Below are 112022 nucleotides of genomic sequence, written 5' to 3' on the forward strand. Positions count from 1 at the left end.
ACAGGTTGAACTGGTCGCGCCAGCGGAATTCGAAGCGCGCTTTGCTCAGCGCATCGTCGCGCAGCTTGGCCGCCGGGTGGCCTTTCGCAAGGTCGGCGGCGTGGGCGGCGAGCTTGTAGGTGATGACGCCCACCTTCACATCGTCCCGGTCAGGCAGGCCGAGGTGTTCCTTGGGCGTGACGTAGCAGAGCATGGCGGTGCCGTACCAGCCGATCTGCGCCGCGCCGATGCCGCTGGTGATATGGTCATATCCCGGCGCGATATCAGTGACGAGCGGGCCAAGCGTGTAGAAGGGCGCCTCGCCGCACACCTCCAGCTGCTTGTCCATATTCTCCTTGATCTTGTTCATCGGCACATGGCCTGGCCCCTCGATCATCACCTGCACATCCTGTTTCCAGGCGCGGTGGGTGAGCTCGCCCAGCGTGTAGAGCTCGGCAAACTGCGCCTCGTCATTGGCATCGGCAATGGAGCCGGGGCGCAGGCCGTCACCCAGCGAATAGGCGATGTCGTATTGCTTCATGATCTCCGTGATCTCGTCGAAATGCTCGTAGAGGAAGCTTTCCTTGTGATGCGCCAGGCACCATTTCGCCATGATCGAGCCGCCACGGCTGACGATGCCGGTCACGCGCTTGGCCGCGAGCGGCACATAGGGCAGGCGCACGCCCGCATGGATGGTGAAATAGTCGACGCCCTGCTCGGCCTGCTCGATCAGCGTGTCACGAAAGATCTCCCAGGTCAGCTCCTCGGCCACGCCGCCAACCTTTTCCAGCGCCTGATAGATCGGCACGGTGCCGATCGGCACCGGCGAATTGCGCACGATCCATTCGCGCGTGTCATGGATGTTGCGCCCGGTGCTGAGGTCCATCACCGTGTCCGCGCCCCAGCGTGTGGACCACACCATCTTGTCAACTTCGGCCGCAACGTCGCTCGCCACCGCCGAATTGCCGATATTGGCGTTGATCTTGACCAGGAAATTGCGCCCGATCGCCATCGGCTCTGACTCGGGGTGGTTGATGTTGGAGGGGATGATCGCCCTGCCCCGCGCCACCTCGTCGCGCACGAATTCGGGCGTGATGAGATCGGGGATCTGCGCGCCCCAGCTTTGCGCGCCTTCACGGTTGGCGGCGATCAGTTCCTTCGCCGTTTCGCGCCCCAGATTCTCGCGCTCGGCGACATATTCCATTTCAGGCGTGATGATGCCGCGGCGGGCATAGTGCATCTGGCTGACGTTGGCCCCGGCTTTGGCGCGCAGCGGGCGCTTCACCACATTGGGGAACGGGGGCACGCCGCCCGAACGGTCTGGGCCCGAACCCCCTTTGGGCTGGCCGTTGTCCTCCGGCTTGACCTCGCGCCCGTCATATTGCTCGACATCGCCGCGCGCCATGATCCATTCGCGGCGCAGCGCGGGCAGGCCGGCCTGGATGTCGATGGTTGCTGCGGGATCGGTATAGGGGCCGGAGGTGTCATAGACCCGCAGGCTGGGCTCATCGCCCTCAAGGTCGATCTCGCGCATGGCAACCCGGATGCCGCTGCCGGTACGCGCGCCCACATGGACCTTGCGGCTGCCGCGGATCGGCCCGGTGGTAACGCCTATTTCGAGCTTGCTGTTGATGTCGGCCATGTGAAAACTCTCCTCACAGCGGGAGAGTGGTGGCGGGAATGCGCGCGCCATCCACTCCCTCCGCCGATGCTAATCGGTTCAGGTTCGACGGGTCGTGCGGAGCATACCCACACCTCTCAGCCAGACTGCTGGCTCCCCGGGGATAGGCGTGGTCTAGGCGTTTTGCCTGACCGGGTCCATAGGCGCATGCACCTTTTCAGCCGACCTGCGTCAGCGCCAAGGCGGGGGCGGATTCGCAATCGGACGGGTGGCGTCGAACTCCACCCGGAACAATCGTGCGTTGGGTGGCTGGCGGCTCAGCTGGTAGGCGAAAATCGCACCGTGTTCACCTGCGGGGTCGATCTCGACCCGCCAGACATTGGTGACTGAGCGGTCAAGCCCGTTGGCGCGGAACATCGCCACGCTTTCCGCATCAACCGCGAAGTCCTGCGCCCGCGAGGTGCCGCCGCCAGCCGCGCTGTCTCCGCCATACATCGTCACCGCATCGTGGCTGCCATCCTCATGCCGGTGATCGTGCTTGAGCCTGAGGCCAGAGGCGGTGCGAGTGACCAGCCATGTGCGCGAGCGATCCCAGCTGCCATCGGCACGCTGGATATGGAACGGGATGGCGATTCGCGCGGCGCTGCATTCGCGCAGCTCCATCACCATGGCGGCGCCGCGCATTTCGGCATCGGCTTCCTCGTCAGACACCAGCCGCCCGGCATAGGCCTTGCCGCAATGGCTGGACAGTGCTTGCCAGAAACGAGCCTGCGGATCAGCCTCGGGCATCGTCTGGCAGGCAGCAAGCGGCAGGGCGAGAGTGGTCAGGGCCATGGCAACTAGCCTGGATTTGCGTGTCATTGCCCCACGCTGCCAGCACAGCCGCAGCAGCGCAATAACTGGCACGCTTTACCCGGCCAGGTTTGTGTTGCCATTTGATCGCTAAACGAAGCGCAGCATCCCGCGCTCACTCAGCTGTGAACGGGGCGATCTGGAGAGAAATCAATTATGATTGATCTGCATGGTCAGACAGGAGGTTCAGCAAGCGGGCAAGCTCGGCAATCTCATGCGGGCTCAGCCTGGCCTCAATCGCCCGATTTACCTCGCCAAATGCTGCACGGGCTTGTTTGAGCGCATTGGTCCCTGCCGTCGTGATCAACAGATCCCATCTGCGCACATCGTCTGCCGCACGCTGCCTCTCTACATAGCCCAGCGCCATCAGCCGCCTGACCATAGCTGTCATCGCGGATTCATTCTGCTCCAGGATTCTGGCGACCTCACGCTGCGAGACAGGCGCCCTCTGGCCGATGATCATCAGCGCGGCGGCCTGTGCCGTCGTAATTTCACCTTCAGCCAGCAACGCATAATCAGCGCGCTTTTTCAGCGAATGCGCGGCGCGTTGCAGGTTGAAAAAAATGCGGCTTTCTGCGGCCGTGCCTTGCTTGCTCATTTTCCTTGCCCCAATTCCCGAGTGCAAATATACTTCACTAGTAAACTATATTCAATGAGGATTCGAAACATGGGCGCGATTGACGTTTGGGCACAAATCACGACCGAGCGGATGGCGGCACAACCATGGCTGGCACCGCTGCTTCGCTGGACCGGCCAGGACAGTGATCGTATCCTTCCGACAGTTGCATCAACAGTAGATGCCATGGATGCGGCAGGCGTCGATGTTTCGATCCTTTCAGCATGGTATGGCCCCAATGGCTCACTGATCAGCAATGAGGAAGTTTCCGAACAGATCGACACCGCGCCAGACAGGCTGCGCGGCCTTGCCAGTGTAAATTTGAACAGGCCAATGGAGGCTGTGCGCGAAATCCGCAAATGGGTGGATGGCAAGCGTTTTGTCGGGGTGCGCGTGGTGCCATGGCTGTGGGAACTCACCCCCGACGATCGGCGATATTACCCCATCTATGCCGCATGCGTGGATGCTGGCGTGCCTTTCTGCACCCAAATTGGCCATACCGGCCCGCTGCTGACATCAGAAACCGGGCGGCCACTGCCTTATCTCGAGCGTGTGATGCTTGATTTCCCGGAACTGGTGGTTGTTGGCGGCCACGTCGGCTTCCCGTGGATCGACCAATTGCTGACCATGACGATCAAATTCCCCAATTTCCATGTCGATACATCGGCCTATGCGGTGCACCGCCTGCCACCTGCCTTTGTCGAGTATATGAAGGGGCCGGGGCGCAGCCGGGTGATGTTCGGTACCAATTGGCCGATGCTATCGCCTGCGCGCTGCCTTGATAAGCTCGACGAACTGGGCCTCGATGACGAGAACCGTGAGGCATTCCTCTCCGGCAATGCCCGCCGCGTATTCAAACTTGGCTAAGGTCAGGTCTCCAGTGCGCGGCAGACCTTACTTCACACGAAGCGCAGCATCCCCGCGCCCGCCAGCGCCGCGCCTATCACCAGCGTCGCGATGGGCCAGCCGCGGCGCATCGCCGCCAGATTCTTGAGCCAGGTCTGGAAATAGAGGTCGGAAATCGCCATCACCACCAGCGCCTCGGCCATCATCAGCCCGCCGATAGCCTTCATCAGCATCGATAGCAGGTCAGCCGAATCCCATGGATTGATGAGATAGATCGCCGCGCCGATGAACAGTTCGGCAAAGCCGCACAGCAATTGCAGCGCGGGCGATTCCTCGATTTCGAGCACCATCTGCGCCCATTTGCCCGGCGTTCTCAGCGCGCCAACCGCAACTGCAATCGCAAAGACGCCAAGCAGCGTGGAGCTCCACGCGACCGGATCGAAGGTGCTGTCCATCGCCTGTATCCTCCCCCTGCGGCTTGCGGCGATTATCCGCCCGCCAGTTCCATATCGATCTTGTCAGCAGTTTCACGGCACGGGCCGCTATAGACGAATTCCGGTGCATCGAGATCGATCCTGGGTATCTCGTCCTTTTCGCGCCAGTAATCCTGGTTGTGCCGCCATTCGGGCTTGTCACCCCGGCGCGGCAATTTGTCGAGCCCGCGCATCAGATAACCGGGATTGAAATTGTCGCGCTCGATCCATGGATGAAGCTCCATACCCTCATCTTCGGGCCGCAGTGCCACTTCGACCCGCGCGGCATGTTTCTCATCCATGTGGTTTAGCAGCGCGCAAACGAAATCGCCCAGCATATCGACCCGCAAGGTCCAGCTGGCGCGGAAATATCCCATCACCCACGCCATGTTGGGCACGCCGGTGAACATCATCCCGCGATAGGTGACGGTATCGTGCCAGTCGACCGGTTCGCCATCGACGAAAAACGGAATGTCGCCCATCACCGACAGGCGGAAACCGGTTGCCGCCACGATCAGGTCAGCCTCGATCTCCTCGCCCGAGGCGGTACGCACGCCCTTTGCGGTGAAGCGCTCGATCTCGTCCGTCACGACCGTCAGCTTGCCTGCCACCGCGGCGCGGAAAACATCGCCTTCGGGGCAGAAGGCCAGCCGCTGCTGCCACACCCGGTATTTGGGGGTGAAATGCGGCTCGAACTCGAAATCGGGCTTGCCGGTAAAGGCGCGCACCAGTTCTTTCAGCTCTTCGAACACCACGTCCGGCTCTTCCTGGCAGCGCCGCGTCATCAGATCCTGGTCATGCATGATCTGCGCGCGCACGACGCGGTGGATGGTCGGCTCGTCAATGCCGATTTCGCGCAGCCGGTCGGCCAGCTCGTTCTTGTTTTCGCTGCAATAGAAATAGGTCGGCGAGCGTTGCAGCATGGTGACATGCGCGGCCTTATCGGCGAATTCGGGCACCACGGTGGCCGCAGTCGCGCCTGATCCGATCACCAGGATCCGCTTGCCGGCATAGTCATAATCCGGATCCCACAGCTGGGCGTGGACGAAGTCACCCTTGAAATCCGCCAGCCCCCGCTTGTGCCATTCGGGCGGGATGTAGGGCGTTTCATGGTCGTAATAGCCCTGGCACATCCACAGGAATTTGCAGGTGAACACGCGCTGTGCCCCGTCTGCCAGCCGGACCGCCTCCACCGTCCACAAATTGCTTGTCCGCGAGAAGGAGCAGCGTGTGATCCGGTGGCCATAGAAGATGTGCTCACCGATTCCGTTTTCCTCGATCACCTCGCCCATATATTTGAGGATTTCCTCCGCGCTGGCGATCGGTGCGCCCACCCACGGCTTGAAGCGATAGCCGAAGGTGTAAAGATCGCTGTCCGAACGCACGCCGGGATATTTGTGCGTTTCCCAGGTTCCGCCGAATGTGTCCTTCATCTCAAGGATGGCATAGCTTTTCCCCGGGCATTGGTGCTGCAGGTGATAGGCAGAGCCGATTCCCGAGATTCCCGCCCCCGCGATCAGCACGTCCACATGCTGGGTCTCTGTCTTCGGTTCGATGCGGTCGATGGAATTCATGGCACACTCCTCTCACGTTCAAGGATGGAGCATATAATGCAGGGGTTCATTGACCAGAATCAATTGTGGCATGTCGCGCTTGCGGCAGGCTGCGCTATGGATAGAACGAATTGCCACAGGAGAGAAAAACGATGCCGTTCCGCATGACCGAGATGGTGGGTTGCGAATTCCCGCTGTTTGCCTTTTCGCATTGCCGCGACGTGGTTGCCGCCGTCAGCCGCGCGGGTGGTTTCGGCGTGCTGGGCGCGGTCAGCTTCACGCCTGAGCAGCTTGAGGTAGAGCTGCAGTGGATAGACGATCACATCGACGGCAAGCCTTATGGTGTCGACGTGCTGATCCCGGAGGTGCAGGCGGTCGACCAATCGGTGACGGCAGACGAGGTCATCGCGGCAATCCCGCAGCAATATCGCGATTTCACCCGGCAGATCCTGCGCGAGGCGGGGATCAGCGAAGATGCCGCCGCGCCGCTTGGCGGGTCGCAGCGGCCCAATACATCGCTGGGGCAGGAACTGCTGGAGGTGAGTTTCAATCACCCCGTGCGCCTGATCGCCAATGCGCTGGGCACCGCCCCGCCGCAGATGATCGCGGCGGGCAAGAAGCACGGCATCCCGGTGGCGGCGCTGGTTGGCGCCAAGGAACATGCGATGAAGCAGATCGAGGCCGGGGTGGATATCATCGTGGCGCAGGGCGGCGAAGGCGGCGGGCACTGCGGCGAGGTGTCCACCATCGTGCTGATCCCCGAAGTGCTGCAGGCGATCGAGCAGGCCGGTGCCGACATTCCGGTGCTGGCGGCGGGCGGCATCATGAACGGCAAGCAAATGGCCGGGATGATGGCAATGGGCGCTGCGGGCGCTTGGTGCGGCAGCGTGTGGCTGGCGACGAGCGAGGCGGAAACGAACGAGGTGTTCCGCGACAAGATGGTTGCTGCCACCAGCCGCGACACGATCCGTTCCAAGCACCGCACCGGCAAATACAGCCGCCAGTTGCGCAGCGGCTGGCACGCCATGTGGGAAGAGGCTGGCCTGCCTGCGCTGCCCATGCCGCTGATGATGCTACTGTCCGAACCGGCGCTGCGCGCGATCGACAAGGCGGCGGTGAATGGCAACCCCAAGGCGCGCGAGCTATGCTCCTATTGGGTGGGCCAGGGCGTGGGGCTGGTGCGCGAAGTGACCTCTGCCGGGCAGGTGGTTCAGCAGTTCAAGCAGGATTTCGTGGCGGGATACGAGAACCTGGCCGAAGCACTGGCCTGATCGCGCTGCGCCGGGGTTTGCGTCAACGATCCCGCCACCCCGGCGGCGATGGCGCTACCCCTTCTTCGCCGCGATCCAGCGGTCGATCTTCTCCTCCAGCACCGCCAGCGGCAGCGCGCCGGTGTTCAGCACCTGGGCATGGAATTCCTTGATGTCGAACCCGTCGCCCAGCGCTTGTGCCGCCCGCTGGCGCAGTTCCTGGATCTTGAGCGCGCCAATCTTGTAGGCCAGCGCCTGGCTGGGAATGGCGATATAGCGTTCGACTTCGGCCACCACTTCGGTGCGGGTCATGCCCGAATTTTCCAGCATGAAGTCGATCGCCTGTTCGCGGCTCCAGCCCTTGGCATGGATGCCGCTGTCGACCACCAGGCGCATGGCGCGCATCTGTTCGTCCTGCAGCGTGCCATAGCGGTTCCATGGGTCGTCGAAGAAGCCCATCTCATAGCCCAGCGTTTCGGCATACAGCGCCCAGCCCTCGACAAAGGCGGTATTGCCGCCGAAGCGCATGAACGCGGGCAGGGCATCGTTCTCCTGCGCCAGGCTGATCTGGAAATGGTGGCCCGGCGCGCCCTCATGCAGATACAGCGTGACATTGCCCGTGGTCAGGCGGCTGGGCAGGTCATAGGCGTTGAAATAGAAGGTGCCCGGGCGCGAACCGTCGGGCGTGCCCTGCTGATACGAGCCGCCAGCGCTGAACTGCTCGATCGCCGGGTCATAAGGCTGGATCTTCAGCTCGGATTTGGGAAGCAGCGAGAAATATTCGCCGATCTTTGCATCGACCTGCTTACCGATATCGTAATAGCTCTGCGTCAGCGCTTCGCGGCTTTCGGGCTTGAACTGCGCGTCGGTGCGGACGAAGTCGAAGAATTCGTTCAGTGTGCCGGCAAAGCCGACCTCCGCCTTGAGCTTTTCCATATCGCCCTTGATCCGGGCCACTTCGCTCAGGCCGAGATTGTGCACGTAATCGGCGGTTAGCGGCAAGGTCGTGGTCTGCTCGATCATCAGGGCATAGAGCTTTTCGCCGCCCTTCATCTGGCTGAGGCCCACGTTTTCGCGCGCGACCGGCAGATATTCGTCGCGCAGGAAATCACGCAGCCGCTCATGCGCCTTGTAAATGTCGTTGGTCTTGGCCTTGTAAGCGGCAGTAAGGCGATCCTTGTCTGCCTGCGAGAATCCGTCCGAAAAGACCTTGAGCGGCCCCATGAACTGCGAATCCTCCACCGGAATGGCGAGCTGCGTATCGAGCTGCTTGATTACCCGGTCGATGGTCAGCCGGGTTTCCAGCACCCCGCTCTTCATGCCTTCGCGGAACTTGCCGATAGCACGGTCGGTAATCACGATGTAATCGTCATGACGGGACAGGTTGTCTTCGTAATTGGCAAGCGTCTTGAAAGGCGCCGCGCCCTGCCCGCTGGCGAAGGTGGGATAGAAAGTGTGGAAGCCCGAAAAATGGTTGACCGGGCGGACCTCGGTCAGCGCGCGCAGCTCATCGGTCTGGCCGCGCAGCGCCTGTTCCTGCTGGTATTTGAACACGTCATAGGCAAGCTGGTCAGTCTGGTTCAGTTTGGTGCGGTCGATCAGTGCCAGCAGCGCGAGGTTGAGCTGGGTATCGGTCCGGCTGGCCAGGAACTGGGCATCGGTCAGATAGTCGCCAAGCCGGTCCGCATCCTTGTCATCGCCGCGAAACAAGCGGCTGAGCGGATTGAGCGCCAGTTCGCGCGCATCGGAATCCGCGAACAGGGCGTGGAGCTGGTCATGCTCGGATTGTTCGCTGGCCGGGGCGGCAACCGGCTGTCCGCCATGGTGGTCGGCCACTGCTGGCGCCGCCGGCATGGCAATTGCGGCGGTAGCGAGCAGAAACGGGCGAATGAATTTCATGGATGCACCCCTGTTATGTCAAAAATGGCCGCCACTCGGGCATGGCAGCATTGCATGGCGCGTCTAATTCACGAAGTGGCGCGCGTCGGCCACCCGGTGCTCTATGAATTGCGTGCCCGTTCGATGAACGGCACGGGCCAAACCTCCGGATCAAGCGGGCCCGACTGAAAGGCCGCGCCGGGTTTCACTCGATCACCCGGCCGCGCACCATCACCCAGTCGACATTTTCCAGCAGGCTGACATCGGCCAGGGGGTTGCCTGTAACCGCGATGATATCGGCCGAATATCCGGGGGCGAGCCGCCCGATTTCCTGCTCCATCCCCAGCACGCTTGCCGCCGTGGTGGTGGCACTGGCCAGCACTTCGCGGTCGCTCATCCCGCCCTTGCGCATCAGCGCCAGTTCGCCTGCATTCCGGCCGTGCGGAAAGACGCCCGCGTCGGTTCCGAAAGCGATCTTCACCCCCCATTTGCGCGCGCGCTCGACAATGCTTTCGGCAAAGGGGCCGACTGCCCGCACCTTCTCTTCCACCACCGGTGTATAGAAACCCGTGCCCAGATTGGTTTTGATGCCCTGGAATGCCATCAGCGTGGGAACCAGTACTGTGCCGTTTTCGCGCATCGCCCTGGCCGCAGCTTCATCGATATAGGTGCCGTGTTCGATCGTATCGATCCCGGCTCTCGCGGCTGCTTCGATCCCGCGCGCGCCGTGGGCATGGGCGGCCACCTTGAGCCCCAGCGATTGCGCGGTACGCGCGATGCTGCGCATTTCCTCGTCGGAGAAATGCGCCTCGAGCCCGCGCCCCTGTTGCGACAGCACCCCGCCGGTGGCGGTGATCTTGATCAGGTCAGCCCCGTATTTCGAGGCCAACCGCACTTTTTCTGCACATTCGGTCGCGCCGGTGCAGGTGAAACCGCTGGCAAGCGCATCGTTCACTTCCTTGCGGAAACCGCTGGTATCGCCATGCCCGCCGACGATCGCGATGGTCCGCCCCGAGGTAACGATACGCGGCCCGGGAACCAATCCCTGCTCTGTTGCGCGGCGCAGCGCCTGAGTCACCTGGTCGCTGCGCGAGCCCAGATCGCGCACCGTGGTAAAGCCCGCAAGCGCGGTGATGCGCGCATTCTTGGCCGCCACCATCGAATACCATTCAGGCGAATCCACCGCCGCCCGCCAATAATCGCCGCTGGGATCGCCTGAGATATGCGTGTGCAGATCGATCAGGCCCGGCAGCACCGTCTTGCCACGAAGATCGACATAGCGATCGGCATCCTCGAACGGCTGGTGCCCCGCCTCGATGCTGATGATGCGCCCGGCGGTGACGGTTATTGTCGCGGGTCCGCTGGGCTCGGCAGCGGCGTCGCTGATGACCGATCCGGCGTGGATCACGGTGGTATCGGCCAGTGCCGGGCCGGCTGCCAGTGCCGCCGCAGCACCAAGCATGGTGATGAATTTCATCGGTTTTCCTCTCGATCTGCCGGCAGTGATGCCCGCAGATGGAGCGGAACGCAAGTCGGTCCTGTGCCGAGGTTTCAGGCTAGAATACGTAAGCCACGCCGAAGATTGCGGTGAGCTGGTCGGCATCGCCGCGCAGGCTTGTAAACGGCGTAGCTGCGGCATCGCCAAGCATGCGGCGATAACCCAGCGCGCCGCCGAATATCAGCCCGCCGTCGCGGAAGTTTCCATTCAGGTCGAAGCCCGTCGCCAGCGTAACTCCGGCCTTGTGCCAGCCGCTATCGGCATCGAATTCGGGCAGGCCGCTGGCGGCGGATTGTACGGGCGTGACCGAATAGTAGTAATCGGCGAAGTCGCCATCGACATATTGTGCACCCGCGCTCAGTGCCACAATCGCGCCGGGCCCCAACGGGGTCGAATAGGAGATGCCCGGATCGATGATTGTGCCGCGGTGGGCACCGGCCACGTCGAACAGCACGTCAATCCCGGCAGATACGCGGTCATAGCCGGTGAACACACCATTGAAGGTCACCCCCGCCTGCCCGCCCAGTTCAATGGCGGTTTCGAGCTTGCCAGCTGCTGCGACTACGTCATCCTTGATGGTTCCGGTGCGATCACTGCGAAAACGGAAAATCGGGCCAGCGGAAAAAGTCACATCGCCGCGCATGGTTTCGAGAAAATTGAACGACAGACCGGCCGCGCGCGGACGCACCCCGATGCCCTTGTAGTTGCCGGCCACGACCGGCACGGGAAACACGCGGGATTCGTCAGAACCGCTGTAGGAATTGGCATAGACGAAGCCCGCACCCAGCGCGATCCAGTCGCCCGCAAAGATCGAGCGGGGGCGTGCCGGGGGCTCGATCGACAGGGCTAGGCCTTCTTCCTGGCTGGCGGAAGGCTCCGCTCCGCGCGCGCCATCATCATCACCGGCCGCTTGCGCTGAAAGCGGCGCAGCCACCATGGCGAGTGCAAGCGGCACGGCCAAAAGGCGAATTTTCATGGTCTGGACATTCTCCTGAATCCTTTAGCCAACGTGGCGCGTCAGCTTGCGTTCCGCAATGGCCTCGCTCGACCAAGGCGATTGCCCCATCACCCTGGCTGCCCTAGTGGCTGGATTGTAATGAACGGGCGCATGATCGATGTGGCAATTGTGGGCGGCGGGCTTGCCGGCGGGCTGATCGCGCTCGCGCTGATCCGCGCGCGGCCTGAATGCCGCATCGAACTGATCGAGAGCGGCGCCATGCTGGGCGGCAACCATCGCTGGAGCTGGTTTGCGAGCGACCTTTCGGCTGAGGGGGAGGCGCTGCTGGCAGCCTTTCGGCAGGTGCAGTGGGATAATGGCCATGAGGTCACTTTTCCCGCCTATCGCCGAGTGCTTGACACCGGCTACCGCTCGCTCACCAGCGCAGATTTCCACCTCGCGCTGCAGCGCCTGCTGCCACAAGGCGCGATCCGGCTGAACACAAGCGTGGCAAGTCTGGATGCCGAAAGCGTCATGCTCGACGGCGGCGAGCGCATTACGGCGCGCACAGTGATCGATTGCCGCGGCTTTGCCCCGACACCGCATTTGCGCGGCGGCTGGCAGGTGTTCATGGGCCGGCATATCAGCTTCGATGCTGCGCACGGGATCAATCGCCCGGTCATCATGGACGCCGCCGTCACGCAAAGTGCCCCGGTGGGCAATGGCGGTGCCTATCGCTTCGTCTATGTCCTGCCGATTGCCGCGCACGAGCTGTTCATCGAAGACACTTACTACGCCGATAGCCCTGAATTCGACCCTCGCCTGCTCTCGGGACGGATTGACCGCTATGCCGAGCGCCACGGGTGGGCCGATGGCACGGATGCAGGCCATGAAACCGGCGTTCTTCCGGTCATCACCGGGGGTGATTTCAACGCCTATCTCAAGCAGATGCAAGTCCCCGGCGTAGCATTGGCGGGCGCGCGCGGCGGCTTCACCCATCCGCTCACCAGCTACACCCTTCCGATCGCGGCCGAAAACGCGCTGGCGATCGCTGCACGCGGCGATCTCGCCGGGCCGCAGCTCGCTGCCTTCGTCGAAAATCGCGCGCGCGCGCACTGGCGCAAGACGGCGATCTACCGCGCCTTGGGCCGAATGTTGTTCAAGGCTGCGGAACCTGATCGCCGTGTGGACATTTTCCAAAGGTTCTATGGTTTGCCCGAAAGGCTGATCGAACGCTTTTACGCATGCCGCTCGACGCTTCCTGACAAGGCCCGCATCCTGATCGGCAAGCCGCCCGTACCTATCCCGCGTGCAATCCGCGCGCTTGCCGGCAAGGGTAACCCCTTGGCCATGGAGAAAGTCTGATGACCACGCAGACCCCGCCTTTCACGCCGCCGCTGAGGGCGAAACCGCTGATTGATCCGGCCCGCTACGAGGGCCGCAGCGCCTGCGTGATCGGTTCCGGATTCGGGGGGCTGGCGCTGGCAATCCGGCTGCAATCGGCTGGCATCACCACCACGGTGATCGAAGCGCGCGACAAGCCGGGCGGACGGGCCTATTTCTGGGAAAAGGAAGGCTTCACCTTCGATGGCGGGCCGACGGTGGTGACCGATCCTGACTGCCTGAAAGAGCTGTGGCAGCTGAGCGGGCACAACATGGCCGAAGATGTCGAGCTGATGCCGGTCATGCCGTTCTACCGGCTCAACTGGCCCGACGGGACAAACTTCGATTATTCGAACGACGAAGACAGCCTCAATGCCGAAATTGCCAAGCTCAATCCGGCGGATGTCGCGGGTTACCAGCGCTTCCTGGAATATTCGGCCGGAGTCTATGAGGAAGGCTATCTCAAGCTTGGTGCGGTGCCGTTCCTCGATTTCAAATCGATGCTCAAGGCGGCGCCCGCGCTGGTGAAGAAACAGGCATGGCGCAGCGTCTATTCGATGGTCTCCAGCTTCGTGAAGAGCGAAAAACTGCGTGAAGCGCTGTCATTCCATACGCTGCTGGTGGGCGGCAATCCGATGACCACCAGCGCGATCTATGCGCTGATCCACAAGCTTGAGATGGATGGCGGCGTGTGGTGGACGCGCGGCGGCACCAATCGCCTGATCGCGGGGATGGTGCGCCATTTCGAGCGGCTTGGCGGCACCATGCGGCTCGGCGATCCGGTGGTGCAGGTCCACACGCTCGGCTGCCGCGCGAGCGAGGTCGAGACTGCCAGCGGGTGGAAGCAGCGCTTCGATGCAGTGGCCAGCAATGCTGACATCATGCATTCCTATCGCGATATCCTGAGCGGAACCAAGCGTGGGCATGATTATGCCAGGTCGCTTTCGCGCAAGAGCTTCAGCCCTGGACTGTTCGTGGTCCATTTCGGGCTGGAGGGCACCTGGCCCGGCATCCCGCATCACATGATCCTGTTCGGTCCGCGCTATAAGGGCCTGCTGGATGACATCTATACCAGTGGCGTTCTGCCGCAGGATTTCAGCATTTACCTGCACCATCCCACGGTAACCGATCCAAGCATGGCACCCAAGGGCAAGAGCACATTCTACGCGCTGGTGCCGGTCGCCCACATGGGCAAGCTGGCGGTCGATTGGGACCAGATCGGTCCGGTGCTCGAAAAACGCATCCTCGACGAGGTCGGCAGGCGGCTGATCCCCGATATCCATGACCGGATCGTGACCAGTTTCAGCTATGCGCCCAAGGATTTCGCAGCCGATCTGAATGCGCATCTGGGCAGCGCCTTCAGCCTCGAACCGGTGCTGTGGCAAAGCGCCTGGCTGCGCGGCCACAACCGCGACGATGTGATCGAAAACTTCTATCTTGTCGGTGCGGGCACGCATCCGGGCGCGGGCATTCCCGGCGTGGTTGGCAGCGCCAAGGCAACAGCAAGCTTGATGCTGGAGGATCTGGCAACGAAATCCTCCCCGTGACGGGGAGGGGGACCGCGACGCGAAGCGGCGGGGTGGAGGGGCGCCATGGCAAGCTACGCGAAGGGATGTTGCTCGGTCCGAATTCCTGCGGCTGCGAGGTATCGCCACCACGCGCATCCCGGCCATCTTGGTGCTTGAAGATATCGAGGCGGTGATTATGCGCGTATGCGAGATTTGCAACCAACGAACGGAACTTGCCATGGTGCCCCTCCACCATCCTGCGGATGGTCCCCCTCCCCTTGCAGGGGAGGATATATGAATCGCATTGCTGTCTATTGCGGGTCCGCGACGCCGCAAGATCCACGTTACGCCGAACTCGCCCACGAAGTCGGCCGTTCGCTTGCCTTGCGCGAAATCGGCGTGGTCTATGGCGGCGGGCGGCTGGGGCTGATGGGCGCTGTGGCACGCGGCGCGCTGGAGGCGGGCGGCGAAGTGATCGGGGTGATCCCCGAAGCGCTGGTGAACAGCGAAGTCGCCAATCGCAATTGCACGGAATTGATCACCGTTTCCGGGATGCATGAGCGCAAGCAGCGTTTCACCGATCTTTCGGACGGTTTCCTGACCATTCCCGGCGGGGTCGGCACGATGGACGAATTGTGGGAAGCCATGAGCTGGGCCCAGCTTGGCTATCATTCCGATCCGGTTGGCCTGCTCAACGCGTTCGGCTTCTTTGACCATCTGATTGCCTTCAATGAAAAGATGATCGAGGTCGGGTTCGTGCGCGCGGCGCACCAGAACATCCTGATTCATTCGGATAGCCTTGGCGATTTGCTCGACAAGATGGCATCTTATCAGCCGCACATCCCGATCTTCCGCATGAAGGCCGAGGATTTGTGAGCGAGCCCAATATGTTCGCCCCGGCAAACACGCTGCGGCATACGCCGCGCGAGCCGGGCGCCGGGCGGCACCGCGCGCCGCTGGTCGAAAAAAGCCGTTTGGCGATAAAGCAGGGCTCAAGGAGTTTCTCTGCCGCATCGCGCCTGTTTGACCGCACCACGCGCGAGCGGGTGTGGATGCTCTATGCCTGGTGCCGCCGCTGCGACGATCTGACCGACGCGCAGGATATGGGCGGTGCACTGGGCGAGCAGTCCGACATCGGCGAGCGGGTCAAGCATATCCGTGTGCTGACGCAGGCCGCGCTCGATGGCCAGCCGACCGCCGATCCCGCCTTCGACGCTTTCGGCCAGGTCGCCAGCGAATGCGGGCTGACGATGGAGGATGCCGAAGCGGTGATCGCCGGGTTCCAGCTTGACGCGGATGATTGGCGCCCGCGCAGCGAAGCGGATCTGATGCGCTATTGCTGGCACGTGGCGGGAGCGGTGGGCGTGATGATGGCGCTGGTTATGGGTGTAAGGCGCGAGGATGCCGACACGCTGGATCGCGCCTGCGACCTTGGCCTGGCCTTCCAGCTCGCCAATATCGCGCGCGACCTGGTGGAGGATGACGCTGCGGATCGCTGCTACCTGCCGATCGAATGGCTGGTCGAGGAAGATATCGAGCCGGGCCAGCACACCAAGCCGCATCACCGGCAGGAACTGGCTGACATGGCCGCGCGGCTGGTGCGGCGGATGGAAGTGCACGCCGCATCCTCGCGCATTGGCGCAGCGCGCCTGCCGTTCCGCAGCCGCTGGGCGGTGCTTTCCGCCGCGCGCATCTACACCGCGATCGGGCGCAAGGTGCTTGCGCGGGGCACTGCGGCGTGGGATCGCCGCGTCTATACGTCAAAGGCGCAGAAGATCGGCCATGCGGCGATCGCTTTTGTCGAGGCGCTGGTGAACCGCCCGCCCAAGCTTGGTGACCAGCCGCGCTGGCGGCGGGCGGATTTGGCGGATGGCTGATCGTCATTGCGAGCGGCCGCAGGCCGCGCGGCAATCCAGTAACGCCGCAAGCTGGATTGCTTCGCTACCGCTCGCAATGACGAAATTTATAGGCTAGCGCTCATTGGCATGAGAGCACCCCTGAAAACCGCCGCAGCGCTGCTCGCGCTTGTCGCTGCGCCGCTTGCTGCCCGTTCACCGACCAATGAACAGATCGAAGTGATGAACGCCGCCCACGGCTTCTTCGATGCGCTGCGAAGCGACGACAAGACCGCGCTCGCGCAGCACATGCTGCCTGACGGCGTGATCTTCATCCACAACCGCATAAAGCCCGACCAGCCCCGCGTCGATGTCGTGCCGGTTACCGATCACCTCGCGCGCTGGGCGAAATCACCTGCCGATGTCGACGAGATCATGCACATCGAGACTGTGATGGTCGATGGTGACATGGCACAGGTGTGGGGCCCGTATTACTTCGAGGTCGAGGACAAGCTTAACCATTGCGGATTTAACTCGCTGAGCATGATCAAGACAGCAGACGGCTGGAAGGTCGCCAACACCAGCTTCAGCATGGAACCGCCGGAGCGGTGTGACGCGCTGGTTGCCGAGGTGAATTCGCATTGGGAGTTCTACCCATGATCACCAAGCTCCTCATTGCCAATCGCGGCGAGATTGCCTGCCGCATCATCCGCACCGCGCGCGCCATGGGGATCGCCACAGTGGCGGTCTATTCGGATGCCGATGCCAAGGCGCTGCACGTGCGCCAGGCGGACGAGGCCGTGCATATCGGCCCCTCGCCCGCTGCGGAGAGCTATCTGGTCGGCGCGAAGAACATCGCCGCTGCGCAGCAGACCGGGGCGGATGCGGTGCATCCGGGCTATGGCTTCCTGAGCGAGAATGCCGACTTCGCGCAGGCGGTGATCGACGCAGGGCTGATCTGGGTCGGCCCCAAGCCTGCCAGCATCCGCGCCATGGGCCTGAAGGACGCGGCCAAGCAGTTGATGCGCGCCGCGGGCGTGCCGGTGACGCCGGGCTATGACGGCGCGGATCAATCGGTGGAGCGCCTGACCAAGGAAGCCGAGGCGATCGGATATCCCGTGCTGATCAAGGCGGTCGCGGGCGGCGGCGGCAAGGGGATGCGCAAGGTCGATGCCGCAGCGGACTTCGAAGCCGCGCTCGAAAGCTGCCGCCGTGAGGCCAAGGCGAGCTTCGGCAATGACGAGGTGCTGCTGGAAAAGTGGATCACCTCGCCCCGCCATATCGAGGTGCAGGTGTTCGGCGATGCCCACGGCAATGTCGTCCACCTGTTCGAACGCGATTGCTCGCTCCAGCGCCGCCACCAGAAGGTGATCGAGGAAGCTCCCGCCCCCGGCATGGACGCGGCCACCCGCGAAGCGATCTGCGCCGCCGCCGTGCGCGCGGCCAAGGCGGTCGATTACGAGGGCGCAGGCACGGTGGAATTCATCGCCGATGCTTCAGAGGGCCTGCGCGCCGACCGCATCTTCTTCATGGAGATGAACACCCGCCTTCAGGTCGAGCACCCCGTCACCGAGGAGATCACCGGCGTCGATCTGGTCGAGTGGCAGCTGCGCGTTGCCAGCGGCGAGCCGCTGCCGAAGCGGCAGGATGAGCTATCGATCAACGGCCACGCGATTGAGGCTCGGCTCTATGCCGAGGATCCGGCCAAGGGGTTTTTGCCGAGCACGGGGCGGTTGGCTTATCTCAAATTACCTCTTGGTCTCAGTCGAACTTTTACCACGCGCGTCGACACCGGTGTGGAGGAAGGCGATTCAGTTTCTCCGTTTTACGATCCAATGATTGCCAAGCTCATCGTGCATGCAAGGGACCGCGAGTTCGCCATCGATGCCCTACGGGTTACAACAGGCGGCACAAAATGTTGGCCCGTAAAGTCGAACGCCGGATTTCTAAATCGCCTTCTCAACGACAAGGTCTTTGAGGACGGATCAATGGATACGGGGCTGATCGGCAATCGTATCGAGAAATTCATTCCGGAATCCGAAGCATCGCAAAAGGTCTTGCAGTCGGTTGCACACATGGCGGTCGATCATGCGCTGGGCGGACGAGCAAGCACCATTCGTGAAACCTATCTGGAGACCGACGCAGGGCCTTGGTCGAATGTCGGCTTTCGTCTGAATCGTGACGCTGAGCCAGTTTGGCTCCGACTAAGCGACGGCGCACAGGAGTATGACGTCGAGTTTGCTGACCAGTCGATTGACGATAGCCTATGGGTCGAAGCTACTCCTTTTGGCTATGCAGTTGGCGAAAACGGCGTCACTCGCCTGTTTACTGTTGCGCGCGAAGAGGGAGATGGAAACCACCACGCGCACGATGGCGACATCCTCGCCCCTATGCCGGGCAAGGTCATCGCGGTCGATGTCACCGAGGGCCAGGCCGTCACCGCCGGGCAGCGGCTTATGGTGCTCGAGGCGATGAAGATGGAGCACGCGCTCACCGCGCCGTTTGACGGGGTGATCGAGGGGCTGACGGTGAACCCCGGCGCGCAAGTGCAGGTTGAGGCGCTGCTGTGCCAGGTGATGCCGGTGGAGGATGGCGAAGCCTAACCCCCCTTCCCTGGAGGGAAGGGGCTGGGGGATGGGTGTGCAACGCCCGTGAATGCCGAACCCCCACCCCCGGCCCCTCCCCTACGGGAGGGGAGAAGATGCCGACACCTATTTTCGTCATTGCGAGCGTAAGCGGATACGCAGTAGGCCAGAGGCCAACCAATCCAGAGCGGTTCGCGATACGCTCTGGATTGCCGCGGCGACTACGTCGCCTCGCAATGACGAGGTGGGGGAGGATTTATGACCTGGGCAAAAGAACTCGAAGAACTGCGCCGCCGGGAAGCGCTCGCCGAGGAAATGGGCGGGCCGGAAAAGCTCGCGCGGCAGCATGGCCGGGGCAAGATGGACGCCCGCGCGCGGCTGGCGGCGCTGTGCGACGAAGGCTCCTTCCGCGAAATCGGCAAGATCGCCGGGCACGGCCATTATGACGAGAATGGCGAGCTCACCGGCGTCACCCCCGCCCCGTTCCTGTTCGGCAGAGCCATGATCAATGGCCGCCCGGTTGTCGCCACTGCGGACGATTTCACCATTCGCGGCGGCGCAGCCGATGCCGGGATCAGCCGCAAGATGGTGCAGGCGGAAAAGATGGCGCACGAGCTGCGCCTGCCGCTCATCCGCATGATCGACGGCACTGGCGGCGGCGGCTCGGTCAAGACGCTGGAGCAGATTGGCGCAACCTATATCCCCGCCGTGCCCGGCTGGGGCGATGTGGTGCAGAACCTCGACACCGTGCCGGTGGTGGCGCTGGCACTTGGCCCAACCGCAGGGCTCGGCGCAGCGCGCACCGTTGCCAGCCATTATTCGATCATGGTGCGCGGCCTCAGCCAGATCTTCGCCGCCGGGCCCGCCGTGGTCGACGGCCTGGGCGAAAGCTACAGGGGCGCAGCCGACCACCAGCAGGCCAAGGAAGAGCTTGGCGGTAGCGACATCCACACCCGCAACGGCGTGGTCGATGACGAGGTGGCATCGGAGGCCGAGGCCTTCGCCCGCGCGCGGCATTTCCTCAGCTTCATGCCCGAGCATGTCGGCCAGCTCGCGCGCCGATCGAACTGCACCGATCCGGTCCACCGCCGCGAGGAAGCGCTGCTGAGCCTGGTGCCGCGCGATCCCAAACAGGTCTATTCGATGCGCCGCTGCCTGGACATGGTGTTCGACACCGGCACCGTGTTCGAGATCGGCAAGATGTGGGGCCGCGCCGCGATCACCGCGCTTGCGCGGCTCGACGGCTGGCCGGTGGCGGTGGTGGCGAGCGATCCCAGCTTCCTTGGCGGCAGTTGGGAGGCCAAGACATCGGAAAAGGTCGAGCGCTTCGTCAAGCTGGCTGACCAGTTCCGATTGCCGGTTGTCCACCTGGTGGACAACCCCGGCTTCATGATCGGGCGCGAGGCGGAAATGGCGGGCACGATCCGCTACGGCGTCAATGCGATGAACGCGATCTACAAGGCCAGCGTCCCGCTCGCATCCGTCGTGCTGCGCCGCGCCTATGGCATCGCGGGCAGCGCAATGAGCAATGCGGAGAAGTTCCAGTATCGTTATTGCTGGCCCTCAGGCGATTGGGGTTCGCTACCGATCGCGGGCGGGCTGGAGGTTGCCTACAAGTCCGAGATCGAAGCAAGCGAAGACCCGGCGGCAACGCTGGCGGAAATCCGCGCGCGGCTGGACAAGGTGACCAGCCCTTTCCGCAGCGCCGAGCGCTTCAATGTCGAGGATATCATCGACCCGCGCGATACCCGCCCGCTGCTGTGCGAATTCGCGCAGCTGGCTTGGCGCAAGTTAGGCAGTGATTGACACGATTTGATAGCAGGCCCGTTAACTCCCCTCCCCTTGGGGAGGGGTTGGGGTGGGGGTTCGGCATTCGCTGGCGTGGAACACCCATCCCCCGCCCCTTCCCTCAAGGGAAGGGGTGATAGGAGTGGCTCCCTACCCTAATGCCGCAGAATATCGTGCAATTCCATATAGCGCCGCGCCTGGTTGGGGCGGCGGAACAGCTTGCCCCGTTCGCTATAGAGCACCAGCACCAGAGCGATCAGCGCGCACAGCGTCATCGCCACGCCCAGCGGAAACGCCGTGCCGTCATAAGCCTGGCCGATTGCCGCGCCCAGCACGGCACCGGTTACCATCCGCAGGCTGGTTTGCGCCGAGGATGCCGCGCCGGCAATATGCTGGAACGGTTGCATCGCAATCGAGCTGAAATTGGCGCCGACAAAACCCAGCATGGTCATGTTGAGCGCCAGCAGCGGCACGAATTCCCACAGCGTCTGCCCGCCGCGCCCGGCGGAAATCATTTGCAGAATGCTGGCCACCAGGAAGCCGATCAGCGCGGCGTGGCTCACCCGCCTTGCTCCGAATCTCTCGACAATGCGCGAATTGGTGAAACTGGCGATTACCATGCCGATGATCGAGGCGCCGAAGATCAGCGCGAAATAGTCGCCTGCGCCAAAGCTTTCCGCGATCAGCTGCTGGCTGGAATTGAGGAAGCCGAACAGCGATCCGAACACCAGCGCGCTGCCAACCACATATCCCACCGAGATGCGGTTCGACAGTGCCTGGCCCATGTTCTTCAGGATCGTGACCGGATCGATCTGCTGCACATTATCTTCAGACAGCGATTCGGGCAGGCGCAGCCATACCCAGATGCCTACGATCGTGCCCATCACCGCCATGGCATCGAAGATCGCGCGCCAATCGAAGAACATCAGGATCAACTGACCGATCGCCGGGGCAAAAACCGGCACCGCCAGAAAGATCATGATGATCAGGCTCATCATGCTCGCCATGCGGTCACCCCCCACCCGGTCGCGCACGATCGCGGTGGGCACTACGCTAAGGCCTGCGCAGGCGATCCCCTGCACCAGCCGCAGCGCCAACAGGGTCTCGAAGTCCTGCACGATCGAACAGGCGAGCGACAGGCCGACATAGGCGATGATGCCGACGAACAGCACTGGTCGCCGCCCGAAGCGATCGGCAAAGGCGCCGGGGAAGAAGGCGCCGATCCCCGCCCCCAGGAAATAGGCGCTGATGACATATTGCCGGTCATTCCCGTTTGCACCCAGATCATCCGCCATCAGGCCCAGCGCCGGCAGCATCGAATCGATGCCGAAGGCCTGCAGGCTCATCAACGAAGCCATCAGCACGATAAGTTCGCGCTCACCGAAGGGGCGAGAGGATTGGGACGCCGGAGAGGACATGTCCCTGTTCTTGCGCGCTGACCGCCAATAAGGAAAGCCGCTTTTTGATCCTGCGCGGGTTTCGGCGCGGGCGTGCTTTCGCTGCATCGCGCCTGCGCGTAAGATGCTGCGATGGCGGATCACGGCAGCGAAGATGGCGATGGCGATGGCGCGGAAGGCCCCAATGATTCCATGGGCCTGCGGAAGATCATCCATGTCGACATGGATGCCTTCTTCGCCAGCGTGGAGCAGCGCGACAATCCTGAACTGCGCGGCAAGCCCGTTGCCGTGGGCGGCGCGGGCGGGCGCGGCGTGGTCGCCGCCGCCAGCTATGAAGCGCGTGAATTCGGCGTGCGCAGCGCCATGCCTTCAGTCACTGCGAAACGCCTCTGCCCTGACCTCATCTTCGTGCGCCACCGCTTCGATGCCTATAAGGAAGCAAGCCGCACGATCCGCAGGATCTTCGAGCATTACACACCGCATGTGGAGCCGCTCAGCCTGGACGAGGCCTATCTCGACGTCACCGACGATCTGCTCGGCATTGGCTCTGCCACCCGCATTGCGCAGCTGATCCGGCAAGAGATCAAGGCCAGGACAAGGCTCACCGCCAGCGCGGGCGTGAGCTACAACAAGTTCCTCGCCAAGCTCGCCAGCGATCAGAACAAGCCCGACGGAATGTGCGTGATCCGGCCCGGCGAAGGGGCGGATTTCGTCGCCGGATTGCCAGTGCGGCGCTTCCACGGGGTTGGGCCCAAGGGCGCAGAAAAAATGGCGAAGCTGGGCATCGTGACGGGTGCGGACCTGGCGGCGAGGGACATCGCCTTCCTGCGCCAGCATTTCGGCAGCCAGGCGGATTATCTTTATCGTGCCGCGCGCGGGATCGACCTTCGCCCGGTGCGTGCCCACCGCATCCGCAAGTCTGTGGGCGGTGAGCGTACTTTCAGCGAAGACATCTCCTCCGGCCCCGCGCTGCGCGAAACGCTCGACAATATCATCGAGATTGTGTGGGACAGCATCGAAAAGACTGAGGCCAAGGGCCGCACCGTCACGCTGAAAATGAAATACACCGACTTCCAGAACGTGACGCGGGCCAGGACGGTCGACCATCCAGTTGCAGACAAGGCCGAATTCGCGCGGATTTCGCGGGCTCTGCTCGATGAGCTGCTGCCGCTGCCGATGCCGATCCGGCTGATGGGGCTGACACTGTCGAAGCTTGAGGGCGACGAGGCCGGGCAGGATCGCACGCGCGACGAAGCCCAGCTTTCGCTGCTCTAGCTGCTTTGGCTGCCACGCTCGGCGCGCCAATGCTCGAGCGCGCGGCGAGTCCCTGCACCAAGCGGCATCGGCAGCGAATGGCCCGGGAAGAAGCGCGCTTCCACCACTTCGCGCAAATCCGGCTTCGGATGGCGGTCAATCGTCGCGGCAAACAGATGCATCCTATGCGGCGAAGCGGAAATCTCACCTTCGATCGAACCCAGCGACCGAGCACGCGCCAGATCCAACCCCAGTTCCTCGCGCAGTTCGCGCTGCGCGGCAGCAAGTGGATCCTCGCCGCGGCCCACGCCGCCGCCGGGAAGGCACCAATGATCGGGCCCATAGCTGTGCCTGAGCAGGAGGATCGAGCCTTGCAGGTCGGTCACGATCACATTGCAGCCCACGATCGGCGCCTTGCGCCAGCGCCGCCAGCGGTGCCGCAGCCGGTAGGCAACCGGCAGGATCGCCCGGTGCAACGGCGCGGGTATCAGGCGGATGATCAGGTGAAGCATGTGACATCCTGGCTTGCCGCGCCCAGAAGCCGCGCGACCGGCAGATCATGCGCACCGGCCAGCGCGGCATCGAACACCGCGCGCTTGTCAGCCGAGCCGCCAAGCGTGAACAGGATCGCATCCGCGCGCAGCAGCGCAGGGATGGTCAGAGTGATCCGGTCAAACGGCGCCTCGGGCGGCAGCGGATCGGGCGTAAGGCGGCGCACCGCTTGCGGATCGTCAACTTTGGGATCGGTATTGGGGAACAGCGAGGCAATGTGCCCGTCGCCCCCCATGCCGAGCCAGGCGAGCGCGAAATGCGGTGGCGCCGCATCTTCTGACAAACTCGCAACGCTGGCACCAACCGGCTCGAACAGCGCGCGGATCTTGCCGGTGTTCGACGCTGCATGTTCTTCCGGCACGATCCGGTCATCACCCGGCCACACCACCAGCCGCGACCAGTCAAGATCGCGTGTGACGAGCTGCTCCATGATCGGAAACGGGGTCGAACCGCCCGGCACGGTGATCGCTACCGGGCCTTCGGTCGCCGCCATTGCCCCGGCAATCCGTGCATCGAGCCAGTCGGCAATCGCGCCCGTATCGGCACCTTCCACAATCGTCACATCAGCCATGCGGCGCTTGTAGCAAAAGGGCCGCTCCCGACCAGTGCGGAAACGGCCCCGGGGCATGAAATTCGTATGCGGTGAATTACTTGATCCAATCTCAGAGCATCATTGCGATCAATAGCGCAGCCAGCAGGCAGCCGGTTCCCATTGCCCAGCGCAGCGCGCGCAGTGTCGCCGCTTCGCTGACGCGCGCGGGCACAAGCCAGCCGAGCAGCATGGCCATTCCCGCACCGATTGCCGCGCCCCATGCCGCCGGAGTGCCCGCCGGAGCGCCCGCCGCGATGGCAGCCCCTCCGGCTAATGCGAGCCAGCGCGGCGCATCGAACAGCTGGCGTCCCGCCAGCACCAGCGTGATCGCACCCAGCGAGCGCGTCGGCTCTGCGGGAGCGGCAATCCGCACCGGCCAGGCGAGGTCGGCCGCAGCCAGCACCAGCGCCCCGCATACCAGCAGCAGTTGCGAGCCAGCGCAGGCCTGGCCTCCCAGCCATGCCCCCGCAGCGGCCATGGCGATTGCCGTGAGAGCAGCTGTTGCCAGGCCTGCGAGCAACAGCCCGCCGCTTCGCCCCAGCCCGATCGCCATGTGCGCAAGGGTCAACTGCGCCCGCCCGCCAAGCGCAGCGGCGAAACTTGCCATCAGCATGATCAGTGCCAGCACCATGGCCTTCGCCTAGCAGTGCTGTGCACCTGCCGCCATTGCCCTTGCCATTCACCAATTGGGCAGGCGATATGGTTCGCATGGCGGCTTAGTATGCCGCCTGGCACGGAAATCGGCAGGAGCAGGCAATGAAACTCGAAGCAGGTATGGCAGCGGTGGTGACAGGCGGGGCGTCGGGCCTGGGCCGGGCGAGCGCGCAGGCGCTGGCGGATGCCGGGTTGAAAGTCGCTATCTTCGATATCAATGACGCGGAAGGCGAAGCCCACGCCAGGGCCATTGGCGGCACATTCCACCATGTCGACATCATGGACGAGCAATCGGCCGAGGATGGCTTTGCCGCCGCGCGCGCGGCCAACGGGCAGGAACGCGTGACGGTGCACTGCGCCATGGCCAGCCGCCGCGGCAAGACGCTGGCCTGGGACAAGGAAAAGGGCGGCTACAAGCGCCTGCCGACCGAGGATTACGAATTCGGCGCGCAGGGCATTCTGGTCGCCAGCTATCGGATCGCCAGCATCTCAGCGCTGGGCATGGCCAATGCCGAGCCGCTGAGCGAGGATGGCGAGCGCGGCTGCATCACGCTGACCGCCAGTGTCGCCGCGCAGGACGGGCAGATCGGCCAGGTGATCTACGGCAGTTGCAAATCGGGCGTGAACGGGCTGGTGCTGCCGATGGCGCGCGATTTGATGGATATCGGCATCCGCGTGAATTCTGTCATGCCCGGCATCTTCGCCACGCCGCTGATGCTGGGGATGAAGGACCGCAATCCGGCGATGTGGGCGCAGCTCAATGCCAGCGTACCCTTCCCCAAGCGGCTCGGCCATCCAGAGGAATTCGCTTCGCTGATCCTGGAGATTGCGCGCAACAGCTATATCAACGGGCACCAGTTCCGGCTCGATGGGGCGATCCGCATGCCGCCGAAGTAACGACCACCCCCCGCGTCATCATTGCGAGGAGCCGCAGACGACGCGGCGATCCATGGCGCAGCGCACCGCCGCCGTAATCAAGTAAAATGTCCCCGGAATAACGGTATTCTCAATCTAAGTCCAAATGCAATCTTGATTACTTCTTAATGCTTCCAAAATATTTGAATCTTAACATATTAATGAGGGCACCAGTCAAAAATATTGGCGTTGAATATCTCACTGCGTCTCGAAACTCAAATGCAATGAGCAAGTATATAATGCCTGAGCATATAATTAATATAGTAAGAAGATACAGGTTCTTAATAAGTTTTTGCATATGACCTACTCGCAGCTCAATTTATAGCCAGCAAGCGTGACACGGGAATTCCGGGGACAGTACACCTAAATCCGGCACTCGTTCCATTGTGTGAAGTCTCGGGGCAACGATGCGAGAACTACATGTCATGCCTCACGGCTAGCCATATGTGCGACGCAGGTCAATTACGTATACTGTCCCCGTATTTCCCGTATTTCCCGTATTTCCCCGTATTTCCTGGGAGAACTTGCTTCAACCTCCAGGACCACACGGAGCCTTCAAAAGAAAACACCCTATGAAGCGCTTCGCGAATGGTTATAGCCGTATGCGGTGAATGTCTCGCCAGTCACTCGACGTTACATTGCCAGCTGGTCGCAATCAGCATTGGTCAAGAGAATGGGCGCCTTTGGCGAATGGAGGATTATTGCATGAAAAATAAAGTGAAATTCCGTACCTGGTTGGCCGGAACAACGGCAGCCCTTGCTTTGGGTGCTATTCCAAGTGGCCTTTTGGCCCAAGAGGCACCGGTCGATGCCGACGAAGCCGCATCAGGCAATTTCGACACAATTATCGTGACCGCAAAACGTATCGAGCAGAATGTCTATGAGGCGCCTGTTGCGGTAACGGTTTTTGGTCCGGAAGCCCTTGAGCAGCGCAACGCCGACAATATCATCGATATTGGCAAATATGTTCCCAATCTGACGGTCACAAATTTCGGGGCCGGTAACCCGAGTTCGCAGTTCCCCAGCATCCGCGGGATCGGTTTCCAGGATCACCTGATCGTGATCGACCCGACAGTGGGCGTGTATGTGGACGGCGTATATCTCGGCCGTCAGATCGGCCAGAACCTGAGCTTGTCCAACATCGAGCGGTTGGAAGTCTTGCGCGGTCCGCAAGGCACTCTGTTTGGCCGCAACTCGATTGGCGGTGCAATCAACATAATCACACAGCAGCCTGGAGATGAGGAACTTGCGACGATCAATTTGCAAGCCGGCACACGTGGCCGATTGGCTGGTGACGCCTATGCCAACACAAGACTGACCGACACGCTGGCAGTTTCCGTCAGTTTCGGGATCGACAAGCGCAATGGAATTGGTGATTTCCTCAACATTCCAAATCCGGAAGCGCGGGTTGGCGAACTGCAGGATATTTCAGGCCGCGTGGCGCTGAAATGGACCCCCAGTGACCGGCTGTCGATCAGGCTTACAGCAGACGGAAATGACGGAAAGAACGGCCAAAGCCCGTTCACCACTACGATCAAAGTCCCGCCTGGTGGTTGCACGGCGGAAGACATTGCCGATCTTTTCGGCCCGTTTGCTCTCGCCTGTGCGGGCGGGTTGGACCCGGTTACCAGCCAAGCCGAAGACCCGTTCGATTCAAATTCGGGGCAGGCCGATCTGGCGCAGGCGACAAATTCCGCCTACGGGTTCAGCGGCATTATCGAATATGCGCTGGCCGATAATCTCGATCTGAAGCTGATCGGCAGCTATCGACATTCCGAATATGAGGGCGGCCTCGATGATGACGGCGCCGAACTGGATTTTCTCTCGTTTCCCGAAGTCGGCGAGGCTGAGCAATATTCGTTCGAGCTCCAGCTAAGCGGGCGATCCGGCATCTTCGACTACGTCGGTGGTTTCTACTATTTCGACGAGGAAGGGTTCAATTTCCAGCAGCCGACAACGTTCAACAGCTTTGGTGGCGGACTTTTTGAACAGACCCAGGAAACGCGAAGCTATGCTGTCTTTGGCAATATCGGGGTTCAAGTGACCGATGATTTGCGCATTTCCGGCGGCATTCGCTATACCGATGACAGCAAGGAAGCGACCGCAGACCTGGGCTTTGCGCCGGAATTCGGGGGCTCGGCGGACTTCAACGAGGTGACATGGGAGGGTTCTGCCACCTACGCACTGGCAGACGATCTCAACATCTACGGAACGATTGCGCGCGGCTATCAGTCCGGGCAATTTCCGGCGCGACCGTTCGGCGGCGCCGCTACATTCTTTGCCACCGATCCGGTAACAGCAACCAACTATGAAGCTGGCATCAAGGGTGAACCATTCTCCTGGCTGCAAATGTCGCTTTCAGGTTTCTATACCGAGTACAGCTCTTTTCCTGCTCAGGTCAGCACGATTGGGCCCGACGGCTTTATCACGGTGACGGACGATGCAGGTGATCTGCGGTCAGTGGGCGTAGAGTGGGAAGGGAACATCAGGTATGGGAATTTCTCTCTCAATACATCGGTTGGCTACATCGATTCAGAGTTTGAAAACGTCGAACCCGGAAGCAGCATTGCAAACGGCAATCGCGCTGCGCTGACGCCGAAATGGACCATTGCCATCGGCCCGCAGGTTGGGTTTGACCTGCCGGGTGGCACGGTCACCACGCGGGTCGATTACTCATATCGCAGCAGCATGGAGGGCCAGCCCAACAATGCAGCCACGGCATTCATCGAAAGCCGCGATCTGCTGGGCTTCAATATCACCTATGAACCAACAGATGCCGATTGGTCGATCTCTGCCTATGGCAAGAACATCACCGATGAACGTTATACCCAGGCGGCACTGGATGTGGGGCCATATGTCCTCAATATCCTGAGCAACGATGCGAGCGAATTCGGGATCAAGTTCTCGCGGACATTTCGATGATCATGACGGGCGCTTCACCTGTCTGGCTAATGGTGTCCCCCGTCAGCACCTATGACACCAGATCGAGGTTGTGATTGAAGGAGGAGTTGGCTCTCGCCCTAGTGACGAAGGAACGAAGATGAGAGCCAACTCCTCAAAACCCAAAGCCAGTGCTGAGCGAGTGCTTAGCGGGTGGTCAAAGACATCCGCCGTGCTACCCGGCGGCACTTCTCCGGCGAAGACAAGATCCGAGGAAATTCGTGGAATTCCTCGTATTTACTGGCGCATCGCCGCCTCAAGGAGCGCCGCCAGCAATTCGGCGGTCTGCTCAACCGGACGGCGGCTGCGTTCCACCCGCGCCTGGACCAGGCTGCCCTGAATGGCGTTGGTGCATAGCATCGCCAGCCGCTCTGCATCTTCGGCGGAAAAGCCATCGGCGCGCAGCTTTGCAGCGATCACTTCCCGGCGCGCAGCGAAAGCGCGGCGGCCGGCTTCCGCAACCTCGGCATTGTCCGGGGCCAGTTCGAGCAGCACTGTCGTCATCGGGCAGCCATCCCTGAAGCCGGATTTCTCCATCCAGCCGGCCAGCAAACTGGCGTGGCCACGCACAAGCTCGCCAGTAGAAGCGGACTTTTCGGCCAGCGCCGCAAGCGTGTCGACCACCCGGCGCCCTGCCTCTTCCACTGCAGCCACGGCGATCGACGGCTTCCCCTCAGGAAAATAGTGATACATCGAGCCTTTCGGCGATCCGCTCTGCTCGACCAGCTCGTTAAGCCCGGTCGCGGCATAACCTTGCTGCCGGAACAGGCGAACCGCCGCATCGATGATCGGCTGCCGATGTTTTGCCTTGCCTGCCATACGCTCTCCTACCCCCCGATTGAACCATGCCCTGCGCGAGAGCGGCTACGCGGTCAAGCCAGCGCCATCCACAAACCCGCTCTGTAAAAATATATTGACTGGTCTATATCATTTGTGCAGATCGGCGGCAAGCGACCAGGGAAAATCGGCAATGACAGACACAGTGACATATGATTACCGGGACGGGCAGGCGACCATCACGATAGATGATGGCAAGGTCAACGTGATGACTGCCGACCTGCTCGATCAGTTCTGCGCGGCGGTTGGCCAGGCACGGGCCGACAAGGCCATGATCGTGCTGCGCTCCGGACGGGAAAAGGTCTTTTCCGCCGGTTTCGACGTCAAGCCGCTGGCCAGCCGGGATGTCGAAGCCAGCCGCAAGCTGCTGGAAGCGGGGGTCAAGGCAATCCTCGCCCTGCTTCAGCATCCCTTCCCCGTTGTGGCCTTGTGCCAGGGCCATGCCTACCCAATGGGGGCATTCCTGCTGCTTGCTTCCGACGTCCGAATCGGAACACAGGGAGACTACCGGATCGGCATGAACGAAGTGGCGATCGGCATTGCCGTGCCCGATTTTGCACTCGAGCTGGCGCGGCATCGCCTGCTGCCTTCCTGGCTGCACCGCACGGCTGCGCTGGGGCAGATGCTGCTGCCCGCAGAAGCGCTGGAGGCCGGCTTCCTCGATGTCCTGGTCGATCCGGCGATGCTCGATAATGCGGCCGAGCAAGTCACCGGGCAATTGCAGCAGATCGACATGGCGGCCCATGCCTCGACCAAGCAGCGCCTGCGCGCCGGAGTGGTCGCGGCAGTTGATACAGCCGCACGTGAACGATTGATGGCAAGTGCCTGAACTGGTCCGGAGCTGCCACTTGAAGGCCGCCGCCATGCTCTTCGGGTCGCAGGCAGCTCCGGATTCCTTCGAGGATTGAGCAATGGATCAGCTTTCAGCGGCAGCCGGGCTTCAGGCGCAAGCGGAAGAATTCTTCCACGCAATGTCCAACCAGCCCCCGATTGTCCTGCCCCTGCGCGAGGCTGACGCAGCAACTCTGGCCCGGGCCGAGGGCTTTCGCTTCGGGCCGCGGGAATCGCTCGCAGCATGGCGGTTTGGCGCCGGCGAGGGGCCGGTGGTGGTGCTGGTGCACGGCTGGGGCGGCCAGGGAACCCAGTTCCTGCGTATGGCCAACGCCCTGGTCGACTTCGGCTTCGAGGCCATCGTCATCGATGCGGGCAACCACGGTTCCTCGGCCCCCGCGCCGATGGGATTCGATCGGTTCATGCTTGATGCGCGCGCGCTGGCAGATCACCTTGGCACCATGCCTTTCGCCTGGGTCGCGCATTCCGCTGCGGCACTGGCAATCATGTCGGCGCGCCGCACCCACGGGATCTCGGCGCAGGCATACGTCGCCCTGGCGGCGCCTTTCGTGCCTTATGTTCCGCTCAACCGCTTTCGCCAGATGGGCGCAAGCGAACAGGCGGTGGACCTCGTCAAACCCATGCTCGCCCGGCAGTTCGATGCCGAGTGGGAGGCGCTGGAAGCCGGGCTGGCGTGGCGGGGCGAACCCGGTTCGCGCCTGCTTGCGATCTATGATCATGACGACACGATGGTCGACGCCGGAGATGCCGAACGAATTCGCCGGGTCTGGCCGGGCTGCCGCACGCTGCGGACCAGCGGATTCGGGCACAACCGGTTGCTTGGCTCGAGCGAAGCCATCGACCAGACGGCCCGGTTTCTCATTGACGTGGCCAAGTCCGAAACCCGCACAGCGCGCTGATGCACGCCATATCATAACCGAAGGGGTGTGAACCGGGCGCCCAAGCCACGCCGCCTGTTTGCGTGGAGCGGGTGAAGGGAATCGAACCCTCGTCGTCAGCTTGGGAAGCTGCTGCTCTACCATTGAGCTACACCCGCGAGCTGCGCTGCGGCAGGGCGAGGCCATTGGCACAATCGGCAGTGGCGGGTCAATCGCATTCGCCTATGGCGGCTCCTATGGCGGCTCCTATGAAAGGGCAAGAACGGGCAAGACTGCCTGATACCCTTGCCATGGGCGTCCCCGCGCGCCATGTGGGCAGCGCGAAGGAGAGTCAGGAATATCATGCGTCAGATCGACCATTTCATAGTTGGCGACAGCCCCGCCCCAACCCGCAAGCACCAGGTGTGGAACCCCTCAACCGGTGAGATCCAGGCCGAAGTGGCACTGGGCGATGCGGCCCTGCTTGAAAAGGCGATGGCCACCGCGCGCAAGGTGCAGCCGGAATGGGCCGCCACCAATCCGCAGCGCCGCGCGCGGGTGATGTTCGAGTTCAAGCGGCTGGTCGAAACCAACAAACAGGCGCTGGCCGAACTGCTGTCGAGCGAGCACGGCAAGGTGATCGAGGATGCGCATGGCGATATCCAGCGCGGGCTCGAAGTGATCGAGTTCGCCTGCGGCATCCCGCACGCGCTCAAGGGCGAATATACGCAGGGTGCCGGCCCCGGCATCGATGTCTATTCAATGCGCCAGCCGCTTGGTATCGGCGCAGGTATCACCCCGTTCAACTTCCCCGCGATGATCCCGATGTGGATGTTCGGCATGGCGATTGCGGCGGGCAATGCCTTCATCCTCAAGCCTAGCGAGCGTGACCCCAGCGTGCCGGTGCGGCTGGCCGAACTGTTCGTGGAGGCGGGCGCGCCCGAGGGGCTGCTGCAGGTTGTCCATGGCGACAAGGAAATGGTCGATGCCATCCTCGACCATCCCGATATTGCCGCGATCAGCTTCGTCGGCTCCTCTGACATCGCGCAGTACATCTACTCGCGCGGGACCGCCAACGCCAAGCGGGTGCAGGCCTTTGGCGGGGCCAAGAACCACGGCATCGTGATGCCTGACGCCGATCTCGACCAGGTGGTGAACGATCTGGCGGGCGCGGCCTTCGGTTCTGCGGGTGAGCGCTGCATGGCACTGCCGGTGGTGGTGCCGGTGGGCGAGGACACCGCCAACAGGCTGCGCGAAAAGCTGATCCCGGCGATCAATGCCTTGCGCATCGGCGTGTCGAACGATCCCGATGCGCATTATGGCCCGGTCGTAACGCCCGAGCACAAGGCGCGGGTCGAGCAATGGATCACCACTGCCGAGGAAGAAGGCGGCGAGATCGTGATCGACGGGCGCGGCTTCAGCCTTCAGGGCCACGAGCAGGGCTTCTTCATCGGCCCCACGCTGATTGACCGCGTCACCCCGCAGATGAAGAGTTACCAGGAAGAGATCTTCGGCCCGGTGCTCCAGATCGTGCGGGCCAATGACTTCGAACACGCCCTGCGCCTGCCGAGCGAGCACCAGTACGGCAATGGCGTGGCGATCTTCACCCGCAACGGCCATGCCGCGCGCGAGTTCGCCAGCCGCGTCAATGTGGGGATGGTGGGCATCAATGTGCCGATCCCGGTGCCGGTCGCCTATCACAGCTTCGGCGGGTGGAAGCGCTCCGGCTTTGGCGACATCGACCAGTATGGCATGGAAGGCCTCCGCTTCTGGACCAAGACCAAGAAGGTCACCCAGCGCTGGCCCGATGGGGGCGGCGATGGTAGCAACGCCTTCATCATTCCAACGATGGGTTGATGATGATGCGCACAGCCCTGCTCCCGGCATTCGCCCTGACCGTCACCGCCTGCGCGGCGCCGCAGGCCGCCGAACCTGCACCGCCCATGCACAAGCCGGTTGAGAAGATCTGCGACGCTTCCGTGCTGCAAGAGCATATCGGCCACAAGGCTTCGGAAAGGTCTGGCGCGATCCTGCTGGAACTTTCCGGTGCCCGCACCTTGCGCTGGGTCCCGCCGCGCACAGCGGTTACGATGGACTATCGCCCCGATCGATTGACCGTGTCCTATGACGACAACTATGTGATCGAGCGGATCAGCTGCGGCTGAAGTGGGCGAAGGGATAGCACATGTCAGGACAATTCCAGCTTAGCGATGACCAGCTCGCGATCCAGGAGATGGCGCACCGCTTCACTGCTGACAATATCACCCCATTCGCGGGGGAATGGGATGAAAAGCACCACTTCCCCAAGGATGTGATCAAGCAGACCGCCGAACTCGGCTTTGGCGCGATTTATGTGTCCGAGGAATCGGGCGGAATCGGCCTGGGCCGGCTTGAAGCCGCGCTGATCATGGAGGCGATGGCCTATGGCTGCCCCGCGACCAGCGCCTTCATCTCGATCCACAATATGTCGGCCTGGATGATCGACCGTTTCGGCGGCGATGAGGTGAAGGCCAGATTCCTGCCGAGACTGGTGACCATGGAGCATATCGCCAGCTATGCCCTGACCGAACCGGGATCGGGATCGGATGCGGCTGCGCTCAAGACCACCGCCCGGCTGGATGGCGATCACTACGTTCTCAATGGCACCAAGCAGTTCATTTCGGGCAGCGGCTATAATGACATTTATGTCGTGATGGTGCGCACCAGCGAACACAAATCAAAGGGCATTTCCTGCCTTGTAGTCGAAAAGGATACTCCGGGCGTTTCCTTCGGCGCGCCGGAGAAGAAGCTGGGCTGGAACGCTTCGCCGACCGCGCAGCTGATCTTCGAGGATGCGCGCGTGCCCGCCGCGAACCGGGTCGGCGGTGAAGGTGAAGGCTTCGGTTTTGCCATGGCCGGGCTCGATGGAGGCAGGCTCAATATCGGGGCCTGTTCACTGGGCGGGGCGCAGCGCTGTCTCGACGAGGCGATCAAATACACCAAGGAGCGCCAGCAGTTCGGCCAGCCGATCGCAGATTTCCAGAACACCCAGTTCATGCTGGCGGACATGGCGACCGAGCTGGAGGCGGCGCGCGCGCTGCTCTATCTCGCAGCCTGCAAGGTCACCGCCAATGCCCCGGACAAGAGCCGCTTTTCCGCCATGGCCAAACGACTCGCAACCGATAGCGGTTCGAATGTCGTCAACAACGCGCTCCAGCTGTTCGGCGGCTACGGTTATCTCAAGGATTACCCGATCGAACGCTTCTGGCGTGATCTGCGCGTGCATTCGATCCTCGAAGGCACCAATCAGGTGATGCGGATGATCGTGGGAAGGGATTTGCTGAGGCAATGATGATTCCGAGGCTTGAGATGATCACGCTGGTGGTGCCAGATTATGACGAAGCCATAGACTTCTTCGTCGGCAAGCTCGGTTTCCGGTTGCGGGTGGACCAGGTCGAAAGCGCCACGAAACGGTGGGTAGAGGTCGAAGGCAATGGCGGGATGCGCCTGCTGCTGGCCAAGGCGGCCAACGATCAGCAAGCTTCCGCGATCGGCAACCAGACCGGGGGCCGCGTCGGCTTCTTCCTTTACACCGCTGACTTCGCCGGGACCCACCGCAGAATGCTGGAAAGCGGAGTGACCTTTGCAGAAGAGCCGCGACATGAACCCTATGGTACAGTCGCGGTGTTCGAAGACCTGTACGGAAATCGCTGGGACCTGATCGAACCTGCAGGGACGAAACAATGACTGATGATGTGCTGATTTCGACCGAGGGTGCGGCAGGCAGGCTGTCGCTCAACCGGCCCAAGGCGCTGCAGGCGCTGACGCTGGAGATGTGCCATGCGATGAGCGCGGCGCTCACGCAATGGACGTCGGACGATGCGGTGAAGGTCGTGATCATCGATCACGCCGACGGGCGCGGCTTCTGCGCAGGCGGTGACATCGCCTTTCTGCGCAATTCGGCGCTGAATGACGGCGGCGTGTCGGGCCGCAAGTTCTTCCACGACGAATACCAGCTCAACCACCAGCTGTTTACCTATGGCAAGCCGGTGGTGGCCTTCATGGACGGCGTAACCATGGGCGGCGGCGTGGGCATTTCGCAGCCCGCGAAATATCGCGTCGCGACCGAGAATACGCGCCTTGCCATGCCCGAAACGGGGATCGGTCTCTTCCCCGATGTGGGGGGCGGTTGGTATCTCTCGCGCCTGCAAGGGCGGCTCGGGCAATTCCTCGCACTCACCGGCGCGCGGCTCGACGGTGCCGAATGCCTGTGGGCGGGGCTTGCCACGCATTATTTGCCATCGGAACGGCTTGAGGAAGCGAAAGCGCGCATCGCCGCCGGCCATGAGCCGGGAGGTGTGCTTTCAGCGCTTTCGGCATCGCCGCCTGAAGCGCGGATAGAGAACAATTACAGCGCGATCCGCAAGCATTTCGCCTCTGACCGCTATGAAGACATCCTCGCCAGCCTCGAGGCCGATAACGGCGAATGGGCCGCGAAAGAGCTGGCGACGCTATCCACCAAAAGCCCCCAGACCTGCAAGGTGGCGCTGCGCCAGCTTGCCACCAGCGCAAAGCTGGAGGATTTCGCGGACAATATGCGGATGGAATACCGCATCGCCAGCCGCGTGCTGGTACGCCCCGATTTTGCCGAAGGCGTGCGCGCGGTGATCACCGACAAGACCAATGATCCCAAATGGGATCCGGCAACCCCCGAAGGCGTGACCGAAGAGCTGCTCGGCGCGATATTTGCCCCGCTGCCCGAGGGCGAGGAGTGGGTGCCATTATCAAGTTAGGCACTCGTCATTGCGAGCGTAGCGACGCAATCCAGCTTCTACGCTATCTGGATCGCCGCGCAGCATGCGGCTCCTCGCGATGACGAATTAGGAGAGAACCTTGACTTACGAAACCATCACCGTCGAGACCGATGCCCAGGGCAACCGGGGCGTGACGCTGATCACGCTGAACCGCCCGCAGGCGCTGAACGCGCTCAATTCGCAGGTTCTGGCCGAGCTGATCGCGGCCTTTGCCGCCTATCAGGCCGATGGCAGCCAGCTGTGCGCGGTGCTGACCGGCAGCGGCGACAAGGCCTTTGCCGCAGGTGCCGACATCAAGGAAATGGCCGACAAACCGGCCGCCGATTTCTACCTCGACGATTTCTTTTCGCCCTGGACCAGCGAGATCGTGAAGAAGACGCGCAAGCCGTGGATCGCGGCGGTGAACGGCTTTGCGCTGGGCGGCGGGTGCGAACTGGCGATGATGGCAGACTTCATCTTCGCGTCCGACAAGGCGAAGTTCGGCCAGCCGGAGATCAAGCTGGGCGTGGCCCCCGGAATGGGCGGATCGCAGCGGCTGACCCGCGCGGTGGGCAAGTCGAAAGCGATGGAAATGTGCCTGACGGGCCGGATGATGGGCGCGGAAGAGGCTGAACGCAGCAATCTTGTGGCGCGGGTGGTGCCGCATGAGGAATTGATCGCCGAGGCGCTCAAAACCGCCGCGCAGATTGCCGCGATGCCGCCGATGGCCGCGATCGCCAACAAGGAGATGGTCAATTCGGCCTTCGAGATGACGCTCGACCAGGGGATCATCATCGAGCGCCGCATCTTCCAGATCCTCACGGCGAGTGAGGACAAGGCGGAAGGCATGGCCGCCTTCATCGAAAAGCGCGATGGCCAATGGAAGGGACGTTAGCATGAAGCCGTTTTACCTTCTTCTCATGGTGCTTTGGGGCGCGTTGGCCTTCTATACTGGTTACGTCGCTGCCGATCAGGGGCTGAACCTGTTCCCCCATTTTTTCGGTGCCATTTCCGAATGGACCTGGCAGGGACAATTCAACTTGGATTTCATGTTGATGCTGTTCCTGGCCGCCAGCTGGACGGCGTGGCGCAACGGTTTCTCCCCCGCAGGGATGATTCTGGCAGCCGTGGCTTTCCTGGGCGGCGCCGGCTTCTTGCTGCCTTACCTCACCTTTCTTGCCTGGAAGCATAGCGGTGATACCGCTGCCGTGATGCTCGGCACCAATCTCAAGGATTAAGCGCAATGAAGATCGCATTCATCGGCCTCGGCAATATGGGCGGCGGGATGGCCGCGAACCTCGTCAAGGCCGGGCACGAGGTGCGCGCCTTCGATCTTTCCGAAGCGGCGCTGGCTGCCGCGCGCGAGCATGGCTGCGCGACTTTCACCAGTGCTGCCGAGGCGTGCGAGGGCGCGGAGGCCGTGGTTTCGATGCTGCCCAATGGTGCAATCGTGAAATCGGTCTATACCAGCGACGTGATCGGCAAGGCGCCCAAGGGTGCCGTTCTGCTCGACAGTTCGACCATCGACGTCGCCACCGCGCGCGAGGTCGTTTCACAAGCTGAATCAGCGGGTTATGACATGGTCGATGCCCCGGTTTCGGGCGGGATTGCAGCGGCCAATGCAGGCACGCTAACCTTCATGGTTGGCGGCACAGAAAGCGCCTTCAAACGGGCAGAACCGATCCTTAGCGCGATGGGCAAGGCGGTGATCCACGCGGGCGATGCGGGCAATGGCCAGGCCGCCAAGATCTGCAACAACATGCTGCTGGCGATCCACATGATCGGCACTTGCGAAGCGTTCGAAATGGCGCAGAAGCTGGGGCTCGATCCGCAGACCTTCTTTGACATTTCCAGCGTCTCCAGTGGCCAGTGCTGGTCGATGACCAGCTATTGCCCGGTTCCCGGCGTCGGGCCGCAAAGCCCCAGCGATAATGATTACCAGGGCGGCTTCGCCACGGCGCTGATGCTCAAGGATCTGAAGCTGGCGATGGAAGCGGCGCAGGCTTCCGGCGCCTCCACCCCGCTGGGCAAGCATGCGCAGGAGCTCTACGAGGCGTTCGCGGAGCAAAACGGCGGGCTGGATTTCTCGGCGATCATCAAGACGCTCTGATCTCGTCCAGAATCCCTGCCAGCCAATCGCGCGGTGGCTGCCGCCGCCCGATATCGGCGACGAATTCCTGCCCGCGAGCCACACTGCGCAGCCTGCCGCCGCGCAACCATCGGTCCGCTCGATCGTGATAGGTCAATTCCCCGCGCCTCAGCCAGTCCGGGCGCCGCCAAAGCGTGACAGGACCGCCCGGCACGCTCAGCCGCAGAGTCTCACTCGCACGCGCCGCCACCTGCCCCGGCCCGCGATAGATGCAATCGTTGCGGTGATGCATCGCCAGTGCGTGCGGATGGCCAAGCTCGACCAGTCCCTGCGGGGCGCCATCCGCCAACGGCACAATATCGTCCACTTCGAGGTAACCGAAAATGCGGTGATGCGGTTCGCCGCCCGCTTGGTCGCGGAACAGGCCGAAGAACAGGAACACGTCCCCCGCCTCTACCCCCTGCCGCTCAAGGTGGGTTTGCGCTGCGCCGCACTGGCCAAAGGCGCAGGTGCCATCTGCCAGAAACATCGGATCGTGGTGACATAGATCCCCCTCTCCCAGTCTGCCCTTGCTCGCCCGCGCGGCATGCTCCCCCAATCCAAGCGCGCCATAGGTGGTGCGCGAGGCCGCACCTGCCGGGATCGGCAGGCTGACGGGCCTGCCCGCGATGACCGGCGAAGGCCCGCCACCCGCCGCGCTGTCAAACCCCTTGCGACTGAAGATAATCCGCATGCTCCTCTCCTGCCGCCAGCCCTGATGGATGACAAGGCTTTGCCTAGCGCCAATTCGCGCCTAAGGGGCGTTGCAATGAACGGCATGAACCCCGCACGCACCGTGGCAGGCGCGCCTTGCTATCTCTTTGCCGCAGGAGAATTGGCGGCAGGTTGAGCCTGCGCGCTGTAACTGCAATGCGACGTCTCTTCGGAAACATAGGCTGGCTTCTGACAGGGCGCGGAGTGAACGCGGTTCTGAGTCTGGTCTATCTGGCGCTGGCCACGCGTACGCTGGGACTTGAGGGCTTCGGCCATTTCGCGATCATCGTGGCACTGGGCCAGGCGGTGATGGGGCTCGCCAATTTCCAGACCTGGCAATTCGTGGTGCGCTGGGGTGCCGGGCCTGATGGTCCGGGCGAGGCGACCGGCTTCGCCATCGCGCTCGATCTGCTCAGCCTGGCGCTGGGCACGGTGCTGGCCGCAGTCCTGGTGGGAACGGCGCCTTACTGGTTGCCGCTTCCACCTGACCTGCTGCCAATCGCCTTCGGCTATTGCATGGTTTCCTTGCTCGCGATCCGGACCACGCCCACCGGCCTGCTGCGGCTGCGCTTCAGATATGGCGTGGCGACCACCGTCGAAGCGGTGCAGCCGATCGTTCGCGCGACCGGCGCCGGGCTGGCTGTGATCTTCATGCCATCCGTATTTGGCTTCATTCTGGCATGGGCGGCCGCCGAAATTGCTGTGGCTGCCGCGCTGTGGATCGCAGCCGCACGGATCGAGCGGATCGACCTGTCGCAGATCAGCCTACGCAATATCCCGCGCGACCATCCCGATGCGTGGCGCTTTGTCTGGTCGACCAATTTCAGCGGCAGCCTCAATATCGGCGGAAAGCAGATGATGATCCTGCTGGTCGGCTCGATTGGCGGAGAGGTGCTGGCGGGCGGCTTCCGCGTCGCCTCGCAATTGGGGCAAGCGTTGGTGCAGCTGGCGCAGACCGTTTCCAAGGCGATCTATCCCGAACTTGTCCATGCGCGCGACACCGCGCATGACATCGCCCGGCGGATGGCCAATATTGCGCTGATCGGCGGCATTCTGGCGGTGCTGTTCGCCTTGTTCTTCGGGCGTTGGGGCATCGAAGCGATCGCCGGTGCAGAATTCAGCAAGGTCTATTGGGCAATGGTGATCCTGTCGATTGCCGGGGCGATCGAGATGGTCGGGGCAAGCTTTGAATCGCTGCTGGTTTCAGCCGGGCGCGCGGGCACCGCTTTCATTGCCCGCGCTGTGCCCACCGTGCTTGCCTTTGCGCTGCTCAACACCGCTATCGAATGGAACGGGCTCAAGGGCGCAGCCTTTGCAGTGCTGGGATCGAGCCTGCTGTCGGTGGTCGGCTTCTGGATCGCGATCCTTTCACTCCAGCAGATCCGCATCCTGATCGAACCCGACACGAAGCCTGACGCGGAAAGCAAAGTCTCGCGATAACCACTGCCAACTCCGGGAAATCAGCCGTCCGGCGCTTCCCAGGTGAGCTTGGGCCTTCGCGCGGCCAGCGTTTCGTCAAGCCGGCGGCGCGGCGCGTAATAGGGCGCCTGCTTCATGCTTTCGTCGCCCTCCCGCGCCCGCTCTGCCAGCGATCGGAAGGCGGTGATAAACTGGTCAAGCGCGGCCTTGCTCTCGGTTTCGGTCGGCTCCACCAGCATCGCGCCATGCACCACCAGCGGGAAATACATCGTCATCGGATGATAGCCCTCGTCGATCAGCGCCTTGGCCAGATCTAGCGTCGACAGATCGCCGCCAAAGCCCTTGTCGCCGAACAGCGCCTCATGCATGCACGGCCCGCTGGCGGCAAAGGGCGCGTCGAGCAAATCTTCCATGCTGCGCAGGATATAATTGGCACTCAGCACCGCGTCTTCGGCCACCTGCTTGAGCCCGTCTGCCCCATGGCTGAGGATATAGGTCAGCGCGCGCGTGAACATGCCCATCTGGCCGTGGAAGGCAGCCATCCGTCCAAAGGCCTGTGAATGGCCGCATTCCTCGGCACCCTCTTCCTCCACCAGATGCACCACGCCATCGGCGGTGCGCGCCGTAAATGGCAGCGGCCCAAAGGGCGAAAGCGCTTCGGACAGCACCACCGGGCCAGAGCCCGGCCCGCCGCCGCCATGCGGGGTAGAAAAGGTCTTGTGCAGATTGATGTGCATCGCATCAACGCCAAGGTCGCCCGGGCGCACCTTGCCGACGATGGCGTTGAAGTTCGCCCCGTCACAATAAACGAAGCCGCCCGCTGCGTGCACCGCATCGGAAATCGCCTTCATGTCGCGCTCGAACAGCCCGCAGGTATTGGGGTTGGTGATCATCACCGCTGCCACGTCCGGGCCCAGCCGCGCCTTGAGCGCCGCCAGATCAACCCGCCCGTCTGCATTCGCGGGGATATTTTCGACGCGGTAACCGGCAAAGGCAGCGGTGGCCGGATTGGTGCCATGCGCGCTTTCGGGCACCAGCACCACTTCGCGCGCATCGCCGCGCGCCTCCAGTGCCGCGCGAATGCACAATATGCCGCACAGCTCGCCATGCGCCCCCGCCTTGGGGGTCATCGCCACGCCGTGCATGCCGGTGAGATCGATCAGCCAGAACGCGAGCTCATTGATCACTTCGAGAGCACCGCGCACGGTTTCCTGCGGCTGCAACGGGTGGACATCGGCGAAGCCGGGCATGCGCGCCACCTTCTCATTGAGGCGCGGATTGTGCTTCATGGTGCAGCTGCCAAGCGGGAAAAAGCCCAGGTCGATGCCATAGTTCTGGCGGCTGAGCCGGGTGTAATGCCGCACGGTTTCCGGCTCGGTCAGGCCGGGTAGCCCGATCGGCTCGGTCCGATCAAGGCCGCCCAGGCGGTTGGGCGCATCGGCACTTGGTTCGGGCAGGTCGACCCCGGTCACATCCGCGCGGCCGATCTCGAACAGCAGCGGCTCTTCCAGCATCAGTGCACGGTTGCCAGTGGTTGTGGCTGGCCCGGAGCCTTCGCCGCGGGTCATTTCGGGCTTCCAACCGGATGCGTTGGGGGAGTTCATGCCGAAACCTCCGAGCCAAGAACTTTTTCCAGTGCGCAGGCAAGGGCTTCGATATCCTCCTCGGTGGTGGTTTCGGTCACTGCGACCAGCAGCCCTTGGGACAGGCGCTCAACGCCGGGATAAAGCCGCCCCAGCGACACCCCGCCAAGCACGCCCATGTCCGCCAGCTTGTGCACCACAGCGCGGGCATCCTGCCCGATCATCAAGGTGAATTCGTTGAAGAAGGTGCCGTTGAGCACGCTCACGCCCGGCACCTTGCCCAGCCGTTCGGCGGCATGGCAGGCGAGCCGGTGGTTTTCCGCTGCCAGCGCGCGCAGGCCCTTTTCGCCCAGCAATGTCATGTGGATGTTGAACGCCAGCGCGCACAACCCGCTATTGGTGCAGATGTTGCTGGTCGCCTTTTCGCGCCGGATATGCTGCTCGCGGGTGGAAAGCGTCAGCACGAAGCCGCGCTTCCCCTCCGCATCCACTGTCTCGCCGCACAGGCGCCCCGGCATCTGGCGCACGTGCTTTGGATCGCGCACCGCGAACAGGCCCAGATAGGGCCCACCGAATTGCAGCCCGACGCCCAGCGACTGCCCCTCGCCCACGACGATATCGGCGCCCATTTCGCCGGGCGATTTGATCGCGCCCACCGCCACCGGCTCGGTATTGACCACTACCAACAGCGCGCCTTTCGCATGCGCAGCTTCGGCGATCGGTGCAAGATCGGTGATCCGGCCCAGAATGTCGGGATATTGCACCACCACGCAGCTGGTCTGCTCGTCAATCCGCGCGATCAGCCCGTCATTGTCGGGCGCAGCCTGCATGCTCGGCATGGCATCGGCGATCTCGTCACCGGTGAACTTCGCCATGGTGCGCACCACTTCGGCATAGTGCGGGTGGAGTGCGCCCGAAAGCACGGCGCGTTTGCGCCGCGTAACCCGGCCCGCCATCGCTACCGCTTCCCAGCACGCAGTCGACCCGTCGTAGAGCGAGGCGTTGGCCACCGCGCAGCCATAAAGGCGGGCGACCTGCGTCTGGAATTCGAACAGCATCTGCAGCGTGCCCTGCGCGATCTCGGGCTGATAGGGCGTGTAGGAAGTAAGGAACTCGCCGCGCTGGATGATATGGTCGACGCTGGCGGGGATATGGTGGCGATAGGCCCCCGCCCCCAGGAAAAATGGCGCATCCGCCGCCGCAAGGTTCTTCGTCGAAAGCGCGCGCATGTGCCGCTCGACCGCCATCTCCCCGGCGTGCAGCGGCAGGCCCGCAATCGGGCCGGACAGCCGCGCCGCTTCGGGCACGTCGACGAACAGATCGTCAATGGAGGCCGCGCCGATCCGGCCCAGCATTTCGCCGCGGTCGGTGTCGGTCAGTGGTAGGTAGCGCATTCTAACTCCTAATCACCCCCCCGCCATTGAGAAGGGCTGGTATCAAAGCTCGTCGACAAACGCCTTGTATGCCGCCTCGTCCATCAGCCCGTCGAGCTCATCCTTGTCCGCAATCGTCATGCGGAAGAACCAGCCATCGCCTTCAGGATCGGTATTGACCAGCGCGGGGTCTTCTTCGAGGTTCTCGTTCGTTTCAAGCACCTTGCCGCTGATCGGCGCGTAAACATCGCTTGCTGCCTTCACGCTTTCGACCACTGCGGCATCGCCGCCCTGCTCAACCAGCGCGCCAACCGCAGGAAGCTCGACGAATACAATGTCGCCGAGCTGTTCTTGCGCATAATCCGAGATGCCGACGGTGGCGGTTTCGCCTTCGACATCGATCCATTCATGTTCATCGGTGAAGTAACGCGGCATCAGATCAGCTCCCTCGATAATAGCGGTGCGGAACAAAAGGCATGGGTGTAACTGTAGCGGGCAGGCGCTTGCCGCGAACCTCGATTTCCAGCGCGGTGCCATCTGCGGCCTGCGCACTATCGACATAGGCCATCGCGATCGGGCGCCCGAGCGTGGGCGAAAAGCCGCCGCTGGTGACGATCCCGACCTTGGAATTGCCTGCAAAAACCTCGGCCCCTTCGCGCGCGGGCATGCGGCCATCGAGCATCAGGCCAACCCGCTTTGTCGCCGGGCCTTGCGCCAGCACGCGGCTGACCGCTTCGTGGCCCATCCAGCCGCCCGTCTCGCGGCGGCTCTTTGTAAGCGCGAAAACCAGATCGGCACTGACCGGATCGGTATGGGTCGTGAGATCGTGCCCATAGAGCGGCAGACCGGCTTCCAGCCTCAGCGAATCCCGCGCACCAAGCCCGGCGGGCCTGACCCGCTCGTCAGCCACCAAGGCATCGGCCAGCCTGGCACAATGCTCAGCGGGCACAGAGATTTCGAAGCCGTCCTCACCGGTATAGCCTGCACGGCTGACCCATAGCGGCACCCCGCCCCAGTCAAACATGGCGGCCGTCATGAAAGTGAGCGCACCGCTGCCCGGCAGCAGCGCTTCGAGCACTTCGCCCGCCTTGGGCCCCTGCAATGCCAGCAGCGCCTGCTCGTCATGATGGGTGAGCGTGATCTCGTCAGGCAAATGCTCGCGCAGATGGGCGATATCATCCCACTTGCACGCGCCATTCACTACCAGCGCGATATGCGGGCCGACATTGGTCACCATCAAATCGTCAATGATGCCGCCTTCATTATTGAGCAGCAGCGAATAGCGCATCCGCCCTTGCTTGAGCGAGGCAATCGCGCCGGGGAGCAGTTTTTCCAGCTCACCTGCCGCATCATCGCCGCTCAGCGTGAGCTGGCCCATATGCGAAACGTCAAACAGGCTGGCGCTCTCGCGGGTCCAGTTGTGTTCGGCCACGATGCCGCCATGCTCACCGGCATACTGGATCGGCATTTCATAGCCTGCGAAGGGAACCATGCGCGCGCCAGCTGCGCGATGCCAGGCATCAAGCGGCAGCTTTTCCAGCGGAATTTCTTCGATGGGTTCGTCTTCGCTCAATTCACGTGTCCCCGCACAGCAGGCGCAAAGCTTCACCTTGAAGCCTTGATCCATACCCCCTCTGTCGGGTGACCTGAGAGCTTGGCCGGGCATGCGCCGGGCGTTCCCCTTCGGTGGCGTTTTCCAGCCGAAAACGCGCTTTCCAGAGTGCTGACACGCGCTGCGGTCCATTTGCCTGAGAGTTTCCGGGGTGGTTGCTCCTTCGGCGTCGATTGGCCCGGGGGCCGCTCGAACTCTCCCGCTGACGCGCCTGCAGAATCGCTTCCACAGCAGCCAAATCGCTCTGCGCGATTCGCGCGTCCCGGTCAATTGCGCAGGCTACTCCAAGTCCGGATGAACCACAGGATTCGCTTGATCCGCGGCAGGGTCAGGGCACCATGGCCCTCCTCCGGCAACCGCTGCGCAGGCGATGCCCGTATCCACAAGATCAGGACAAGCCGGATTTCCCGATTGCCAGATTTGGCGAGCCGCGCCATTTGCTGACCGGGTCGAAAGGGAAAACGTGAACCTCACCGAAATCTACCTGATTGCGCTCGTGATCATCTTCACCGTGCCGTGGCTGGTGTGGCGCCTGCTGCGCACCGATTACTGGGCTCCGCTGGTGGTGGTGCAGATCGTTGGCGGGATCCTGCTCGGCCCGGGCGTCCTCGGCGCGGCCTATCCGGATTATTACACCTTCGTGTTCAGGCCCGACGTGATCGTGGCACTGAACGGGGTCGCGTGGTGGGCGGTGATGCTGTTCGTGTGGATCGCCGGGATCGAGCTCGATCTGTCGCAGGCGTGGAGACACCGGCGTGAAACGGGAATTACCGCGGGCCTGGCGCTGGGCGTGCCGCTGGCGCTGGGGGCACTTGCGGCCGCGCTGCTGCTGCAATGGCCCGGCTGGCGCGGACCAAACGGTTCGCAATGGCAGGCGGTGCTGGGAATCGGCATGGCCTGCGCGGTCACCGCGCTGCCGATCCTGGTGCTGTTCATGGAGAAGCTGGAGATCCTACGGACCCCGCTGGGCCAGCGCATCCTGCGCTATGCCAGCCTGGACGATCTCGCCATCTGGGGCGTGCTGGCGCTGATCCTGCTCGATTGGGATCGGCTGGCGCGGCAGGGCGCGTTCATTCTGGGCTTCGCGATAGCGGCGTTTCTTATCCGGCGCCTGATGGCCCGGCTGAGCGAGGCGGACCGATGGCCCGTGGGGCTGATCTGGCTGGCGCTATGCGGGCTGGCCGGGGACTGGTCAGGCCTGCATTACATGGTCGGCGCATTCCTGGCGGGCGTGGTGCTGGACGCGCGCTGGTTCGGGCACGATGCGATGGACCGGTTCCGCGGCGTTGTGCTGCTCACGGTAATGCCGGTGTTCTTCCTCTCGACCGGCCTCAGGACCGAGTGGGAGGGCGGCGGGCTGCCGGTATTTGGCGCGGCCGCGCTGCTGCTGGTGGCGGCGGTGGGCGGCAAGCTTGCGGGTCTGCACCTTGCCGGCCGGATTCTCGGCTGGGCCAAGGGCGAGGCCAGCCTGATCGGCTGGCTGCTGCAGACCAAGGCGCTGATCATGATCATCTTCGTCAACATCCTGCTCGACAAGCAGGTGATCACCGGCACCGCCTTCACCGCCCTGCTGCTGATGGCGGTGGCGAGCACCATGCTGACGGTGCCGATGGCGACGCCGCTACTCAGGAAGCTGGGGGCGGTGCGGGGGCGGGAAGCCTAATCCAAATTCGGGCGGAGCCACCGTTCGGCTGTAGCTATATCGACACCCCTGCGCGCGGCGTAATCTTCCACCTGATCACGCCCGATCCGCGCAACGCCGAAATACTGGCTTTCCGGGTGGCCGAAATAGAACCCGCTTACTGCCGCAGTCGGCCACATGGCAAAGTTCTCGGTCAACGTTAGGCCGGTGTTCCGCTCTGCTTCGAGCAGGTCGAACAGGATCGGCTTGAGGCTGTGATCCGGGCAGGCGGGATAGCCCGGCGCCGGGCGGATGCCGCGATATTGCTCCTTGATCAGCGCTTCATTGGTGAGCTGCTCGCCCTCCGCATAGCCCCACAGATCGGTGCGGACATGCCGGTGCAAGGCTTCGGCAAAGGCTTCGGCAAAGCGGTCTGCCAGCGCCTTGAGCAGGATATCCGAATAATCGTCCTTGTCAGCCTGGAAGCGCTTCGAATGCTCCTCTATCCCGTGGATGCCGACAGCAAACCCCCCGATCCAGTCACCCGCCGGGTCGATGAAGTCTGCCAGGCACATATTCGCCCGGTCGCGGCTCTTCTTCACCTGCTGGCGCAGGAACGGCAGCACGACATGTTCCTCGCGGCTGACGTGGTGGATGGTCACATCATCGCCGTCGCGCGCGCAGGGCCACAGCCCTGCCACCCCGCGTGCGGTCAGCCATTTTTCGGAGACGATCCGGTCAAGCATGGCATCGGCATCGGCCTTGAGCTGGCGCGCGGTTTCGCCCACCAATTCGTCATCCAGGATGCCTGGATAGGTGCCATGCAGCTCCCACGCGCGGAAAAACGGGGTCCAGTCGATATATTCGCGCAAATCCGCGAGATCCCAATCCTCGAACACGTGCAAGCCGGGCTTGGTCGGCGGTGCAGGCTTGTCGCTGAGATAGGCATCGTAATAGTTTGCGCGCGCTTCCTCCAGCGAGAGGAGGACGCTGGGTGACTTGCCCGCACGCGCATCGCGCACCTTCGCATATTCGCTGGCCGTATCGCTGACAAAGCCATCACGCTGGGTATCTGACAGCAGCCGACTGGCCACCCCTACCGCGCGGCTGGCGTCAAGCACATGGATCACCGGGCCTTCATAGGCGGGATCGATCTTGAGCGCGGAATGCACCTTGCTGGTGGTGGCCCCGCCGATCAGCAGCGGCATGGTCATGCCCGAACGCTGCATTTCCTCGGCCACGGTCACCATTTCGTCAAGCGAAGGGGTGATAAGGCCCGAAAGGCCGATCATGTCAGCCCGATTATCCTCGGCAGATTTGAGGATGTCCTGCCACGGCACCATCACGCCCAGGTCGATCACGTCATAGCCATTGCACTGCAGCACCACGCCGACGATGTTCTTGCCGATATCGTGCACATCGCCCTTCACGGTCGCCATCACGATCTTGCCCTTGGCCTTGCGTTCAGCCTCGGGCAGCAAATCCTTTTCGGCCTCGATGAAGGGGATGAGTTGCGCCACCGCCTTTTTCATCACACGGGCTGACTTGACCACTTGAGGCAGGAACATCTTGCCGCTGCCGAACAGGTCACCGACAACATTCATGCCGTCCATCAGCGGGCCTTCGATCACTTCGATCGGGCGCCCGCCGTTTGCCGCGCGCGCCGCGCGCGCTTCCTCGGTGTCTGCTACCACATAGGCGTCGATGCCCTTGACCAGCGCATGCTCAAGCCGCTTCTCGACCGGCCAGCTGCGCCATTCCTCGGCCTCCTTCTCGGCCTTGACGTCCCTGCCCTTGTAGCTCTCGGCAAGGTCGATCAGCCGCTCGGTGGCATCGGCACGGCGCATCAGGATCACATCCTCGCAAGCCTCGCGCAGCGCAGGCTCGATATCGTCATAGATGTCGAGCTGGCCCGCATTGACGATTGCCATGTCGAGCCCGGCGGGAATGGCGTGATAGAGGAACACCGAATGCATCGCGCGGCGCACAGTCTCGTTGCCGCGGAAGCTGAAGCTGAGGTTGGAGAGCCCACCTGATATCTTGGCAAAGGGGCAGGCGGCCTTGATCTCGCGAACCGCCTCGATGAAGTCCAGGCCATAGCGGTCATGCTCTTCGATGCCGGTCGCGATGGCGAAGATATTGGGATCGAAGATGATATCTTCGGGCGGAAAACCGATCCCGGTCAGCAGCTTGTAGGCACGGGTGCAGATCTCGACCTTGCGCTGTTTGCTATCGGCCTGGCCGGTCTCGTCGAAGGCCATCACCACGGCAGCCGCACCATAGAGCATGCACTTGCGCGCTTGTGCCAGGAAGGCTTCCTCGCCTTCCTTCATAGAGATCGAATTGACGATCGGCTTGCCCGATACGCATTTGAGGCCGGCCTCGATCACCTCCCATTTGGAACTGTCGATCATCAGCGGCACGCGCGCGATATCGGGCTCGGCCGCGATCAGCTTGAGGAATGTGGTCATGGCTTCGACCGCGTCAAGCAGGCCCTCGTCCATATTGACGTCGACCACCTGCGCGCCGTTTTCGACCTGCTGGCGTGCGACTTCGACGGCGGCAGCATAATCGCCCGCCATGATCAGTTTCTTGAAGGCCGCCGATCCGGTGACATTAGTGCGTTCGCCGATATTGACGAAACGGGCAGTAGAAATCTCGGTCATCAGGCAGCAATCGTGAAAGGTTCGAGCCCGGCAAGGCGCATTTCGGGGGCAAGCGAGGGCACCAGGCGCGGCGCGATACCCTCAACCGCCTCGGCAACGGCAGCGATGTGTTCCGGCGTAGAGCCACAGCAACCGCCGAGGATATTGACCCTTCCGCCTTCGGCCCATTGCCGCACCAACCGCGCGGTGGTTTCAGGCAGCTCGTCATATTCGCCCAGTTCGTTGGGCAGGCCGGCATTGGGATAAGCCATAAGCAGCGTATCGGCGATCTGGCTTAGCAGCTGCACATGCGGGCGCAGCTGATCCGCGCCAAAGCTGCAATTGAGCCCGATCGTGGCGGGCCGTGCATGGCGCACCGCATACCAGAAGGCCTCTACCGTATGGCCCGACAAATTGCGGCCTGAAAGATCGGTGAGCGTGAGCGAGATCATCAGCGGGATATCCTGCCCCCGCTCTGCCTCAAGCTCCTTCACCGCCATGATCGCGGCCTTGCAATTGAGCGTATCGAATACCGTTTCGATCAGGATGAATTCCGCCCCGCCCTCTAGCAGCGCGGCGGCCTGTTCGCGGTAAACGTCCTTTACCTCGTCGAAGGTAACTTCACGAAAGCCGGGGTCTTCGACATCGGGCGAAAGCGACAGCGTCTTGTTGGTCGGTCCCATTGCGCCGCACACGAAGCGCGGCACGCCATCCTTCGCCGTCGCCTCATCGCAGGCCTGGCGGATGATCCTGGCTGCAGCGACATTGATTTCGTGCACCAGTCCTTCGGCGCCATAATCGGCCTGGCTGATGCGGTTGGCGTTGAAAGTATTGGTGGCCAGCACGGTGGCGCCAGCGGCGATATAGCGGTCGCAAATCGCCCGGATCACCTGCGGCTGGGTGAGGTTGACCAGATCATTATTGCCCTTCTGATCTTGCGCCAACCCGGTGTTCCCGGCGTATTCCTCTGGCGAAAGCTTCGCGTTCTGGATCGCGGTGCCATAGGGGCCGTCCTTGATCAGGATGCGTTCTGCCGCAGCGGCGTTCAGTCTTTCGCGCGCGTTCACGATGCGCCTCCCGTCGGCCTGCGGCCCAGCAAATGGCAGACCGCATAGCTCAGTTCTGGCCGGTTGAGCGTGTAGAAGTGGAAATCGCGTACCCCGCCCGCATAGAGCCGTCGGCACAGTTCGGCCGCGATGGTCGCGGCGACCAGCTGGCGCGCGGCAGGGCGCTCGTCCAGCCCTTCGAACAGGCCATCCATCCATGCGGGGATCGCCGCGCCGCAGGCCCCGGCAAATTTGCGTGCCTGCGCCACATCGGTCACCGGCAGGATTCCCGGCACCACCGGGGCATCGATCCCCTGTCTGGCCAGCTCGTCGCGGAAGCGGAAAAAGGTATCGGCAGAGAAGAAGAACTGCGTGATGGCGCGGCTGGCCCCGGCATCGAGCTTGCGCTTGAGATTGTCGATATCGGATTGCGGGCAATCGGCATCGGGGTGCGTTTCGGGATAGGCGGCAACCGAAATCTCGAAATCGGCGATCTGCTTGAGCCCTGCGACCAGCTCGGCCGCGTTGCGATAGCCCTCTGGATGCGGCACGAAGGGTGCGCCGGGCTCACCAGCATCACCGCGCAGCGCAACGATATGGCGCACGCCCGCTTCCCAATATTGCTCGGCCACCTCGCGGATTTCGGCCTTGCTGGCATCGACACAGGTAAGATGCGCGGCGGCGGGGAGGCCCGCCTCCGATATGATCCGCGCCACGGTGGCGTGGGTGCGTTCGCGGGTCGAGCCGCCAGCGCCATAGGTGACTGAAACGAAGTTGGGTTCGAGCACCTTGAGCTGCTCGACCGTATCCCACAACTTGGCTTCCATCTTCTCCGTCTTGGGCGGGAAGAATTCGAAACTGATCGACAGATCACCCGGCAGCGCCGCGAACAGCGGGCTGTCATGGGCGGTGAATTCCTCGTGGCGCGGATCGAGTATCTCGCTCATGCCGCAGTCTCCTTCAGCGACCTTTCGCTTGCCGTATCGCGCCGCTGGCCAAGCCAGATCTTGACCACCAACTCACCCCCGTCAAGCGCGACGGGGGCGCTGGCAGAATAGCCCGCATCGCGCAGCAACTGGCGGATCTGGCGGTCGGCGAAGCCAAGCCGGGCATGCGCGTGGCGCTCGCGCAATTCCTCGCGCCCATGCGCGGCAAAATCGACGATCGCAATGCGTCCACCGGGGCGCGTGACCCGCGCGGCTTCTTGCAGCGCGATCTCGGGATGCTGGGCGAAATGCAGCACCTGGTGCAGCAGCACAGTGTCAAACTGCGCTTCGGCAAAGGGAAGGTCGGTAAAGTCACCCTGAACCAGTTCAAGCTTGTCGGCAGGCAGGTCCTGCAATCTCGCCCGCGCCAGCCTGAGCATCTCCAGGCTCTTGTCGAGTGCGGCAATCCGATCGGCACGGCCCGCGAAAAGCTCGGCCATGCGGCCGGTGCCCGTGCCAATGTCGAGCAATTGGCCCAGCGGTGCATCACCCAGCGCCGTGACCAGCGCCTCTTCCACTTGCCGGTCAGGGCTGTGCATGCGGCGCAGTTCGTCCCACTCTCCGGCATGACGCTCGAAATAGGACTGGGCTGCCTGCTCGCGCGCTGCCCGGATCGCGGCAAGCTTGCGCCGGTCTTCAAGGCACTGGCGGGCGAAACCTTGATCCTCGTGTTCCGCCGTCGACAGCAGGCTGGCGACAGCTGCGGGAAGCGGGGCGAGCCCGTCCGCCGTGGCCGGCGTGTGCAGGAATACCCAGCTGCCTTCGCGGCGGCGCTCGGCAAGGCCGGCATCGCACAGGATCCCGACATGGCGCGAAACGCGCGGCTGGCTTTGCCCCAACACCTGGGCGAGTTCACCCACGGCGAGCTCCATCGCCGCCAGCAGGCGCATGATGCGCAGCCGGGTCGGGTCAGCCAGGGCCTTGAGGATGGTTTCCAGATGCATTGCAGAACGAGGATATAAAGATATTTTTATATCTGTAAATCACTCGATTGTCTGGCCAACGAATTTTCGCCCCGCCGGCAAGATGTCTGGTGCGCAGGTTTTCACCCGAAAAGCAAGGGGCACCGTGGTGCAAGGGGCGTGTCCGCCCGCCATGATTGCGGCCACCAAGTTGCCTGCGCAAATCGCTGTGTCTAAGGGTTGTCGGGATGCCAGGTGCGCAGCACTTCGCTGGCAGCCTACGCCAACACCCACCGTCATCGGGGAGCTTTCATGACCAGTCCTTTTGCTTGCACCGATCCCGCCGCGCTCGGCTTTGACCCGGATCGGCTTGATCGGATCGGCCCGTTCCTGCAGCAAAACTATCTCGATAGTGACCGCCTGCCGATGACCCAGCTGGTGGTCGCCCGTGATGGCCAGCCGGTCTACTACGATGCACGCGGCCGCATGGGGGAAGACCGCGAGAGGCTGCGGGATAACGCGATCTTCCGCATCGCATCGATGACCAAGCCGGTCACCTCGATCGCATTCATGCAACTGGTCGAGCAGTGCAAGGTGGCACTGGAAGAACCGGTAACCAAGGTCCTGCCCGAATTCGGCAAACTCAAGGTCTATGGCGGCGGCGGGGGCGGCATTCCCTTCGCGCCCGGACAACCGGCCCCGGCCATGCGCTTCGTTGACCTGATGACCCACATGTCAGGCCTCACATACGGATTGCAGAACCGCACCAATATCGATGCGATCTATCGCGAACATAATCTCGATTTCGCCCGCAGCCGCCACAGCTCCGACGAATTCATCCGCATTCTTGCCGATCTGCCGCTCGAATTCGCGCCGGGGCAAGGCTGGAACTATTCGGTCGCTACCGATGTGTTGGGCATCTGTGTCGAACGGATCAGCGGCATGCGGCTGGGAGATTATTTCCGCGAGCATATCTTTGGCCCGCTGGGAATGACCGACACGGCTTTTGGCGTCGGCTCCGGGCAGCAGCAACGGCTGGTCGATGCCTATCAATACCGGCCAGGCGAGCCGCCCGCGATGATCGATGCCGGCCCGGCCAGCAAACTCACCGGGCCCGGGCGGTTCGACAGCGGCGGCGGCGGGCTGTGCGGCACCATTGCCGACTATCACCGCTTCACCAGCATGCTGCTAGGGAACGGCGAACTGGACGGTGCGCGCATCATCAGCCCCAAGACCCTGCGGTTGATGCGGACGAACCATTTGCCCGGCGGGGCAGACCTTACCGAAATGTCACGCAGCCTGTTTTCCGAAAGCAATAATGCCGGAACCGGATTCGGCCTCGGTTTCGCCATGGTGATCGACCCTGCCAAGACGCTGATCCCGTCAAGCCCCGGTGAATTCTATTGGGGCGGCGCCTATTCCACCGCCTTCTTCGTCGATCCGCTGGAAGGCATCACATGCGTTTTCATGACGCAGGTCTATCCCTCCAGCACCTATCCCATAAGGCGCCAGCTCAAGACCCTGATCTATTCGGCGCTCTCGGACAGCCGGCTTTGATCTGCACGGAAGCGGGCGGCGCGGATCGCCTGCTGCTTCCGGCGATGTCAGGACTGGGTGGTGCCGCTTAGGTGACTCGAACACCTGGCCCCATCATTACGAATGATGTGCTCTACCAACTGAGCTAAAGCGGCACTCTCCCATCCGGCCCATAATCGCCTCGCAGCCTTGCCGCAACGCCATCATGCGCCAAATGAAGTGGAGGCCCGAGCCGGAATCGAACCGGCGTGCAAGGATTTGCAGTCCTCTGCGTAACCACTCCGCCATCGGGCCTCGCCCCGCCCTCTCGGGCCGGGAAGCGGCGCACTAGCGATTCATCGCACGAATGGCAATCGCATTGATGCCTTCCGTAACGTCAGTCTGGACGCGCTCGCGGAAAATCGACAGGACGATCAGCATGAGCGTTGCAAGACTTCTTGAACCGATTACCGGCCGCACCGGCACCGTGACCCTGGCCGATGCCGAGGACTGGCTGCAGGGGCGCACGCTTTATGGCGGCGCGTCTGCCCTGATCGCCTATACTCAGGCGATTCGTGCCTTCCCCGATCTGCCTCCACTGCGCGCGGCGCAGATCGGCTTTGTCGCGCCGGTCGGCGAGCAGGTGGAACTGCACGCCGAGATCGTGCGCCAAGGCCGCAATGTCGCGCAAGTGCGCAGCGAGATTCGCTGCGATGGCCAGATTGCGCTGACCGCATTCTTGCTGTTCGGCGTAGCACGCCAAGCCAACGCAATTTTCCCGGCAGCCCCTCCGGAGGATTTCCCCCCACCGCCCGAACAAAGTGGCAGTGCCATGTCGGACAAGGGCCCAGGCTTCATCCGCAAGAATTTCGAGCTGCGCCGCGCGCAGGATTTCAGCGGCCCCGGCACGCCCGTGGTGAGGCGCTGGGCGCGGTTGACCAGCGCCGAAGGCCTAGATCCGATCAGCAGCCTGGTGTTGATGGGTGATGTCCTGCCGCCCGGGGCAATGCGCGCGATGCAGCGGCAAGGCCCGATCAGTTCGATCAACTGGAGCTTCAACCTGCTCGACACCGCGCCTGCAACCCGGGGCGGATGGTGGTTGTCGGAAAACGCCAGCCAGCATGCCGACGAGGGCTATTCATCCGAGCGGCTGCGCTTGTGGAACACCGAAGGCAAGCAGGTACTGGACGGGCTACAATCAGTAGCGATTTTCGGCTGACCTGCGCGGCGCCATTTGCGGATCGCTAGACGTCCTCGAAATTGGGCTTGCGTTTTTCCATTCCCGCCATCACCGCTTCAACCTGGTTCTTCGAACGCATGATCGCATGCTGCTCGATACTTTCTTCCAGCAGGATCGCATCGGTGCCGCGTTCAACCATGCCGGCATGCAGCCGCTTGGCAGCGCGGATCGCATGCGGGTTGCGATTGGCGATCTCGCTGGCGATCGCCGTAGCCTTGGCCAGGGGATCTTCACTCACATGCGTGGCAAGGCCAAGGCCCTGCGCCTCGGCTCCGGTGAATTCGCGATTGGTATAGACCAGTTCGCGCAGCACATCGTCACGCACCAGGCCGCGCCATAGCGCATATCCGCCCATGTCCGGCACAAGGCCCCATTTAAGCTCCATGATCGCCATACGCGTATCAGGATGGACCACGCGGATGTCCGCCCCGCTGGCGATTTGCAAGCCGCCGCCGAAGCACACACCGTGAACCGCGGCGATCACCGGCACTGGCAGCTTGCGCCACAACATCGCCGCCTGCTGGGCGCGGTTGGAATTGCCGTGGGTACGCTCGGTCAGTCCGGGCTCATCGGGGCTTGGCGTTCGGGCGAAATTGGACAGATCGAGCCCGGCGCAGAACGCGCGTCCTTCCCCTGACAGGACAACTGCGCGCAGGCCCTTCATCTTGTGAAGCGCGCGACCTGCATCAATGATGGCGTTAAACATTGCCTGATCAAGCGCGTTCATCTTGTCAGCGCGAGTGAAGCGCACTTGGGCCACGCCGTCAGCGCCCAGCTCGATTGAAACCCGGTCATTGTCCTGCATTGTCATATCGCCTCGTGGCATTTGCTGCTGCAGCTCAAACTGGACGATGACGATCAGGCTGTCCAGCTACCGATTCAGGCGATCTTGTCATTTGGCTTTGCCGCGCGAAAGCGAAACACGCTCGGGCCTGGTGGTGCATCAAGGTAATATCCGCCTTCGGGATGGGTCACCAGCATCCAGCCCAGGCCGAACTGGCCAAGCTTTCCGCGAACCCGCGCCACATGAACTGCCACGCTGTTGGTCCCCGGTTCCTGCTTGATCCGCCAAACTTCCGCCAACAGCTGCTTGCGCGTCAATGGCTGCCCGGGGGACAGTGCCAGCCGCCACAGCAATTCGAACTCGCGCGGGTGCAGGTGCAACCAGCGATCATCAACCCGGCCATCGCGATGGAACAGGTCGAGCGTCACGTCGCCAACCTCGATAAATCGCGGGATCAGCTCTTCATTGCCCGGCCGCAGGCGGCGGGCACTGGATGAACTCATAATCTTCCCCCTGCCCGCATCGAGTAGAGTTTCTCGCGGGTAAGAATCAGGTGATCGAGCAATTCTATGCCGAGCGCGCGGCCGATCTGTGCCACGCGCCTGGTGGCAAGGATGTCGCTTTCGCTCGGGCGACAGTTCCCCGAAGGGTGGTTGTGCGCAACGATGAGAAAGCGCGCACCCAGCGCCAGTGCCCGGGCGAAGAGTTCGCGCAATTCGATCGTCAGGTGTGCCGATTGCCCACTGCCCAATACGCAATCGTCGAGATAACCGCGCCCGCCGTCGAGGAAGATCGCGTGGAAGCGCTCTTCATCCAGGTTCGCGGTGGCAAATATTTCCTGCAGATAGCGGATGAGCGCTGCCAGCTGTTCGAACCGGGCCGACGGCGCAGCATCGGGATCGCAGGCGAGATCGGCTGTGATCATGCGCGAAACTCGAAGCGTGAAAGGAACAGTTGCCAGCCCGCCGCGTGGTTACCCAGCCGCCAGTCGCGATAGGCGCCATGCAGGCGTTTGCGCCGGGCGTGAAGGATCAACCCGCCAGCCATCAGGCCCAGTTGGAAATAACCGGGCGCGAAGGCCAGGATCGTATAGGCTATGGCGCTAACCTGATCGACCAGCTCCCTCACCACATGCGCAAGCATTGCCAGGACCTGAAAGGCGGCGATCCACAAGGCATAAAGCCGGTTGGCGTTGAGTGCGATCACGACAAAGGCCACCAGTGCCATGAAATCGTTGATCGCACTCAATATTTCCAGATTGTTATGACTGAACTGCGCGCCCCAGATCGCCCGATATACGGTATCGAGCCCTTTGAAGAGTACGAGCCAGGTCAAGGCGATTGCCTTTTCCGGTCCGCCACCCCAAACGAGTGCCGCAAGGCAGATCATCCAGGCGGCGATCGATTGCGCCTCGGCGCGATATTCCAGAACCAGGCTCAGCATATCGGTCTTTGTACAATCACGCCGGAACGGGCGTGCGTTCTTCAATGGCCGAAGGTTCAATCACGGTGGGCGCGCCTGTGTCTTCGGCGGCGTAGACATGGGCGACCTTGCTCAGTTCGTCATGCACCCGCAAAAGGCTGGTCGACATCGCCATGGCTTGCTGCTCGGCTTGAGTCAGCCGCATCAGTGCCTTCTGCCCGGCATCGACCCCGACCGCAGGATTCTGTCGCGCGGCAAGCATCGCCTGCTTGAGTTTGGCGAAGGCCAGCATGGATTCGTCTGCCAGCGCTTCCGCTTCACGAACCAGCTTCTTGAGATTTCGGGTGTCATTGAAAATACGGTCAGACATGAGCGGTCTCCGGGTCTGCCACGCTCGTCAAGCAGCCTGATAATAATCCTCGGGGACGGCCGCCTTGCCATCCATCGCTTCGGTCAGGCTCAGGGCGGCAGTCACCATAAGAACGACCGCTGCCAGTATTGCAAACGCGATCCCCGCGATCGCCGCCAGACGAAGCAGGACGGCATTGTCGCCATCGAGCACCCCGGGGACGATCCTTGGCTCATCCATTATCTTCCATGGAACCAGACCGCCAAGCGGCATTACATCGCTCAGCACGATCTCGCCCGGATCGACCCGGAGCTGATCTTCATGCGAGTTGGCACCCCCAGCGAGCTGATTTTTCCTGTATGCAGATTCGCTCAAGCCCCCTTCAGGTGGGGTTGCGCCTAGTCGAAGCTCCTCATTTTCCTCGGTAAATTCTTCACCAAATTCTTCGCGGTAACATTCGACCAGCTCATTGAGGCTATCGACCCGATAGAAATCCTTAAGCGCCCGGATATGCTGGTTTATCCTGGTTTCAGATACATTGAGCTCTTGCGCGATGACCTTGATCGGAACCCGACGGTCGATTCGCTCAAGCACAGCCAGCTGGCGCTTTGTCAGTGTTCGCCGTTGGGCGGCCCCCATCAATCACTCCAATTCGCAGCGGACGACCAAACGGCAGCGACCCTACCATGATCTTGCCGCAATGGCTCCGAATTTTCGCGACTGACAGTCGCCTTCAGCTGATCCGATGCTCAAGCCGCCGAGCTGTTGACGCCCAGGCTGGTAAGGTAGCGGCGGATGTTGCGCGCTGCCTGGCGCAGGCGCTGCTCATTCTCGACCATCGCAATCCGCACGAACCCCTCGCCTTTCTCGCCATAGCCTACACCTGGCGCAACCGCGACCTTCGCCTCGGTCAGAAGCTGCTTGGAAAATTCCAGACTGCCCATATCGGCCAGCGCCGGTGGCAGCGGAGCCCAAGCGAACATCGAGGCTGGCGGCGCGGGAATTTCCCACCCGGCGCGGCCGAATGCCTCAACCATCACATCGCGCCGCTTGTGATAAAGCTCACGGTTCTTGTCGACGATATCCTGCGGGCCGTTGAGCGCAGCGCAAGCGGCCGCCTGGATCGGGGTGAAGGCACCGTAATCGAGATAGCTCTTCACCCGTGTCATCGCCGCTATCAGCTGCTGGTTGCCAACAGCAAAACCCATCCGCCAGCCTGCCATGGAATAGGTTTTCGACATGCTGGTGAATTCGACCGCGACATCTTTCGCGCCCTTGACCTGCATGATCGAGGGGGTCGGCTTGCCGTCAAAATAAAGCTCGGAATAGGCCAGGTCGGACAGGATCCAGACCTTGTTGTCGCGCGCCCAGTCAACCAGCCGTTCGTAAAATGCCAGATCGACCACTTCCGCAGTCGGGTTCGACGGATAATTCACCACCAGCACGCTGGGGCGCGGCACGGTGAAGGCCATCGCCTTCTCAAGGCTGGTGAAATATTCCTCGTCTGGCGTCGTGGGCACGGAACGGATTGTCGCCCCGGCTATGATGAAACCGAATGTGTGAATCGGGTAAGAGGGGTTGGGAGCAAGCACCACATCGCCAGGCGCAGTGATTGCCGTGGCAAGGCTGGCCAGCCCTTCCTTCGATCCCATGGTCACCACCACCTCGCGCTCGGGATCGAGATCGACGCCGAAACGGCGGGCATAGTAATTGGCCTGCGCCCGGCGCAGCCCCGGAATGCCCTTGGACTGGGAATAACCATGCGCATCGGGCTTGCGCGCCACCTCGCACAGCTTGTCGATCACATGCTGGGGCGGCGGAAGATCCGGATTGCCCATGCCCAGATCGATAATATCTTCACCGGCCGCTCGGGCCGCTGCACGCATCGCATTTACTTCGGCGATGACATAGGGCGGCAAGCGCTTCATGCGGTAAAAATCGGTATCCATCCGGGTCCTTCCTAGGGGCCAATGCACGATTGCTGTGCCCATTGCATACGAATCTACGCTAATAGTAGTCGAACTGAAACGCCAATATTGCTATACTGCATTGCAGCATGAAAAAACAGGATCGAACAGCCGATGGGCGATGACGCCAATGACAAGTGGGGCAGCCAGGGCGAACCCTTCCGCGCATTCTTCGATATGCAGGGCGAGGCCATGCGCGAGCTGATGGGCAATTTCATGCCCGCCGGGCGCGATATGGCACTTCCCGGGCTTGGCGATGACGCGGCACTGGGGGCGGATGCGCGCGAATTTGCCCAGGCTGCGCGCGAGATCCAGTCAATGTGGTTCAAATTCATGGCAGAGCGCACGCAAGGCCAGCCAGAAGGGGCCAACCCGTTCGATCCGACGCAATGGCTCACTCTGGCGCAGGGCATGGCCAGGCAAATGCCGCGGGAGCCTATGGATACAGCTCAGAAATTTGCCACCGACACGATGGCAGTCTGGCAAGGTGTGTTGGGCAGTTTCCTGGGCGGCGAAGGCGCAGGCGGGAAAGGCTCCGCTGATGCATTGCCGCGCAAGGACCGGCGCTTTGCCGCCGAGGAATGGCGCGCTCATCCCGCCTTTGCGCTGTTGCACCAGACCTATCTGATGATGGCGGAATATTTCGTGGGCGCGGCGAAGCAGGCTGAAGGGATAGCGCCTGAAAAACGCAAGCAACTGGAGTTTGCCACCACCGCGCTGGTCGAAGCGATGAGCCCGGACAATTTTATCTTCACCAATCCCGTGGTGCTGAAACGCACGGTCGAAACCAGGGGCCATAACCTCGTCAAGGGTATGCGCCATCTGATCAATGATCTGAAGCGTGGCCAGCTGACCCACACCGATGCCCAAGCTTTCGAACTGGGCGTGAACCTGGCGGCCACCCCGGGCAAAGTCGTGCACGAAACCGCGCTCTACCAGCTGGTGCAATACAGCCCGTCCACCGCGGATGTGCTGGAAGTGCCGCTGGTGATATTCCCGCCGTGGATCAACCGCTTTTACATCCTCGACCTGACGCCCCAGAAAAGTTTCATAAAATGGGCGGTGGACCAGGGGATCACTGTGTTCGTGGCAAGCTGGAAATCGGCCGACGCGAGCATGAAGGACGTGGTGTGGGACGATTACATCCGCGCCCAGATCGATGCGATCGACACCGTGCGCGAACGGCTCAAGGTGCCTTCCGTCCACACCATCGGCTATTGTGTTGCGGGCACCACACTGGCCGCCACGCTGGCGGTGCTGGCGAAGCGCGGCGAAGCAGACAAGGTGAAGAGCGCAACGTTTTTCACAGCGCAGGTCGATTTCGAGAAGGCGGGCGAGCTAAAATCTTTCATCGATGACAGCCAGCTCGAGATGATCAAGGGCCTGTCGAGCGACGGCTATCTTGACGGGCGGTATCTCGCCGCAGCCTTCAATTCACTGCGCGGCAAGGACCTGATCTGGAACTATGTCGTGAACAACTACCTGCTGGGCGAAGATTATCCCGCTTTCGACCTGCTGCACTGGAACGGCGATGTCACCAATCTGCCCGGCAAATGGCACATCGATTACCTGCGCGACCTGTATCGCGACAACAAGCTGGTGGTACCCGGCGCACTGAGTGCGGACGGTACGCCGATCGACCTGACCGAAGTCACAACGCCCAGCTATGTCCAGGCCGGGCGCGAGGATCATATCGCCCCCGCGCAAAGCGTGTGGCGTATCACCGAACACTTCAAGGGACCGCTTACCTTCGTGCTGGCGGGTTCGGGCCATATCGCGGGCGTGGTCAACCCACCGTCCGCCGGCAAATACCAGTACTGGACCGGTGACAGCGAAGCCTGTTCGCTCAAGGAATTTGTCGCGGGCGCGACCGAGCACCCAGGCAGCTGGTGGCCCCATTGGCTCGAATGGCTTGAAAGCCAGGATGACAAGCGCGTGCCCGCAACCGGCAAGCGCAAGCCTGGCGGAAAAGGCGATCATGTGATCGAAGACGCCCCCGGCAGATATGTGAAAACGCGCTAAGGCATTAATCCAAAGCCCGTTTCCGGTTTATTGTGCGGTGCACAAAAAATCCTTGACTTCGGAGCTGCAATGCCTATTTTGTGCACTGCAACATAAAGCGAGGTTCCCATGGCAGAAGAAGCCAAATCAAAAATCGATGCCGCTGCAGAAAAAGCATACGCTGAAGCAGCTGCAAAGAAGGGTGTGAGCGAAACAACCGTCGAGAAGGCGGTTGAGGCTGACGCGCCCAAGGCGCCGGTGAAGCCCGCCGCCGTAAAAAAAGCGGTAAAGGCCCCGGCCAAGAAAAAGACCGCGAAGAAGGCCGTCACCAAAAAGGTGGCTCCGAAGAAGGTTGCCGCCAAGAAGGCTGCGCCCAAGAAAACCGTCAAGGCTGCCGCGAAAACCGCAGCGCCTGCCAACACGCTCATTCAGATCAAGGACAAAATCATGGCCACTGCCAAGAAAACCGATTTCACCACCACCGCCAAGGAAGCTTTGGCTGACGTCCAGACCCGTGCGAAAACCGCTTTCGCCAAGTCGGGCGAGCTCGCTTCGGAAGTAACCGAATTCAGCAAGGGCAATCTTGATGCTGTTGTCGAATCGGGCAAGATCTTCTTTGCCGGCGTCCAGAGCATGGGCCGCGAGCAGGTGGAAGCGACCAAGGGCGCGGTTGAAACCGTTACCGAAGATTTCAAGAAAATGGCTGCCGTCAAGTCGCCGACCGAGCTGCTTCAGCTTCAGGGTGAACTGGCACGTCGCAACTTCGATGCCGCCGTTTCGTTCGGTTCGAAGAATACCGAGGCGCTGGTGAAGCTCTACAACGACGCATTTGCGCCGCTTTCGAGCCGCATGAGCCTCGCAGCCGAGAAGTTCAAGAAGGCTGCCTAAGCCTTTTATCAAATCCAGAGTTCTGACCGGGTCTCTCTCCTCTCCCATTCCCGGCAGAAACCCGAAGGGCCGGTTGGACTATTGTCCGGCCGGCCCTTTTCCTTGCGCGCCGAACTTCGTATCCGCACGCAGTGCCGCGTGAATTGGCAAAGCCTTAACCTTCAGGCGCCAAGGCGTTGGCGCTCTGTTCTTGCGCTACAGCCAAGGCTTACGATATTGCATCAGCATATGCAGACTGAATTACCCCGCCCTTGCGCCGAACCGGCGCGCTACAGCCTCCGCTTTGCCATGGCGAACGGGGCTGACGGCGATTCCGGCAGCGAGAATGAAACCGGCATCGCCACCAAGACCAAGGCGCGCCCAAAAAAGCCGAGCCAGTACAAGGTTCTGATGCTCAATGACGACTACACTCCGATGGAATTCGTGGTGATGGTGCTAAAGCGCTTTTTCGGGATGGACCTGGAACAGGCGACCCGCGTGATGCTGCATGTCCACCAGAAGGGTGTCGGCGTGTGCGGCATCTTCCCCTATGAAGTGGCCGAAACCAAGGTCAATCAGGTGATGGATTTCGCGCGGCAGAACCAGCACCCGCTGCAATGCACGCTGGAAAAGGCCTGATCGCCGAACATTCGCGCTTGAGGGCATGACCGCGGTCAATTTTCGCGCTAGGGGTTAGCCCCATAATAACCAGTTAGCGAAACATCCGGCGAAACAGTGCTCAAATTCCTACCCAGCATTGACCGTTATATCCTGCGCCTCGTGGTGGTGCCGATGCTGGGTGTGTTTGCGCTGGCTGCATCGCTGCTGCTGCTGGACAAGATGCTGCGGCTGTTCGATTTCGTCGCGGTCGAAGGCGGGCCGATCTCGGTCGTGTTCAAGATGCTGGGGGCGCTGATCCCCGAATATGCCAGTCTGGCGATTCCGCTGGGGCTGCTGCTGGGCGTGCTGCTTGCATTCCGCAAGCTCGCCATTTCGAGCGAGCTCGACGTGCTGCGCGCGGTCGGGCTGGGATATGGCCGCTTGCTACGCATACCCTATGTCATCACGCTGCTGCTGGTAGGGCTGAATGTCGCGCTGGTGTTCTATATCCAGCCGATCAGTCGCTATTATTACGAGCAGATGGAGTATGAGCTGCGATCGGGCGCGCTAGGCGCCTCGATCAAGGTCGGCGAATTCACCACGTTGAAAGACCGGATGGCGCTGCGGATTGAGGAAAGCGAAGATGATGGACGCCGGCTCAAGGGCATTTTTGCGCGCGTGGCCAATGACAAGGGCCAGGTACTGTCTATTTCCGCCCGCGAAGGCGCCTTCCTGGCCACCAGCGACAGCCCCGACACCATCATCCTGCGCTTGAGCGACGGCACCATTGTACAGGAAGCAGGCGGCCGCAATCCGCGCGTGCTCAGCTTTACCCGGCACGATCTGCCGATCGATCTTCCACGCATAGAGGAGTTCCGCGAGCGCGGCGATGCCGAACGCGAATACATCCTGCCCGAATTGCTGCGCATCGGGTGGAATGACGAACAACCCAGTGCCAAGCGCGCCGCCAGCCAGGCGAGCTTCAATTTCCGCATGGTCGAAGTGGTGATGATGCTGCTGATGCCGCTGCTGGCCGTGGCGCTGGCGATTCCGCCCAAGCGATCGACCAGCGCGCTGGGTGTATTCGTGTCGATCGTCATGGTGGTTTCGTACCACAAGGTAAACCAGTACGGGGAAGACATCGCCGCGCTGGGCAGGTTCGATCCGATCCTGGCGCTGTGGGTGCCCTTCGCGCTGTTCGCCCTGCTGATCATGTGGATGTACTACCGCGTGGCGCATGTGCCCGGCGGCCAGGCAATCGGCGCGCTCGAGACTGCTTCGTCCAAGCTGGCCAAGCGGCTGCGCAAGCTGTTCAAGCGGCGCCAGTCGCGCCAGGTAACCGCATTCGAAACCTCTCTGGCGGAATAAGGCATCCAAGCCATGCACTTCGAATTCTTTCCGTCGCGCACACTCACGCTTTACCTGGCCCGCATGTTCGTGGTGCGTATCCTGGCCGTGCTGGTGATGTTGGTGCTTGTGCTGATGATGCTCGATCTGCTGTCGACCAGCGGTGACATTCTGGCGACCGAAGGCAATGGCCAGGGCGAACTGGTAACCTATGCCGCCTTGCGCATTCCCCAGCTGATGGCGCGTTTCCTGCCTTATTCGGTGCTGCTGGCAACAATCATCACGCTGGTCACACTCAACCAGAACAGCGAAGTGATCGCGATGAAGGCGGCCGGGCTATCCGCGCACCAGGTGCTGGCGCCGCTGCTGCTGACCGCAGCGATCGTGTCGGTGGTGAGCTTTGGTTTCAACGAACGGGTGGTAACCCGCGCCACCGCGACGCTCAAGGCGTGGGAGGCAGCCGATTACGGGCCGGTTCCGCAGGATTCGGGTGTGCGCGCGAATGTGTATCTCACCGATGGCGCCAGCGTTCTCGCTGCCGCCACCATGACCGGCACTGGCAACGATATCCGGATGGCCGATGTCACCTGGTACGAACGCAGCGATAGCGGCATGATCCTCAAGCAGGTGCGCGCCGAATCCGCCACTTACGCCGCCCCGGGATGGCGGCTCGAAGATACAGTCAGCTTCGATGTCGGTACCGCTGAGACACGGCAACAGCCGGTGATGGTGATTGGCAAGCAATTGACCCCGGACAAGATCGAGCTCGACACCGTCGATCCCGATGCCGAACCCTTTTGGCGCCTGTCGCAATCGATCGATGCCTATGAGGCCGTGGGCCGCCGCACTGCAGAATTGCGCGCCAAATGGTGGCACAAGCTGTCTGGCCCGCTCTCCGCCTTTCTGATGCCCTTGTTGGGAGCAGTCGCCGCTTTCGGGCTCGCCAGGTCGGGCCAATTGTTCCTGCGCGCGATTATCGGCATGGCGCTGGGTTTTGCCTATTTCGTGATCGACAATGCCGCGCTGGCGATGGGCAGCTTCGGCGGCTATCCGCCGCTACTCGCCGCCTGGGCCCCGTTTTTCCTCTTCCTGCTGGTGGGAGAGACGGTGCTGGTCAGAACTGAGGAATAAGGCTTCGCCATAAAGCCCTGCAACATCGGTATGGCCGCGCGAGCGCGCCCTTCAGAAAGGAATATCGTCGTCTAGATCGTCATAGTTCGATCCACCGCCCGAACCCTGGCCGCCCGAACCCTGGTCGCCACTCTGGCCGCCGCCATAGCCACCGCCCGAACGGCTGCCACCACCGTAATTGCCGCCGCCACCGCCACCGCCGCCGCTCGCACCGTCAAGCATGGTCAGCCCGCCGTTCAAGCCGCGGATCACCACTTCGGTGGTATAGCGGTCCTGCCCGCTCTGGTCCTGCCACTTGCGGGTCTGCAACTGGCCTTCGACATAGACCTTGCTGCCCTTCTTCAGATAGCGCTCGACCACGCCCACCAGCCCCTCGGAAAAGATCGCCACATTGTGCCATTCGGTGCGTTCCTGCCGCTCGCCGGTATTGCGATCCTTCCACGTCTCACTGGTCGCGATACGCAAATTGGCAACCTTGCCCCCATTCTGGAAGCTGCGGATCTCCGGGTCTGCGCCCAGGTTCCCGATGAGCATTACCTTGTTGAGTGACCCGGCCATTGCATTCTTCCTTCGCTTAAGTCCCGACGCACCAACAAACCCGGTGCGGGCGCGCTCCGATATGTGATTCCCGCAAGGATGTAGGCCTCAGCCGGTCTGACAGGCAAACACGAATTCGACGTTTTGCCCGGAATGAGATCAAAGCCCCAACGAAGTGGCCGTCCAGAATGTCAGGCCGGCAAAAACGTAAGCGAGGGCGAACAGATACCCAACCATGAAGGCGGGCCATTTCCACCCGTTTGTTTCGCGCCGGGCAACCGCGATGGTGGAAATGCACTGCGGCGCGAACACGAACCAGGCGAGGAAGGCCAGCGCAGTGGGCAGGCCCCACAATTGGGCGATCCGGCCGCGCAGCGCCTCAAGCGTCTGGTCCTCGTCCTCCGCGTCGACCGCATAGGTCGTTGCCAGCGAGGAAACTGCCACTTCGCGCGCAGCCATGGCCGGCACCAACGCCAGGGTCATTTCGCGATTGAATCCGATCGGCTCGAAGGCTGGATGCATCGCCGTGGCAATCTGGCCTGCAAAGCTCGTATCAAGCTGGCTTTCGCCAGGGTCCGCCTTGGGAAAGGTCAGCAGCAGCCACAGGACAATGGTGGCGGCAAAGATGATCGTACCCGCGCGGCGCAGAAACACGAAAGCACGCTGCCACAGGCCGATCAGAAGGTCTTTCAGGATCGGCCACTGATAACGCGGCAGTTCCATGATAAAGCCGCTTGCGCGCCCCTTCGTAACCGTGCGGCGCAACAATAGGGCCGCCGCCATCGCCCCCACGATCCCCGCTACATAGAGCCCGAACAGCACCAGCCCCTGCAACCCGATAAACGGACCCACCGGGCGATCGGGTATTACTGCTCCGATGATCACCAGATATACCGGCAGCCGCGCCGAACAGGTCATTAGCGGGGCAATCAGGATTGTGGTCAACCGGTCTTTCGGATCGGCGATGCTGCGCGTTGCCATGATACCGGGGATGGCGCAGGCAAAGCTGGAAAGCAGCGGAATGAAGCTGCGGCCTGACAGGCCCACGCCCGCCATCATACGGTCCATCAGGAAGGCGGCGCGCGCCATATAGCCCGATGCTTCCATCACCAGGATGAAGAAGAACAGGATCACGATCTGCGGCAGGAAAACCACCACTGAGCCTACCCCCGCGATCACCCCTTCGGTCACCAGATCGCGCAGGATGCTTTCGGGAAAGGCAGCGCGAACCGCATCGCCCAGCGCTCCGGCTCCCGCGTCAAGCGCATCGGCAAAGGGTGTTGCCCAGGCAAACACCGCCTGGAAAATCACAAACAGCAGGCCGAGCAGGATGACCGGCCCGATCCAGGGGTTGAGCAAGACCCGATCGAGGCTGTTGTGAAGCCGATGTGTGGTGCTTTCGGAAATGATCGCGGCGGCAGTAATATTACGGGCAGCAAACCGGCGTTCAGGCAGGGTGAGGCGCCCGATCCGGCGCTCATCCTCATGTCCCGGCGCGATGGGCTGTGCCTGGTCGATTGCGGTAAGAAGTTCCGCCAGTCCGCGCCGCCGCACTGCAACGGTGGGCACCACCGGCACGCCCAGCGCATGGCCCAGGGCATCGGGATCGAGCACCAGCCCGTCGCGCTCGGCCAGATCAACCATGTTGAGCGCCACCACGGTCGGGCGCCCCAACGCAATCACTTCCTGCGCGAACACCAGATGCTGTTCGAGATTGGCCGCATCCAGCACTATAACGATAGTATCGGGCTGGGCTTCGCTTTCGAATTCACCCAACACAACCTTGCGGGTAACTTCCTCGTCCGGGCTGGCCGTTTCAGCCAGGCCGTAACTGCCCGGCAGATCGATCAGTTCCGCCTGTTTACCAGAAGGCAGTATCAGCCGCCCGGCCTTCCGTTCGACGGTAACGCCCGGATAGTTGGCGATTTTCTGCCGCGCACCTGTGAGCGCGTTGAACAGCGCACTCTTGCCTGCATTGGGATTGCCGACCAGCGCGATCTTGCGGTTAGGTTCCATTGCGACCGCCTTAGCCCTCAGTGCTGATCTGCATGGCGGCGGCATGCGCACGGCGCAGCGCCACTGTCATCCGGCCAAGCGTGATCGCCAGTGGATCGTTCCCGCCAAACACGCCGCAATGCACCATGGTGATTTGAGCGCCCTGATCTATCCCGAGCGCACGCAGTCGCAACCCCTCTTCGGGGGCGAGGTCGCCCCAGGCTATGGATGTTATGGTGGCGCTGAAGCCGCGCGGAAGTTGATCGAGCGTCATTGCGCCGCGCTGCCAGACCTCGCGAACAATTGCAACCGATTCGCAATAAGGGCTAGCGTGAAGGGTAGCGCATGCGCCCAAGAAAGCGTGTGACGCTGAAGTGATCGCGCTCACCGCCCAGCAGCCGGGCCTTGGCCTTTTCGAACCGCATCACCCCTTCGATCCGCCGGTCAAGGAAGGCGCGCGTGTCAGCCTTGCCCTCGCTTTCATCGTCAACAAACACTGCCAGCGTGGCGGCATAGATCGAAGCCAGGATAGTGCGCTTGGTATAGTGGTTATAGTCGGTCGCAGTATCGCCTGCGAGCCGCCACATGATGTCGGCGCTGTGCCAGCCGGCCTTGAGCGCGCGCGCCGCATTTCGCGGTTGTGCCATCACGGCAAGCGCGCGGCGCAGCGCCTCTTCCATGCCGTCAACTGCATCAAGCCGGAATTGCACCAGCACCCTGATCCGTTCTCTGACCTTCATGGTGGCGAGCTTTCCAGGCGGCAGCGCTTGCGTCATCGCCATATCGATCGTGTCGATCCAGGCTTCGATCATTTCCATCGCGCGCGTGCTGCCCTTGGCGGGAAAGGCGAGCCTGGCGACATCCGGATCAACATCCGCCGCATCTGCCGCATAAAGCAGCGCGCTTTCGCTCCAGCCGTCGAAAACCGCCGCGGCAGCGATTTCAGGCGCTAGCGCCAGGCGCAGTTCATCCAGCGTCAGTTCAGCCATTCCATTTATGGTCCCAGCCTCACCCACGCTCAGTAACTGGGCCCGTAATTGCCCGCCTCGCCTTGCTTCTTCACCCGCTCGGCATCGGCGCGCTCGAATTCTGCCATGATCGAAATATTGCCGGACATCAGGCCGGCATAGTCGCGCGCGCTGCGTCCGGAATTGTCGGCCCGGTCAGGATTGGCGCCGTTCGCCAGCAGCAGACGAATCAGCGGAATATCACGCCGATGAATCGCTGCGATCAGCGGGGTTTCACCTGAATTATCTGTGACTTCAACCTCGGCTCCGGCCTTGATCAATGCCTCGACACCCTCCGCAAATCCCATCGTCACGGCAAGCTGGATCGGATACATGCCCTTCTTGTCGCGAATATTGGGATTGGCACCGCGCGAGGTCAGAAAGCGGATCCAAAGCGCATCGCGCCGCTGGGTGACGATATGCAGCGCGGTTTCACCCGAAGTGATATCGCGCGAGTTGATGATCGTGGTGCCTGGCTCGCTCAAGGCTTCGGTTACGGCGTCTCCATCGCGGTCTTTCACAGCCTTGAGAAACTCGAAGCCGTCGGAGAACATCTGTGCTGCAACCGGAGTTGCCGCAATTGCACCCAGCAAGGCACCAATGATTGCTATCCTGCGCATAACGGCACGCGGCACGCTGTTATCCTTTCAAAAACCCTGTCACACCCTACATTGAAGGCTTTCCATTACCGCCGGTTAGCAGACCATGAACCGAGATGCCATGCCCCAGAAATTCCGCTTCGCCCGCTGGGTTCCACTTGCCGCTGCCGCATTGGCGCTCAGCGGCTGCGACAATCCCTCCCCGGCAAGCGACGCTCCGCTGGCCGGCGCAAGCATTGGCGGGCCGTTCGAACTGGTCAATTCAGCAGGCGAAACCGTACGCTGGGACGATTTCAAGGGCAAATACCGGATCGTCTATTTCGGCTTCACCTATTGCCCCGACATTTGCCCCACCGACGTGCAGCGCATAATGCAAGCCTATAACATGCTGGGCAAGGATGCGCCCGAGCTGACCGCCAGGATTGTGCCGATCTTCATTTCGGTTGATCCTGAACGCGACACGCCTGAAATTGTCGGCGAATTCACCGCCGCCTTCTCGGACGAGCTGATCGGCCTCACCGGAACTCCCGAACAGGTCAAGCAGGCGGCTGACAATTTCCGCGTATTCTATTCGCGCGGTGAGGAAACACCGGGCGGCGGCTATCTCGTCAATCATTCGGCCATTACCTACCTGTTCGGCCCCGAAGGTGAGCCGATCGCTACCCTGCCGACCGACCAGGGGGCAGAGGCAGTTGCGGCAGAACTGGTGAAATGGGTGAAGTAAGAGACCAGTTCTGGACCTTGCCGCTAGGCGAGTTGACCCGGGCGGAATGGGAAGCACTGTGCGACGGTTGCGGACGCTGCTGCCTGCACAAGATCGAGGACGAAGATACCGGAGAAATCAGCGACACCAATGTCGCCTGCAGGCTGCTCGATACCGAAAACGCGCGCTGTACCGATTATCGCAACCGCAAGGCCTTCGTGCCAGATTGCCTGCGTTTGACGCTCAAGATCGTGGAAGAAGTCGCCTGGTTGCCCGCTACTTGTGCATATCGCCTGCGTGCGGATGGCGATCCTCTGCCCGATTGGCATTACCTGCTGTCGGGTGATCCGGATGCGGTGAAGCGCGCGGGTGTGTCAGTTGCAGGCCGCGTCATCAGCGAGACGAAGGCCGGGCCGCTTGAACACCATATCGTGGAATGGGGCGCAGAATGATCGATTGGCTGCGCAAGGAAATGCTGGAGCCCGAGATCGAACTGGGCGAGCGGAAGCTGCCGATCGTGCTCAAGCGCCATGCGCGTGCGCGGCGGCTGACCCTGCGGCTGACTGCAGACGGCAGCGCAGTGCAGATCACCCTGCCCGGTTGGGCACGCAGCCGCGAGGCAATTGCCTTTGCCCATGCCCGGCGTGACTGGCTTGGAGCGCAACTCGCCAAACTGCCCGAACGCCGCGCACCCAGTCCCGGCGGCGTGATCATATATCGCGGCGCGCCAGTGCAGGTCGATTGGCGCGCGGATGCCCCCCGCCACCCGCAACTGGACGATACGCGAGTGCTGATCGGCGGCCCGCCCGAAGCAATGGAACGGCGGCTGGCGCGCTGGCTTGAACGCGAGGCGCTGGCGCTGTTCGAACAGGATACCCGGCACTATTGCGCGGCTGCCCTGCTGGATCCTGTTCCGGTGGCGCTTTCACGTGCGCAGCGCCGCTGGGGCAGCTGCTCGGATCGGCAGCGCATCAGGCTCAACTGGCGGCTGGTGCAAGCTCCAGATTTTGTGCGCCGGTCGGTTGTAGCGCATGAAGTGACGCACCTGGTCCATTTCGACCATAGCCCGGCCTTCCACGCGCTGCTGGGTGAAATCTTTGAAGGCGACATCCGCCAGGCCGACCGCTGGCTGAAGCAGCATGGCCGCACGCTCTACACCAGCTTCGGCTGAACTGCGCAAACCCGCCGCGGCGTACTGCCTCTAGCATCGGGGGCCGCTGCGTCCTATGTTACCGCCATGAGCAGGCTGCAACGATACAATCCCGGCCCTGGGATGGCGGATATGTGGGAATATTTCCGTCGGCCCCAGCCTTATCGCTGGCCGATACTGGCTGCCTCGGCCCTGCCAATCATCTTGATCCTGCTCTGGGCTAATTCAGAAGAACGGCTGGTTGAGCCCGACCGACCCAAGGTAACCTATATCTCCACCCTGGCCCCTGATCGCAGCGACGAGGAAATCCTCGCCTCGAACCTCGCCAACCAGCAGCGGCAGGATGAACGCCGGACGCAGATCGAAGCGGCCGAGCAACGCAAGCGCGAACTTTACCGCGCATTGGGTGCAGCGAGCGGCATGGATGTCGAGGCGATGGAGCGCCAGGCTGCGGCAGAGCGCGCGCGAGAGAAGGCCAAAGCCGAAGCTTTCCGCAAGAATGTGCTGAACAATCGCGTGGTGCCCGGCGCGGCTGACGCTGCTTTTCGCGGTTCGGACTGAACAGCATTGCCGGTTGACGCGCGATGGATGGGGGCGGCAGCGCGGGCTGCCGCGCGTGCCCGCCCGATCAGTCGCCCCAACCCCGCTGTCGGTTGCCTGATCCTGCGTGACGGCGTGGTGCTCGCGCGCGGCTGGACCCAGGCTGGCGGGCGCCCGCATGCAGAGGCGCATGCATTGGCCCAACTGCCTTCAGGCGGCGCGCGGGGTGCCACAATATATGTCACGCTCGAGCCCTGTGCGCACCAGTCCGAACGCGGCCCTGCTTGCGCCGAAATCCTCACCCTGGCAGCTCCGGCGCGCGTCGTGATCGGCGTCAAAGACCCTGATCCCCGCACCAGCGGCAAAGGTATCGCACAGCTCGATGCCGCAGGGATCACGGTGAGCGTGCTGGATGATCCTGCTGCGCGGGAAAGCCTGGCCGGGTTCCTTACCCGTGAAGAAAAACACCGCCCCTTCGTGACGCTCAAGCTCGCCATGTCGGCAGACGGCTTCATTGCGCGCGAACCGGGCAAGGAGCAGTGGATCACCGGCGAGATTGCCCGTGCGCATGTGCATGCCCGGCGGGCGCAGCAGGATGCGATCCTGGTTGGCGGCGGCACCTGGCGCGCCGACGAACCCCGGCTCGACGTGCGCCTGGAGGGGATCGAACACCTTTCACCCGAACGCTTTGTGTTGACGCGGGGGCCGGCGCCCGCTGGCACACAGGCGCTTGCCTCACCTGAAGCAATCTTCAACCTTGAAGGTGTGCAATATCTCTATGTCGAAGGCGGCGCCGCAACCGCCGAAGCCTTCCTTGATGCTGGCCTGGTCGACCGGCTCGAGATCTACACCGCCCCTATCACGATCGGCGCCGGCGTGAAGGCACCTGAAAGCCTTGCGTCGGAAATGCTCGCCGCCGAAAATGGCCCATGGCGCCTTGTCGAACAGTGCCAGCTTGGCAGCGACACTTTCGCCGCCTACAGCCGCGTCAGCGCATAGGAGATAGCATGTTCACCGGCATTGTCACCGCCATTGGTACCATCGCGAAGGCTGAGCAGCGCGGCGATCTGCGCCTGCGCATCACCGCCCCGCTTGATCCCGCGCGGATCGAGATTGGCGCTTCGATCGCCTGTTCCGGCGTCTGCCTGACGGTCGTCGATCGCGGCCTTCGACAGGCTCAGGCTGAGCGGGATATGGCATGGTTCGATGTCGATGTTTCGGGCGAGACTACCTCGCGCACCGTGCCCGGCATGTGGGAGGAAGGCGCGCAGCTCAATATCGAGCCGTCCTTGCGCATGGGTGACGAGTTGGGCGGCCATATCGTGACCGGCCATGTCGATGCCGTGGGCGAAGTGACCCGCGCCGAGGCGCAAGGTGGCAGCGTGCAGATCGATATCCGCGCGCCCGCTTCGCTGGCCCCTTTCATCGCGCCCAAGGGGTCGATCACTGTTCATGGCGTGTCGCTGACGGTCAATGACCTCACCGATGAAAGCGATGGGGGCTGCACCTTCATGCTCAACATCATTCCACACACCAGCGAAGTTACCACGCTGGGCGCGCTCAAGCCGGGCGACAGGGTCAATCTCGAGATCGACGTTCTGGCGCGCTACCTCAAGCGGATGCAGGCGCTGGCAGGATAGTGCGCGGTTTTTTGGGGGCCATGCGCGAGTGCGATTGCCCACGAGCGGCCATCGCACTGCCCCGCATTACTGTGTTATGGCTGATCGCATGGCTTCAGACAGCAAGCGCATATCAGCCAGCACCTTCATCCAGCTTCTCTCGGGGATGGCGCTGTTCGGCACTGCCACCCCGCTCAGCAAGATCATCGGCCAGAACTTCCCGATATTCACTGCATCCTTCCTGCGCATGGCGATCGCAAGCCTGGTGCTGGCACCTTTCGTTTGGGCAGCCACCTCGCGCTTCAAGAAGGCCAAGCGAGCCGACATTGCTGTCATCGCCGCGATTGCCGCATTCGGAATGGTCGGGTTCACCGCCACGATGTTGTTCGGCATGCGCATGACCACCGGCGTGATCGGCTCGACCATCATGAGCGCCACGCCTGCCGTTACTGCATTGACAGCGGTCCTCTTCCTGGGCGCTGCCATGAACTGGCGCAATGCGGGCGCGCTGGCGCTGGCAGTGGCCGGGATCGCCGCCATCAACCTGCTGAACGGCAACGATGGCGGAGGCGGCAACGCGATCGTGCTCGGTGCCGCGCTGGTTGTCGTCGCGGTGTGTTTCGAGGCAGCCTATACGTTGCTATCGCGCAAGCTCTCTATCGGCATTACCTCGATCGAGGCGACACTGGCCGCATCACTGATGGCGGCACCAGTCTTCATTCTGCTGGCGTGGCAGTTCGACCCCGAACCATTCGCGTTCGCCGAGGCAAGCCAGGAAGCCTGGGCGGCGCTGATTTTCTGGGGCGCAATGACAGGGGGGCTGGCGCCTGTGCTGTGGTACAAGGGAGTACGCAAGGCGCCGGCGGTGCTCTCTGCCGGTGCCATGTCCGTCATGCCGGTGACTTCGCTCGTAACCTCATATCTGCTGCTTGGCGAAACCTTCCAGTGGTCACATCTGATCGGCTTCGGGCTTGTGTTTCTCGGGCTGATCCTGATCATATTCGAACATGCCGGGGCGCAGGACTAGATCGACGCAGCAGGCAACAAGCCTACCGCGTTGACTCCATTGGCGTTCTGAATCGAGGTGATCTGCGATGCCAGCCTGTCTGCCGCCGCTTCGTGTTGATGCCGCTCCCACACACGGTCCGCGGCAGCCGCCTGGATAAGCTCGCGTTGATGCAGCGAATATAACTCGTTCAAATGCATGGTGATTTAACTTTAGCATATCTGACGCAGCAAAGCATGTCACTTGTCGCCGGCCGGCAACGCTTCACCCCGCGCACGTCGGCAGGGCTTGCGATGTGGGACAGCCTCCCCCTGTCCCGGACCCAACTCGCGCTTCGCTCGTTACTCTCAAGGAGAGGAGAGTGAAGATGATTGTGAAGATACTCGCCCTCGGTGCGCTGGGCCTGCTCGGCTACAGCTTTTTCAGGCACAAGCGCATCGCGGGTAACGCAGCCTATGCCGAGGGCCAACCGCAGCGCGGCCATACCGATGTTCGCGATGCCGGCCCTTCGGCCATGCGCGACAAGACCCAGCGCGAATGGACAGAAACCGACGAAGATCTGGACGAAAGCTTCCCGGCAAGCGATCCGCCCGGAGGCTATTGAGCGTGCCGCATCAGCTTAGCTGGTTACTGCCGCCACCGCACCGATGAACTTGTCGATATTGCCCGCCGTCAAACCGGCAATATTGATCCGGCCAGAACCCGCCATGTAGATGGCGTGCTCTTCGCGTAGCTGCACCACCTGCTGGGGCGAAACCGGAAGCGCCGAAAACAGCCCGTCCTACTTGCTCGGTGCTTAGGCCTGGTCGGCCAACGGTCCCTTGGCAAAGTCCGCCCGTTCGATCGAATAGACGACATGCTTCAAGGTCTGGCCCTGATAGATGACGACCTCTTCAAATGTGGTCAGGACCCCGCCGATCTTCTCCATCGCCTTGCGGCTGCGCCAATTGGTGTCACCTACCCGGAATAACACGCGCGGCACACTTTGCAGGGCATGAGCCAGCATGAGCCGCTTCATCCGTGCGTTGATCCCTGTGCCCCACATGGAGGGTGTAAGGAAGGTCCATCCGATCTCCATCGCCACCGGATCGAGCCCTGTTGGCCGGTACTGCGATGACCCGATAATAGCACCGCTGGCCTGTTCGATCACCGCCAACGCCCCGCCTTCATGCAGTGCTTCTTCGAAGAAAGCTGCGAAGACATCCGGCCTCCAGCGGTCGCGCATCGGATGTTGTTCCCAGATCCGGCGATCCCCGGCGATGGCGAAGATCTCCTCGCGGTCAGCCTCGGCCAGTGGCCTCAGCTCGATGCGATCGTCGGCAAGTTGCGGCTGCCGGTCCATGTCAGCTGGTTGCTCCGCCTGTCACATCGGCCACCGCACCGATGAACTTGTCGATATTGCCCGCCGTCAAACCGGCAATGTTGATCCGGCCAGAGCCCGCCATGTAGATAGCGTGCTCTTCGCGTAGCTGCACCACCTGCTCGGGCGTGACCGGAAGTGTCGAGAAAAGCCCGTTCTGGTGCGCCAGCGGTGCCAGATCGACGCTACCCGCGATGCCCGCCTCGCCCAGCCTTTCGCGCACCTGCCGCATGCGCTCGCGCATCTGGGTAAGCTCATCGAGCCAAAGCTCGGTCAGCGCATGATCACGTAACACGATTCGCGCTACCGCGCCGCCGTGATCCGGCGGCATCGACCATACTGCACGCGCCAGCGCATTGGCATTGGAAAATACCTTGTCGAGGTCCCCTGAGTCTCGGACCATGGCGTAGAAGGCGCCCACGCGGTCGCGGTAGACGCCGAAATTCTTGTCGCAGCTATAGCCAACGAACGCCTCGGGCACCACGCCCAGCACGCGGCGCATGCCATAGGCATCTTCTTCCATTCCGTGGCCCAGCCCCTGATAGGCAAGGTCGATGATCGGGAAGGCGCCGCTGGCGGCAAAAGCCTCGGCGATCGCGTCCCACTGCTGGGGCGTGTAGTCGATCCCGGTCGGATTGTGGCAGGCACCGTGGAGCAACACCGCAGCATTCGGCCCGGCGCCGCTGATCGTGTCCAGCACAGCTTCGAGATTGGCGGTGCCATCACTGCGCGCATGTTCGAACCACACGATATCAAGCCCGATATCATTGAGGATCTGCGCGTGGTTGGGCCAGCTCGGCTTGCCCAGGTGCAGCTTCTCAACGTCGGCACGCTGCGCCAGCGCGACTGCAAGCCGCACAGCTCCGGTACCGCCGGGCGTCTGCATTCCGCTGATCCGCCCGCCCATGGTCGCATTCGCGCCGAAGATATGCGGCATCAGCGCATTGACGAAGCCCATATCGCCCTCGGGGCCGAGGTATGACTTGCTGTCCTGCTCGTCCAGCAGACGCTTTTCGGCCTGCTTGACCGCCGCAAAGATCGGCGTGTCGCCCTGGCCCGTGCGATAAACGCCTACACCAAGGTCGATCTTGTCCGGCCGGGGATCGGCGGCATAGAGCTTGATCAGCGCGAGCAGCGCATCGGGGGCTTGCAGAGTGAGTCGTTCGAGCATGGGCGCGCCATGCAACGGGACGGGAAAGCCCGCAACAGGGAATTCCCTGCCGCAAGCGATTGCATACTTATGCGCCGATTGCGCCGGACAGGATCAGAACGGCAACCAGCGCTGCTTCTTCGAGAATTTCATGTAGCCTGCATTGATGCCCAGCCGCAGGCCGGCACCAACCCGGATCGGGATCAGCACCACATCCTTCCTGCGCATATAGCTGACATGCATGCCGCCCACGAAATAAGCCTGGCCTTCTCCAGCCGGGAAGCGCTCATAAAGTTCCTCGGTATCATAGAGGTTATAGACCAGCACAAAGGTATTCGCGGCATTGGCACCGGCATCGAAACCGATCGAGGGGCCGGTCCAGTAGACTGGCTGGCTGCCTTCAACCTTGTGGTAAAGCGTGCCCGAACCATAGCGCACGCCGATGCCAAGCGCGCCGCCGCCTTCGCGCCCCACGATATAGGCATTGGGTTCGCCCTGTTCGCGCAGCAGGTCTTCGATCACGCCGGCAAGTCCCTTGGCGCCCTTGCCGAACACCCCCTCGGCCGCGCCGATAAGGTCATCCTCGCCATAGGTTGTTTCGCTTCCTGCGAAGGTTGGCTCTCCGGTTCCCGTGGCCGGTCCGGCAGCAGCGGTTTCGCCGGGGGCAGGAACGGCGGCGGGTTGTTCGCCTTCCGTTTGCGGAGCCTCCGAACCGAAGGCGACCAGATCATTGCCAGTGTCGGCAGCAGGCGCGGGGGCGGGCGCCGCAAGGTCGCCGTCGATCGCGCCACTTTGCGCTGTATCATAAGCGCTGTCGGGGTCGATTGCCTCTAGCTCCTGCGCATGGGCGATGCCCGCGCCCATCGCAAGCGCGGCGCCAAGGGCCAGGGCGGCGTTTCTCAAACGGTATGTGAATGGCGTCATCATGATAGGTTCCCGGTCCGGATGCAGACCCATCCAGTGTTCATCTGAATCGCTTGATCGCGCAGTCACAATTGCGCGGCGGTGAACCGAATCGAAAATGCGGTGAACCGAGTCGCCCGACCGACCAATCGAGGCAGAGTCGCTTTTTTCTCGTGGTGGGTTGATGCGCGAACGCGGCCCCATTATAGCGCGCCTCTCGCAGCCAGAGGTGCATGCCCGATCAGCGTGTGTCTTGCGGAGACGTGGGTGAGTGGCTGAAACCAGTTCCCTGCTAAGGAACCATACCCGTACCGGGTATCGAGGGTTCGAATCCCTCCGTCTCCGCCACTGTGCCCCGGCGCTAAATCCATCCCGTATCGACTTGAGTTTGCCCGGCGCCTGGCCGCGCCGCTTTGCCCCCGCGCAACCCGCCCCCATTCCCTGCGGGATGGAACACATGGAACAGGGTCAAAGGCAAAGAAAACCGTCTGGTGTGCAGCGCTGATTTGCAAGGGGGCGGCAGAATGTTGCGAGTGGCTGGTCATGCCGCGAGGATAGAGCCGCGCGGCACAGTAGGAAATCGGTGTGATTTGGGTGATCTGGTTAGTCGCCGCCGTATCTGTACAGTTCTACCATGCGACCTATTGAATATACTGTCCCCGGAATTGAGCGCCCACAGCCGCCCAGCAAGGTTGACAAGCAGGGTGGCGGAGCAATTGCAAATGGGCAGGCGAGCCCTGATCTCGGCTGTGGCCCTAGTTCCAGTCGATCGCGGTCCAGCTCGACGGTTTTCCGTAGATTGAGAAGCTCGCCCACATTTTCGGATTGTTGAGATAGGGTTTTCGCCCTTGCTCATCGGTGTAGTTCATCGTCTCGATCTGCGCCTTCTGCAGCGCGATTTCGGGCGCGTCGCCATTCTTCAGATAGTGCATGAAGCGGCTCATCTGCAGCTTGGTTGCATCATCGCTGACATTCCACAGGCTCGCCACGACCTGCCCCGCGCCCGCCACGATCCAGCTTTGTGCGACGCCGAAGCCACCGCCATCGAACACCCGCCCAAGTGCGGTCTGGCACGCGCTCATCACCACCAGTGGTTCGCTATCCTCCCATCCCGGGAACCGCTCCTGGCGGATATGGCCGGCGTAGTAATGCCCCCTGGTCATTGCTGCGAAGCCCCTGGTCAGCGGGTTCTTCGGATCGGCCACCGCATGGGTCGCCATATAGACGAGGCCGATATCCTCGGTCCGGTTGATCGCCCTGCGCAGCGAAGGCGTGGTCGCCTCTACGCCGATCAGAACCCGTGACGGATGGGCGCCGAGCAGCCGGGCAACTTCGACCGCTTCCGCGCGCGCACCGGGCAGCGGCTCCCAGTCATATTGCGGATCTCTGGACAAATCGGGATCGCCCACGATCACCGCATTGGACAGATCAATATCGTGGTAGTCGAACCGCCCGACGACAGAGCTGATCGTATCGATATCGGGTACCGACACGAACGACCAATTTAGCAGCGCGCGACCATTGCGGAGGAACATCGCGGCATAGGGCGCGGTCGCCGTATCCCGAGTGCCGACAATCAGCAGACGGCCCGAATGCGTGCCCAGTGCATCTTGCACCGCGCCGGGAAGCAACTGATCGCGGGCTTCCGCCAGGCTGGCGAACCGCTTGGCGACCGCTTCCCTGCTTTGGTCGCGGGCCAGCATTGCCTCGCTCTCGGCGGCGGAGATTGCAGGCACGCCTTCGGCGCGCGGTGCGCGGGCAGAGGCAAGCGCGGTCACGCCAAGCCCGTCGGTCAGGAAGCCGGTCCCTTCATAAGGTTTGCTGGAGATGCCCGCGGCGATCCGCTCTCCCGGCGCGATCAGCCAGCTTTTCAGGCGGCCGTCGCCAAGTATTGTGTGGACCAGCGCGTAGGTTTCCGGGCCGCCTTCGGACAATTCGGCGAGCGAGCGGTTGATTGCCCGCAAGCGGGTAGCGGCACTCTGGTAATCGAACTCGCCCGTAGCTTCGGTTGCTTCGCCGGTCTCCCCCTTGCGCTGCAACACTGCGGCGATCACGCGCTCTTTCGCGATTGCCCGAAGCAGGTCCGTGTATTCCTCCTGCGGCAGATCTTCCTGGTTGATGAAAGAAGCGGGCGCCGCCTCGGGCAGAGCAACCGAGCTTTCGAACAATTGCTGGCCTGAGGACGTGTCCTCGGTGCTGTCACTACATCCGGCGGCGAGCAGGACCAGTGGCGCGAGCAGTAAAACTGCCGTACGGACTGAAACATCAGCCGGATATTGCGATGCCATACCGCCCCCCTTGCTACCGATTAAAGCAAAGCCAATAGCACAAGCGGGTCAATTGTTGTAGATGATGGTCTTGCGTGGCCACTGGCTGGCATAATTCGTTGAAAAATGTCAGCATACCGGCGGCCAGGCGGATTTGTTGGGGGACGGATTTTGGACAGCGCAGCGACCGACGATCCATCCCGCGAAGACGATCCATCCCGCGAAGACAAGGCCGCTGCGTCGATTTTCCTCAGCTATTCGCGGGAAGACCGGGCGCAAGTGCTGCCGCTTATCGAGCGGCTGCGCGCTGCCGGGCATGATGTCTGGTGGGACGGTCTGCTGGAAGGCGGCGACCGCTTTTCGCAAGTGACCGAGACTGCTCTCGAAACAAGTAATGTGGTGCTGGTGGTATGGACCGCCCGTTCGATCGATTCCCATTGGGTCCGCGATGAGGCGACCCGCGGCCGGGACCGCGGAAGGATGCTGTCGATTTCGCTCGATGGCACTCAGCCGCCGCTGGGGTTTCGCCAGATTCAGTATATTGACCTGTCGCACAGCGGGAATCCAGCGAAGGGGAGTGCTTTTGACGAAGTGCTGGCTGCGCTCGCAAAAATCCACGGAAAGGCTGGAACGCGCCTCACTTTTGCGGATGGGGGAATGGGGCCGCAGGGCAAGCATCCTGTACTCTCGCGCCGGTCGGCGCTGATCCTTGGCGGTGCCGGCGTGCTGGCCGCCTCAGGCGGAGTTGCGATGTGGTGGAGTGAATTGTTCACCGACGCCGCCCTGTCGAACAGCGTTGCAGTAATGATGTTTGAAAATCTGAGCAATGATCCCGAGCAGGAATATTTCAGCGCCGGATTGTCTGAGGAATTGCGCAGCATCCTCAGCCTCAATCAGCAGCTATTGGTGGCGGCGCAAACCTCTTCCGACAAGTTCAGCGATGGCAGCGAGACCGCGTCCGCAATCGCTGACGCATTGGGCGTAGCCTACATCCTCGAAGGTAGTGTCCGGCGCTCTGGCGCGACCCTGCGGACGGCGGCGCGGTTGATCGACGGAGCCACCAATCTCAATGTATGGTCGGATGTGTTCGAACGCAAAGCGGACGACATCCTGATCGTGCAGTCGCAGATCGCCACGGCGGTTGTCGACGCGCTGATCGCCAATTTTACGCGGTCGTCCGATGCCGGGACCGTGCGGGTCGGGGGAACCGATAATCCCGATGCGCTTGATCATTATCTGCGCGGAGTGGCTCTTTATGGTCAGGCTTCGGCACAGGAAGGGAAAGACCGCGCCGCGCTGGCCGAGCTGGAATTGGCGATCGGTCGCGATGCCAAATATGCCGCCGCTCATGCCGCGCGCTCGCGGGTGCTGACGGCAATCGGCAATCGCCACGCAACGGGCGAGGAATTGCGCGGGTATTACCAGCGAGCGATGGACGCGGCGCGGACCGCAATCGATCTTGCGCCCGATCTTGCGGAAGGACATGCCGCGCTCGGTTTCGTGCTCACCAATGGCACGCTCGACATCGCGGCAGCTCGCCAGCCCTATGATCAGGCGTTCAAGCTTGGTTATGGCAACGCTGAGATTCTGATGGGCTACACCCTGTTTGCCTCGTTTGTCGGGCTGTTCGATGAAGGGCGTGAAGCCATCGCCCGGGCAGAACGGCTCGATCCGCTCAGCGGGCCGGTGCTGCGCGCCGCGGCGGTGCTGGAATTTGCCGCGCGCGATTATGGCCGTGCCGCCGCCGCCGCGCGCCGCGCGATTGCGCTCAAGGATGGTACCAGCATCGTACACCGCATACTTGGCGACGTCGCCCGGCTGGATGGCAGGTTTGACGATGCCCGCGCGGCTTATGCGGCCGAACCGAGCGTGCTTTCCCGCATTACCGAGCTGGCAATCCTGGAGGCGAAGGCCGGTCGGCCCGATGCCGCGCAAGGCCACTTTGACGAACTGCTGGAGAATTTCGGGGACAACAGCCTGTACCAGCAAGCGCAGATTTTCGCGCAATGGGGCCGCTCCGAGGACGCGCTCGAAACGCTCGAACGCGCATTTGCCGTCGGCGATTCCGGGCTCGTCCTGTCACATACCGATCACAACCTCGACCCCATTCGACAGGACCCAAGATTTCAGGCATTACAAAGCCGTCTCGGTTTCGTCTGAGACATTTCTGAGGAGGAAAAATATGAGGAAATTTGTTGCTATTGCTGCCGGGATGGGCACCGCCTTGGGTTTGGCTGCATGTAGCCCCCCCGCCGAAGAGGCTGCAGAAGCTCCGGCGGAAGCAGCGGTAGAAGCTGCCCCCGCACCGGAAGAAGATCTGCAGGCTATGGACGGCGTGCAAGACGACGGCATGGCGAGCGAAGCGCCGGTTGAAGAAGATGAACGCGGAAATCCTGTCGATCAGTAGAGTTAAGATCATTCTTGCCTCGCATCGAAATCCGGCTTCGGCCTCTTCCATGAAGCGAGCGGGAAACACGAACAGGCACAGGACAGGGGCGATTGCCGCTCTGGGCCTGTGCCTTTTCCCTGTGCCGGTTGCCGCCAACGGGCCTATCACGCTTGCTCCCACCGCCGGGTCCGCTGCCTATGAACAGATTTCGGGCGAGCTTTATGACGATGAAGCGGGGCGCTTTCGGGATTTTTACGATTCGCTGAGCGAAGCCGGCAAGGTGATACTGGCCGAAGTAACCGGCCGCCTCGGCGAGGGTCAGCGCGGCACGTTCGTGCTGATGCTGATGGATATGGATACCGGATTGGCGCGCCGGATGCTCGCATTGTTCGCCAGCTTCGACAGTGCGCAGCTAGATTTTGTGGCCGGTCATATGAGCGAGCGCACATACGAAAAATGGCTGTTGATCCCTGAATTGCTCGAGGCCGAGCGGGAAGAAACCGTTCGTGCCGAACTGCTCGGCGATGCAGACCTGAATGCGTGCTATGCAGACGATACTTCGAACGCCGAGATTACTGATGATCTGGACCCGGCCCAAGCCGCGGAGGGGCAGATATGCAGCGAAGCAGTACTCGGTTTCCGTGGCCAATACTGGCGCACCCCTTACCGCGTGGTCAGAGGCGTTCATGCGGAACCCGATGAGGCGCATTGGCAGGCGCAACTGGCGCTTCACGGGGCGAGCACGAAAGCCTTTCATTCGGCGTCTGCGCGCGAATCTCAGCGCAAACAATTCGGCAGAGACCTGCATGATTGGGAGATCAACCACATCTGCGGCGCGGTTTATATTGGCGGGCGTTTCCTGCTGACCGCAGCGCATTGTATCGACAGCAACCGTGATGCGGTATTCTTCGCCGGGCGGCGTATGCGGCTCGGGACGCAGCGGATCGACGGGAACCACAATTTGCTGCAGATCAGAACGGTATTTCGCCACAAGGGATACGACAGCCAGACGCACCAGAACGATATCGCGCTGATCGAATTGAAGGATACCCCAAGCTTCGAAAATCTCACTGAGGCGAAATTGCCGCAATCGAGCCGCGCCGGGCTGGACAACGGGGCCCCGCTCCTGCTGACGGGTTGGGGTTATCAGCGTGCTACCGAAAGCGCCGGGAATATCCGCGCGCAGGACGGCCAATATCAGGAACGAGCGATAGCGCGATTGCTCAAAGGCTCAGTGACCCTGCGGCCTGACCCGGAATGCAACAACAATCGCAATTTCCGCATCAGGAAGTACCGGCTGCGCCCGGGGCAATTCTGCGCCGGATCACAATCGGGGATCGACAGTTGCCGCGGCGACAGCGGCGGGCCGCTGGTCGACCGCAGCACCGGAACTCTGGTCGGACTGGTGTCTTTCGGCCCTGGCTGCGGGCTGGCGAAAACTCCCGGCGTCTATGTCGATGTCGGATATTACACCGACTGGATCGTCCGCGCCAAAGCCGCTGCGAAGCGGGGCCGGGCGAACACGAAATATCTGTTCGAATGAGCGCACAGGGGCGGGCGGGCATGGGTGAGGTTCACCCCGGCTTGTGGATCGGCGCGGGTCTGCCTATCCGGGATGTGGTAACCGAAGCGAAGGGGGCACTGCGCGATTGCTACAACCGTACATGAATTGACCGGTACTGTCCCCGCGCCGCCGCTGCCGCGTCCGTGTTTTGCGTTGGGCGTAACCGGTCACCGCAGCTCACACCCGTCGTTTCCGAGCGATCCCGGGGCACTCGATAATGTCCTCGGTCAAATATTCGACACCGTCGAGCAGGCGCTCGAAAATATCCGCGGACAGAGCGGGGCACCAGAAGCCTGCGCGCCGCGTCTGAATACGCTGCTGGCGGACGGGACCGATCACCACGCCGCCCGCCTGGCCCTGGCGCGCGGCTGGGAATTGGTAATCCCGCTACCCTTCGGCAAGGCGCTCAATGCCGCGATCAATGGCGGAGCGGCGACCCCTGTCGATGCGCGCGCGATACTGGCGGGCGACCCGATCGCTGACTGCGAACTAGCCGGGCGGGTCGAGGCAATCTCTGCCTTGGCGCAGAAAGCGCGGCTGTTCGAACTGGCGGATGACGATCAGCGGGTGCAGCAATTGTTCCTCACCATGCTCGAGCGCCCTGGGGACACTCAGGCGCTCGGCAGCTTCGCCGCGGAGGCGGGCAAGCGCTCGGCGCTCGCCGGTCGAATCCTGATCGAGCAGTCGGATATCGTGGTCGCTGTGTGGGACGGCAATTCGGTCGCCAATGTCGGCGGCACCGGGCACACCGCGCTGATTGCACTCGAAATGGGTTCGCCGGTGTTGTGGATCAACCCCGCGCGGCCCGCCGAGTGGCAGATATTGCTCTCGCCCGAGGCGCTGGCCGGCGTGCACCGCGACAATGCCGTTGACGGTGCAGGGGCTTCGCCGATTGCGCGGGGCGCGGCGCTGAACCGGTTGGTCACCGACGCTGTTGCTCTGGCTCCACCCGAAACCGGCGGCGGCTTTGCGGGTCTGGCCGCAATCGGCACCGACAGCTGGCGCAGCGCAAGCAGCATTCGCGGCCACGCGTTCCGCCGTGTCGAGGCGCTGTTTGGCGAGACGGGGCTGGCGCGGCGCTTCCGGTCGGTCCGGCAAACCTATGAGCGGCCAGACGAGATCGCTGGAGGCAGTGGCAGGCCGCTGCTCGGTGCGATTGCTTCACTACCCCAGGGTGATCCTGGCCTGTCCCGCGCTCTGGAAACGGAAATCCTCCGCCGCTTTGCCTGGCTGGACGGGATTTCATCCTACCTTTCGGACCATTACCGCTCCGGGATGATCGTCAACTTCCTGCTCGGCGCCATGGCGATCATTGCGGGCATCCTCTATCTGCCGCTGGTCGATGCGGAGCACAAATGGATCTTCGCGGCGTTGGAGTTGGCTCTGCTGCTGACAATCGTGGCGAACACCGCCTCCGGTCAGAGGGCCCGCTTGCACGGTCGCTGGTTCGAGACCCGGCGGGCGGCAGAATATCTGCGGCACAGCCCGCTGCTGGCGGCGCTGGGTGCCGCCCGGCCTCCGGGTGCGTGGCCGCAGGGCACGGACAATTGGTGGCCCGAATGGTATGTCCGGCATGCGCTGCGCGAGATCGGTCTGCCGCAGATGCGGGTCGACAAGCCCTATCTACGGGAGCTGCTGGCGGCATTGCGCGATCATCATGTCGATCCGCAGCGGCACTATCATCGCGAGAAATCCGCACGTCTTGCCCGCGTACATCACCGGATTGACCGGCTCTCGGAACGACTGTTCGTTGCCGCTGTATTGCTGGTGGCGATGTTCCTTGCGCTCGCTGGCTTCTCTGCACTGGGCATGGTCGATCCCGGCTGGGTCGCGGCGAGCGCCAAATGGTTCACCGTCCTCGCGGTCGCCCTGCCGACACTCGGCGGTGCGTTTGCCGGCATTCGCTATTTCGGCGATTTCGAACGCTTTGCCGAGATATCCCAAGTCACCGCAGAGAAGCTCGACAGGGTGGCCCAGCGGATCGCGCTGATCCTTGATGCGCCGCACGAAGCGGTCGATTACAGCTTCGCCGCCGACATCGTCCACGCCGCCGACGAGATCGTGTTTGCCGAAATCCAGAATTGGCAGGCAGTGTTCAGCGCCAAGCGCACGGCGGTCCCTGCATGATCGTCGGGTTTGCCCTGTCGCTGGTGCTGATTGCAGCCACCATCCTGATCCATTACGAGGCGCTCCGCCTGACCTCGCTTGGCCTGGTCGAACTGGCCATCCCGGTGCATGCGCGCATTCTGGTCGTGCTCACGACTTCGATCGCCTCGCATTGCATCCATATCACGCTGTATGCGCTCGCTTATATGGCGCTGCACTGGATCGGAGGATACGGCACGATCGGCGGGGCCGAGCAGCTCAGCTTCCTCGATGCGTTCTACTTCTCGATAACCTCCTACACCACGCTCGGCATTGGCGATTTGTTTCCGCACGGGGCGCTGCGGATCATCTCCGGCTTCGAAGCGCTGAACGGCTTGGTGATGGTGGGCTGGACTGCCTCGATGACCTATCTCGCCATGGAAAAGTTCTGGCGCTTGCCCCCGCGCAGATGAGGCGGGACATGAGTGCCCCGTGCTGCCGTTTTCAGTGACAGGCGGGGTTGCTGGTTTGGTCTGAAGCGAAGGCGCATTACTGACATAAAATTGTTCGCAAAATGTCGGGGTGCAAAGTGGGGTGAATTTGCAAATAGACTGACAAATTATTGAGATATTGAAATATTTATAAACGTAAGTTCGAAACCCACCGTCTCCGCCACTGTGCCCCGGCGATAAATGCGCCCAGCATTGACTTGAGTTTGCCCGGCGCCTGGCCCCGCGCAGACCGCCCCCGATTCCTGCAAGATGGAACACATGGAACACGGTCAAAGGGAAAGAAAATCGCCTGATCGCAGCAAGCACGGCGAGCCGATATAGACCATGTTTTCAGCAAGATATATCGAGCAGCCGGCGACACGGTGACGATTGTGACGAAAGGCCAGCGTGTAGGAAAGCGTCAGGCCTGACTCGCCTCCGAGGCACTAACTCCCGCGTCCGGTACCGCGACAGGCAAGACCGGTAATGCTCGCAAGCGGGCGCGCTATTTCAGGCTCGCCGGGCCGAAAGCGCGGGGTAGCAGCCCGGACAGGCGCATCTCCACCACCTCGTCCTCGCCCGCGCACCACACCACCGGGTCAGTATCGCCCAGTTCGGCGAGCTCGTTCAGCACCTGGCGGCAGCGGCCACAGGGCGTGACGGGCGCGGCGGTGTCGCCGATCACCGCCACTTCCTCCAGCCCGCCGCGATGGCCGTCATCCATCGCTTTGGCCACGGCCACAGTTTCCGCGCACAGCGCGAGGCCATAGCTGGCATTCTCCACATTGGTGCCGGTCACCACCGTGCCATCGGCAAAGCGCAGCGCCGCGCCGACGCGGAAGTTCGAATAGGGCGAATAGCTGTTCTCGAGCGCGCGCCGGGCCGCGGCGATCAGGCTGTCCCGGTTGTTGTCTTCGCTCATCACGCTCTCCCCTTCACGGCTGCACCACCACCCATTCGATCGGCTCGGTCGCCGCTTCGGTATGCCGCGCGCGGTTGGCGGTCCATAGCAGCCACGGACGCCCGCCGTAACGCGGCACAAACCGGTCTCGCGCCAGCCACAGGTCACGCTCGATCCGTGCGGCGATGCCATAGCGTTCTTCGAACTCTTCCGACAGCTTGAGGACCACCGGTTTGCCCGTGTGCATCTCTACCTGGTTGATGAAGGTCAACAATTCGCTTTCGACCGCGGCATCGCTGACGCGCTCAGCGCAGGCATCCGCCGTGACCTCAAGCGCGATCGCGAGCGGCAGCGATGCCTGATCGCGCGGCACCAGGGTGACGAAATTGGCCGATTGCGCATCGGCACCGCTGCAGGGGTCGAATTGATGGACTGCCCCCACCATCAGCCCGGCCCGGCGCGCAGCGGCAAGATTGCGGCCGAAGCGAGCATCCTGTCCCTGCGCACCCGCGCTGGCATAGAGATAGGCAAAGCTTCCGCCCAGCGCGCGGACAGTTTCGAAACCGACCAGGCCGCTATGCTCGCCCACTGCCACGCCCTGCTCTGGAAAGGCATCCTCGTCGGGGGCGAATTGCTGGATATCCCACCAATACCATGCTGCGCCCAGCAGGGCGGCGAGCAGCACCAGCGCCAGCAATCGCAAGCGCCATGGGCGGCGCACCCGCTTTCGTTTGGCGACCACCCCCGTCAGCCCTTGATATGAAGCACGCAGATCAGCGTGAACAGCCGGCGCGCGGTGGGAAAATCGGTTTCGACCTTGCCGTCAAGCCGTTCGAGCAGCAGTTCTGCCGCATGATCATGGATGCCGCGGCGGGCCATGTCGATCGTCTCGATCTCGGACGGTGTGGCCTTGCGGATGGCCTGGTAATAGCTGTCGCAGATGGCAAAATATTCGCGAATCGGGCGGCGAAAGCGCGCCAGCCCGATAATCAGCGTTTCAAGCAACAGCTCATCATTGTCGCGAATTTCCATCGCCAGCCGCCCGTCCTGCACCGCAAGATGCAAGCGATAAGGGCCTTTTGCACCGCGCTCTGCGCTGCGCAGCGGCTTGAAACTGTTTTCTTCGATAAGGTCGAAAATCGCGACGCGTCGCTCCTGCTCGACATCGGCATTGCGCCAGATGATCGTCTCCTCGTCGAGCGAGATGTGGGCAATGCGAAATTCTTCGGCCATGGTCATGGTGCCTTTCGCAGATGCAGCAGGGCCGTTTCAAGCATTTCCATGCGCCATCCCCGCTATCCACAGCCAAGTGCGCCAAATTTGCCAGCATTGGCCCTTGGCTTCAGCCTGTCCGGCGCGCAATAGAGGCGCATGTCCGAAACCAATGTGATTGCCCGGCCCCAGGCGGAAGCCGAAGCTGCAAAGGCCGCAAGGCTACCGTCCAATGTCGAAGCCGAGGCCGCCTTCCTTGGCGCGGTCCTGATCGACAATCGCGTGATCGAGGAATTGCGCACGCCGCTGCGCGCGGAACATTTTTTCGAGCCGCTCCACCAGCGCATCTATGAGCGCATTCTCAAGCTTTTGGAACGCAACGCCACCGCCAGCCCGGTTACGCTGAAGCCCTATTTCGAAAGCGATCAGGCGCTGGGCGAGCTGGGCGGCACCAGCTATCTGGCGCAGTTGACGCAGGACGGCACCGGGCTGCTCGCAGCGGGTGAACTGGCGCAGCAGATCTATGACCTGGCGCTGCTGCGCGAACTGATCAGCGTAGGGCGGCAGCTGGTCCAAGGCGCGCTTGATACCAGCGATGAAGTCTCGCCGATGGACCGCATCGCCGAGGCCGAGGCGCAGCTTTACCAGGTGGCCGATGGCGCCACCACCGGCAGCGAGGCGGAAAGCTTCCGCAGCGCGGCGATGACCGCGATCAAGATGGCCGAAGCGGCGATGAATTCGGGCGGCGGCCTGTCAGGCAAGACCACCGGGCTTGACGTGATCGACCGCAAGACTTCGGGGTTGCATAATTCGGACCTTGTGATCCTGGCCGGGCGGCCGGGCATGGGCAAGACTTCGCTGGCCACCAATATCGCCTTCAATTGCGCCGAAGAGCATCTCAAATGGCAACGCGACGGGGGCGAGTTCAACTATGGCGCGCCGGTGGCTTTCTTCAGCCTGGAAATGAGCGCAGACCAGCTCGCCACGCGTATCCTGGCCGAACAGGCAGAGATCAGTTCAGAGGCGCTGCGCAGCGGCAAGCTGACCCGTGACGAGTTTCAGAAACTGTCCTTCGCCAGCCAGCAACTGGCGGAGCTTCCGCTTTATATCGACGATACGCCCGCGCTGACCATCGCGGCGCTGCGCACCCGCGCGCGGCGGCTCAAACGGCGCCACGATGTTGGGTTGATCGTGGTCGATTATCTCCAGCTGCTGCAGGGCTCGGGCCGTGCCAATGACAACCGCGTCAACGAGATTTCGGAGATCAGCCGGGGCCTCAAGACGCTGGCCAAGGAACTCAGCGTGCCGGTGATCGCGCTGTCGCAGCTCAGCCGTGCGGTCGAACAGCGCGAAGACAAGCGCCCGCAACTCTCGGACCTGCGCGAATCAGGCTCGATCGAACAGGATGCCGACATGGTGTGGTTCATCTTTCGCGCGGATTATTATCACGAGGCGAGCCGCCCCGACATGCCGACCGAAAACAGCTCGATCGAAGCCACCGATAAATACCGGACTTGGGAAGAACGCTATCTCGAACTCAAGAACAAGGCGACGCTGATCGTGGCCAAGCAGCGTCACGGTTCGACCGGCAATGTCCCGCTGCATTTCCAGAGCGAGATCACCAAGTTCACCAGCCCCAACATGAAGGATTATTCGGACTATGGATTTGAATGATCGCGGGGCTCTGGCCAGCGCTCAAAGCCCGAGGTTGAGCCGCCGCGCCACGGTATAATCGAGCACCGAGACCATGAACCACGCCATCCGCCAGCGGATCCGGCTGAGCACGGTCGATTTGCTGCGATACCATTCGCGCGTGACCGGCATGCTCGATGCATCGAGGTGATCGATCATTTCCCGCATCCGGTCGGCCAGTTCGGCATCTTCGACCCGCACCATCAGCTCCAGATTCAGCCGGATCGAACGCATGTCCATATTGGCGCTGCCGAAATAGGTCACATCATCAATTACCAGCAGCTTGAGGTGCAGCTTGCAGGGCTCGAACTCGGCGATGCGCACGCCTGCCCGCAACAGCCCGCCATAAAGCGCGCGCGAGGCGCCGATGGTGGTCGTATTATCGGATTTTCCCGCCATCACCAGCCGGGCCGAGCCACGCCGGGCAAGTTTGCGTATCAGGCGCCGCATGCTTCGCGGCGGGCTGAAATAGGCCATTGCCAGGTCCAGCCTGTTGCCGCGGGAAATGTCGCGCTTGACCGTGCGCGCCCACGCACTGGTGATGCGCGACGGTCCGCCGAGCAGCAATTGCACCGGCCCCTCGCCGCCGTTCCAGTCGCGAATCAGGCGGCGGATAGCGAAGAACTGCGAGCTTCCACCGGCCAGCCAGCCGCTGAGCTCGCCAAACCATTGCACGAAGCTGTCCACCACGGGGCCCTCGATGCACACGCCGAGATCGCACCAGCCGTTTTCCTGCGGGGTGGCGAAATAGTGATCCGAGACATTGAAGCCGCCGGTCATCACCCGTGCATCATCGGCGATGACGAATTTCTGGTGGTTGCGGATCAAATAGCGCACGTTCCAGCGCGGCGAGAACAGGCTGAAGCGGCCGCCCGCACGCACGATCGGCGCGAAAAAGCCTTCCGGCGCATCGCTGCCGAATGCGTCGATGACAAGATGCAGGTCCACCCCGCGCTGTGCCGCGCGGATGAGCGCGCCGCGCACCACGGTGCCGGAATGGTCGGGCTGGAACATGTAGAAAAAGATCTTGAGCGAGGTTTGGGCGCTATCGATCAGCTCGATCAACGCTGCCAGCCGGTCCAGTCCGCCCGGGAAGAATTGGAAGCGGTGCCCCGCGCTGGCGATCTCGAAGCTCTCGGCATCGTGGAAATCCACGCTCTCATCGAGCGAGTTCAAGGTGCCATCCGGCTCAGCCATGATAGCGCCTTACGCAAGCCCGGCAGGCAGCGCAAATTCTTGACTCGCACCGCTACTCCACCTATCTGGCGCGCTTTCCCGGCAAACCTATTTGCATGAGAGGCCTTCATGGCACGCGTTACCGTTGAAGATTGCGTCGACAAGGTTCCCAACCGTTTCGATCTCGTCCTGCTGGCAGCCCAGCGGGCACGCGAGATTTCGGGCGGTGCCGAAATGACGATTGACCGCGATCGGGACAAGAACCCGGTCGTCGCCCTGCGCGAGATCGCCGAACAGACGGTCAAGCCCAAGGAACTGTACGAAGCGGTGGTCACCAATTTGCAGAAGATCCTGCCCGATGATGAGGACGAGGCCGATGCCATCGGCTCGCTCAGCCAGTCGGCCGAAGCGCTGCGCATCACTGCGTCGGCGCCAACCCGTTCGACTTCGATCGGCGCCGATTTCGACGGCTGAAACGCCAGTTTGCGAACAACACAAGAGGCCGCCCCAACCGGGCGGCCTTTTTGTTTGTGCCAAGTTCGCTTATTGTCCCTGAAGCCACGCGACACGGGGGATTGATGGGCGAAATCGGCGAAGCATTGGGAACGGCGGCTGAGGGCGGCCTGTTTGCACGCGCATTCGGTGGAAAGTCCGGCGCATTGACAGACAAGGCCGCAAGCCCGCTTGAAAAGGGCCATTTCGCCGAGGGCGCCTGCCTCAATTGCGGCACTGAACTGGCTGGCGCGCACTGCCATTCCTGCGGCCAGAAGGCGCATCTCCATCGCACCATCGGAGCGTTCCTGCACGATCTGATTCATGGCGCGCTGCACCTCGACGGCAAGATATGGCGCACCCTGCCGATGCTGGTTGCCAGGCCCGGCAAGCTTACCCGGCGCTATATTGACGGTGAACGGGCGCGGTTTGTCAGCCCGATGGCGATATTCCTGTTCAGCGTGTTCCTTATGTTCGCGGTGTTCCAGGTGACGGGAACTTCGCTGACCAATGTCGGCGTCGAAAACCCGCAGCGTATCTGGGACGTGAACGCAGCGCGGGCAGATATCGTCTCCAATCTCACCGCGTCACAGGCAAGACGCGCCAGGCTGGCAAAGGATTTGGAGGTCATGGCCGCGCAAGGCGCAGAACCTGCTCGACTGGCCGAAATCCGCGCGCAGATCGAGGAAAGCGACCGCCTAATTGCCAGTAACATGGAAGGGCTGAAAGTGTTCGACGCCCTGAGCACCGGCGATTCAGAGCCAATTTCCGTCGCTGGAGCCGATACCAGCAGCAAAGCTGTGGCGGCCGAAGCTGAAGGTGCCATCGCTGACGCCGCCTCCACTGTAACTGGTATCGAATTTTTAGACCTGGGCATCATCAAGAAGTGGCAGGAGAATCCCAGCCTGATGCTCTACAAGCTGCAAGCCAATGCCTATAAGTTCAGCTGGCTTCTTGTGCCCCTTTCAGTCCCGTTTGTGTGGCTGTTGTTTTTCTGGAAGCGGCGCTTCAAGGCCTATGATCACGCGATATTCGTTACCTATTCGCTTGCCTTCGTGTCGCTGCTGTTCATCGCTTTATCGCTTCTGGCCATTGCAGGAATCGGCGGTGGATGGGTTTTTGCGGCTCTCGCCATCATTCCGCCGATCCACATGTACAAGCACCTCAAGTATACATACGGACTGAGCCGCTTTTCCACGCTATGGCGGCTATACATACTGCTGGTATTCGAATTAGTTACCCTGGTGCTGTTTCTTCAGCTGCTGCTCGTGCTGGGCGCCTTCTGACCAGGAAAAAGGCGCCCGGATTGACCCCAGGCGCCTTCTGTAATCTTGCGAAACGGACTTGCGGCGCTCAGGCCCCCTGCGGGGCAGTGCCACCTTCTCCGCCGAACTTCTTGCCCGCCTTGGGTACGGCAGGGCCGGATACCGGCTGAACTGCCCCAGCATCGCTGGGCCGGTCGGGCCGGTCGATCTTGCCATCCTTCATCAACTGGTCGATTTCATCGCCAGTGAGCGTTTCGTATTCGAGCATCGCCTGCGCCAGCAGATGCAGCTTGTCTTCCTGCGCGGTGAGAATCTCGTTGGCGCGTTTGAGCCCGCCTTCGACCAGCGCCCTGATCTCGGCATCGATCAGCTTGTTGGTGTCTGCACCTGCCATGGTCCGCGCGGTTTGGCCCATGCCAAGATAACCTTCCTGGCTGGCCTCGTACTGCAAGGGCCCGAGCTTGTCGGACATGCCCCATTTGGTGACCATGTTGCGGGCAAGATCGGTCGCATACTGGATATCGCTCGACGCACCGCTCGATACCTTGTCATGGCCGAAGATGATTTCCTCGGCCACGCGCCCGCCCATGCTGACGGCCAGATTGGCGAGCATCTTGTCGCGGTGATAGGAATAATTGTCGCGTTCGGGCAGGCGCATCACCATGCCCAGCGCGCGGCCGCGCGGAATGATGGTGGCCTTGTGGATCGGATCCGATGCCGGCTCGTTGAGGCTGACCAGCGCGTGGCCGGCCTCGTGATAGGCGGTCATCTTCTTTTCATCATCGGTCATGACCATAGAGCGGCGCTCGCTGCCCATCATGACCTTGTCCTTGGCGTCTTCGAACTCACGCATCGCGACCAGGCGCTTGTTGCGACGGGCTGCAAGCAGCGCCGCCTCGTTGACCAGGTTGGCGAGATCCGCACCAGAGAAGCCCGGCGTGCCGCGCGCAATGGTGCGCGGGTTCACATCAGGCGCCAGCGGCACTTTCTTCATGTGCACGCCAAGGATCTTCTCGCGCCCGTCGATATCGGGGATCGGCACCACCACCTGGCGGTCGAACCGGCCGGGGCGCAGCAATGCCGGATCAAGCACATCGGGCCGGTTGGTGGCGGCGATGATGATGATGCCTTCATTGGCTTCGAAACCGTCCATTTCGACCAGCAGCTGGTTCAATGTCTGTTCGCGCTCGTCGTTCGAATTGCCCAGACCGTGGCCGCGATGGCGGCCAACCGCGTCGATTTCGTCGATGAAGACGATGCAGGGCGCGTTCTTTTTCGCCTGTTCGAACATGTCGCGCACGCGGCTGGCGCCGACGCCCACGAACATTTCGACAAAGTCGGAACCTGAGATGGTGAAGAAAGGCACGCCCGCCTCGCCGGCGATGGCGCGCGCGAGCAAGGTCTTGCCGGTGCCGGGCGAGCCGACCAGCAGCGCGCCCTTGGGAATCTGGCCGCCCAGCTTGGAGAATCGCTGCGGGTCGCGCAGGAATTCGACGATTTCCTCCAGCTCCTCGCGCGCCTCGTCAATGCCCGCCACATCTGCGAAGGTTACCCGGCCCTGGCGCTCTGTCAGCAGCTTGGCCTTGGATTTGCCAAAGCCCATGGCGCCGCCACCGCCGCCCTTTTGCACCTGGCGCAGCGCGAAGAAGGCAATGCCCAGAATCAGGATGAAGGGCAGCGACTGGATCAGGATGTAAAGCAGAAGGTTGGGCTCTTCCGCAGCCTGCCCCGAATAATCAACACCGTTTTCATCGAGCAATTGCGGCAAGCCGGGATCATTCCCGATCGGAACGGTCGAAAACGGGGTGTCGTTCTTCATTGTGCCGGTGATCTTGTCCGGCGCGATCTGGACTTCCTTGACCGTGCCTTCAGCCACCGCATTGCGGAAATCGGAATAACGGATCTGCGTTCCCGCAGTCTGTGAAGGATTGCCGAACATCGACACCGCAAGCAGCAGTGCCATGAACACGCCGCCCCAGATCATCAGGGTCCTGATCATCGGGTTGGGCCCTTCGGGGCCGCCTCCGCCATTGGGATCACGCGGATCGCGTTCGTCGTTCATCTTCAGAGTATCCTTTCGTCCCCGCCAATGTAGGCAGCGCAAGGTGAATGGCAAGATAACGCGCGAATGCGGCGGTGCGATCCCTCAATCGGTACATTTGCGCGAATAGGCGCGCAGGAACACCTCGACCGCCCCGGTGATACGCCGCGTATGCTCTGCCTCGACGGGGGTGAAGCCGAAACGGCGCTCGAGATCACCGATGCCTTTGCACATCGACACGAACTGTTCCGCGGCCAGCCCCGGATGGGGAATTTCCAGTTCCCCCTGCTCCTGCGCATGGCTCAGGAATGCAGCGAGAGCAGCCTTCATCCGCCACGGTCCCGCCTCCAGAAAGGCGCGCCCGATATCCGGATCATGTTCGGTTTCGGCAGCGATCCGCCGCTCGAACTGCACCATTTCAGGGCGCGACAGAAAAGCGAACATTGCCTCTCCAATGGCTGTGAGCCGCGCGCGGATCGACTGGCCTGCCTCCGGCGCGATTGCGAAATGGCCCCGCACCCGTTCGCATTGATGCTCGACCGCTGCCGCGAACAGCGCGCGCTTGTCACCGAAATGGTTGTAAATGGTAACCTTCGATACACCGGCATCCGCCGCAATCTGCTCGATCGAGGAAGCCGCGTATCCGACATCGAAGAACGAGGCGGTCGCGGCCTTGATGATGGCATCGTGCTTGGCCGCATCAACCGGGCGTCCGCGCGCTTTTTGTGCGCCAAGTGCAGTATCGTGGGAACCTGCTTGCTTCGCGCCAGTTGACAAGCTGAACACCTCCGTTCAATTAAACGATAGCGTTCAATAATGATCGAAACGGGCTGATTCGGCAAGCCCGGCCAAATTGCAGGGTTTCCGATGCTGTGGATCGCCATTCGAATGCTGACGGGAGACAAGACCAAGTTCTACGGGCTTGTGTTCGGCATTGCTTTCTCGACCCTGTTGATCACCCAGCAATTGACGATCTTCGTCAATCTGATCGAGCGCGGCGCCAGCGGCGTTTACAACAATTCCAATGGCGACGTTTATGTCATGGACCCGGTCAGCCGCACTACCGATGTCACCTTTCCCTTGCCCGCGACCGCGCTGGACCAGGTCCGTTCGGTTGCGGGGGTCGAATGGGCCGTGCCGCAGCTGCGCGCCAATGCGGCGGTGCGCACCAGCGAGGGCGATCTTGAGCAGGTGGCGATCATCGGGGTCGACGATGCGACGCTGATCGGGCTGCCCAAGCGCTTGCTCATTGGCAGCAAGGACGACCTTTCGATCCCCGACACAGTGATTATCGACGATGTCGGGGCGAGCCGGATGTTCCCCGCGACCGACGCGGTGGGCCAGCGGCTCGAACTCAATGACCAACGCGCAATCATCCGCGGCATGGCCGATGCCATCCCCAGCTTCACCAGCACTGCCGTGCTCTACACCACCTATTCACAGGCGCTCCGTTACGTCCCCGGCACGCGCAACCGGATGAGCCTGGTGATCGCGGGGAGCACGCCGGATGTATCCTCGCGCCAGCTAGCCCGGCGGATCGAACGGCAGACCGGCCTCAAGGCGCGCACGCACGAGGAATTTGCCCGGGACGGGATCGATTTCATCATCGAGAATACCGGCATCCCGTTCAATTTCGGGATCACCGTTGCTTTGGGCTTTATCGTCGGCGTAGCGATTGTCGGGCTCACCTTCAGCCTGTTTATCCGCGACAACATCCGCCAATTCGGCGCGCTCAAGGCAATCGGCGTTACCAACGCCAAGATCAGCCGCATGGTCGCGGTGCAAGCCGGGATGGTGGGCGCAATCGGCTATGCCCTGGGCGTGATCGGCACTGCGGTGTTCATCTGGGGCTTCGCAAGCAATCCGACCTTCAAGGGTTTCTATGTGCCCTGGCAGATCCCGCTCATTAGCCTGGTGGCGGTGGTCCTGATCCTTGCGCTGACAGGCTGGCTAAGCCTGCGCAGCGTCCTCAAGACTGAACCGGCGGCGGTGTTCAGATGATGCTCGACACCAGCCAGATCGGGGGCTGCGACCCCAATGCGGCGATCTGCGCGCGGCGAATATCGCGTGATTTCCTGTCGGGACAGCAAACGATCCGCGTGCTCCACGGGATCGATGTCGATATCCATCCGGGCGCGCTCACCTATCTCGTCGGCGAGAGCGGATCGGGCAAAACCACACTGATCTCGATCATGTGCGGAATCCTGTGGCCGACCGAGGGTGACGTGCGCATATTCGGAACCGATATTTACGCGCTGGGCGATACCGAACTGGTCAATTTCCGGCTCCAGAACATCGGTTTTATCTTCCAGCAGTACAATTTGATCCCGTCGATCGACGCCGCTTCCAACGCTGCGGTGCCGCTGATCGCGCGCGGCATGAACCGGCACGAGGCGCGCGAGAGGGCGGTCGCGATGCTCTCCAGGCTCAATATTGCCGATCAGGCTGACAAGCTGCCCAGCCAGCTATCGGGCGGGCAGCAGCAACGCGTCGCGATTGCACGCGCGCTGGTGCATGAACCGCGCCTGGTCGTGTGCGACGAACCCACCGCCGCGCTTGATGCGCGCTCCGGCCGGCGCGTGATGGACCTGCTGCGCGAGGTGGCGGTGGCCGAAGACCGCGCCTGCATCATCGTTACCCACGACAACCGTATCTTCGATCTCGCCGACCGCATCCTCGTGCTCGAGGATGGCCGGATTACGCATGATGGCACCGACATGCCAGAGGACCATTGAGATGGCATTCCTTCCCCAGGACTTAAGCTTTTCCCGCAAGTTATTGCCCGCCTTGGCGGCGCTCGGACTGATCGGCGCAGTGCTGTTCATCTGGCTCGGCACGCCTGACCGATCGCTCAGCGAACCTGACGAGACACCGCTCACCGCTGGTGAGGAATTCGCCAACGTAGCGCGGGTGTCAGGCGCGGGCATTGTCGAGCCATCGAGCGAGATCATCGACATCGGAACGGCGCTGGCCGGTCTGGTGACCGAGCTGTATGTCCAACCGGGCGAGTTCGTCGAGAAGGGTGCGCCGCTGTTCGTCGTCGATGACCGCGCTGCCCGGGCCAGGCTGCAGGAGGCCAATGCCGCGACCGGCGAGGCGCGGGCGGCGATCGAAGAGGCATCGACCGCCAGCAGCACTGCCCGCCAGCAGCTTGATCTCTACACCGCAATCGATGACCCGGCAGCCGTCAGCCGCAGCGAAGTGATCCGCGCCGAAGGTGAGGCCAAGGCCGCTTCCACCCGGCTCCAGCTGGCGCGCGCGCGCCTGGCCGCAGCGCAGGCTGCTGCGCAGAGCGCCCGCACCGAGCTTGAGCGCTTGACCGTACGCGCACCGATCGCGGGCGAAATCCTGGCGGTGAATATCCGGCCGGGCGAATTTGTTTCAACCACCGGCGGCAACAGCGAGCCCTTGATCCGCATGGGCGAGACCCGCCCGCTGCATATCCGCATCGATATTGACGAGGATGACGCGTCGCGCGTCGCGCTTGGCAAGCCGGCAATAGTCTCACCACGCGGTGCCGCCGAGCGCCGCGTCAAAGCCAGCTTCGTACGCGCCGAACCATTGGTCGTGCCCAAACGCTCGCTGACCAACTCGTCTGCCGAGCGGGTCGATGTGCGCGTGCTCCAGGTGATCTACGCCCTGCCCGAGGAAGCGCGTGGCACCTTCCTTGTCGGCCAGCAGGTTGACGCCTTCATCCCCGCGCGCGGAGGCGCGAACCAATGAAGCCGCCTCGTTCGCTTCTCGCGCTTGCGGTGCTGGCGCTAGGCGCCTGCGTAGCTGGTCCGCCGCCCGAAATCGCGACGCCGGCACCTGAGCTGCCTGCCGGGTTCCTCTATGCGCCCAATGTCGATGAAAGCGCCGCATTGGCGCAGCTCCTGCCAAGCGATGATCCAGCCTTTGCCGAGCTCGCCCGCCGCGCGCTGGCCGACTCGCCCAGCCTGGCCGAAGCACTTGCCCGGGTCGATGCCGCAAGGGCTGCCGCCAAGGGTGCGGGCGCCGCGCGGCTTCCGGCAATCGGCGCCAATGCGTCGGTGGAAACGCGCCGCAGCAATCCCGCCCAGTTTGGCGGCGATGTGTCCTCGGCGCTTCGGTTCGATACCGAACAGACTGCCTATGCGGCGAATCTCACGGCCAGTTGGGAAGTGGACCTGTTCGGGCGCCTCAAGGCCTCCGAACGCGCCGCTCTTGCCCGGCTTGACGCGGCAGATGCCTCAGCCGAAGCGGTGCGCATTGCCTTGCTGGCGGAAATTGCCGGTGCCTTGATTGATTGGCGCAGCAATGCGGGCCGCGAGGCCGCGCTGGCACAGGACCTTGAGGCCGCCGGGCGGCTCGCCAATCTCGCCGGCAAGCGCGAGGAGGCCGGGCTTGCTCCCGGTTTCGATCGCGTGCGCGCCGCGGCAGCTGCCAGCCAGTCGCGCTCGCGCCTCGTCGCACTTGAAAGTGAGCGCGCGCAGATCATCGGGCGACTGGTCGCGTTGACCGCGCAGGATGCCGCGACCCTGGACAGCCTGCTTTCCGCAGATGCTGGCCCCGCCGGTCTTCCCCCCGCCCCGCAGGCGCTCCCTTCGCTGCTGCTCACCGCGCGGCCCGATGTCCGCGCCGCTGCCGCCGAGCTTGCCGCGAGCGATGCCGAGCTCGCCGCCGCCGCGCGCCAGCGGTTTCCGCGGTTGACCTTGTCAGGGACGCTTGGCTTGCTCGCGTTCGACCTCGGCAAGCTGTTCGATGACCAGTCGCAAATCTATTCCGCCAGCGGCGGAATCCTCGCTCCGCTGCTCGATTTTGGCCGTATCCAGGCGCAGATCGATGGCGCTGCGGCAGGCAAGCGCGCTGCCTTCGCCGCCTATCGCGGAGCTGTTTTCCAGGCTTTGGGCGAAGCTGAAAGCGCCTATGGCGTGGTGGCGGGCGCCGATGCGCAGGCCGCCGCCGCCGCTCAGGAAAGCATGGCTCTCGAACGCGCTGCAGAGCTTGCCGAAGTGCGCTTCCGCGCCGGGCTGGCTGATTTCCTAACCGTGCTGGAGGCCCGCCGTGCCGCCGATGCCAGCGGCGAACGGGCAGCTGCCGCAGTAGGCCGGGCGAAGCGCGCGCGGGTGCTGTTGTGGCAGGCATTGGGCGGCGACGCTCAGCCGACCAGCCGGTCCACCACCCAATAGGCCGCGGTGATCCCGATCGCATAGGTCGCCGCCTTCACCGCCGGGGCCTCCGCCTTGGGTTCGAGCCGCCTGACAGCGGCGCGCAGCGCCAGTACCGCAGCGATGACCAGCAGCTGGCCTGCCTCGACGCCAAGATTGAATGCCAGCAATGCGGCTGGCACTTCGCCTTCAGGCAGGCCGATTTCGCGTAGCGCCCCGGCAAAGCCGAAACCGTGCAGCAGACCGAAACCGAAAGCGACCAGCCACGGCCAGCGCCGCGTCCAGGTTTCGTGATCGGTACGCGTCAGCTCGACCGCGAGAAACACGATCGAGAGCGCGATCAGCGCCTCGACCGGGCGCTGCGGCAGTCCGGCATAGCCCAGCGTCGCCGCCACCAGCGTGATCGAATGCGCCAGTGTGAATGCCGTCGCCGCCTTCACCACGGCCCAGCCGCCCTGCACCAGCAGCAGCAAGGCAATCACGAACAGCAAGTGATCCCAGCCCATCAGGATATGCTCGGTGCCGATCTTGAAATAGTCGGCGAAGACTTGCCAGGTGCTGGCGCGCGCCACGATTACCGCCTGCGGCTGGCTGGCGGTCAGGCGATGAGTCTGGACCGGGCGCCCCAACGGAGCCACCATCAGCAACGCATCCGCATTACCGGCCAGCCCGGCAAGCGTGATGGCGCCTCCCGAAACATCGCCATCGCACGTCACTGCCGCATGTCCGATCACCGCCATCGCGGCGGAGCGGGTGACAGGATCGCCCCGGAACCGGCAATTGCCCGGGATTTGCGGAACGGCCAGCACGCTCGCATCGGGCGATGTCAGCGGCTGTTTCCAGTCAAGCGTCCATTCGCCCGGCGCGCGTTCGGTGAAATCGATCGAGAAAGGCCGGATTTCGTCCGCGGCGGCTGGCCCAGCCATGAGCAGCATCACCAGCAATACTGCGAGCCATCTCACCGCTCAATCTTCACATTATAGGCGCCGCGCAACAACTCGTATGCGGCTTCCTTGCGCGCGGCGATGGTGGCGGTGCGCCAGTCATTTTCGACCTGTTCGCGGATGTGCTCGAATGGCGGCACCTTGCCCGGTTCACGCCGCTCAAGCCGCACCAGGTGCCAGCCAAGGCCGGATGGCACTGGCCCTTGCCAATCATTCGAAGGCTCAAGCCGGTCGAGCCCCACCAGGAACAATTCGCCGAAACTGGCAAGCACTTCGCGCCGCGATTTCGCATCGACGCTAGCCGGCAGGCTGATCTCGCCTCCCGACCGGCGCCAGTCCGAGCCGCTCCGCAGCCGGGCGAGCCCCGCTTGCGCTTCACCATCTGTCTCGAACCAGAGCTGGTCGAGCGTATAATGCACGTCATCGGCGAAACGCTGGCGGTTATCGCGATACCATTTGCGCATTTCTGCCTCGTCAGGGCGAGCCGTCTCGGCGCGGGCACTGGCGATCATGTCCATCTTCTGGGCCATGCGCCGGCGCACCACCGCATCGCCCTGGTCGAGCCCCAGCCTGAGCGCCTCGCGATAGAGTACCTCGTCGCGAATGTAGTTTTCGATCTGCTGGTCAAGCTCGGCATCTGTCGGCGCGCGGCCCATGGTCCGCTCAAACACAAGCGAAAGCTGTGCCAGTTGCTCGCGGTCGACATCAATCGTACGGCTCGCCGGATCGACCTCTTCACCGCGCAGCGAGAACAGGCCGAAGATCAATATTCCCGCAAGCAGGAAATGGACCAGCGGTTCGCGGGTCCAGCCAGGTAAATTCACTTGAACCCCGTCACTTGGCTGCTGGCTTGATCCAGATCGGCGAGGAATAGGCGCGTTCCTGCGTCACCGCATCGGCCATGGCATCTGCAGGCAGCTTGATGCCGATCCGCACAGCATCATAGAGCGTCCAGCGCGGAGTGGGGATTTCGATCACGCGCACGTAATAGAATGCCCGCTGGCCGGCGCGATAATCGGGATCGGTCCACACGCTGCGCAGCTCGGCGGCGCCAATGGTATTGGTATAGGTTGCTGCTGTGCGGTCCACCGTGTCGCCCACGGCGGGTATCTTGCCGCCAGCCGCGCGGCGCCGTTTCATGTCCGACCAGACCACGTCATAGACGCGTTCCTGCAAATTGCCCGATGCATCGACCCAGCCCTTGACCACTTGCACACGGTCGAGATTGGCGCCGTCCGGATCTTTCATCGCCGAAATCAGGAAGCTCGGCGCCTTGCCGCTATCGGTCAGTTCGCCGCCCATCGGCACGCCCCGGCTATACCCCGCGCGGACCCAGTCACCGCCCCAGTCCTTTTCGGTAAAGTCAAAGCCGCCGAAGATACGCACCATCATGCGCGGCCCGGTGGTGGCATAGACTTCGCGCCGCTTGAAGGCATCGAAGATTTCGGCGCGCGTGTTGCCGCGTGCCCATGCCGCGGCATAGCCACCGGCAAGATAGTGCCAGCCGAACCGCCCTTCGCGAGTGCCGAGGTTCTGCGTCTGGAGCGCGCGATCCTTGATCGCGGGCTCATTGCCGGTGTGTTTACCGAAGAAATTGTCTTCATCGGCGGTCGCCAGCGCCGTGTGGCTGTCGGTCGAGCCGACCAGGCCGAAGGCATAGGGATTTACCCCAAGCTGCTGTTCCAGCGACAGGCCACGCTTCAATGCCTCGCGAATATAGCTGCCACCGAACATGTCGGGCGTGGCCCGGCGGGTAAGCGGCAGATTGCCCAGTTCCCAGCCCTTCACGCCGAATCCGGCAAATTCGTCATTGGGCGACAGGAAAGGATGCGTTTCGCTGTCGCCCTTGATCTGGGTCACTTCGACCACCGGCTCATGCCTTGCCCTGCGTCGAGCATATTCGGCGGTCATCGGACTGCCATCAGCAAGAGTCAGTTCGAACATCAGGCCGTTGGAGACATTGGAATTATGCGGGATAGCCAGCACCTGGCCGCCGGTTTTCTTTGCATAGGCATCCATATAATCCCACAGCCCCTCCACCTTGGTTTCCAGCCCGGGATAGGGGATAGTCTGCTTGGTCTTGTCGCTGCCGTCGCGGAACATCACCACGCGGTGGAGATTGTTGCCGTCCGGCATCAGCGTGTATTCGAATCCCGCCAGCGCGGTGAACTTGCCCGGCTTGTTGTAGCGGTCGAGCGTGTCGAGATGGTTGGACCAGATATCCAGCGTATCCTGGTCCTGAGCCTCCTGGTCGGCGGTCAGGGCTGCAGGCAATTCGTCGTTTGCCGCCGCATTGATCAGTTCGGCTACGGCGCGCTGCGACTGCTGGGGGCTTTCGTGCATCATGTCATGCCAGCGCAGCAGCGTCTCGTCGCGGATCAGCATGCGCGGGGCGTCATAAAGCCGCTTGGTCGCGCCCAACCCGTCTGAATGGTCGGCAATGACGAGGAAATCGAGCGGCCGCGCCAACCTGGCCTTCACGCCAGTGGTCGAAGTCACTTCCTCACCCGAGGCAAAGCGCAGCGCCTCTTCCGGGCCAAGCCGCACGCCAAAGCCGAAAGCATCGATGGAATTGTCTGTGTGGAGGTGCGTGTCACCCCAATAGGGGCGATCGGGAAATTCGGCGAGTTCGATTGTACCCTCGCCATTGCCGCGCTGCTCCTCGCTGGCCGTGCTGCCGCACGATGCCAGGAACAAGGCTGCCCCCAAGACAACAAGACTTGCAGATATTTGGCGCATCGAACCCACTCCCCTCGGCTCACCGCACACAAACCTGCGCCCTGCCGCAGGGCTGCGTCAAGAGCGAACGATCGAACCGGCGATGCCGTAGCGTTACGCGGGCATTCTCTTGAGTAGCGCGCTGCGTTCGCAGCGGCAAACCACCTCGCCGCGCTGGTTGAGCGCCTCGTGCACGAAGGTGACGATTCCCGCATCAGGGCGCGATTTGCTGCCCCGCAGTTCCTTCACCTCGGTGGTTGCGCGCAGCGTATCGCCGATGAATACCGGCTTGGGCATCACAAGCTTGTCATAGCCAAGGTTGGCTACCAGCGTGCCAAGCGTGGTGTCACCTACCGAAAGGCCTACCATCAGCGCGAATGTGAAGGTGCCGTTGACCAGGATCTGGCCGAACTCGCTCGCCCTGGCCGCCTCGATATCAAGGTGAAGCGGCTGGGGGTTATGCGTCATGGTCGTGAACAGCAGATTATCGGTTTCTGTCACGGTGCGGTGGATCTCGTGCTCGATCCGCTCACCCACCTGCCACTCGTCGAAATACTTGCCAGCCATCGAATTCAGTCCTCCCGTGCCCACCGCGCGACGACATCAGCGCCGTCCATCCCGCTGTCACGGATCGTACCCGGTGTGCGGCTGAAGCGCGGCGCGGGCGCGGTATGCCACACGCCGTCACGTTCCACATAGGCTTCGCGCGCCTTCAGATGCGGATGCTCGCGCGCTTCGTCGAGCGGCAGAACTGCAGCGACGCAGGCATCGCTACCTTCAAGGATTTCGCACCATTCGGCCTGCGTCTTCGTCTTGAACAGCTCAGTGAGCCGATCAGCCATATCGCCCCAATTGGCCGGGTTGTCGCGCCCTTCGGCCAATTCGGTCGCACCGATCTTTTCCAGCAGTTCGGCATAGAATTGCGGTTCAAGCGCGCCCACTGAAATCTCGCGCCCGTCGGCGCATTCGTAGCAGCGATAGTAATGTGCCGCTCCGCCCAGCAAGCCATCGCCACGTTCGGTCTTGATGAAGCCGATCTGGCGGATACCGAAGAAGAAGCTCATCAGACTGGTCGTGCCATCGACAATCGCGGCATCGACCACCTGCCCCTTGCCCGATCGCTCGCGTTCGTAAAGCGCGGCCATGATCCCGAAGGCGCAATACATCGACCCGCCGCCGAAATCGCCGACCAGGTTCTGCGGCGGGATCGCCGGTTCTCCCTTCTTGCCCACCGCTGCAAGCGCGCCGGTGATCGCGATATAGTTGATGTCATGGCCGGCAGCATGGGCAAGCGGCCCCTGCTGGCCCCAGCCGGTCATGCGTGCGTAAACCAACCGCGGGTTGAGCGCGAGCAATTCGTCCGGCCCAAGCCCCAGCCGTTCCATCACGCCTGGACGGAACCCTTCCAGCAAGACGTCGGCATGTGCCGCCGCATCGCGGCAGAACTGCCGACCTTCATCGCTTTTGACGTCCACCGCAACGCGGTGCCGGGCGCGCTCGACCACGGGATTGAGGATTCGCCCTCCCTGGCGTTCGATCCGCACGACTTCCGCACCAAGATCAGCGAGCAGCATGGCGACATGCGGACCCGGGCCGATCCCGACAAATTCGACGACTTTCAAACCTGTCAACGGACCGTTCGATTGCGGCATGTTCCTTCTCCCTGATCTCGGCTGATTCTGCATGGCGCGCCCGCACCGCCGTTGCAAGCCTATACAGACCGCTGCGGTAGGGCCGAAAAAGATAGGAAAACGCGGGCGGGCGCTTGCGCTCTGCGCGGCCGCTTGATACGCATAAATACGTAGTGAAATAACGAGAAAAGCAAAACGGGTCTGCTTTACATTGTTTCCCATGAAAGGCCCGCAAGGGGGCTTGATTTCGGACTGCCAGGCACTTGCGCTGGCGGTTACCGGTGAGAATTGCCGTATTCGGGCTTGGCTATGTGGGCAGTGTGGCCGTGGGCTGCCTTGCCAGCCAGGGGCACAGCGTCATCGGTTTCGACATTGACGAAACCAAGGTCGCGGCGATCAATGCGGGCAACTCGCCGATAATCGAGCCGGGTCTCGATAAGCTGATTGCCGAAGCCGCGCGATCGGGCAAATTGTCTGCCGCGACCGAAGCCGAAGGCAAGCTCGACAGCTGCGACATTGCCTTTGTATGCGTTGGCACGCCAAGCGCCGATGACGGCAGCCACGACCTCACACAAATTGTCCATGCCACGCATGCCATCGCGCGCGCTGTCGCTTCGGGCAATGGCGCAAGGCTGACCATTGCCTATCGCTCGACCTTTCGCCCGGGCACCTGCGAAGAGATCATCCTGCCGATCTTTCGCGAGCACCTGGGCCATGCGGCCGATGATCGGGTTGAGATCGTGCATCATCCCGAATTCCTGCGCGAGGCACAGTCGGTAAGCGATTTCTTCAATCCGCCCAGGGTGGTGATTGGCACGTTTGACGGGGGCCCATCAGCTCGCTTGCTGGAACTCTACGCCGGCGCGGCGGCACCTGTGTTCCACGTCGGCATCCGCGAAGCCGAAATGATAAAGTTCATGGACAACGCCTGGCATGCGGCCAAGGTTGTCTTCGCCAATGAAATCGGCCGTGTCTGCGAGGGTTTCGATGTGTCCGCGCAGAGCCTGCACGAGGTTTTCCTTGCCGACGGCAAGCTCAATCTTGGCCCGGCATATCTGCGCCCTGGCGCCCCCTTCGGTGGATCGTGCCTGCCAAAGGATGTGCGCGCATTGCGCCGGATCAGCGCCGAAGCGGGCATCGCCACCCAGCTGGTCGACGCCTTGCTCGCCAGCAATGATACGCACAAGGACCGGCAATTCGAACTGGCCCAGTCGGGTCTCGAGCCCGGTGCCAGCGTGCTGCTGGTCGGGCTGGCGTTCAAGCCGGGGACCGACGATCTGCGCGAAAGCCCGCAGGTCGATCTGGCGCGGCGAATGATCGCGGCCGGGTTCAAGCTCGACATTTTCGATCCGCATGTCGTGCCTGAGCGGTTGGTGGGACAGAACCTGCGTTTTGCCGAGGAACAGATCCCCGATCTTTCCGCGCGCATGATCAACAAGGCGCAAGCTGAAACTGGGCGCTATGCCAGAGTGCTGTCAGGCAACAAGCTGATCGACGAGCTGAATGTCGATCCGAAAGGGGTGGTGGCGCTATGTACCATCCGCTGAGCCCCCGCGCGCTTGGCGTCCATGAAGGGATTCCCGACCTGATCCCGGGAGAACCGCTGGCCGGGAAATCGGTGCTGATCATTGTCGAGAACCTGCCAGTGCCGTTCGATCGCCGCGTGTGGCAGGAAGCGCGCACGCTCAAGGCCGCCGGTGCGCAAGTCTCGGTCATCTGCCCTGTTGGGCGCGGGTTCGACCAGCTGCGCGAGACAATCGACGGGATCGAGATTTACCGTCACCCGCTGCCGCTGGAGGCGAGCAGGCTTGGCGGCTTCATCCTCGAATATGGCGCGGCGCTTTATTGGCAGGCGCGGCTGGCCTGGAAAATCTGGCGCAGGCAACGCTTTGACATCGTGCACGGGTGCAATCCGCCCGACATGATCTTCCTGATCGCGTTGATGTTCAAGCCGTTCGGCGTCAAATATATCTTCGATCATCACGACATCGTGCCCGAACTGTTCGAAGCGAAGTTTGGCAAGCGCGGTGTTTACTGGGGCCTGGCGCGCTTGCTCGAATGGCTCACCTTCCGCACGGCGAATATCTCGATCGCGACCAATGACAGCTATCGCCGGATCGCGATCGAGCGCGGCGCCATGTCGCAGGGCAAGGTCCATATTGTCCGCTCCGGGCCCGACCTTGCGCGCCTGCGGCCGGTGGAGCCGGTCGCGCAGTGGAAGAACGGGCGCGATCACATGGTCGGCTATGTCGGCGTTATGGGCGAACAGGAGGGGATCGACCTGCTGATCGATGCAGCCGAGCATCTCATCCGGACCATGCAGCGCCGCGACATCCAGTTTTGCCTGGTTGGCGGCGGCCCCTCGCTGCAAGCGCACCGGCAAGCGGTGGAGGCGCGCGGGCTGGCCGAATTCATCACCTTCACCGGCAGCGTGCCCGATCAGGACCTGATCGAAGTGCTTTCGACCATGGATCTGGGGGTGAATCCCGACCGCGTCAACGCCATGAACGACAAGTCGACCATGAATAAAGTGCTGGAATATATGGCAATGTCGAAACCGCTTGTGCAGTTCGACGTTACCGAGGGGCGTCGTTCGGCCGAGGGTGCATCGCTTTACGCGAGGCCCAATGACCCGGTCGACCTGGCAGTCAAGATTGCCGAGTTGGTGGACGATCCTGATCGCCGCAGCGCCATGGGGCAAATCGGGCGCGAACGGATCGAGCAGGAGCTTCACTGGAACCGCCAGATCGCGCCGCTGCTGGCGGCCTATCGCAATGCGCTGAGCAGCAGCGAAGGCGAGCCATCCGCAGTTGCCGATGCGCCAATGCAAGCCGAAAACGGGTGAAGCTGGCTGCGTGAGCCGCCCCCGCATCCTTGTCACCTTCGGCACCCGGCCAGAGGCGATCAAGATGTTTCCGGTGATCGAGGAATTGCGAAAGCTTGATCGCTTCGACCTGCGCGTGGCGGTGACTGCGCAGCACCGCGAACTGCTCGACCAGGTGCTCGTTCTCGCGGGAATCGTGCCGGACATCGATCTCAACCTGATGGAAGAGGCGCAAAGCCTTGACCGGCTGGCTGCGCGGATCATTTCCGAATTCGGTGCCGCGCTTGATCGCGTCCGCCCCGATCGGGTGCTGGTCCATGGCGATACGCTGACCACAGCCATGGCCACGCTGGCCTGCTATTTCCGGAAAATCCCGGTCGGGCATGTCGAGGCGGGCCTGCGCAGCGGCAACATCTACTCGCCTTGGCCGGAAGAGGCCAACCGCAAGCTCACCGGGATCATTGCCGACCTGCATTTTGCCCCCACCGCGCGCGCCGCTGATGCATTGCGAAGCGAGAACGTGAGCCCGGAACGCATTTACGTGACCGGAAATACTGCCATCGACGCCTTGCTGCGGTGCCGACAGATCATGGCGGCACAGGCAGAGTACGACAGCGAAATGGTCGCGCTCGCCAACCGGTTCGCAGGACGGCGTATCATTGCCGTCACGGCGCATCGGCGCGAGAATTTCGGTGCGGGAATGCACCAGATCGCCGCCGCACTGCGTATGCTTGCCAGGCGCGAAGATGTGGCCATCGTCTATCCCGTCCACCCCAATCCCAATGTGCGGCAGGTAATGCAGCAGGCACTCTCGGGCGTGGAGAACATCGCCTTGCTTGCACCCCTGGACTATGTCGATTTCGTGCGGATGATGGAACTGAGCCATTTCATCCTGACAGACAGCGGCGGAATCCAGGAAGAGGCGCCGAGCATGGGCAAGCCGGTGCTTGTGATGCGTGGCGAGACCGAGCGCAGCGAGGCTGTCGAAGCCGGCACTGCACGCCTGGTTGGTGCGCAATTCGATTCGATCGTTCGCGAGGCGAGCCGCCTGCTGGATGACCCGGCAGCCTATGCCGCGATGGCGCAAGCAGCCAATCCCTTTGGCGATGGACGGGCCGCGCAGCGCATCGCGCACATATTGGCCGAGCACCATCCGGCATAGCCGGGCACGGTGCCCTGAGCGTTATCAGTTGCTGTTCGGCTGCCGCGCAAACCGGAGCGCCGCGATCAGCGCAATCGTGCTCAAGCCCAGATCGAGCAGCCAATTGATCCGCACCGGGCCGAGAGTTGGGGCAAACAGGATTTTGTCGATGCTGTGGAGCGAGATCAGCCGCAGCACAATCAGCGCCATCATCCCGGCAATTGCCAGCCGCATCCATTCGATCGCGGCGGCCGAGCTTGATGACCCGCGGCGGGAAATCCGCTGCAGGCTCGCCGTAACCAGTGCCGCCCCGCCAATGATCGCCGCGAGCGACAGGGGCAGCTGGATCGACCGTCGGACATCATTCAGGTCAAGGCCTGCCAGTCCCTCGCGCAGCAGCGCCCGTAGCAGGTCTTCCGCCGCAACCAGCCGCAGACCGGCGAACAGGAAGAAGAAGGCAGCTGCCACAAACCAGCTGCGGCGCAGGCTGAACCCGTGACCATCGGCGGTCGATTGGCGGGCCGCCAGCACGCTTGCCGCCGCCACCACGAGGTAGAACCCTGCGCCTGCGAGGCTCAAGGCCGAGGGGGCATGTGCGTTCAAGATAGGACCCTTTGTCTTCCAGATACCCGATATCGACAGAAATATTCCGGGCCTGGCCGCAAGTGAGGCATTTTGCCTGGCGCTACCAACAGGAATCTCTCTGATTCGGTTGCGACTTACCAAGGCGCACATTAATCGGATACCGGGCAATTCGGATAAAACAGAATCAGGTCAGCAACTTGCCATGCGGTTTAATGGTTCCATTCCGGTTGCAATCATCACGCTGGTGCTGGCGGCTTGCGGCGCCACGCCCGGCCCGCGGATCGGCCCCGCTGCGGAGGCCCCGATCGATAGCCTTGGCCAATCGGCTTATTCGACCCAGATCGACCCGGTCTATCGCCTGCGTCCTTCGGATACTGTCGCCATTACGGTATTTCGCGAGCCGGATCTCTCGCTGGAAAAAGTGACGATCGCGGCAGACGGGACGATCTCGGTTCCGCTGGCAGGCAGCATCAAGGCTGACGGGCGCACCACTGCGGAAATCGAGCACGAAATCGTCGAGGCGCTGCGCGGCGCCGGCCTCAAACGCCCGATCGCAAGTGTCAACATTGTGGAATATGCCTCGCACCTTGTCACGGTCGAAGGCGGAGTGGAGGAACCCGGTGTCTATCCGTTCCAGCCAGGGGCAAGGCTGTCATCGGCAATCGCGCTTGCCAATGGGCCCAGCCGTGTTTCCAGGCTGAACGAAGTTGTGGTGTTTCGGCAGGTCGATGGCGGAACCGCGGTTGCCCTGTTCGATTACCGGGCAGTGAGCCAGGGCACCATGCTCGATCCGGTGATCCAGCCGGGAGACCGGGTGGTCGTGGGCATATCCAGCCTGTCACAGTTCTGGCAGGATCTGATCCGGGCACTGCCCGCGTTCGGCCTGTTCACCAACATCTGACCGAGGCGGACGGATGAACGCGCAGCAAGCCGATCATATGCCAGCAAGCGCCCCGGCGGGCGATTGGATCGGCCACCCTGATGAAGCCCGCGACATGGCGCTTGAATTCAGGCGCGGCAGAATGATCGACATGGACCTGCTGCGCGGTTTCCTGTTCCGCCAGCGGATCGTTATCATCGCAACCATTGCCCTGGCCTTGCTTGGCGGACTGATCGTTACTCTGGTCACCACACCGGTCTATCGGGCCGAAGCCACCACCTATGTCGAGCCGGACGGTAATACCATCGTCGAAGGGCAGGATCTGGCCCCGCGGGTCGCATCGAACCAGGTTTACCAATATCTGGAAACGCTGGGCGAAGTGATCGAGAGCCGCAAGATGGCGGGGACGGTGGTCGATGCGCTGAAGCTCTACGACAGGCCCGAATTCTTCGGCGAGGATATCGATAAATCGCGCCCCGAAGGTATCACAGACGAGCAATGGGCCGGACAGAAAAGGGAACTCGCCACGGCCCAGGTCCAGGCCAATGTC

At 62.4% G+C, this 112022-nt stretch carries 107 protein-coding genes, 4 tRNA genes, 1 pseudogene and 2 riboswitches (2 of these 114 cut by a window edge); of the genes and pseudogenes, 57 read left to right on the top strand and 55 right to left on the bottom strand.

Features of this window, described 5'->3' with window-relative positions:
- The 3 genes from thiC to ACX2DJ_RS00335 all read right to left on the bottom strand — a co-directional run.
- Positions 1–1621, bottom strand: partial view of a phosphomethylpyrimidine synthase ThiC gene (gene thiC, locus ACX2DJ_RS00325; protein ID WP_462570338.1) — the 5' portion only. 293 nt of this gene lie to the left of the window's left edge; only the first 1621 of its 1914 coding nucleotides appear in the window; its start codon is at positions 1619–1621; its stop codon lies off the left edge, out of view.
- Between the two features lie 37 nt (positions 1622–1658).
- Positions 1659–1770: riboswitch (TPP riboswitch) on the bottom strand.
- A 61-nt stretch (positions 1771–1831) separates the two neighbouring features.
- On the bottom strand, positions 1832–2461 hold the full coding sequence (locus tag ACX2DJ_RS00330) for a hypothetical protein (protein WP_462570339.1): 630 nt from the start codon (positions 2459–2461) through the stop codon (positions 1832–1834).
- A 145-nt stretch (positions 2462–2606) separates the two neighbouring features.
- Positions 2607–3050 (bottom strand): MarR family winged helix-turn-helix transcriptional regulator, encoded by a 444-nt coding sequence (locus ACX2DJ_RS00335; protein WP_462570340.1) that lies wholly within the window; start codon positions 3048–3050, stop codon positions 2607–2609.
- Between the two features lie 69 nt (positions 3051–3119).
- On the opposite strand from ACX2DJ_RS00335, the gene ACX2DJ_RS00340 reads away from it, so the two are divergent.
- The gene (locus tag ACX2DJ_RS00340) at positions 3120–3935 is read left to right on the top strand and encodes an amidohydrolase family protein (protein ID WP_462570341.1); all 816 of its coding nucleotides are present in this window, start codon (positions 3120–3122) and stop codon (positions 3933–3935) included.
- A 32-nt stretch (positions 3936–3967) separates the two neighbouring features.
- Here the strand turns inward: ACX2DJ_RS00340 and ACX2DJ_RS00345 are convergent, their stop codons facing one another.
- Positions 3968–4369: a hypothetical protein gene (locus ACX2DJ_RS00345; RefSeq protein WP_462570342.1), complete on the bottom strand. Its 402-nt coding sequence runs from the start codon at positions 4367–4369 to the stop codon at positions 3968–3970.
- Between the two features lie 32 nt (positions 4370–4401).
- Positions 4402–5961 carry a flavin-containing monooxygenase gene (locus ACX2DJ_RS00350; protein WP_462570343.1) on the bottom strand — a complete coding sequence of 520 codons (1560 nt, stop codon included), beginning with the start codon at positions 5959–5961 and terminating at the stop codon, positions 4402–4404.
- A gap of 131 nt (positions 5962–6092) precedes the next feature.
- On the opposite strand from ACX2DJ_RS00350, the gene ACX2DJ_RS00355 reads away from it, so the two are divergent.
- Positions 6093–7211, top strand: coding sequence for an NAD(P)H-dependent flavin oxidoreductase (locus tag ACX2DJ_RS00355; RefSeq protein WP_462570344.1), 1119 nt, complete (start codon positions 6093–6095; stop codon positions 7209–7211).
- Between the two features lie 54 nt (positions 7212–7265).
- Here the strand turns inward: ACX2DJ_RS00355 and ACX2DJ_RS00360 are convergent, their stop codons facing one another.
- From ACX2DJ_RS00360 to ACX2DJ_RS00370, 3 genes are all read right to left on the bottom strand, one after another.
- A complete protein-coding gene (locus tag ACX2DJ_RS00360) occupies positions 7266–9089 on the bottom strand; it encodes a DUF885 domain-containing protein (protein WP_462570345.1) in 1824 nt (607 codons plus the stop codon).
- A gap of 184 nt (positions 9090–9273) precedes the next feature.
- Entirely contained in the window at positions 9274–10545 is a 1272-nt protein-coding gene (locus tag ACX2DJ_RS00365; RefSeq protein ID WP_462570346.1) for a metal-dependent hydrolase family protein, read from the bottom strand.
- A gap of 79 nt (positions 10546–10624) precedes the next feature.
- Positions 10625–11542 carry a MipA/OmpV family protein gene (locus ACX2DJ_RS00370; protein WP_462570347.1) on the bottom strand — a complete coding sequence of 306 codons (918 nt, stop codon included), beginning with the start codon at positions 11540–11542 and terminating at the stop codon, positions 10625–10627.
- A gap of 120 nt (positions 11543–11662) precedes the next feature.
- Here ACX2DJ_RS00370 and crtY point away from each other — a divergent pair, with 120 nt between their 5' ends.
- The 7 genes from crtY (at position 11663) to ACX2DJ_RS00405 (ending at position 20620) form a co-directional block, all read left to right on the top strand.
- Complete coding sequence (gene crtY, locus ACX2DJ_RS00375) at positions 11663–12868, top strand: lycopene beta-cyclase CrtY (protein WP_462570348.1); 1206 nt, start codon at positions 11663–11665, stop codon at positions 12866–12868.
- Positions 12868–14433: a phytoene desaturase gene (locus ACX2DJ_RS00380; protein WP_462570349.1), complete on the top strand. Its 1566-nt coding sequence runs from the start codon at positions 12868–12870 to the stop codon at positions 14431–14433. The genes crtY and ACX2DJ_RS00380 overlap by 1 nt, the downstream gene beginning before the upstream one ends.
- 255 nt (positions 14434–14688) lie before the next feature.
- Positions 14689–15270: an LOG family protein gene (locus ACX2DJ_RS00385; RefSeq protein WP_462570350.1), complete on the top strand. Its 582-nt coding sequence runs from the start codon at positions 14689–14691 to the stop codon at positions 15268–15270.
- 11 nt (positions 15271–15281) lie between these two features.
- Positions 15282–16271, top strand: a complete 990-nt coding sequence (locus ACX2DJ_RS00390) for a phytoene/squalene synthase family protein (protein WP_462572513.1) — start codon at positions 15282–15284, stop codon at positions 16269–16271.
- Between the two features lie 108 nt (positions 16272–16379).
- Positions 16380–16889 (top strand): nuclear transport factor 2 family protein, encoded by a 510-nt coding sequence (locus tag ACX2DJ_RS00395; protein ID WP_462570351.1) that lies wholly within the window; start codon positions 16380–16382, stop codon positions 16887–16889.
- Complete coding sequence (locus ACX2DJ_RS00400) at positions 16886–18832, top strand: acetyl/propionyl/methylcrotonyl-CoA carboxylase subunit alpha (RefSeq protein ID WP_462570352.1); 1947 nt, start codon at positions 16886–16888, stop codon at positions 18830–18832. Before ACX2DJ_RS00395 ends, ACX2DJ_RS00400 begins: the two co-directional genes overlap by 4 nt.
- A gap of 240 nt (positions 18833–19072) precedes the next feature.
- A complete protein-coding gene (locus ACX2DJ_RS00405; RefSeq protein WP_462570353.1) occupies positions 19073–20620 on the top strand; it encodes an acyl-CoA carboxylase subunit beta in 1548 nt (515 codons plus the stop codon).
- 137 nt (positions 20621–20757) lie between these two features.
- On the opposite strand, the gene ACX2DJ_RS00410 is transcribed toward ACX2DJ_RS00405, so the two are convergent.
- Positions 20758–22020, bottom strand: a complete 1263-nt coding sequence (locus ACX2DJ_RS00410) for a multidrug effflux MFS transporter (protein WP_462570354.1) — start codon at positions 22018–22020, stop codon at positions 20758–20760.
- Positions 22021–22131: 111 nt separating this feature from the next.
- On the opposite strand from ACX2DJ_RS00410, the gene dinB reads away from it, so the two are divergent.
- Entirely contained in the window at positions 22132–23274 is a 1143-nt protein-coding gene (gene dinB, locus ACX2DJ_RS00415) for a DNA polymerase IV (protein ID WP_462570355.1), read from the top strand.
- Here dinB and ACX2DJ_RS00420 read toward each other — a convergent pair.
- The 3 genes from ACX2DJ_RS00420 to ACX2DJ_RS00430 form a co-directional block, all read right to left on the bottom strand.
- A complete protein-coding gene (locus tag ACX2DJ_RS00420) occupies positions 23271–23765 on the bottom strand; it encodes an NUDIX hydrolase (protein WP_462570356.1) in 495 nt (164 codons plus the stop codon). The two genes, dinB and ACX2DJ_RS00420, sit on opposite strands and share 4 nt — an antisense overlap.
- Positions 23753–24376, bottom strand: coding sequence for a 6-phosphogluconolactonase (locus tag ACX2DJ_RS00425; protein ID WP_462570357.1), 624 nt, complete (start codon positions 24374–24376; stop codon positions 23753–23755). Before ACX2DJ_RS00425 ends, ACX2DJ_RS00420 begins: the two co-directional genes overlap by 13 nt.
- A 91-nt stretch (positions 24377–24467) precedes the next feature.
- The gene (locus ACX2DJ_RS00430) at positions 24468–25028 is read right to left on the bottom strand and encodes a TMEM165/GDT1 family protein (RefSeq protein ID WP_462570359.1); all 561 of its coding nucleotides are present in this window, start codon (positions 25026–25028) and stop codon (positions 24468–24470) included.
- Positions 25029–25153: 125 nt separating this feature from the next.
- Here ACX2DJ_RS00430 and ACX2DJ_RS00435 point away from each other — a divergent pair, with 125 nt between their 5' ends.
- Both ACX2DJ_RS00435 and ACX2DJ_RS00440 read left to right on the top strand, forming a co-directional pair.
- Entirely contained in the window at positions 25154–25948 is a 795-nt protein-coding gene (locus tag ACX2DJ_RS00435; protein WP_462570360.1) for an SDR family oxidoreductase, read from the top strand.
- Positions 25949–26671: 723 nt separating this feature from the next.
- Positions 26672–28888: a TonB-dependent receptor gene (locus ACX2DJ_RS00440; protein WP_462570361.1), complete on the top strand. Its 2217-nt coding sequence runs from the start codon at positions 26672–26674 to the stop codon at positions 28886–28888.
- Between the two features lie 255 nt (positions 28889–29143).
- On the opposite strand, the gene ACX2DJ_RS00445 is transcribed toward ACX2DJ_RS00440, so the two are convergent.
- Positions 29144–29725, bottom strand: a complete 582-nt coding sequence (locus ACX2DJ_RS00445) for a TetR/AcrR family transcriptional regulator (protein ID WP_462570362.1) — start codon at positions 29723–29725, stop codon at positions 29144–29146.
- A gap of 151 nt (positions 29726–29876) precedes the next feature.
- Between ACX2DJ_RS00445 and ACX2DJ_RS00450 the strand changes: the two genes are divergently transcribed.
- On the top strand, positions 29877–30572 hold the full coding sequence (locus tag ACX2DJ_RS00450) for a crotonase/enoyl-CoA hydratase family protein (RefSeq protein ID WP_462570363.1): 696 nt from the start codon (positions 29877–29879) through the stop codon (positions 30570–30572).
- An 82-nt stretch (positions 30573–30654) separates the two neighbouring features.
- Complete coding sequence (locus ACX2DJ_RS00455) at positions 30655–31494, top strand: alpha/beta fold hydrolase (RefSeq protein ID WP_462570364.1); 840 nt, start codon at positions 30655–30657, stop codon at positions 31492–31494.
- A 63-nt stretch (positions 31495–31557) separates the two neighbouring features.
- Here the strand turns inward: ACX2DJ_RS00455 and ACX2DJ_RS00460 are convergent.
- Positions 31558–31631, bottom strand: a tRNA-Gly gene (locus tag ACX2DJ_RS00460).
- Positions 31632–31815: 184 nt separating this feature from the next.
- Here ACX2DJ_RS00460 and ACX2DJ_RS00465 point away from each other — a divergent pair.
- The 8 genes from ACX2DJ_RS00465 to mmsB all read left to right on the top strand — a co-directional run bounded on the left by ACX2DJ_RS00465 (position 31816) and on the right by mmsB (position 38334).
- Positions 31816–33309 carry a CoA-acylating methylmalonate-semialdehyde dehydrogenase gene (locus ACX2DJ_RS00465; protein WP_462570365.1) on the top strand — a complete coding sequence of 498 codons (1494 nt, stop codon included), beginning with the start codon at positions 31816–31818 and terminating at the stop codon, positions 33307–33309.
- Positions 33309–33617, top strand: a complete 309-nt coding sequence (locus ACX2DJ_RS00470) for an I78 family peptidase inhibitor (RefSeq protein ID WP_462570366.1) — start codon at positions 33309–33311, stop codon at positions 33615–33617. Before ACX2DJ_RS00465 ends, ACX2DJ_RS00470 begins: the two co-directional genes overlap by 1 nt.
- A 20-nt stretch (positions 33618–33637) precedes the next feature.
- Positions 33638–34783: an acyl-CoA dehydrogenase family protein gene (locus ACX2DJ_RS00475; RefSeq protein ID WP_462570368.1), complete on the top strand. Its 1146-nt coding sequence runs from the start codon at positions 33638–33640 to the stop codon at positions 34781–34783.
- The gene (locus ACX2DJ_RS00480) at positions 34780–35178 is read left to right on the top strand and encodes a VOC family protein (protein ID WP_462570369.1); all 399 of its coding nucleotides are present in this window, start codon (positions 34780–34782) and stop codon (positions 35176–35178) included. The genes ACX2DJ_RS00475 and ACX2DJ_RS00480 overlap by 4 nt, the downstream gene beginning before the upstream one ends.
- Entirely contained in the window at positions 35175–36224 is a 1050-nt protein-coding gene (locus ACX2DJ_RS00485; RefSeq protein ID WP_462570370.1) for an enoyl-CoA hydratase/isomerase family protein, read from the top strand. The genes ACX2DJ_RS00480 and ACX2DJ_RS00485 overlap by 4 nt, the downstream gene beginning before the upstream one ends.
- 100 nt (positions 36225–36324) lie before the next feature.
- Positions 36325–37119 (top strand): enoyl-CoA hydratase-related protein, encoded by a 795-nt coding sequence (locus ACX2DJ_RS00490; protein WP_462570371.1) that lies wholly within the window; start codon positions 36325–36327, stop codon positions 37117–37119.
- Between the two features lies 1 nt (position 37120).
- Complete coding sequence (locus tag ACX2DJ_RS00495; protein ID WP_462570372.1) at positions 37121–37462, top strand: hypothetical protein; 342 nt, start codon at positions 37121–37123, stop codon at positions 37460–37462.
- A gap of 5 nt (positions 37463–37467) precedes the next feature.
- Positions 37468–38334 (top strand): 3-hydroxyisobutyrate dehydrogenase, encoded by an 867-nt coding sequence (gene mmsB, locus ACX2DJ_RS00500; RefSeq protein ID WP_462570374.1) that lies wholly within the window; start codon positions 37468–37470, stop codon positions 38332–38334.
- On the opposite strand, the gene ACX2DJ_RS00505 is transcribed toward mmsB, so the two are convergent.
- Entirely contained in the window at positions 38321–39046 is a 726-nt protein-coding gene (locus ACX2DJ_RS00505) for an Nmad3 family putative nucleotide modification protein (RefSeq protein WP_462570375.1), read from the bottom strand. The two genes, mmsB and ACX2DJ_RS00505, sit on opposite strands and share 14 nt — an antisense overlap.
- A gap of 176 nt (positions 39047–39222) precedes the next feature.
- On the opposite strand from ACX2DJ_RS00505, the gene ACX2DJ_RS00510 reads away from it, so the two are divergent.
- Entirely contained in the window at positions 39223–40506 is a 1284-nt protein-coding gene (locus tag ACX2DJ_RS00510) for a lipopolysaccharide biosynthesis protein (RefSeq protein WP_462570376.1), read from the top strand.
- A 20-nt stretch (positions 40507–40526) separates the two neighbouring features.
- Here ACX2DJ_RS00510 and gcvPB read toward each other — a convergent pair whose 3' ends face one another.
- The 4 genes from gcvPB to gcvT are packed head-to-tail and all read right to left on the bottom strand — an operon-like array spanning position 40527 to position 45014.
- A complete protein-coding gene (gene gcvPB, locus ACX2DJ_RS00515) occupies positions 40527–42089 on the bottom strand; it encodes an aminomethyl-transferring glycine dehydrogenase subunit GcvPB (RefSeq protein ID WP_462570377.1) in 1563 nt (520 codons plus the stop codon).
- Positions 42086–43462 (bottom strand): aminomethyl-transferring glycine dehydrogenase subunit GcvPA, encoded by a 1377-nt coding sequence (gene gcvPA / locus ACX2DJ_RS00520; RefSeq protein ID WP_462570378.1) that lies wholly within the window; start codon positions 43460–43462, stop codon positions 42086–42088. The genes gcvPB and gcvPA overlap by 4 nt, the downstream gene beginning before the upstream one ends.
- 42 nt (positions 43463–43504) lie before the next feature.
- Positions 43505–43876, bottom strand: coding sequence for a glycine cleavage system protein GcvH (gene gcvH / locus ACX2DJ_RS00525; RefSeq protein WP_462570380.1), 372 nt, complete (start codon positions 43874–43876; stop codon positions 43505–43507).
- A 4-nt stretch (positions 43877–43880) separates the two neighbouring features.
- Positions 43881–45014, bottom strand: a complete 1134-nt coding sequence (gcvT, locus tag ACX2DJ_RS00530; protein ID WP_462570381.1) for a glycine cleavage system aminomethyltransferase GcvT — start codon at positions 45012–45014, stop codon at positions 43881–43883.
- Positions 45015–45167: 153 nt separating this feature from the next.
- Positions 45168–45266: riboswitch (glycine riboswitch) on the bottom strand.
- A gap of 250 nt (positions 45267–45516) precedes the next feature.
- On the opposite strand from gcvT, the gene ACX2DJ_RS00535 reads away from it, so the two are divergent.
- Positions 45517–46716 (top strand): cation:proton antiporter, encoded by a 1200-nt coding sequence (locus ACX2DJ_RS00535; RefSeq protein ID WP_462570383.1) that lies wholly within the window; start codon positions 45517–45519, stop codon positions 46714–46716.
- Here ACX2DJ_RS00535 and metH read toward each other — a convergent pair.
- Genes metH through ACX2DJ_RS00555 form a run of 4 tightly spaced genes read right to left on the bottom strand, consistent with a single transcriptional unit; the run spans position 46713 to position 52295 of the window.
- Positions 46713–49340, bottom strand: coding sequence for a methionine synthase (gene metH / locus ACX2DJ_RS00540; RefSeq protein ID WP_462570385.1), 2628 nt, complete (start codon positions 49338–49340; stop codon positions 46713–46715). The genes ACX2DJ_RS00535 and metH overlap by 4 nt on opposite strands.
- Positions 49340–50386, bottom strand: coding sequence for a homocysteine S-methyltransferase family protein (locus ACX2DJ_RS00545; protein ID WP_462570386.1), 1047 nt, complete (start codon positions 50384–50386; stop codon positions 49340–49342). The genes metH and ACX2DJ_RS00545 overlap by 1 nt, the downstream gene beginning before the upstream one ends.
- Complete coding sequence (gene metF / locus ACX2DJ_RS00550; protein WP_462570387.1) at positions 50383–51312, bottom strand: methylenetetrahydrofolate reductase [NAD(P)H]; 930 nt, start codon at positions 51310–51312, stop codon at positions 50383–50385. Before metF ends, ACX2DJ_RS00545 begins: the two co-directional genes overlap by 4 nt.
- Complete coding sequence (locus ACX2DJ_RS00555; protein WP_462570388.1) at positions 51309–52295, bottom strand: ArsR/SmtB family transcription factor; 987 nt, start codon at positions 52293–52295, stop codon at positions 51309–51311. Before ACX2DJ_RS00555 ends, metF begins: the two co-directional genes overlap by 4 nt.
- A 270-nt stretch (positions 52296–52565) precedes the next feature.
- Between ACX2DJ_RS00555 and ACX2DJ_RS00560 the strand changes: the two genes are divergently transcribed.
- Positions 52566–53810 carry a serine hydrolase domain-containing protein gene (locus tag ACX2DJ_RS00560; RefSeq protein WP_462570389.1) on the top strand — a complete coding sequence of 415 codons (1245 nt, stop codon included), beginning with the start codon at positions 52566–52568 and terminating at the stop codon, positions 53808–53810.
- Positions 53811–53868: 58 nt separating this feature from the next.
- Here ACX2DJ_RS00560 and ACX2DJ_RS00565 read toward each other — a convergent pair.
- Positions 53869–53944 (bottom strand) — tRNA-Thr (locus tag ACX2DJ_RS00565).
- Positions 53945–54009: 65 nt separating this feature from the next.
- Positions 54010–54083, bottom strand: a tRNA-Cys gene (locus ACX2DJ_RS00570).
- A gap of 124 nt (positions 54084–54207) precedes the next feature.
- On the opposite strand from ACX2DJ_RS00570, the gene ACX2DJ_RS00575 reads away from it, so the two are divergent.
- Positions 54208–54987 (top strand): thioesterase family protein, encoded by a 780-nt coding sequence (locus tag ACX2DJ_RS00575; RefSeq protein ID WP_462570391.1) that lies wholly within the window; start codon positions 54208–54210, stop codon positions 54985–54987.
- 25 nt (positions 54988–55012) lie between these two features.
- Here the strand turns inward: ACX2DJ_RS00575 and ACX2DJ_RS00580 are convergent, their stop codons facing one another.
- The 7 genes from ACX2DJ_RS00580 to ACX2DJ_RS00610 all read right to left on the bottom strand — a co-directional run bounded on the left by ACX2DJ_RS00580 (position 55013) and on the right by ACX2DJ_RS00610 (position 59512).
- Positions 55013–55819, bottom strand: coding sequence for a crotonase/enoyl-CoA hydratase family protein (locus ACX2DJ_RS00580; RefSeq protein WP_462570393.1), 807 nt, complete (start codon positions 55817–55819; stop codon positions 55013–55015).
- Positions 55820–55887: 68 nt separating this feature from the next.
- A complete protein-coding gene (locus ACX2DJ_RS00585; protein ID WP_462570394.1) occupies positions 55888–56295 on the bottom strand; it encodes a winged helix-turn-helix domain-containing protein in 408 nt (135 codons plus the stop codon).
- Positions 56292–56717: a JAB domain-containing protein gene (locus tag ACX2DJ_RS00590; protein WP_462570396.1), complete on the bottom strand. Its 426-nt coding sequence runs from the start codon at positions 56715–56717 to the stop codon at positions 56292–56294. Before ACX2DJ_RS00590 ends, ACX2DJ_RS00585 begins: the two co-directional genes overlap by 4 nt.
- A complete protein-coding gene (locus ACX2DJ_RS00595; RefSeq protein ID WP_462570397.1) occupies positions 56714–57235 on the bottom strand; it encodes a hypothetical protein in 522 nt (173 codons plus the stop codon). Before ACX2DJ_RS00595 ends, ACX2DJ_RS00590 begins: the two co-directional genes overlap by 4 nt.
- A 16-nt stretch (positions 57236–57251) precedes the next feature.
- Positions 57252–57584, bottom strand: a complete 333-nt coding sequence (locus ACX2DJ_RS00600) for a hypothetical protein (protein ID WP_462570398.1) — start codon at positions 57582–57584, stop codon at positions 57252–57254.
- A gap of 27 nt (positions 57585–57611) precedes the next feature.
- Positions 57612–58202 carry a helix-turn-helix domain-containing protein gene (locus ACX2DJ_RS00605; RefSeq protein ID WP_462572514.1) on the bottom strand — a complete coding sequence of 197 codons (591 nt, stop codon included), beginning with the start codon at positions 58200–58202 and terminating at the stop codon, positions 57612–57614.
- Positions 58203–58312: 110 nt separating this feature from the next.
- Positions 58313–59512 (bottom strand): LL-diaminopimelate aminotransferase, encoded by a 1200-nt coding sequence (locus ACX2DJ_RS00610; protein ID WP_462570399.1) that lies wholly within the window; start codon positions 59510–59512, stop codon positions 58313–58315.
- Between the two features lie 132 nt (positions 59513–59644).
- Between ACX2DJ_RS00610 and ACX2DJ_RS00615 the strand changes: the two genes are divergently transcribed.
- Positions 59645–61552, top strand: a complete 1908-nt coding sequence (locus ACX2DJ_RS00615; protein ID WP_462570400.1) for a PHA/PHB synthase family protein — start codon at positions 59645–59647, stop codon at positions 61550–61552.
- On the opposite strand, the gene ACX2DJ_RS00620 is transcribed toward ACX2DJ_RS00615, so the two are convergent.
- Entirely contained in the window at positions 61549–61959 is a 411-nt protein-coding gene (locus ACX2DJ_RS00620; protein WP_462570401.1) for a hypothetical protein, read from the bottom strand. The genes ACX2DJ_RS00615 and ACX2DJ_RS00620 overlap by 4 nt on opposite strands.
- A 19-nt stretch (positions 61960–61978) precedes the next feature.
- On the opposite strand from ACX2DJ_RS00620, the gene ACX2DJ_RS00625 reads away from it, so the two are divergent.
- The 4 genes from ACX2DJ_RS00625 to lptG all read left to right on the top strand — a co-directional run bounded on the left by ACX2DJ_RS00625 (position 61979) and on the right by lptG (position 65476).
- Entirely contained in the window at positions 61979–62419 is a 441-nt protein-coding gene (locus ACX2DJ_RS00625) for a phasin family protein (protein WP_462570402.1), read from the top strand.
- Positions 62420–62707: 288 nt separating this feature from the next.
- Positions 62708–63037, top strand: a complete 330-nt coding sequence (clpS, locus tag ACX2DJ_RS00630) for an ATP-dependent Clp protease adapter ClpS (protein WP_462572515.1) — start codon at positions 62708–62710, stop codon at positions 63035–63037.
- Positions 63038–63133: 96 nt separating this feature from the next.
- Positions 63134–64366: an LPS export ABC transporter permease LptF gene (lptF, locus tag ACX2DJ_RS00635; protein ID WP_462570403.1), complete on the top strand. Its 1233-nt coding sequence runs from the start codon at positions 63134–63136 to the stop codon at positions 64364–64366.
- A gap of 12 nt (positions 64367–64378) precedes the next feature.
- On the top strand, positions 64379–65476 hold the full coding sequence (lptG, locus tag ACX2DJ_RS00640; RefSeq protein WP_462570404.1) for an LPS export ABC transporter permease LptG: 1098 nt from the start codon (positions 64379–64381) through the stop codon (positions 65474–65476).
- A 51-nt stretch (positions 65477–65527) separates the two neighbouring features.
- On the opposite strand, the gene ssb is transcribed toward lptG, so the two are convergent.
- The 5 genes from ssb to ACX2DJ_RS00665 form a co-directional block, all read right to left on the bottom strand.
- Positions 65528–66034, bottom strand: coding sequence for a single-stranded DNA-binding protein (ssb, locus tag ACX2DJ_RS00645; protein ID WP_462570405.1), 507 nt, complete (start codon positions 66032–66034; stop codon positions 65528–65530).
- Positions 66035–66172: 138 nt separating this feature from the next.
- A complete protein-coding gene (gene feoB, locus ACX2DJ_RS00650; protein ID WP_462570406.1) occupies positions 66173–68029 on the bottom strand; it encodes a ferrous iron transporter B in 1857 nt (618 codons plus the stop codon).
- Positions 68030–68039: 10 nt separating this feature from the next.
- On the bottom strand, positions 68040–68282 hold the full coding sequence (locus tag ACX2DJ_RS00655) for a FeoA family protein (protein WP_462570408.1): 243 nt from the start codon (positions 68280–68282) through the stop codon (positions 68040–68042).
- Positions 68283–68334: 52 nt separating this feature from the next.
- Positions 68335–68997 carry a COQ9 family protein gene (locus ACX2DJ_RS00660; RefSeq protein ID WP_462570409.1) on the bottom strand — a complete coding sequence of 221 codons (663 nt, stop codon included), beginning with the start codon at positions 68995–68997 and terminating at the stop codon, positions 68335–68337.
- Between the two features lie 29 nt (positions 68998–69026).
- Positions 69027–69650 carry an ankyrin repeat domain-containing protein gene (locus ACX2DJ_RS00665; RefSeq protein ID WP_462570410.1) on the bottom strand — a complete coding sequence of 208 codons (624 nt, stop codon included), beginning with the start codon at positions 69648–69650 and terminating at the stop codon, positions 69027–69029.
- Positions 69651–69720: 70 nt separating this feature from the next.
- Here ACX2DJ_RS00665 and ACX2DJ_RS00670 point away from each other — a divergent pair, with 70 nt between their 5' ends.
- From ACX2DJ_RS00670 to ACX2DJ_RS00705, 8 genes are all read left to right on the top strand, one after another.
- Complete coding sequence (locus ACX2DJ_RS00670) at positions 69721–70338, top strand: SCO family protein (RefSeq protein WP_462570411.1); 618 nt, start codon at positions 69721–69723, stop codon at positions 70336–70338.
- Positions 70326–70769, top strand: a complete 444-nt coding sequence (locus tag ACX2DJ_RS00675; RefSeq protein WP_462570412.1) for a YcgN family cysteine cluster protein — start codon at positions 70326–70328, stop codon at positions 70767–70769. Before ACX2DJ_RS00670 ends, ACX2DJ_RS00675 begins: the two co-directional genes overlap by 13 nt.
- The gene (locus tag ACX2DJ_RS00680; protein WP_462570413.1) at positions 70766–71488 is read left to right on the top strand and encodes a M48 family metallopeptidase; all 723 of its coding nucleotides are present in this window, start codon (positions 70766–70768) and stop codon (positions 71486–71488) included. Before ACX2DJ_RS00675 ends, ACX2DJ_RS00680 begins: the two co-directional genes overlap by 4 nt.
- A 66-nt stretch (positions 71489–71554) precedes the next feature.
- Positions 71555–72028, top strand: coding sequence for a hypothetical protein (locus ACX2DJ_RS00685; protein ID WP_462570414.1), 474 nt, complete (start codon positions 71555–71557; stop codon positions 72026–72028).
- Positions 72029–72055: 27 nt separating this feature from the next.
- Entirely contained in the window at positions 72056–73006 is a 951-nt protein-coding gene (gene ribD / locus ACX2DJ_RS00690; RefSeq protein WP_462570415.1) for a bifunctional diaminohydroxyphosphoribosylaminopyrimidine deaminase/5-amino-6-(5-phosphoribosylamino)uracil reductase RibD, read from the top strand.
- Positions 73007–73014: 8 nt separating this feature from the next.
- Positions 73015–73647 (top strand): riboflavin synthase, encoded by a 633-nt coding sequence (locus ACX2DJ_RS00695; protein WP_462570416.1) that lies wholly within the window; start codon positions 73015–73017, stop codon positions 73645–73647.
- An 88-nt stretch (positions 73648–73735) separates the two neighbouring features.
- The gene (locus ACX2DJ_RS00700) at positions 73736–74653 is read left to right on the top strand and encodes a DMT family transporter (RefSeq protein WP_462570417.1); all 918 of its coding nucleotides are present in this window, start codon (positions 73736–73738) and stop codon (positions 74651–74653) included.
- 340 nt (positions 74654–74993) lie between these two features.
- Positions 74994–75236 carry a hypothetical protein gene (locus tag ACX2DJ_RS00705; RefSeq protein ID WP_462570418.1) on the top strand — a complete coding sequence of 81 codons (243 nt, stop codon included), beginning with the start codon at positions 74994–74996 and terminating at the stop codon, positions 75234–75236.
- A gap of 15 nt (positions 75237–75251) precedes the next feature.
- On the opposite strand, the pseudogene ACX2DJ_RS00710 reads toward ACX2DJ_RS00705, so the two are convergent.
- The 4 genes and pseudogenes from ACX2DJ_RS00710 to ACX2DJ_RS00725 form a co-directional block, all read right to left on the bottom strand.
- Positions 75252–75413, bottom strand: a pseudogene (locus tag ACX2DJ_RS00710) (aromatic amino acid aminotransferase); the annotation flags it as partial.
- A 15-nt stretch (positions 75414–75428) separates the two neighbouring features.
- A complete protein-coding gene (locus ACX2DJ_RS00715; RefSeq protein WP_462570419.1) occupies positions 75429–75974 on the bottom strand; it encodes a GNAT family N-acetyltransferase in 546 nt (181 codons plus the stop codon).
- Position 75975: 1 nt separating this feature from the next.
- The gene (locus ACX2DJ_RS00720; RefSeq protein ID WP_462570420.1) at positions 75976–77163 is read right to left on the bottom strand and encodes an amino acid aminotransferase; all 1188 of its coding nucleotides are present in this window, start codon (positions 77161–77163) and stop codon (positions 75976–75978) included.
- A 93-nt stretch (positions 77164–77256) separates the two neighbouring features.
- The gene (locus ACX2DJ_RS00725) at positions 77257–78066 is read right to left on the bottom strand and encodes a DUF1134 domain-containing protein (RefSeq protein ID WP_462572516.1); all 810 of its coding nucleotides are present in this window, start codon (positions 78064–78066) and stop codon (positions 77257–77259) included.
- A gap of 236 nt (positions 78067–78302) precedes the next feature.
- Between ACX2DJ_RS00725 and ACX2DJ_RS00730 the strand changes: the two genes are divergently transcribed.
- Positions 78303–78393 (top strand) — tRNA-Ser (locus ACX2DJ_RS00730).
- A gap of 407 nt (positions 78394–78800) precedes the next feature.
- Here ACX2DJ_RS00730 and ACX2DJ_RS00735 read toward each other — a convergent pair.
- Entirely contained in the window at positions 78801–80333 is a 1533-nt protein-coding gene (locus ACX2DJ_RS00735) for a CHAT domain-containing protein (RefSeq protein WP_462570421.1), read from the bottom strand.
- Positions 80334–80483: 150 nt separating this feature from the next.
- Between ACX2DJ_RS00735 and ACX2DJ_RS00740 the strand changes: the two genes are divergently transcribed.
- From ACX2DJ_RS00740 to ACX2DJ_RS00760, 5 genes are all read left to right on the top strand, one after another.
- On the top strand, positions 80484–82472 hold the full coding sequence (locus tag ACX2DJ_RS00740; protein WP_462570422.1) for a TIR domain-containing protein: 1989 nt from the start codon (positions 80484–80486) through the stop codon (positions 82470–82472).
- A gap of 22 nt (positions 82473–82494) precedes the next feature.
- Positions 82495–82719, top strand: a complete 225-nt coding sequence (locus ACX2DJ_RS00745) for a hypothetical protein (RefSeq protein WP_462570423.1) — start codon at positions 82495–82497, stop codon at positions 82717–82719.
- 49 nt (positions 82720–82768) lie between these two features.
- On the top strand, positions 82769–84244 hold the full coding sequence (locus tag ACX2DJ_RS00750; protein WP_462570424.1) for a S1 family serine peptidase: 1476 nt from the start codon (positions 82769–82771) through the stop codon (positions 84242–84244).
- Between the two features lie 126 nt (positions 84245–84370).
- Positions 84371–86392: a hypothetical protein gene (locus ACX2DJ_RS00755; protein ID WP_462570425.1), complete on the top strand. Its 2022-nt coding sequence runs from the start codon at positions 84371–84373 to the stop codon at positions 86390–86392.
- Complete coding sequence (locus ACX2DJ_RS00760; protein WP_462570426.1) at positions 86389–86823, top strand: potassium channel family protein; 435 nt, start codon at positions 86389–86391, stop codon at positions 86821–86823. The genes ACX2DJ_RS00755 and ACX2DJ_RS00760 overlap by 4 nt, the downstream gene beginning before the upstream one ends.
- 523 nt (positions 86824–87346) lie before the next feature.
- On the opposite strand, the gene ACX2DJ_RS00765 is transcribed toward ACX2DJ_RS00760, so the two are convergent.
- Genes ACX2DJ_RS00765 through ACX2DJ_RS00775 form a run of 3 tightly spaced genes read right to left on the bottom strand, consistent with a single transcriptional unit; the run spans position 87347 to position 88975 of the window.
- On the bottom strand, positions 87347–87763 hold the full coding sequence (locus tag ACX2DJ_RS00765; protein ID WP_462570427.1) for a cytidine deaminase: 417 nt from the start codon (positions 87761–87763) through the stop codon (positions 87347–87349).
- Between the two features lie 13 nt (positions 87764–87776).
- Complete coding sequence (locus ACX2DJ_RS00770; protein ID WP_462570428.1) at positions 87777–88445, bottom strand: glycoside hydrolase family 25 protein; 669 nt, start codon at positions 88443–88445, stop codon at positions 87777–87779.
- 44 nt (positions 88446–88489) lie between these two features.
- On the bottom strand, positions 88490–88975 hold the full coding sequence (locus ACX2DJ_RS00775; RefSeq protein ID WP_462570429.1) for a UPF0262 family protein: 486 nt from the start codon (positions 88973–88975) through the stop codon (positions 88490–88492).
- A 138-nt stretch (positions 88976–89113) separates the two neighbouring features.
- Between ACX2DJ_RS00775 and ACX2DJ_RS00780 the strand changes: the two genes are divergently transcribed.
- Positions 89114–90628: a replicative DNA helicase gene (locus tag ACX2DJ_RS00780; protein ID WP_462570430.1), complete on the top strand. Its 1515-nt coding sequence runs from the start codon at positions 89114–89116 to the stop codon at positions 90626–90628.
- 21 nt (positions 90629–90649) lie between these two features.
- Here the strand turns inward: ACX2DJ_RS00780 and ACX2DJ_RS00785 are convergent, their stop codons facing one another.
- The gene (locus ACX2DJ_RS00785; protein WP_462570431.1) at positions 90650–91843 is read right to left on the bottom strand and encodes a phospholipase D-like domain-containing protein; all 1194 of its coding nucleotides are present in this window, start codon (positions 91841–91843) and stop codon (positions 90650–90652) included.
- Between the two features lie 108 nt (positions 91844–91951).
- Between ACX2DJ_RS00785 and rpoZ the strand changes: the two genes are divergently transcribed.
- The gene (gene rpoZ / locus ACX2DJ_RS00790) at positions 91952–92296 is read left to right on the top strand and encodes a DNA-directed RNA polymerase subunit omega (RefSeq protein ID WP_462570432.1); all 345 of its coding nucleotides are present in this window, start codon (positions 91952–91954) and stop codon (positions 92294–92296) included.
- Between the two features lie 104 nt (positions 92297–92400).
- On the top strand, positions 92401–93600 hold the full coding sequence (locus ACX2DJ_RS00795; RefSeq protein ID WP_462570433.1) for a DUF3667 domain-containing protein: 1200 nt from the start codon (positions 92401–92403) through the stop codon (positions 93598–93600).
- A 67-nt stretch (positions 93601–93667) separates the two neighbouring features.
- Here the strand turns inward: ACX2DJ_RS00795 and ftsH are convergent, their stop codons facing one another.
- On the bottom strand, positions 93668–95641 hold the full coding sequence (gene ftsH, locus ACX2DJ_RS00800) for an ATP-dependent zinc metalloprotease FtsH (protein WP_462570434.1): 1974 nt from the start codon (positions 95639–95641) through the stop codon (positions 93668–93670).
- Positions 95642–95725: 84 nt separating this feature from the next.
- Complete coding sequence (locus ACX2DJ_RS00805; RefSeq protein WP_462570435.1) at positions 95726–96397, bottom strand: TetR/AcrR family transcriptional regulator; 672 nt, start codon at positions 96395–96397, stop codon at positions 95726–95728.
- A gap of 111 nt (positions 96398–96508) precedes the next feature.
- On the opposite strand from ACX2DJ_RS00805, the gene ACX2DJ_RS00810 reads away from it, so the two are divergent.
- Genes ACX2DJ_RS00810 through ACX2DJ_RS00825 form a run of 4 tightly spaced genes read left to right on the top strand, consistent with a single transcriptional unit; the run spans position 96509 to position 100770 of the window.
- On the top strand, positions 96509–97621 hold the full coding sequence (locus ACX2DJ_RS00810) for an ABC transporter permease (protein ID WP_462570436.1): 1113 nt from the start codon (positions 96509–96511) through the stop codon (positions 97619–97621).
- A complete protein-coding gene (locus ACX2DJ_RS00815) occupies positions 97618–98355 on the top strand; it encodes an ABC transporter ATP-binding protein (RefSeq protein WP_462570437.1) in 738 nt (245 codons plus the stop codon). The genes ACX2DJ_RS00810 and ACX2DJ_RS00815 overlap by 4 nt, the downstream gene beginning before the upstream one ends.
- 1 nt (position 98356) lies before the next feature.
- On the top strand, positions 98357–99343 hold the full coding sequence (locus ACX2DJ_RS00820) for an HlyD family secretion protein (RefSeq protein WP_462570438.1): 987 nt from the start codon (positions 98357–98359) through the stop codon (positions 99341–99343).
- On the top strand, positions 99340–100770 hold the full coding sequence (locus tag ACX2DJ_RS00825; RefSeq protein ID WP_462570439.1) for an efflux transporter outer membrane subunit: 1431 nt from the start codon (positions 99340–99342) through the stop codon (positions 100768–100770). The genes ACX2DJ_RS00820 and ACX2DJ_RS00825 overlap by 4 nt, the downstream gene beginning before the upstream one ends.
- On the opposite strand, the gene ACX2DJ_RS00830 is transcribed toward ACX2DJ_RS00825, so the two are convergent.
- The 5 genes from ACX2DJ_RS00830 to ACX2DJ_RS00850 all read right to left on the bottom strand — a co-directional run bounded on the left by ACX2DJ_RS00830 (position 100740) and on the right by ACX2DJ_RS00850 (position 106063).
- On the bottom strand, positions 100740–101711 hold the full coding sequence (locus ACX2DJ_RS00830) for a HupE/UreJ family protein (RefSeq protein ID WP_462570440.1): 972 nt from the start codon (positions 101709–101711) through the stop codon (positions 100740–100742). The genes ACX2DJ_RS00825 and ACX2DJ_RS00830 overlap by 31 nt on opposite strands.
- Positions 101708–102517 (bottom strand): peptidylprolyl isomerase, encoded by an 810-nt coding sequence (locus ACX2DJ_RS00835; RefSeq protein WP_462570441.1) that lies wholly within the window; start codon positions 102515–102517, stop codon positions 101708–101710. The genes ACX2DJ_RS00830 and ACX2DJ_RS00835 overlap by 4 nt, the downstream gene beginning before the upstream one ends.
- A gap of 10 nt (positions 102518–102527) precedes the next feature.
- The gene (locus ACX2DJ_RS00840) at positions 102528–104390 is read right to left on the bottom strand and encodes a DUF3604 domain-containing protein (protein WP_462570442.1); all 1863 of its coding nucleotides are present in this window, start codon (positions 104388–104390) and stop codon (positions 102528–102530) included.
- A gap of 135 nt (positions 104391–104525) precedes the next feature.
- Complete coding sequence (locus ACX2DJ_RS00845; RefSeq protein ID WP_462570443.1) at positions 104526–104978, bottom strand: MaoC family dehydratase; 453 nt, start codon at positions 104976–104978, stop codon at positions 104526–104528.
- Between the two features lie 5 nt (positions 104979–104983).
- Entirely contained in the window at positions 104984–106063 is a 1080-nt protein-coding gene (locus ACX2DJ_RS00850; protein ID WP_462570445.1) for a CaiB/BaiF CoA transferase family protein, read from the bottom strand.
- A 260-nt stretch (positions 106064–106323) separates the two neighbouring features.
- On the opposite strand from ACX2DJ_RS00850, the gene ACX2DJ_RS00855 reads away from it, so the two are divergent.
- The 3 genes from ACX2DJ_RS00855 to wecB are packed head-to-tail and all read left to right on the top strand — an operon-like array spanning position 106324 to position 110028.
- Positions 106324–107589, top strand: coding sequence for a nucleotide sugar dehydrogenase (locus ACX2DJ_RS00855; RefSeq protein WP_462570446.1), 1266 nt, complete (start codon positions 106324–106326; stop codon positions 107587–107589).
- Positions 107574–108887, top strand: coding sequence for a glycosyltransferase family 4 protein (locus ACX2DJ_RS00860; RefSeq protein WP_462570447.1), 1314 nt, complete (start codon positions 107574–107576; stop codon positions 108885–108887). The genes ACX2DJ_RS00855 and ACX2DJ_RS00860 overlap by 16 nt, the downstream gene beginning before the upstream one ends.
- Before the next feature lie 10 nt (positions 108888–108897).
- On the top strand, positions 108898–110028 hold the full coding sequence (gene wecB, locus ACX2DJ_RS00865) for a non-hydrolyzing UDP-N-acetylglucosamine 2-epimerase (RefSeq protein WP_462570448.1): 1131 nt from the start codon (positions 108898–108900) through the stop codon (positions 110026–110028).
- 24 nt (positions 110029–110052) lie between these two features.
- Here wecB and ACX2DJ_RS00870 read toward each other — a convergent pair whose 3' ends face one another.
- Positions 110053–110610, bottom strand: coding sequence for a hypothetical protein (locus ACX2DJ_RS00870; RefSeq protein ID WP_462570449.1), 558 nt, complete (start codon positions 110608–110610; stop codon positions 110053–110055).
- Positions 110611–110794: 184 nt separating this feature from the next.
- On the opposite strand from ACX2DJ_RS00870, the gene ACX2DJ_RS00875 reads away from it, so the two are divergent.
- Together ACX2DJ_RS00875 and ACX2DJ_RS00880 are read left to right on the top strand one after the other, a co-directional pair.
- Positions 110795–111493 (top strand): polysaccharide biosynthesis/export family protein, encoded by a 699-nt coding sequence (locus ACX2DJ_RS00875; protein ID WP_462570450.1) that lies wholly within the window; start codon positions 110795–110797, stop codon positions 111491–111493.
- A gap of 13 nt (positions 111494–111506) precedes the next feature.
- Positions 111507–112022, top strand: partial view of a GumC family protein gene (locus ACX2DJ_RS00880; protein ID WP_462570451.1) — the 5' portion only. The gene runs 1704 nt beyond the window's last position; 516 of the gene's 2220 nt are visible here — the first part of the coding sequence; it begins with the start codon at positions 111507–111509; its stop codon lies off the right edge, out of view.

It is taken from the genome of Altererythrobacter chaiwopuensis (genome assembly GCF_054957755.1).

Excerpts from the sequence above, each read along its gene's own strand:
- ACX2DJ_RS00390 (WP_462572513.1), top strand. The coding sequence starts at position 15,282 with ATGTTCGCCCCGGCAAACACGCTGCGGCATACGCCGCGCGAGCCGGGC.
- ACX2DJ_RS00600 (WP_462570398.1), bottom strand. The coding sequence starts at position 57,584 with ATGTCTGACCGTATTTTCAATGACACCCGAAATCTCAAGAAGCTGGTT.
- ACX2DJ_RS00845 (WP_462570443.1), bottom strand. The coding sequence starts at position 104,978 with ATGGCTGGCAAGTATTTCGACGAGTGGCAGGTGGGTGAGCGGATCGAG.
- ACX2DJ_RS00660 (WP_462570409.1), bottom strand. The coding sequence starts at position 68,997 with ATGGCTGAACTGACGCTGGATGAACTGCGCCTGGCGCTAGCGCCTGAA.
- crtY (WP_462570348.1), top strand. The coding sequence starts at position 11,663 with ATGAACGGGCGCATGATCGATGTGGCAATTGTGGGCGGCGGGCTTGCC.
- ACX2DJ_RS00795 (WP_462570433.1), top strand. The coding sequence starts at position 92,401 with ATGGGCGAAATCGGCGAAGCATTGGGAACGGCGGCTGAGGGCGGCCTG.
- ACX2DJ_RS00610 (WP_462570399.1), bottom strand. The coding sequence starts at position 59,512 with ATGGATACCGATTTTTACCGCATGAAGCGCTTGCCGCCCTATGTCATC.
- ACX2DJ_RS00695 (WP_462570416.1), top strand. The coding sequence starts at position 73,015 with ATGTTCACCGGCATTGTCACCGCCATTGGTACCATCGCGAAGGCTGAG.
- ACX2DJ_RS00445 (WP_462570362.1), bottom strand. The coding sequence starts at position 29,725 with ATGGCAGGCAAGGCAAAACATCGGCAGCCGATCATCGATGCGGCGGTT.
- ACX2DJ_RS00560 (WP_462570389.1), top strand. The coding sequence starts at position 52,566 with ATGACCAGTCCTTTTGCTTGCACCGATCCCGCCGCGCTCGGCTTTGAC.
- ACX2DJ_RS00820 (WP_462570438.1), top strand. The coding sequence starts at position 98,357 with ATGGCATTCCTTCCCCAGGACTTAAGCTTTTCCCGCAAGTTATTGCCC.
- clpS (WP_462572515.1), top strand. The coding sequence starts at position 62,708 with ATGGCGAACGGGGCTGACGGCGATTCCGGCAGCGAGAATGAAACCGGC.
- ACX2DJ_RS00485 (WP_462570370.1), top strand. The coding sequence starts at position 35,175 with ATGACTGATGATGTGCTGATTTCGACCGAGGGTGCGGCAGGCAGGCTG.
- ACX2DJ_RS00615 (WP_462570400.1), top strand. The coding sequence starts at position 59,645 with ATGGGCGATGACGCCAATGACAAGTGGGGCAGCCAGGGCGAACCCTTC.
- ACX2DJ_RS00350 (WP_462570343.1), bottom strand. The coding sequence starts at position 5,961 with ATGAATTCCATCGACCGCATCGAACCGAAGACAGAGACCCAGCATGTG.
- ACX2DJ_RS00655 (WP_462570408.1), bottom strand. The coding sequence starts at position 68,282 with ATGACGCTCGATCAACTTCCGCGCGGCTTCAGCGCCACCATAACATCC.
- ACX2DJ_RS00420 (WP_462570356.1), bottom strand. The coding sequence starts at position 23,765 with ATGCTTCACCTGATCATCCGCCTGATACCCGCGCCGTTGCACCGGGCG.
- ACX2DJ_RS00430 (WP_462570359.1), bottom strand. The coding sequence starts at position 25,028 with ATGGTGCTGGCACTGATCATGCTGATGGCAAGTTTCGCCGCTGCGCTT.
- ACX2DJ_RS00360 (WP_462570345.1), bottom strand. The coding sequence starts at position 9,089 with ATGAAATTCATTCGCCCGTTTCTGCTCGCTACCGCCGCAATTGCCATG.
- ACX2DJ_RS00605 (WP_462572514.1), bottom strand. The coding sequence starts at position 58,202 with ATGGGGGCCGCCCAACGGCGAACACTGACAAAGCGCCAGCTGGCTGTG.
- ACX2DJ_RS00405 (WP_462570353.1), top strand. The coding sequence starts at position 19,073 with ATGACCTGGGCAAAAGAACTCGAAGAACTGCGCCGCCGGGAAGCGCTC.
- ACX2DJ_RS00670 (WP_462570411.1), top strand. The coding sequence starts at position 69,721 with ATGAACCGAGATGCCATGCCCCAGAAATTCCGCTTCGCCCGCTGGGTT.
- feoB (WP_462570406.1), bottom strand. The coding sequence starts at position 68,029 with ATGGAACCTAACCGCAAGATCGCGCTGGTCGGCAATCCCAATGCAGGC.
- gcvH (WP_462570380.1), bottom strand. The coding sequence starts at position 43,876 with ATGCCGCGTTACTTCACCGATGAACATGAATGGATCGATGTCGAAGGC.
- ftsH (WP_462570434.1), bottom strand. The coding sequence starts at position 95,641 with ATGAACGACGAACGCGATCCGCGTGATCCCAATGGCGGAGGCGGCCCC.
- ACX2DJ_RS00575 (WP_462570391.1), top strand. The coding sequence starts at position 54,208 with ATGAGCGTTGCAAGACTTCTTGAACCGATTACCGGCCGCACCGGCACC.
- rpoZ (WP_462570432.1), top strand. The coding sequence starts at position 91,952 with ATGGCACGCGTTACCGTTGAAGATTGCGTCGACAAGGTTCCCAACCGT.
- ribD (WP_462570415.1), top strand. The coding sequence starts at position 72,056 with ATGGGGGCGGCAGCGCGGGCTGCCGCGCGTGCCCGCCCGATCAGTCGC.
- ACX2DJ_RS00735 (WP_462570421.1), bottom strand. The coding sequence starts at position 80,333 with ATGGCATCGCAATATCCGGCTGATGTTTCAGTCCGTACGGCAGTTTTA.
- ACX2DJ_RS00860 (WP_462570447.1), top strand. The coding sequence starts at position 107,574 with ATGTACCATCCGCTGAGCCCCCGCGCGCTTGGCGTCCATGAAGGGATT.
- ACX2DJ_RS00720 (WP_462570420.1), bottom strand. The coding sequence starts at position 77,163 with ATGCTCGAACGACTCACTCTGCAAGCCCCCGATGCGCTGCTCGCGCTG.
- ACX2DJ_RS00510 (WP_462570376.1), top strand. The coding sequence starts at position 39,223 with ATGCGACGTCTCTTCGGAAACATAGGCTGGCTTCTGACAGGGCGCGGA.
- gcvPA (WP_462570378.1), bottom strand. The coding sequence starts at position 43,462 with ATGCGCTACCTACCACTGACCGACACCGACCGCGGCGAAATGCTGGGC.
- ACX2DJ_RS00475 (WP_462570368.1), top strand. The coding sequence starts at position 33,638 with ATGTCAGGACAATTCCAGCTTAGCGATGACCAGCTCGCGATCCAGGAG.
- ACX2DJ_RS00425 (WP_462570357.1), bottom strand. The coding sequence starts at position 24,376 with ATGGCTGATGTGACGATTGTGGAAGGTGCCGATACGGGCGCGATTGCC.
- ACX2DJ_RS00725 (WP_462572516.1), bottom strand. The coding sequence starts at position 78,066 with ATGACGCCATTCACATACCGTTTGAGAAACGCCGCCCTGGCCCTTGGC.
- ACX2DJ_RS00775 (WP_462570429.1), bottom strand. The coding sequence starts at position 88,975 with ATGGCCGAAGAATTTCGCATTGCCCACATCTCGCTCGACGAGGAGACG.
- gcvPB (WP_462570377.1), bottom strand. The coding sequence starts at position 42,089 with ATGAACTCCCCCAACGCATCCGGTTGGAAGCCCGAAATGACCCGCGGC.
- ACX2DJ_RS00335 (WP_462570340.1), bottom strand. The coding sequence starts at position 3,050 with ATGAGCAAGCAAGGCACGGCCGCAGAAAGCCGCATTTTTTTCAACCTG.
- ACX2DJ_RS00450 (WP_462570363.1), top strand. The coding sequence starts at position 29,877 with ATGACAGACACAGTGACATATGATTACCGGGACGGGCAGGCGACCATC.
- metH (WP_462570385.1), bottom strand. The coding sequence starts at position 49,340 with ATGACCGAGATTTCTACTGCCCGTTTCGTCAATATCGGCGAACGCACT.
- ACX2DJ_RS00595 (WP_462570397.1), bottom strand. The coding sequence starts at position 57,235 with ATGCTGAGCCTGGTTCTGGAATATCGCGCCGAGGCGCAATCGATCGCC.
- ACX2DJ_RS00675 (WP_462570412.1), top strand. The coding sequence starts at position 70,326 with ATGGGTGAAGTAAGAGACCAGTTCTGGACCTTGCCGCTAGGCGAGTTG.
- ACX2DJ_RS00440 (WP_462570361.1), top strand. The coding sequence starts at position 26,672 with ATGAAAAATAAAGTGAAATTCCGTACCTGGTTGGCCGGAACAACGGCA.
- ACX2DJ_RS00760 (WP_462570426.1), top strand. The coding sequence starts at position 86,389 with ATGATCGTCGGGTTTGCCCTGTCGCTGGTGCTGATTGCAGCCACCATC.
- ACX2DJ_RS00700 (WP_462570417.1), top strand. The coding sequence starts at position 73,736 with ATGGCTTCAGACAGCAAGCGCATATCAGCCAGCACCTTCATCCAGCTT.
- ACX2DJ_RS00505 (WP_462570375.1), bottom strand. The coding sequence starts at position 39,046 with ATGCGGATTATCTTCAGTCGCAAGGGGTTTGACAGCGCGGCGGGTGGC.
- ACX2DJ_RS00385 (WP_462570350.1), top strand. The coding sequence starts at position 14,689 with ATGAATCGCATTGCTGTCTATTGCGGGTCCGCGACGCCGCAAGATCCA.
- ACX2DJ_RS00625 (WP_462570402.1), top strand. The coding sequence starts at position 61,979 with ATGGCCACTGCCAAGAAAACCGATTTCACCACCACCGCCAAGGAAGCT.
- ACX2DJ_RS00750 (WP_462570424.1), top strand. The coding sequence starts at position 82,769 with ATGAAGCGAGCGGGAAACACGAACAGGCACAGGACAGGGGCGATTGCC.
- dinB (WP_462570355.1), top strand. The coding sequence starts at position 22,132 with ATGGCGGATCACGGCAGCGAAGATGGCGATGGCGATGGCGCGGAAGGC.
- ACX2DJ_RS00555 (WP_462570388.1), bottom strand. The coding sequence starts at position 52,295 with ATGCATCTGGAAACCATCCTCAAGGCCCTGGCTGACCCGACCCGGCTG.
- mmsB (WP_462570374.1), top strand. The coding sequence starts at position 37,468 with ATGAAGATCGCATTCATCGGCCTCGGCAATATGGGCGGCGGGATGGCC.
- ACX2DJ_RS00345 (WP_462570342.1), bottom strand. The coding sequence starts at position 4,369 with ATGGACAGCACCTTCGATCCGGTCGCGTGGAGCTCCACGCTGCTTGGC.
- ACX2DJ_RS00465 (WP_462570365.1), top strand. The coding sequence starts at position 31,816 with ATGCGTCAGATCGACCATTTCATAGTTGGCGACAGCCCCGCCCCAACC.
- ACX2DJ_RS00680 (WP_462570413.1), top strand. The coding sequence starts at position 70,766 with ATGATCGATTGGCTGCGCAAGGAAATGCTGGAGCCCGAGATCGAACTG.
- ACX2DJ_RS00810 (WP_462570436.1), top strand. The coding sequence starts at position 96,509 with ATGCTGACGGGAGACAAGACCAAGTTCTACGGGCTTGTGTTCGGCATT.
- ACX2DJ_RS00745 (WP_462570423.1), top strand. The coding sequence starts at position 82,495 with ATGAGGAAATTTGTTGCTATTGCTGCCGGGATGGGCACCGCCTTGGGT.
- ACX2DJ_RS00815 (WP_462570437.1), top strand. The coding sequence starts at position 97,618 with ATGATGCTCGACACCAGCCAGATCGGGGGCTGCGACCCCAATGCGGCG.
- ACX2DJ_RS00340 (WP_462570341.1), top strand. The coding sequence starts at position 3,120 with ATGGGCGCGATTGACGTTTGGGCACAAATCACGACCGAGCGGATGGCG.
- ACX2DJ_RS00585 (WP_462570394.1), bottom strand. The coding sequence starts at position 56,295 with ATGAGTTCATCCAGTGCCCGCCGCCTGCGGCCGGGCAATGAAGAGCTG.
- ACX2DJ_RS00580 (WP_462570393.1), bottom strand. The coding sequence starts at position 55,819 with ATGACAATGCAGGACAATGACCGGGTTTCAATCGAGCTGGGCGCTGAC.
- ACX2DJ_RS00370 (WP_462570347.1), bottom strand. The coding sequence starts at position 11,542 with ATGAAAATTCGCCTTTTGGCCGTGCCGCTTGCACTCGCCATGGTGGCT.
- ssb (WP_462570405.1), bottom strand. The coding sequence starts at position 66,034 with ATGGCCGGGTCACTCAACAAGGTAATGCTCATCGGGAACCTGGGCGCA.
- ACX2DJ_RS00685 (WP_462570414.1), top strand. The coding sequence starts at position 71,555 with ATGAGCAGGCTGCAACGATACAATCCCGGCCCTGGGATGGCGGATATG.
- ACX2DJ_RS00400 (WP_462570352.1), top strand. The coding sequence starts at position 16,886 with ATGATCACCAAGCTCCTCATTGCCAATCGCGGCGAGATTGCCTGCCGC.
- ACX2DJ_RS00410 (WP_462570354.1), bottom strand. The coding sequence starts at position 22,020 with ATGTCCTCTCCGGCGTCCCAATCCTCTCGCCCCTTCGGTGAGCGCGAA.
- ACX2DJ_RS00365 (WP_462570346.1), bottom strand. The coding sequence starts at position 10,545 with ATGAAATTCATCACCATGCTTGGTGCTGCGGCGGCACTGGCAGCCGGC.
- ACX2DJ_RS00825 (WP_462570439.1), top strand. The coding sequence starts at position 99,340 with ATGAAGCCGCCTCGTTCGCTTCTCGCGCTTGCGGTGCTGGCGCTAGGC.
- ACX2DJ_RS00380 (WP_462570349.1), top strand. The coding sequence starts at position 12,868 with ATGACCACGCAGACCCCGCCTTTCACGCCGCCGCTGAGGGCGAAACCG.
- metF (WP_462570387.1), bottom strand. The coding sequence starts at position 51,312 with ATGAGCGAGATACTCGATCCGCGCCACGAGGAATTCACCGCCCATGAC.
- ACX2DJ_RS00780 (WP_462570430.1), top strand. The coding sequence starts at position 89,114 with ATGTCCGAAACCAATGTGATTGCCCGGCCCCAGGCGGAAGCCGAAGCT.
- ACX2DJ_RS00435 (WP_462570360.1), top strand. The coding sequence starts at position 25,154 with ATGAAACTCGAAGCAGGTATGGCAGCGGTGGTGACAGGCGGGGCGTCG.
- ACX2DJ_RS00330 (WP_462570339.1), bottom strand. The coding sequence starts at position 2,461 with ATGACACGCAAATCCAGGCTAGTTGCCATGGCCCTGACCACTCTCGCC.
- lptG (WP_462570404.1), top strand. The coding sequence starts at position 64,379 with ATGCACTTCGAATTCTTTCCGTCGCGCACACTCACGCTTTACCTGGCC.
- ACX2DJ_RS00590 (WP_462570396.1), bottom strand. The coding sequence starts at position 56,717 with ATGATCACAGCCGATCTCGCCTGCGATCCCGATGCTGCGCCGTCGGCC.
- ACX2DJ_RS00470 (WP_462570366.1), top strand. The coding sequence starts at position 33,309 with ATGATGATGCGCACAGCCCTGCTCCCGGCATTCGCCCTGACCGTCACC.
- ACX2DJ_RS00480 (WP_462570369.1), top strand. The coding sequence starts at position 34,780 with ATGATGATTCCGAGGCTTGAGATGATCACGCTGGTGGTGCCAGATTAT.
- ACX2DJ_RS00495 (WP_462570372.1), top strand. The coding sequence starts at position 37,121 with ATGAAGCCGTTTTACCTTCTTCTCATGGTGCTTTGGGGCGCGTTGGCC.
- ACX2DJ_RS00355 (WP_462570344.1), top strand. The coding sequence starts at position 6,093 with ATGCCGTTCCGCATGACCGAGATGGTGGGTTGCGAATTCCCGCTGTTT.
- ACX2DJ_RS00850 (WP_462570445.1), bottom strand. The coding sequence starts at position 106,063 with ATGCCGCAATCGAACGGTCCGTTGACAGGTTTGAAAGTCGTCGAATTT.
- ACX2DJ_RS00785 (WP_462570431.1), bottom strand. The coding sequence starts at position 91,843 with ATGGCTGAGCCGGATGGCACCTTGAACTCGCTCGATGAGAGCGTGGAT.
- ACX2DJ_RS00765 (WP_462570427.1), bottom strand. The coding sequence starts at position 87,763 with ATGAGCGAAGACAACAACCGGGACAGCCTGATCGCCGCGGCCCGGCGC.
- ACX2DJ_RS00620 (WP_462570401.1), bottom strand. The coding sequence starts at position 61,959 with ATGAGCGTGTTGGCAGGCGCTGCGGTTTTCGCGGCAGCCTTGACGGTT.
- ACX2DJ_RS00395 (WP_462570351.1), top strand. The coding sequence starts at position 16,380 with ATGAGAGCACCCCTGAAAACCGCCGCAGCGCTGCTCGCGCTTGTCGCT.
- ACX2DJ_RS00715 (WP_462570419.1), bottom strand. The coding sequence starts at position 75,974 with ATGGACCGGCAGCCGCAACTTGCCGACGATCGCATCGAGCTGAGGCCA.
- ACX2DJ_RS00455 (WP_462570364.1), top strand. The coding sequence starts at position 30,655 with ATGGATCAGCTTTCAGCGGCAGCCGGGCTTCAGGCGCAAGCGGAAGAA.
- ACX2DJ_RS00875 (WP_462570450.1), top strand. The coding sequence starts at position 110,795 with ATGCGGTTTAATGGTTCCATTCCGGTTGCAATCATCACGCTGGTGCTG.